The sequence below is a fragment of the Nitrosospira sp. Nl5 genome, from assembly GCF_900102495.1.
In the GTDB taxonomy this organism is placed as follows: domain Bacteria; phylum Pseudomonadota; class Gammaproteobacteria; order Burkholderiales; family Nitrosomonadaceae; genus Nitrosospira.
Genome location: NZ_FMVQ01000011.1, coordinates 1 through 103,798, shown reverse-complemented (window position 1 = coordinate 103,798; position 103,798 = coordinate 1). Strand labels below are relative to the sequence as shown.

Sequence of the window (103,798 nt, the reverse complement as noted above, 5' to 3'; positions counted from 1 at the left end):
ATCAGCGCCACCGCTTCCGGACGCGCTTCTACCTGCCGCTCGATCAACCGGTGAACAGGCTCGGCATCTCCATAACGCCGCTCATTCACGCCCCATGCCTTAAGTTGCGCGCGCTCGGCTTCACTAAGAAGCTCAACGTCGCCCAGGTTGCGCTCAGGATGCTCAGCCAGTTGCCCAAGAAGATGAAGGTAATGCTCGCCCAGCCGCTTGATGGTTTCCGGCTCGAACAGCTCGGCTGCATAGGTGAAGGTCGCCTCCAGCCTGTCATCAGGCTGCTCGACGGTATCCAGGGTCAATTCGAACTGGGCGGCCCGCTCGCCCAGCTCATGCTCTTCCACCACAAGTCCGGGCAATTGCTCAAGCGCACGGTAGTCCTCCCGCAGGTGGTTGTACATCACCTGAAATAGCGGGTTCTGATTCAGGTTGCGCTCAGGCTGTAGCGCTTCCACCAGTTGCTCGAACGGCAGGTCTTGATGGGCTTGGGCACCAAGCGCCGCTTCACGGGTCTGATCGAGAATGGCCCTGAATGGCATGCGCCCGTCAATGCGGCTGCGCAACACCTGGGTATTCACGAAGAAACCGACTATGTTCTCTATCTCAACCCGGTGACGGTTGGCAATCGGAACACCAACGCGAATATCGTTCTGTCCGGTATAGCGCTGCAGCAAGGCCTGAAAGCCCGCCAGCAAGGCCATGAAAAGAGTCGCGCCCTGACTCTGGACTTGGCGCTGCAAGCGCGCAACCAGCGTCGCCGGTAACGTGAAAGTATGGCCCGCGGCCCGGTAGCTGGCGATAGCTGGCCGCGGATGGTCGGTGGGAAGCTGCAATACCGGATGTTCGTCCCCTAACTGGCCGCGCCAGTAGGCAAGCTGGCGATCTTTTTCTCCCGCTTCCAGCCAGTTGCGCTGCCATATTGCATAATCGGCATACTGGATCGGCAACGCAGGCAAAACAGGTTCTTGTCCCTGAGTGCGAGCGCGATACCCTGCTACAAATTCGTCAATAACAATGCGATTAGACCAGGCATCCGATATGATGTGATGCATCACCACCACAAGAAGGTGTTCTTCCGATGCTATCCGGATGAGCGCAACCCGCAGCAGGGGACCTTGCGTGAGATCAAACGGCGTGCCGCTTATCCGACTGGCTTCTTCGTGCGCCCGCGTTGTGCGTTCCCCCGCCGGCAGACCGGAGAAGTCAATTATCGGAATATCCAGCTTCGGTTCGGCTTCAATGTCCTGCTCCGGCAATCCTTCCGCATTGGCCCGGAAAATCGTGCGTAGCGATTCATGTCGCCCGAACAGCGCCTCAAAGCTCAAACGCAACGCTTCAATATCCAGCTTGCCCGTCAGCCGCAATCCCCCGCTCAAATGATACGCGGTGCTCAATGGCTCCAGTTGCCATAAAAACCAGTGTCGCTGCTGAGCGTAGGAAAGTGGCGCCCGATCCGAAGGCTCCCGGGGCGAAATGGCCGGTTTGCGCTGTGCGGGAAGGCCGATACCCGCCAGCCGCTGCGCCAGCCGTTCCCGTTGCTCAGGAGTTAGACGCGCGCGTCTCTGCGCAAGATTGCTGCTACTCATGCTTGTTCCTTCTTTGTGCGTGGGCGCTAAGTCCGTAAAACATCATGCGGAAAGCCTTTGCTACTTGTCCAATGGGGTAATCACGAACATTCAATCTCATCCAACAGTTTCGCTTCAACCAGCTCCGCCAAGCCGGCAATGGTGGGAGACCTGAAAAAGTCGGCCGGATACATGTCAATTCCGAAAGCTGCCCGGACCCTCGAAAGCAGTTGTATTCCCAGCAAGGAATCTCCGCCTAGCTCAAACAGATTGTCATGTATACCAATAGCATCTATTCCAAGCAGGCTCTGCCAGATTTCTGCAATCTTCTTCTCCAACTCGCTCTCGGAAGGGATAAAAATGGTCTGCAATGCCGGTCTCGAGTATCTCTGTTGACCTCCCTGTTTTTTGGTATCAGCGAATGTAAAAGGCTGAGCAACCAAGTCTTCCTGGGTCTGGCTGAGCCTTGCGTTCAAGTCAAGAGTGGAGACAATTACCTGAGGTCGAAGCACACCGTTCACGATACGCTCAAAAGCCTGGACCCCCTCATTCGGCGAAATTCCCACTCCGTCCGGCATAGCCATGCCTGCTGCCATCCCGACTTCTCGCCAGCTGTCCCAATTGACTGAAACAACGGGAAATACTGATTCACGGTGAGCGTCATGGGCAATGGCATCAAGATAGGCGTTGGCTGAGCAATAGTCGACCTTGTTGAGCCCGCCTGCGATTGTCGCAAGCGATGAGCACAAGAACATGAAATCCAAAGGTTCATCTTTGAATATGGCTTGCAATGCCCTCGTTCCCTGTACCTTGGGAGCAAATACCTGCGCGACCATCGCCTCTGTTTTTGCCGAAATAAGCCCGCTACCGACTTCTCCTGCCGCGTGAATAACGCCATGAATTGCACCAAAGCGCTGATGCGCCCGTGTGACGGCCGTCTGCAGCTCGGCCTGGATCGCGGCATCGGCTCGCAATACCAGCACATCCGCGCCCAGGGCCTCGAGCCGCATGACCTTCTCAATCTTGCTGCGCGTTGTATCCGCTTCGCCCATGGTCGACAGCAGCCTTGGCCAATTCTCCCGCGGCGGAAATTCCGAGCGTCCCAACAGCACGAGCTTCGCCTGCCGGGTTTCCGCCAAATGTTCGGCTAGGGTAAGGCCGATGCCACCCAGTCCGCCGGTAATGAAATAAACGCCGCCCTGTCTGAGGCTGTTTCGTATTGGCGCAGGGCACCGGATGGGCTCGAAAATTTGAACCCAGCGATGAGGCCCTCGATAGGCGACGATGGATGCGACAGAATCGGTTTGTGATTCGGCGAGAATCTGTTTGACAAGCCGGGTTTTCGCGATTCTGTCGGCAGGCTGCGGTTCGACGTCGACAATACGACAGGTAAGATTTGAGTATTCCTGCGGAATAACCTTGCACGGCCCGAGCAAGAGGGCTTTTTCCGGACGAAGCCGTTCATTGCCCGCGACGTCTTCCAACTGATTGGTCACAATAGTAATTTTTGCTTTTTTGCCGGTGGGAATAACCGCCTTGACACTTTCCAGAGCTTGCGAAAGGTAAAACAGGCTAAAGAAGTTTTTCGTGTAGCTCTCGGTAAGAGACCGCGCTTCGGTGGCCGTAGTCATGCTCCAGAGATGGAAGATATGGCCGATTGTTCTGCCGTCATTGCGGATGGCATCCAGGAGAAGGTCGTAATCGTGTCGCTCTCCGGGGCGCACGATGTAGTGATCCTTATCCTGCCGACGGAATGCGGAACCTTCCGACACCACGATGGGCACGATGCCCTTGCTAGACAAATACGCGACCAGCTCCGCCCCAAGGTGGCGCTCATCTTTAAAGATCAGCAGTCCAGCCAAATTGGCGAAATCGTCGTTAATCGTAACCGTGTCGGCGCGCTGCCAGGAAGGCGCATAAAACCAGTCGTCCAGCCCGCGTACGTGTGATTGATTCCCTTCACTCATACGCGCAGGCATTCTATTTTCTGCTTCATCACGGCCTTCAGCATTTCCAGAGCCTGGCTTAACCCAGTAGGACTGACGCTGGAATGGGTATGTCGGCAATGGAACACGGCGCCGGCTTTCCCCGGCATGGAAACCTTTCCAGTCAACTGAAAGTCCGCTCAACCAAAGCCGGCCGAGACTCAGGTATAAGTGCTTTTGGCCGCTCTCTGGCAAATGTGCCTTGCCGGGATGCGGCAAGGACGAAAGAATGAGCTGCTCTGGCCTTGCGGCGGGATGCCTTTTTGCAAGGGTAGTCAGAGTTTCCCCGGGTCCAACCTCCAGCAGAATGCGGGCCGGGTTACCCAGCAATTCGTGCACGCCATCGCCGAAGCGTACCGTTCCGCGCAAATGCCGTCCCCAGTAATTGGGATCGGTCGCTTCCTGCGACGTAATCCAGTCCCCGCTGAGATTGGAAAGAAATGGAATTTTTGGCTGACGCAAGCCAATCTTTCTGACCGCATCCACGAAACAAGGCAGCATGGGCTCAACCATCGAAGAGTGGAATGCGTGGGAAACATGTAACCTCCGGCTTCCGATATCTTTATTCGCCAGCCTGCCGTCCACGGCCTCGATTGCTGCCGTTGAGCCCGAAATGACGCAAAGCTCCGGTCCATTCACTGCGGCAAGGTCGCAGCTTGCATTGAGATAAGGAGTTATCTCCGTTTCGGGCAACACCACCGCCAGCATTGCGCCAGCTTCCATTTTCTGCAATAAGCGTCCTCGAATCACGACCAGATGCAATGCGTCTTCCAGGGAGAACACATCCGCGAGGCAAGCGGCAACGTATTCACCTATGCTGTGGCCTATCATCGCTTCGGGTACGATACCCCATGACATCCACAGCCGGGCTAACGCATATTCCACGACAAAAAGTGCTGGCTGCGTGACTTCCGTTTGCCCGATCCGCGCCGACGATTCGGCCCGATCAGCCTGATCGGGCCCCGGATACAGAAGCGTCAGAAGATCGAAACCAAGATACGGTTTCAACAAATCGAGGCAGCGATCAAACTCGCGGCGGAAAACGGGCTCGCTATGGTAAAGATCACGGGCCATATCGACATATTGAGCGCCCTGACCCGGAAAAAGGAAGGCTACCGGATGGTTCTCAAAGGCAACCTGCCGGGTGAGAAAGCCAGTCGAATCGCGATTCCCCAAAAGGCTGGCCGCACCGCCACTGTCGCTGCAAAGCGCGATTGCCCGGTGAGCAAAGCCTTTTCTCCCCGTCTGAAGCGTATATGCGACATCCGCGAGCGGTAACTCGGGATGCGTTGTGAGCCAATCCCTCAAACGGACGGTCATCGCTTCCAGAGCTTCACCGCTGCGCGCTGAAAGTGTCAGCATTTGCCAATTTCTGGCTGGCCCGGAAGGTTCCATTGGCGGGGCTTCTTCAAGAACCACATGAACATTTGTGCCACCTATGCCAAAGGAGCTTACGCCGGCGCGACGCGGCGTTGACCCATTCTGCCAAACTCTGCTGGTGGTATTGACATAAAAAGGGCTCGCCGAAAAATCGATCTCAGGGTTAGGTTGCTCAAAATTTAGGCTGGGTGGAATTATTCGATGCTTTAGCGCAAATACGGTTTTGATCAAGCCGGCGACGCCAGCTGCTGCATCCAAGTGACCCACATTCGTCTTAACCGACCCGATACCGCAGAATCCGCGTCGTTTCGTACTTTCGCGGAATGCTTGCGTCAGCGCTGCAATTTCGATGGGATCACCTATCGTGGTCCCGGTCCCATGCGCCTCGACATAACTGATCGTATCCGCCGCTACCCCCGCGATTGCCTGGGCAGCGAGAATGACTTCTGCCTGTCCTTCGACACTAGGCGCGGTGTAGCCCACCTTCGCCGATCCATCATTGTTGATTGCCGACCCTTTGATCACGGCATGAATCGTATCGCCATCGGCCAGCGCGTCAGCCAGCCTTTTCAGCACTACAACGCCGACGCCGGTGCCGATAACCGTACCCGCAGCCTTTGCGTCAAAGGCACGACAGTGGCCGTCGGGCGAGAGGATCGCTCCGGGCTGATAATGGTAACCGCCGTCATGCAACAGATTGACCCAGACGCCCCCGGCCATTGCCATGTCGGCCTCGTAATTGAGTAACCCGCGGCAGGCGACGTGAACGGCTGCCAGCGAGGTGGAGCAGGCGGTTTGCACGGTAATTCCGGGTCCGCGCAGATTGAGCTTGTAGGACACCGTCGTCGTCATGGAGTCCTTGTTATTGCCGTTCATCAACCCTTGTAAAGAAGAAATATCCTGCATGTTCGAGAAACACCCACTGGAAAATAGATTCAGCAGCAGGTAGGTATTGACGCCGCAACCTGCGTAGACACCGACGGGAACGGAACATCGTGTCGCGTCATAGCCCGCGTCTTCCAAAGCCTGCCACGCCACCTCCAGGAAGAGCCGATGTTGTGGATCGGTTTCCGCTGCCTCACGTGGGGTATAACCGAAGAAGGAGGCGTCGAAGAGGTCTACGCCGTCCAGCTGGGCGCCCGCTTTTATGTAATATGGATCATCCAACGTCTTGCGCGTCACGCCGCGGGCCAGTAACTCCTCTTCGGTAAAGAAAGTGACAGATTCCACCCCATCCCGAAGGTTGCGCCAGAAGGTCTCTACATCGTCCGCACCTGGAAAACGTCCTGCCATCCCGATGATCGCAATATCGATATCGGCTCTTTCCGTTGATTCTTCCACATGATCCATCAATGAGTCCTCCCTGCTTTCTGCTTCCATTGAATAAAAGTGCCACGTTGCCGCTGCGCCCGCTCCTGGTGGAGCGGCAGCGATAAATGCTCCTTGTGTTCTTGGCCGAGAAACTGGGCCAAACTGGAGACCGTGGTGTATCTGAAAAGATCGATAATGGTGACGCGAGTTTTCAACCGCTCTTCCAGCTTGCATTGAACCTTGATCAGCAGCAGCGAATGGCCACCCAGATCGAAGAAATTGTTGTGCAGCCCCACACGAGGAACCTCCAGAATTTCGGCCCATATCTCTGAAATCATCGCTTCCATCCTATTACCCGGAGCCTCGTAGTCCGGTTGCTCGGGTTGCTCAGGAGCGGGCAACGCATTACGGTCTACCTTACCATTGGGGCTGAGCGGAAGCGCGTCCAGGAACACAAACGCGCCGGGAAGCATGTAATCGGGGAGCACGGCACCGAGCGCAATCTTCAGCATCGACGAATTCAGCAGCACACCATCGTGAGCCACCACATATGCGATCAGGCGCGTACCATTTCGGCTCTCCTGGGCTACCACTGCCGCCTCACGTACCCCGGTCTGAGCAAGCAACTGCGCTTCGATCTCACCCAACTCGACGCGGAAGCCACGAATCTTGATCTGATGGTCGAGACGGCCCACGTATTCCAGCTGGCCATTCATCCGCCAACGCACCAAGTCACCGGTACGATAGAGGCGTCCTCCTGTCTGGCTGAATGGATCGGCTACGAATCGCTCGCTTGTCAATGTCGGACGATGGAGATAACCGCGCGCCAGGCCCAGTCCCCCGATATAGAGCTCACCCGGGGTTCCGGCAGGCGCGAGGTTGAGCTCCGTATCGAGCACATACACATTTCGTTCGCCGACTGGGCGACCAATCGGCGCATAGTCTCCATCGATGCTCGCTGCAGCACTGTCTATCCAGGCGGTTGGCGTAATAATTGTTTCTGTCGGGCCATAAGCATTCACAAGCCGAACATTCTCGAAGGCCGCCCGGGTCGCGGCAAGGTCTGCGGCAAACCATGCTTCCCCGCCCGCGATACACGTGCGGACGGAAGAGCCGTTATCTCGCTTGAGCGGCAGGATCAGACGCAAGTACGCAGGAGGCAAATGCAGCGTCGTTATCCCATGGGCTGCGATCAGGTCGGTGAAACTATCGGTCGCCAGTCCGCGTGCGGACGACAGCACAATCGTTCCACCTTCGCACAACGGAGTCATCCATTGTTCTGCGGCGGCATCGAAATTCATCGAAAAAAACATTAACTCCCGGTCCCCGGGCTGAACATCGTAGATTTCTCTGATGGCAGTCAAATGCATTGCCAAAGGGCCGTGGGTAACCATTACACCTTTGGGTCTGCCGGTCGACCCCGAGGTATAGATGACGTAGGCAAGGTTATCACCGTGTAAAGCAATCTCGGGGTTGGTCGCAATTCCGATATTTAGATCAAATGTGTCGAATTCGAGCACGTCCAGCTTTGACGAATGAGGAATGCCCGCCTTGATATGAGTTTGTGTCAGCAGCAACCGGATGCCGCTATCTTCCACCATGTAATTGATGCGATCCGGCGGATATTCCGGATCCAGGGGCACGTATCCGCCTCCCGCCTTCAAAATGGCCAGGAGGCCGACCACCATCTCAATGGAGCGTTCCATCGCTATTCCAACCTTTATTTCCGGCTTTACGCCCAACTCCATGAGTCGATGCGCGAGCCGATTCGCTCTGCGATTCAGTTCCGCGTAGCTTAATTCGGTGTCACCGAAAACCACGGCAGCAGCGTGAGGATTTCTATCCGCCCGCCGCTCAATCAGCTTGTGCACGGGCTGTGCCACCGGAAAATGCGACTCATTGGTTCCCCAGCCTTGGAGTTGAACCTTGTCAGCTTCGCTTAACAGGTCAACGTCACCAATTGCCCGGTGAGGATGTTCAGCCAGCGTCCGTAGCATGTGCACATAGTGCCGGGCCAGTCGCTCAACAGTTCGCAAGTCAAAGAGCTCGCGGGCATGAATGAAACTGGCACGCACACTGCCGTCCGGCGATTCGATTGTTTCAAGGGTTAGTTCAAACTGGGCTGCCTGCTCGCCGAGTTCATAATCTGCCACCGTAAGGCCGGGGAGTTGGTAAAGGGCGCGATAGTCCCTGAGCAGATGATTGATCGTTACTTGGAACAGCGGGCTATGGCTCAGGCTTCTTTGTGGCTGCAATGCTTCCACCAACTGCTCGAATGGCAGATCCTGGTGAGCTTGGGCGTCAATGGCAGCTTCCCGCACTTGATCCAGAACGTCCGAAAGGATCATGCGTCCATGTAACTGGGCGCGCAATACTTGAGTGTTCACGAAGAAGCCGATCAGACCTGCGGTTTCGGCTTGGTTCCGATTCGCGACCGGCACCCCGATACGGATATCCTGTTGTCCTGCATGGCGATACAACAAAGCCTGAAACCCGGCCAGCAATGTCATGAAAAGCGTCGCTCCCCGGTTCTGAGCCAACCGGCGCAATCCGTTCAATATTTCCGATGGCAAATCGAAGGCGTGCCGTGCCGCTTGATAACTTGCTACCGGTTGCCGCGGTCGGTCCGCGGGTAGCGCCAATATCGGGTGTTCCTTGCCCAGATAATCGCGCCAGTAGGTCAGTTGCCTATTCTTCTCGCCCGCTTCCAGCCAGTTTCGCTGCCATACGGCATAGTCCGCATATTGGATCGGCAGGATGTCTAAACGTAACGTTTCTCCTTGCACATGAGCGAGATAACGCGCCGCAAGCTCATCGATTAAAATCTGCATCGAAGCGCCATCAGAGATGATGTGATGCATGACCAGCACCACGATATTTTCCTTTTCTGCGATTCGGAGCAGGGCGATCCGGAGCAATGGACCCCGGGTGAGATCAAAAGGACGTGCTATGACCTGCTGCGCCCCCTCCGCCGCCCATGCTTCGCGCTCTGAAACAGCCACATCGCGTAAATCAACCTGTGCGATGTCAATCTGCGATACCGGCTGAATCACCTGCTCAACGGAGCCATCTGATCCTGCGCGAAAAATCGTGCGCAGCGATTCATGCCGTTCGATCAGGCCATTAAAGCCGGCCCGCAGCGCCTGCACATCCAGCGGACCGGATAATCGCAGGGCATGTCGAACGTGATATGCGGTACTTGACGGATCCAACTGCCAAAGGAACCATTGACGCTGCTGGCCGAAAGACAAAGATAACGAGCGGGTTCTGTGCCCCGCCGGCAAAACACTGATGCTGGCCTTGCGGCGAGGCGCGCCTATGGATAACAAACGCCTGATCTCTAGAGCACACTCGTGCAATCTCGGATTTTCGAACAGGCTACGCACCGCGAAATCGATCTCCCAGTAATCGGCGATGCGTGCGGCAGCCTGCACTGCGGCAAGCGAGTTGCCACCACTGGCAAAAAAATGTTCATCACGGCCAAATTCTCCGCGGCCGAGCACCGCTTCCCAGATAGCCGCCAGCGCGATCTCGGTTTCATCTTTTAACGTTTGCGGTGCTTGAGCACTCCCGCCCAATACATAGCCGCCATGTTCATAAATTGCATAGGCATCCAGCGTACGCTCACGCCGCCCCCGCGCGCATGCGGCGCGCTGCAGTTTTCCGCTGGAGGTCTTTGGCAGAGCGCCTGGATTCAATAACACAACCACTGACAGAGGTTCATGGCAACTGCCGCTGACCGCTTCGCTCAACGCCTGCACCAAAGTCTCGACCGGAATGAGTTTCTGCATGCCCCTGGATATTTCAACCGCAACACCGATTCCTTCGCCCGCCGCAGTTTCCACCGAAAATGCGGCGACTCGCCCCTTCCGTGCCGCCTCGACTTCTTCTTCCACTATCTGCTCAAGATCCTGTGGATAAATGTTCTGCCCACGTATGATAATGAGGTCTTTGTGCCGCCCCGCGATATACAATTGCCCGGTGTAGAGGAAGCCAAGGTCTCCGGTTCGCAGCCAGCGTTCGCCCTCGTGGTTCACAAAAGTTTCCGACGTTTCCTGTGACCGCCGCCAGTAGCCGCGCGCAAGGCTTGGCCCGCCGATCCAGATTTCGCCGATATTCCCATCTGTTAATTGATTCAACGTTTCCGGCTCGACGATTCTTACCGTGTGGCCCGGTACCGGCGCCCCGCAAGCCACCAGGGAGGTGCCGCGCTCGGCCACCTCCGCCCGGCCTTGCGCCAGCGTTTCAGCAGAGAAGCGATGTCCCTCCACGCCATCCCCGCGCGTGCCTCCGGTAATCAAAAGCGTGGCTTCAGCCAAGCCATAGCACGGATAAATTGCGCCTGCTGCGAATCCTGCCGGTGCGAGGCATTCAGCGAAGGCGTTCATGGTGGCGTGCCTCACTGGCTCCGCACCCGAAAATGCGACCCGCCAGCTCGACAAATCGAGATCTTGCAACTGGGCGGTCCTGACGCGCTCGACGCATAGCTGAAAAGCAAAATTTGGGGCTCCACTGACTGTAGCACGATGACGGGAGATCGCCTCTAGCCAACGTACCGGCCGTTCGATAAAAAACTTGGGCGTCATCAGCACCACTGGAATACCGCGATGGATAGGTTGCAACACACCCCCGATCAAACCCAGATCGTGGTAAAGAGGGAGCCAGCTGACGAATATGTCCTCTGCGCAGATTGACATGCTCTGCTCGAAAGCCCTGGCATTCACCATCAGGTTGCCATGGCTGACCATGACCCCTTTTGGGGTAGAAGTGGACCCTGAGGTATATTGCAGGAACGCGATATCATCATCTTGAGGCGTATATGAGCGCCATGCCGAAGCCTCATCAAGCTTTACTGCGTCAACCGCGATCACCACAGCTTGATCAAATTGCGCGATGGCTGCATCACTAATCAGGGGCAGGATTTCGCTTGTGGTGAGAATGCAACGTGCTTCTGCATCGGACGCGATTGCGAGCAGCCGTGCCAGATGCCGCTCGCGCACGGATTCAGGCGGAAAAACGGGCACAGCGATCAGGCCGGCATAGAGGCAGGCGAAGAATCCGATGACGTAATGCTCGTCGTTATCAAGCAGTAGTAGCGCCCGCTCACCTGGCGAGAATCGTTCCTGCAGGGCGGCGGCAAGCGCGCGAACATGCTGATCCAGTATTCTATAGTCGAGCTTCTTATCGACGGCCCCGTCATTCTCGGGACCCTCCGGCCGCACCACGATCAGCGCCGTATCGTGAGGACGTGTCGATGCCAGTGTCAGCAAATGCGTAACCATATTTGCTGGATAATTTCGACGCGAGATTAATCTTGCCTTCATCGTAAATTCCTGTTTCCCTCTATTCCGTTGGTTATCCGGAACCTGTTGGAACAATCAAAGATCATGCGACAACCGATGCTGATCACGCTTTTTACGTATTACGCTTCACATCATTCTCTTCTGTTGCCGAGACGTTCCGCGACAATCAGTAGCTGGATCACTGCTTTTCGCTGCCAGTGCCGCGGCGTAACAATCAGGCGCTTCAATTGTCCAAGCCCTTATACCTGCCCATTCGGGACGGTCATATGCGATCCGGTAGCTTTCCCCATCACCCGGCAAGACGGAAATCGCTTGCAAATGCTCGGAAATACCCAGACCCAGGGCTTTGAGCACGGATTCTTTTGCAACCCAGTGATCAATGAAATCGTCAGCCGTTTTCAATCCGGACCGGCGCTCCAGCGGTGAGAAGACATACTCAGCCAGATTTTTTGAATCTATCCGGCGATTGCGGTATTCGATATCCACGCCGACCTGATCGCTGGTCGAAAGTGCAATCAGTGCAAAGTGGCCTGCGTGCGAAACATTGAACTCGATCCCCGCCTCCTCCCGCAGGCTGGGCTTACCATGACGGTTCACGGCAAAGTGTAGCTTGCCCGGTGGCAGCATTACCCTTGAAGCCAGCATTCGCCGCAGAGCCGCCCGCGTCGCAATCGAGCGCACCTGGTCTTCGTGTCTGCGAAAACGTAGCGCACGCGTGCGCTCATCCTCGCTCAGCAGGGACACATCCGAATCCGATATTGGCATCAGGAGGTTCAGCTTGAGCTGCCAGACTTCGATGGTGGACGGAACAGTCTCAGGCAGAGACAAGCGCTGCATTGGGTGCCTCGACAGGATTTCCTGCCAAACGTTGTACCAGAACGGGAAGAAATGCCTCTTCGTGCTGTCTAAGAAAAAAGTGGCCTCCGTCAAACCGGTCCAGGGAGAAACCACCAGTGCCTTCGACTCGCCATTTCTCTAGCCTGGACTTATGAATCTCATCGGCGCGCCCGCCGAAAACATGAATTGGTATCGGTAGCGGCGGCAATTCCTCATAACGGAAACTTGCGCAGATGCGGTAATCCGCGGCGAGCAAAGTCAGCGTCATAGACAGCAGTTCGGGATTCTCGAACACCTCCTCAGGCGTCCCGTTCTGCTTCCGCAGATCGGCGATGAGAGAGGCTTCACTCTCCTTATCGGCGTAGCGTTTCCAATCCTGCTGAGAGGGTGCGGCGCAAGCTGATACCAATAACGCGACGGGCAACGCCTGCATTCTGGAGCGTATGCAGTGGGCAATGCGATAAGCCAGCAAGGCGCCCATACTGTGCCCGAAGAGTGCATATCGCTGCGGAGGATGCGTTCCAAGCTCGTCACACAATCTGGCAGCCAGCGCCGCAAAAGTCTTTTCGGGAGTTTCATGCAGACGCCCACCCCGGCCAGGTAATTCGAGCGGCTGCATCTGCACCCACGAGGGCAGTCTGCGCCGCCAACGCAGATACATGGCGGCACTGGCACCTGCGCAAGGTAAGCTGAATAGCGTCAGCGGCGCAGGCATTACTGGACTACACCCGGCGCCTGCTCGTCCATGAAGCGCCGCAGACTCAACGGACGCATGTCGGTCCAGACTTTTTCGATATATTCCAAGCAGGTTTTCTTGTCACCAACCATCCCCGTATCACGCCAGCCACCAGGTATCGCTTTCCATTCCGGCCAGATCGAATACTGCTCTTCGTGATTCATCAGGACCCGGAAGGTTCCATCTTCACGATCGAAACAACTTGTCATAAAAGATTCCTAGATTTGATAAATAGAAATGCCCCGATCCGGTAGATCAGAATGCTTCTTATTCAACTAGACGAATCAGGAGAAGGAAAATACAAGAGAAACTGGCAGGAGCCTGTATTTTTAGCAGGTTAAATTACTAATCAAATACAGGAATGATGGAAATAGCGAGAAAAGTGGCGGCTGGCAATTTGCGGCAACCTGGAAGATGGATGACTGTTCACTCTTTATCGGAGTGCGGAATCAGACCGGTCAGTAGCCACAAATGGGAAGCCTCCTCGTAAGCAGCGCGATTGGCGGGATCTTTTTTCAGCCAGGCAATCAATTCATTCTCAGCAGCGGCGTCCAACGGCGACTCGTGCTGACGGATGATCCATTCCACCGCGGTTTGCCAGATTACATCGTCACGCTGGGAGTCCCCCATAAAGCTCACCTGGTGATTGGATCAACCCGCTATGAAGACGTCCGGCATCTTTCTGGTTTAGTCCGAATTAACCATTAATCCTATAAGATAATTGTAGCTGATAAAGTGGGATGACGATCGAGAAATGCGATTACATTGACTGGATGGCGGCCCGGCAATGATCCATCGCATCGTGGATCAGGATGTTCACTAGAGAAGTCGAAATTTCCAGTTTGGAAGCGATCGCACAATGAGTATGACCGTCGAGGCGATAGAGTTCGAAAACCCGTCTCGTCCGTTCAGGGAGTTCGGATAAAGCGCCTGCAATCAGCGCGAGATGCTGGCGGCTAATTGCCGTTGACTCTGGCGTTCCTATCAGGGCTGGAACATGGAACCCCTCTTCCTCCCGCTCGAAAAGCCCGCCCTCGAACGCAGCGCGCCGATGACGGTCAATGGCGAGATTGCGCACCATCTGGAGGAGATACGCCAATGGCTGCTTGATGTTCAATATCCCTGCTGTTTCAGTCACCTTGAGATAGGCGTCCTGCACGACATCCTCCGCCCGCTCGGGATTGCGCACGATATTCAGTGCAGCGCGGCGCAGTTGCGCCTGATGAGCGACAAACACGCTACTTAAATCAACGGTCTGCTGGTCCACAAGCATTCACCCCTCCCATCTATATTTAATTTATGAACAATAACGAGAATTGTTCGTATTATCATATAATAAATTGTGTTGTACAATACCAACAAAATTCCCACCGGTACCTATTACAACCCCATTACAACCACCTATTCTTATTAGCTACTGATTATGTTATAAATATTATTTGTTCCACTCACTCCCAGGCGGCAAAATTGTAGAAAATGGACCTACGTTGATTATTGTCAGCCTTATTTTTAAGACACTCGGTGGGCCACGTTAATTTTTTTGAGCTGCAAGGTATCTTTTGCCCCTATCTCTGCAAAAATTGCAGGTTTACGCATTGGTATCTGCTTTCTACGCCTCTAAGAATGGGATGAAATTTATCATCGTAGGACGATGGCTGATTCGTCTGAATACGTTCGGTCATCACGGCAAATTAATCGCTATTTGGTTCTCCGGACTCCACTGTTGCCAATCCACCTCTTAATCTGCCGAGCGCGCATGCCAAAGATCCTTGGGCTGGCCATTCTCACGATCTTTTTAACTGTTATTGGCGGCTGCAAGACAGCACCCGAGCGACGTGCCGAAGATGCTGGAGCGAAGATACCCTCTCATTGGAGTGCAACTGGTGAATCCAGGCAACAGCCTCCGGAACATTGGGTGGAAGCGTTCGGCAACCCTGATCTGAGTGCGCTGGTGCATAGCGCGCTAGCCGAGAACTATGACCTGAAAGCGGCGGCGGCACGCGTGGATGCAGCTGTGGCCCAGGCACGTATCGACGGCAGCGCTCGCTGGCCGCAGATATTCGTCGCACCGAATTACCAGCATGTACAGTTTCGGGAATCAGGATTCGGCCCAGTGACACTGAGTGCATTCCAAGCGATGTTCAGCCTCAATTGGGAGATGGATGTATGGGGACGAATTCGCGACTTAAGACAGGCTGCCGTTCGGGAAGCCGGCGCGGAAGCTGCTGATTTCCGTGGCGCACGATTGTCCCTGGCAGCGCGGGTAGCGCAAAGCTATTTCGAGCTGGCCGAGGCCAAGCTTCAGTCCGAGGTGGCAGCACAGTCGGTCGAAGACCGACGCACCATTGTCGATCTGGTAAAGGGACGCTTTGCACGCGGCATAGCGCACGCGCTCGATTTGCGTCTGGCGCTTACCGATCTCGCTACCGCCGAAGCGGAACTCAATGAGGCTCGCAACCAGATCCAACTCGTTACCCGCCGCCTGGAGGTGCTGCTTGGACGCTATCCCACAGGGAGCCTGACTGAAGCTTCTGTGCTACCGGATCCGCCCGAGGGCCTGCCCGCCGGGCTGCCTTCCGAACTGCTGGAGCGGCGACCCGATCTTGTTGCCGCTTTCGATCGTCTACTGGCCGCTGATTCCCGCGTGGAGAGTGCGAGGAAGCTATTGCTGCCGCGAATTGTCCTGACTGCCTTTGGGGGTACGCGCAGTGCGGCGCTGACCGATCTGATCGATCCTCGTGCGTTGGCATGGAACGTGGTGATGGGCATGATACAACCGGTATTCACGGGCGGACTCATAACCGGGCAGATCCGTCTGAACAAGGCTCGCGCGGAGGAAGCGCTTAATCTTTACAAGAGCACGGCACTCAATGCTTTTCGGGAAGTGGAACAGGTGTTGGCGGCTGATGAATGGTTACGTGAACAGGAAAAAGCGTTAAGAAAAGCCGTTGAGCAAACGGAAGCGAGTCGCAAGCTGGCTGTCTATTCCTACCGCCTCGGGTTTATCGAAATTCTCACGCTGCTGGACAGTTATCGCAGCACATTGAATGCACAAAGTGCCCATCTTTCGGTCAAACGGCAGTTGCTCACCAATCGCATCAATCTTTATCTGGCTTTGGGGGGTGGCGTTTGAAAAGCTATCCTGAGAGTGTGCTGAAAAATTTAAAATACGGAGGCGTGCTGAAAATCGCCGTCCCCATTTTTGTCGTGCTGGCCGGCATCAGCATTTCCTGGGCCATTGTCGTCCATCGGCCACCGCTAAAATCGCAAGTGTTGGAAAGTGAAACTCCGCTGGTGCAGGTAATCCGGGTTGAACCGCAGACACTCAAACTGAACATTCGCTCCCAAGGGGTGGTCGTTCCCCGTACCGAGATTGACCTGGTACCGGAAGTAGCTGGCCAGATAACCCGACTCCATCCGAGCCTCGCCGCGGGGGGATTTTTCGAAGCCGATGATATCCTGCTCACGATAGATCCGCGTGATTACGACTATGCAATCGCAGAGGCGCTTGCCCGGATCGCCGAAGCCGAGCGGCAGGTCATGCTGGAAGAGGCCCAGGCCGAACAAGCGCGCACTGAATGGAATTCCCTTGGAGAAGGCCAGCCATCCCCTCTGACCCTGCGCCAGCCGCAACTGGCGGAGGCCCGCGCCAAATTGAAAGCCGCGCAAGCCGATTTGACCAGGGCCCGTTTGCAGCGTAGCCGGTGCGAATGGCGCGCGCCATTTGCCGGAAGGGTTCGGAACAAGCACATCGGTCTCGGGCAATATGTTCAGCCGGGTGAAAAACTCGCCCGTCTTTATGCGATCGATGTCGCGCTGGTGCGCCTGCCGTTGGCCACCGAGCAGTTTGCCTATCTCGATCTGCTGCTGGACCACCGCAATGGAAAATCGGGTGCAGGTCCGAAGGTGACGTTAAGCGCGGAATTTGCGGGCGCCCTTCGGCATTGGGAAGGCCGCATCGTGCATGCCGAAGGCGCGCTGGACGAGGAAACCGGCCTGCTCCACGCCGTGGCTGAGGTACGGGATCCTTATATCGGTAAAGCTGGCCAACCGCCGCTCATGCCCGGACTGTTCGTGAAAGCGGAGATCGAAGGACGGGAACAACCCAATGTATTCGTCCTGCCTTCAGTCGCGGTAAATCCTGCACGAGAAGCGTTGTGGATCGATACGGAAGACCACCTGCACATTCGCCGGCTGGAGGTTCTGCGCAGTGAGCCGGACCGCGTCCTGGTAAAAGGCGGCTTGAATGCTGGCGATCGCGTGGTAATTTCCGGTATCCAGTTTCCAGTGGAGGGCATGAAAGTCAGGACCGAGACTGTAGTTCCGGGACAAACACTCGAAAAAACCACATCGGATATAACGGCTGAAAGCCAAATGCCATGATCGGTTTCCCGTATTCCCCTCCGTCGCGGCAATATGCGCTCGCCAGCCATTGTCATGCGCCTTGTAATCACCCCGGTTTTTTCAGCAACGCGCGTCACCGAGGATATATTCAGAGGCTCCTCAAGTGAGACGGACGCTTTCTGCTTCACTTTCTGCCTCGCTTCCTCCTGGTTTGATCGCCTGGTTTGCCGCGAATCCGGTTGCCGCCAACTTGCTGATGCTGCTGATCCTGCTCGGCGGAGCGGGAAGTCTCTTCCTGATGGACAAGGAGGTGTTTCCCCGTTTTATGCCCCATCAAGTCGAAGTGAAAGCAATCTATCCCGGGGCGGGGCCGCAAGAAATCGAAGAGTCGGTTTGCATCCGCATAGAAGAAGCCATTTACAATTTAGGCGGTGTCAAGCGGCTGAAATCAGACATCATCGAGAGCGAATGCCTGGTCAAGGTAACAGTCCTGCCGAATTACAATAAGGACCAGGTAATGAACGCCGTGCGCGGGCGGGTGCAAGCCATTCAACGTCTGCCGAAGGGACTGGAAAAGATCGAGGTGCAGCCCGCCCACCGCATTGGTGACGAGGGCGTTATCTGGGTAGCGTTGCACGGCCCCACCGATCCACATACTCTCAAGGGCCTTGGCGACCGCATCCAGGGTGATCTGTCACAGGTACCCGGCGTGACTCGCGCCCACAACTATTACGACTTGCCTTACGAAATCGCTATCGAAGTTTCCACCGAACGGCTCCGCCAGTTCCGTGTATCCCTGAACGAGGTCACCGAGACCATCCGGCGCACTTCAGTGGATTTGCCTGGTGGCATCATGAAAAACCCGATGGGCGAGCTATTGCTTCGGGTCAAGGGCCGAGCCCAGGATAATGTTTCCGTCGGGAATCTGGTGGTTCGCACCAACGCGGACGGCAGCCGTGTACTGCTTCGCGACGTGGCTACCATCAAAGACGGCTTGGAGGAGCGCCTGTCGGAATGGCGTCACAACGGGGAAACGGCGCAAGGCTGGGAGATCCATGCCGAAAAAGATACTGTTGCGGTGGCGCGCAGGGTTAAAGATTATGTAGCGGAAATGAATACCCAACTGCCGCAGGGGGTGGGACTGATCACCTGGTGGGACCGTTCCCAGGCTTATGAGGAACGGATAGGAACCTTGATCGAGGATGGATTGACCGGCTTCGTGCTGGTTTGCCTGATACTGACTATATTCCTCCATCACAAAGTCGCGATCTGGGCGGGCCTTGGAATTCTAACCTCGATATTTGGCGCTTTCTGGTTAATGCCCGCGCTGGACGTATCCCTGAATATGTTGTCCCTCTTTGGCTTTCTCCTAGCCATGGGAATTCTGGTGGACGATGCAATCATCATTGGGGAATCCATCTACGCCAAGCAGGAAGCGTCCGATGCGGCCAAGCTGCGGGAAACCGCGTATAGCGGATCATCCCTGGCCGGTGCGGGGAGGAATCAGGCATATCTCGAGGCTGCCATCTCGGGTGCCCGCGACGTGGCGTTGCCGGTCATCCTGGCGGTGATGATCGTCCTTGTCGCGTTTCTGCCAGGCCTGTTTTTGCCGGGCTGGGCGGGTCAGATGATGAAGCCAATTTGCCTGGTGATGATTCTGACCCTGGCGTTTTCCCTCATCGAGGCGCTGCTGATTTTACCCGCCCATCTGGCCACTCCCTCGGCGCCAAACCCTTCCAGCACGCCTCTGACCCGGCTGCGGACAACGCTTAACCGTGGTTTGCAACATTTTATCCGCCGGATCTATGAACCGTTTCTGGAAAAAGCCCTCGCGTGGCGCTACCTGACCGTTGCTGCCTTCGCCGTGCTGCTGATGCTGGCTGCGGCGTTGGTGGCCGGGGGCTATGTCCGGCTTTCCCTGCAGGCGGATGTCACCAAGGACAGCTTCTGGGTCTATCTGAAATTGCCACAGGATTTGCCCTACAGCGAAACCCGGCGGATCGCGGAAAAAGTGGAACGGTCGTTGCTGGAAATTCGGGACGAGCTGGACAGGGAGGCCGCAGTTCGCGACCCCGATATTCAGCAAAGCGTGATTGTCGGCGTGGAAACAATCATCTCCGAGCATAATGCGGGAATCTGGACCGAATTATCGCCGGCAGGACGGAAACATATCGTGGTGGAGGATTTCATCCGGGAATGGCGCAAGCGCATCGGTGACATTGGCCGGGCCAGGATTGATTTTCTCTATAAGGAGGGCGATCTCCCCTACGATATGGAATTCGACCTGGGACATCCCGATCCGGCGATCGTCGCCTCGGCCGTCATCCAGTTCAAACAGAAACTGGCGGGCTATCCGGGCGTATATGACGTCGTAGACTCTGCCGAACCCGGTAAACCGGAAGTTCGCCTTCGCCTGAAACCGGAGGCCGAGCACCTGGGGCTTCAGCTGGAAGATCTGGCCGAACAAATGCGGCACGCCTACTACGGAGACGAGGTGCATCGACTTCAAAGAGGCCGGAACGAAGTCAAGGTGATGGTGCGACTGCCTCGCAACGAAAGACAATCCCTGGATGACCTCCAGAATCTTCCTATCCGGCTTCCCAACGGAGCTCAGGCCCCGCTTGGAACTCTGGCGGAAATCGATCTGATGCCGGGCCAGGCCAGGCTGGTCCGCCAGGACCGACAGCGCATCCTGAAAGTCCAGGCTCAGATCGATCCCAGCCTGACAGATGTCAACGCCATCCATGCCAGCATGATGGCGGAAGAAATCCCGCACCTGAAGCGACAGTTTCCTGGATTGGATGTCAGCATCGGCGAAGAACGCCAGGAGCAGGACCAAACCATGCGCACCCTGATACTCTATACCGCCGCCGCCCTGGCTGTGATCTATGCCTTGATCGCGATTCCGTTTCGTTCTTACGTAAAACCACTGATTTTTATGCTGGGCGCGCCGGTAGCCTGGAGTGGCGCGGTGTTCGCGCACTGGCTCATCGGCTTGCCGCTGTCCATGGAATCCCTCGTGGGGATGATTGCAGCCAGCGGGGTTGTGATCAATGACAGCTTGGTCCTGCTGGACTATGTCCAGAAGCGGGGAAATACAGGTCAACCCATGGCAAGCCTCATCCTCGAAGCCTGTAGCGCCCGCTTCCGCCCCATCCTTCTGGCCTTCCTCACCAACTTCGTCGGATTTCTCCCAATCCTGCTGGAAACCAGCGAGCAGGCCCAGTTTCTGGTTCCAATGACCCTCTCCTTAACCGTCGGCCTCCTAATCGGCATGACCGCCAGCCTGATACTGACGCCCGTTTGCTATGCAATTGTAGAAAGATCGTAATTTATCGCTTGCTCGCCCAATCAATTTTCGAAGCATGCTTGTAGCGGTGGAACGCCAAGCCAGTAGCCAACCTATATTGCCTTTTCTCAAAGAATCATCAAAAGCTAAGCTGCACCTCGAGAAGAGGGGGAAGATTTGATTCAGCCAGTCACAGAGCCAGGTCTATCGAGGAGTGGGTGCAAAGAAAACCCGGCGCGCATTACATCTGCGCGCCGGGTGGGGCAACCTACCCCCCGGAGAGAAAGCAGGTTGCCTTAAGCGACATATTACCTGTTTCATTGACGCTGCCTATTGGACTGAAGTACAGATAGAATCTGACAGTGGGTGAATTTCAATCATGACGTCTCACCGTGCTCCAGAAGTCCAATACTTTATGGCGCGAAATAGCTTGGCTGTAAAGATTGCAACAACCCATAAGAAAGCCACCCCGCAGGGTGGCTTTCGAGATTGCTTGTTTTGCTTGTCAGATCAGGTACGGCGGCGACGGCTTGCAAGGCCAAAGCCAAGCAGACCAATGCCGACCAGGGCCATCATGCTGGGCTCCGGGACCTGCTGCTGGGTAAAGTCTTGCGACGTATCTGTCTGTATCACGAAGCTACTCGCGGTGTTTGGACCCGTGGCAACACCGTTAAAGGCTGCCGGCCGGGTATAGGTCGGCGAGGATTGACCTGGAAAAATCAACGATGCTTGCAACGTGGTACCGAGCAGGTCGGGATTTATAAAGGTATTATTGGTATCGGTGACGGTGCCGGTCAGGAAACCGCCTCCTACACCGCTCGTTGCGGAGAAGCTGCTATTTCCAGTATCCCACGTACCACTCAGTATGTTCACTCCGTCGAGGAAGCCGGTACCGGCTGCCTGATTCGCGTTAGGACTATCATCGTGAAAAACATCCCACGTTCCCGAGTTCAAGGTGATGTTAATGGAGGAACAACCGTCATTTACGCAAGTCGCGGTTTGCGTGATGGTCGAGAATATCGTGGCTTCATAGCTTCCACTTGCGGAGCCGGGGGATGCCACGTGCAGTTCATTTACCGGTGAGGTCGTGCTGAAGACACCCGCAAAGGCCTGATAGGTTAAGGTGAAAACGTCAGTGTCCCCTGCAACGTTCGCACCAGTGAGATCAAATCCTTGAATCCAGCCCCCACCATTTGAATGCCAGTCGATGCCCGAGAAATTCTGCAGCACCCCATCCGGACTGAACGTATTGTAACTGGCTGCATGTCCGATGGTCGCTCCCCCAGTTAATGCTGCGGCTATTACTAAATTGATAAGTTTCTTTTTCATTTTTTTTCCATGAAGTTATTTAAACAAAGGTACAGTGCAGGTATGCTCCTCATATGAAGCAATTACTATGCCAACTTTTAAGGATTTATTATTATCTAATGTGATCAATAACTTAGGAGTTGAATGGGACCGCGATCAAGAATGGAGGGCCCGCAAGTGTAAGAAAAATCGAATCCGGCATGGACGTTTTGCCACAATCCGGCACACGCGTGCGTTGGTATCGGGATGGAGGGAGCGTTAAAATGGATGGCTTGAACGATCAGCCACATTTGGGATTGCTTGGCTATAGATCAGGCTTCCCCTTAAAATACTTTTTTCTTTGTGTTTTTTAGACTACCTTTCAAGCGAATTGCTCTCCAATTTACTCTATTGTTTTCATTCGATAGAGTTACAAACCAGTTACACCCCGAAAAAATAAAAAGGAGTCACAGAAATCACTCTGTAACTCCTTGCTTTTTGGTGGGTCTGGTTGGACTCGAACCAACGACCAAGGGATTATGAGTCCCCTGCTCTAACCGACTGAGCTACAGACCCGCTTGGAACTGGAAGTGGAAATAATTACCGAAGGCCCGTCAGCCTTCGGTATCCAGGAAACTGCGCAACCGCTCCGAACGTGAAGGGTGGCGCAGCTTGCGTAGTGCCTTGGCTTCGATCTGCCGGATGCGCTCACGCGTCACGTCAAATTGCTTACCGACTTCCTCCAAGGTGTGGTCGGTATTCATTTCGATGCCGAAACGCATACGCAGTACTTTTGCCTCACGCGGCGTCAGTGAATCCAGTATATCTTTGGTAACGTCGCGCAGGCTGGCATAGACCGCGGCATCTGCAGGGGCCATGGTGGCGGAATCCTCGATGAAATCGCCAAGATGAGAGTCCTCGTCATCACCGATTGGCGTCTCCATGGAGATCGGCTCTTTGGAAATCTTGAGGATTTTGCGGATTTTCTCTTCCGGCATTTCCATTTTCTCCGCCAGCAGCGCGGGTTCCGGCTCCTGTCCGGTTTCCTGCAGAATCTGGCGCGAAATGCGGTTCATCTTGTTAATCGTCTCGATCATATGTACCGGAATGCGGATAGTGCGCGCCTGATCGGCGATGGAGCGCGTAATGGCTTGACGAATCCACCAGGTGGCATAGGTCGAGAATTTGTAGCCGCGCCGATATTCAAACTTATCCACCGCTTTCATGAGCCCGATATTACCTTCCTGGATGAGGTCGAGGAACTGCAATCCGCGATTGGTGTATTTTTTGGCGATAGAAATCACCAGCCGCAAATTCGCTTCCGTCATTTCGCGTTTGGCACGGCGCGCCTTTGCCTCGCCGGTGGACATCCGGCGATTGATTTCCTTGAGCTCCTTGAGGGGAATACCCACTTGCTTTTGCAGTGTCAGCAAGTTCTGCTGCTGCTCCATAATGGCCGGTTGGTAACGCCCCAAGGTTTGACTATACGGCTTGCCTATCGCGACTTCCTGCGCTACCCATTCGAAGTTGCTCTCATTACCAGGGAAGGCTTTGATGAAGTGGTTACGCGGCATTCCCGCCTTGGTTACACACAGTTCCATGATTTTGCGCTCGTAGCCGCGCATCTCATCCACCAACCCCCGCTGTGTGTCACAGAGCCTTTCAACCATTTTCGCAGAAAAGCGTATCGCCATGAGTTCGGCTGAAATACTTTCCTGTATGTCCTTATATGCCTTATTCGTCGACCCCTTTTTGGCCAGCGCTTTTTGCATCTCAGTATAGGCCTGCTGAATCACCGCAAAACGCTCTAACGCGTCGTTTTTCAGTTTCAGCAAATTGGCACTTGCTATTGCGGCAATATCTTCATCCTCCGCGTTCTCCGCGCCGCCCAATTCCTGCTCCAGCGACTCATCGGAAATCTCTTCACCGACCATTTCCTGGGCATTAGGATCAAGTAATCCGTCCACCAGCTCATCAATACGCATTTCATCTCGCGTCACCTTGTTGGCGAGCTCAAGAATGCCGGCTATGGTGGTCGGACAGGCGGAAATTGCCTGGATCATATGTTTCAATCCGTCCTCGATACGCTTTGCGATTTCGATTTCGCTCTCGCGTGTAAGCAATTCCACCGAACCCATTTCCCGCATATACATACGTACCGGATCAGTGGTACGGCCGAATTCCGAGTCCACGGTGGAAAGTGCCGCCTCAGCCTCTTCCACCACGTCCTCATCCGCTACCGTAGGCGCGGTCTCGGACATTAGCAGCGTTTCCGCGTCCGGGGCCTCGTCGTACACAGAGATGCCCACATCATTGATCATGCTAATGATGTTTTCGATCTGTTCGGCATCCAGCATATCGTCGGGAAGATGATCGTTGATCTCGGCATAGGTCAGATAGCCGCGCTCTTTGCCTTGCACGATCAGATTCTTGAGCCGCATGCGCCGCGCTTCAATATCCTGTGGCGCGAGCGGTGTTTTTTCCACGTCTTTAGCTTGCGCCTTGCCTTCTTTTATCGCTTTGGCCTTGACTATTTTTGCGGTAAGCAAGTTTGGTTCCTTGGCACTCATAACCGCCCTCGCGATTTCGGTCACGCGAACAGATGCTTTAGCAGGCGACTTTGCAACTGCCGTAATTTTGTCTTCCAGCGCTTCCGCAGTGACTTTTATAGACTCCGCTTTTGGCGACCCTCCAGACGACTTCTTAACTGTGTCGTTTACGTTCTTTTTCCCCGCCATTCTGACTTTATCGGCGAGACGGTCCGGCGTTGCGTCCATTGAAGTCGCGGTCTTCGATTTTGCCGTCATTTTGACTTGTGTTTTCGCTTTTCCCATGTCGATTTCCAATAATATGGCTAATAGAAACTATGGCTAGTAGAAACCTGAAAAATTTTCGATTATATCAAGATCCAGTGGTGCTGCTCAGCTTGTTTGCCCTGATTAGGGTACGGCCAGTCGCTGAAGTTCCTGTTTTTCCTCCGGAGTCAGAGCGCTCAGGGATTTGCTGTGCAATCTTGTCATGCAATGCTTACGTTTCATTTCCCGTAATCGCGCGAGTGCTCCGGCAAACTCCGCTTCCAGATCTATGCCACTGTCCCAGGCAAGCGTTTCGCCCTCGGCCTTTTGCAGCAGCATGCGATGGGGGCTATCGTGGAAATAGGTGATAGCCGAGGGTATGGCCGTATCTTTCCCAAGATGGGGATGGGTATCGATAAATTCAACCAGCGCCGTCAGTGCTGCTATTTCTTCAGCATATTCTCGGCCATCCGTCAACAACTCCCTGTCCAGCTTCCGGACATAGCCGGGTTCGTATAATAATATCTGTATCAGCCAGCGGTAAGGCGAGGCGGGCTGTGGCCGTGGCGCTCTTTCACGAGACAGGGAGGATGAAACACGCCTGATCTTTAATAAATCTTCCAACTCTCGCTGCGTGGTGCCGCTGATCTCCGCCAATCGTTTTAACAGCATCAGTGCAAGTCCTGGTGCTGCCACTCGCGCCAATAACGGTTTTGCGTCCTGCACCAGTTTGGCGCGGCCTTCGCTGCTCGCCAGGTCGACGCGGGCCGATAGCTCTCTAAATAGGAAAACGGACAGAGGCAACGTTTGTTTAAGCAGCTCCTCAAAAGCCTCCTTGCCGAAGTTGCGGACGTAGCTATCGGGATCCTCACCCTCGGGTAGGAAGAGAAAACCGATATTCTTGCCATCCACAAGCTGCGCAAGGCTATCCTCCAGCGCGCGCCATGCCGCTTTCCTGCCGGCATTATCGCCATCGAAACAGAACACGACATTATCCGTCTGCCGCAAAAGCTTTTGCACATGATAAGGTGTTGTGGCGGTACCTAGCGCAGCCACCGCGTATTCAATGCCGTGCTGGGAGAGCGCCATCACATCCATATAGCCTTCCACCACGATCACCCGTCCAGCTTCGCGAATTGCCCTGCGCGCGGCGAACAGGTTGTAGAGTTCCCGGCCTTTCTGGAATAAAGGCGTTTCGGGAGAATTGAGATATTTGGGTTCACCCTGTTGCAACACCCGCCCGCCAAAACCCACGATCATTCCCTTGAGGTTGAGAATGGGAAACATGATGCGGTCGCGAAAACGGTCATAGCGTTTATCATCGTTCTCGATAACCAGTCCGGCCTCTACCAGTGGATTTGTTGACGCCTTCGCCGCATAATCGGGAAAAGCCTGCTCCAGGTTTTGCCAACCAGCCGGGGCATAACCAATGGCAAAACGGGCAGCGGTTTCCCCCGTCAAACCACGTTTTTTCAGGTAGGCAATCGCGCTGTTTGAATACTTGAGCTGCTCCCGGTAAAACCGCGCGGCAACGTTCATTACCTCAGTCAAATCCTGGAAAGAACTTTCCGTTCCCTCCCCCTCTGGCTTTCCCTGCTTCATGCGGGATTGAGACCCTGACTCTGATTCCGGTACGGGAACCTGCATTCCGACACGAGCCGCCAGATCCTTCACTGCCTCGACAAAACTCAAGCCACCGTACTCCATCATGAAACCGATAGCGCTACCGTGTGCACCGCAACCAAAGCAGTGATAAAACTGTTTGGTGGGAGTCACCGTGAATGAAGGGGTTTTTTCATTGTGAAATGGGCAGCAGGCGGCATAATTCGCACCAGCCTTCTTGAGCGGAACGTCCCGCTCGATAACGTCGACGATATCCACGCGGTTGAGCAAATCCTGAATGAATGATTGTGAAATCATTTATAGCGGATAAACCAGTAATATTTAAGCGGAACGCAAATCAGAAATTCTGACAGATGATCTGATTATAGGATGTTTTCTGAAAATGCGAGGAAGTACATACCTAAATCAATCTGCAACTTTGACCGGTGTCGTCGTCCCTTGTCGCTCCCTAAGGCAACGCAACATCCGCACGATATCAGGTGAGGAGCTTCGTCCTGACCAGGACGGATACTTTACCCATGTCGGCCCGTCCGGAAAGCCTGGGCTTGAGTTCCGCCATCACTCGTCCCATATCCTGCTGTCCTTTAGCTCCGGAAGCGGAAATCGCTTCAGCTACGATGCCTTCCACTTCGGCATCGCTTAATGCTTGAGGCATATAAGCTTGCAGCACGCTAACTTCATATTTTTCCGCATCGGCTAAATCATGGCGATGCGCGGCCTCATATTGGCTAATGGAATCTCTGCGCTGCTTGAGCATTTTTTCCATTACCCCGATTACCTCGGCGTCATTCAGTTGGATCCGTTCATCCACCTCGCGCTGCTTGATTGCCGCCTGCAATAACCGGATAGCGTCGCGCCGCTTGGTGTCACCCGCGCGCATCGCGTTTTTCATATCCTCGGTGATCTTCTGTTTCAGATTCACGATGGAATCATTTGCCTTGATTGTTATGGAGCAGGCTGGAATTTTTTCGGGAGTCGCTGATGAACGCTCAATAGTAACGAATAATTTTGAAATCCCGAATTATGGATATGATTTTTTGACTCACTTTAACTAATAAAGTTTCGGGGGAAGCAACTGGCTACGAAGACGTTTGTAGGTGCGTTTAACTGCCGCAGCCAATTTGCGCTTGCGTTCAGCTGTGGGTTTTTCGTAAAATTCCCTGGCGCGCAATTCGGTGAGCAAACCGGTTTTTTCTATGGTACGCTTGAAACGACGCATGGCGACTTCAAATGGCTCGTTTTCCTTGACTTTAATAGTGGTCATGAAGATGTAGTTTCCTTCCAGTATGTAAATGGCTTTTCAAATAGTGTGCATGGATGATGCACGGTATAAAGCCCGTAATTATATAGCAGTATTGACCCCTGTTGTAAAAGACTGATCTCCCTCCCACTCCTTGCTCGTACTTGGCATTGAAACTTCCTGCGACGAAACCGGCATCGCGCTCTACCATACTGAGCGCGGCCTGCTGAGCCACGCGCTTTATTCGCAAACAGAAATGCATGGCGAGTATGGGGGCGTTGTGCCGGAACTCGCCTCGCGCGACCATATCCGGCGAGTATTACCCCTTATCAGGCAAACCTTGACGGAGGCCGGGCTCAATCTGCGGGACGTCAATGCTATCAGCTATACGCAGGGACCGGGGCTGGCTGGAGCGCTTCTGGTGGGCGCGAGTATTGCCGCCGCCCTCGGCTTCGCGTTGAACATTCCGGTATTGGCCATCCACCATCTTGAAGGGCATCTCCTGTCTCCATTGTTATCCACTCCTGCGCCCACCTTTCCATTCGTGGCGCTGCTGGTATCGGGTGGTCACACCCAATTGATGGAAGTGAAGGGTCTCGGGTTATACAAACTGCTGGGCGAAACCCTGGATGACGCGGCGGGAGAAGCCTTCGACAAGACCGCGAAGCTGTTGGGACTGGGTTACCCCGGGGGTCCGGCCCTATCAAAGCTCGCCGATGAATTTTCCAGCTCAGGCCAACCAAGTCGCTTCAGATTCCCACGCCCCATGCTCCACAGTGGCGATCTCAACTTCAGTTTCAGCGGCCTGAAAACCGCCGTGCTGACCCTGATGAATAAGCACGAAATCACCCCGCAAACCCGAGCGAGCATTGCCCTCGCTTTTCAGGAAGCCGTAGTGGACGTATTGACGGAAAAATCACTGGCAGCGCTTGCAAAAACCGGATTGACTCAGTTGGTAGTAGCGGGCGGTGTGGGGGCTAACCGCCAGTTACGCAAAAGCCTCTGTCACAACGTCGAGAAAATAGGCGCCACTGTTTTCTTTCCTGACCTCGAATTTTGCACGGACAACGGCGCCATGATTGCATTTGCGGGAGCAATGCGGTTGCAAGTGCCAGCAATCCGGGAGCGAAAGCCGGATCATAGTTTCACGATAAAAGCGAGGTGGGATCTTCATGTACAGCCTACATCATTGGACGCCTGACCGGACATGTATTAAGGCGCGCCGCGCTTACCGAAACGTGCTTCCTGGCCTGCGATCAGGCTGACGATATTCGACTTATGCCGCCAGATGAGCAACAACGACATGATAAGAACTACCAGGGTATTGGCTTCGAGGCCAAGAAAAAACACCGCGAAAACTGGCGCGAATGCCGCCGCGACTAAAGCGGCCAGAGACGAAATGCGCGAGATTGCCGCGACCATAATCCAGATCGCAATCGCCGATATCCCTAGCCATGCGTTAAATCCCAGTAAAACACCAACTGCCGTCGCTACGCCCTTTCCACCTTTGAAGCGCAGAAATACCGGGAATAGATGCCCAAGAAACACCGCCAGCGCCACCGCGGCAATTGCCTTATCGCCCCACCCTAAGGCAGGCATGAAATGCTGCGCCAGCGCTACCGACACCCAGCCCTTCCCCGCGTCCCCCACCAATGTGAATGCCGCAGCCGCTTTCTTTCCGCTACGCAGCACATTGGTAGCGCCGGGATTTTTCGAGCCATAAGTACGCGGATCAGGCAACTGAAAGATCCAGCTCGCAAGCACCCCGAAAGATACGGACCCCAGCAAATAAGCCAGCAGTATGAAAGCCGTCAGCGTCATGTTGTTAGCGCCATCTTTGCAAATAGAATAAAATCCCTGGCTGATTCTACGTGAAAAAACGCGTTAACGATTCGCTCTGAAGCGCTTCAATTCCTGAGCCCGACTTATGGATATTATTTTTGTGCACGAACTCAAGGTGGATACCTTGATTGGCATTTATCCGTGGGAGCGCAAAGTCGCCCAGGCCATCCAGTTCGACCTCGAAATTGCTTTGCCGACGAGCCGCGCTTGTCAAACAGACAATTTCGAGGACGCGCTCGATTATGCCCTTGTCGTCCAGCGTATCAACGAAACTCTTTCGCAAAAACACTTCTCTTTGCTGGAGGCCCTGGCCGAACACATCGCACAAATCATCCTGTCGGAATTCAAATCGCCGTGGGTCAAGGTCAGCGTGGCGAAACTCGGCACGATACGCGGCGTAAAAAAACTGGGTGTGTGCATTGAGCGCCGATGTGAGGTGAACTCAGTTATTTAAGCGACAACCGCCGCAGAACCGGGCTGAAACAGCGATAAAAAGAGAAACCGGTCTGATTACCAGAACCCCAAGTTAGGCTCGTGCAGCGGAAACACTGATCTCAATTGAGTTTAGCCTGGCTCTTATTGACCAGGCACCCCGACGCCCGAGCCTTCGCTACTCGCGATCAATGTATCAATGTATCAATGCTCATGTATCAATGTTGCCTCGATCTCAGTAAAAGTCTTGGCAACTTCAGTGGATGGAATCGCGGTACCGAGCTGCTTCTCGATTTGCGTCAATGAAAAAATACCGCACACGGCTGGCTTGCCAGCAGTATCGTTCTCTATCACAAGGGTATGCTGCCGGCCGGTATTCTGCAGGCTGGCGATAACATCTCCGACCCTGGCATGCATAACTTCCCCGATAGGGATCGCTTCCAGCCGATCGAGCGGGGTCATGATATCGGAGACCAGAATCTCGCTATGCTTCATACGTCGCTGCTGGATGAAACGGAGCGGTTTATCACCAAGAATATCGGTTGCGGTGATGATGCCATTGAGGACTTGATCCTGATCCAATACAAGCAGGGAACGTATACCGCGCTGTATCATGTATGCGTTAGCTGATTCCATCGTCTTATGAAGCTCGATTACGCCAGCCTGGATCTCGCGCAAGTCGGTCATCACATCTAGGGCGGATGATTTTAGCGTTACGGGTTTTTGCGGAACGGGGCAGGCGACCCGCACGGCGCCAGTCAGACGCAGTGCGGGAAGGACGCGATAGTCAGGCATGGCGGTGTCCTCCAGCATTAATAAATGGGGATACACTTGAAATTGAAAAACGACTTTCAAACACCCCTGTATTGAACTTTACGCCGCCCGGTGCCAGGGGTCAATGCGGTATTCGACCGCCACTCTCCCAAGAGCTGCTGGAGAGAGAAAAAGTAGACCGGAAAGGACCGTACTACAGCTGACAGGCCAAACAACCAGCAATGTTATTGTCGAGTCTTGATCAGAACCTGATCCGTCCTTCAATTTCGTCGTTCAATCGATGCAACATCAATGCCGGATCTGGTGCCTGAGTAATGGGTCTGCCAATAACCAGATAATCTGCGCCGTTTTCAATCGCCTGCCGCGGCGTTGTTATTCGTTTCTGCTCGTCCACAGAAGCATCAGCCGGGCGTATTCCAGGTGTGACCACACAAAAACTTCCGCCAATGAGTTGCCTGATTCGCGGTGCTTCCAGCGCAGAACTTACGACTCCATCCAGTTCGCAATCACGTACAAGCAGAACCAGTCGCTCCACCACATCCTGCGGGTCTCCGTTCAGGCCAACCTCATTCAGATCGCTGCGTTCCATGCTGGTGAGCAAAGTCACGGCAATGAGTTTGGTCGTGCCTGCCGGTACAGCCTCCCGGGCGGCGGACAGCATTCTTCTCCCCCCAAGCGCGTGGACGTTCATCATCCATACACCCAGATCCGCCGCTGCCTTGCAGGCATTCGCCACAGTGCTGGGAATATCGTGAAATTTCAAATCGAGAAAAACATCAAAACCTTTCCCCATTAATTTTTCCACCACCTGGGGTCCGGCAGCAGTAAAAAGTTCTTTGCCCACTTTAACCCTGCATGAGCCTGGTTCAAGCCTGGCGGCAAGGGTGAGGGCCTGTTCTGCACGGGGAAAATCGAATGCAACGATAATACGGGGAGCGCCCATGCGGTCAGTTCTGCGCCTTTACATTGCGGAACAGGTATTCGGAGCGGCAAGAAGATGACGTTTATCCATGTTCTTCCTCCGTTAGAGAGTATTTTTTTCTGAATGTGGCGATTTTTCGTCTTTGCCTGAATATCTTGCCGAGACAGGACAGGACGCCAATTGCTACTCCAAGGGCGAAAAATAGCAATATTATCAGTACGAGGGGGGCGTGCCATTCATAGCCAAAATAATAACGTAGTGTTACCGTTTCGACATTCCTCACGGTAAAGCCGAGAAGTACCAGAAACAGCACGATGCGTACGCACCATATCAGGTAACGCATGATGCTGAATCCGGTAATTGACCGCTCATTTTTCAGCCTGTTTTACACGCACTTTTCAGCTCGCCTCCACGATTCGCAGCTTTTCCAAAATAGAATGCGCTGCAAACCGTAAAAAAACGGCATGGTCTTTCGGCATGCCGTCGTTATGCTTCTCAACTGTTACGATTTTTTCAGCTCTTGCGATCGACCCGCTCGCGCATTTCTTTCCCTGCCTTGAAATGCGGAACATATTTCTCCGGAACCCGCACTTTTTCTCCGGATTTCGGATTGCGCCCGACACGCGGCGGACGATAATTCAGATCGAAACTGCCAAACCCACGGATCTCAATGCGTTGCCCCTGTGACAAACTCTTAGTCATGGCATCAAGTATCACCTTGACTGCGAGCTCGGCATCCTTCGCCACTAGCTGCGGATAACGCGCTGCAAGCCTTGAAATCAATTCAGACTTTGTCATGGGCAACCTTTATTGTTCAGTATTTTTGACATCCATCTTGGCTTTAAGTAGCGCGCCCAGGCTGGTGGTTCCGGCATTGGCGGGATTATCGACCGTGACTTTCTGCATGGCATCGGATTCTTCCGACATATCCTTGGCTTTGATGGAGAGATTAATACCGCGGTTCTTGCGATCGACATTAATGATCATCGCCTCAACCGTATCGCCTTCCTTCAAATGTGTTCGAATGTCCTCGACTCGGTCGCGTGATACTTCGGATGCACGCAGATAACCTTCCACATCGTTCTCCAGCATAATCACCGCACCTTTGGCGTCAATTGACTTGACTGTGCCTTTGACAATACTGTTTTTGTCATGTACCGCGACAAAGCTGTTGAAAGGGTCACCTTCCATCTGCTTGATGCCCAGCGAAATGCGTTCGCGCTCGACATCAATGGACAATACCATTGCCTCAACTTCATCACCTTTCTTATAGTTACGCACTGCCTCTTCACCGGGCTGATTCCATGAAAGATCGGAAAGATGCACCAGCCCGTCTATGCCGCCCTGCAACCCGATGAATACACCGAAATCGGTAATGGACTTGATTTGACCGCGCACTTTGTCGCCCTTCTGATGATTCATGGCAAAATCATCCCAGGGATTAACCTTGCATTGCTTCATACCGAGCGAGATACGCCTGCGTTCTTCATCGATTTCCAGAATCATCACTTCCACTTCATCACCCAATTGCACCACTTTGGAGGGATACACGTTCTTGTTGGTCCAGTCCATTTCAGACACATGCACCAGTCCTTCAATGCCTTGCTCAATTTCAACAAATGCACCGTAGTCCGTAAGATTGCTGACTTTGCCGAATAGACGCGTATGCTGGGGATAACGCCGGGAGAGTCCTACCCATGGATCCTCACTCAGCTGCTTCATCCCGAGCGAGACGCGATTTTTTTCCTGATCGAATTTGAGTACCTTGGCAGTCACTTCATCCCCGACGCTAATGACTTCGGAAGGATGCTTCACCCGTCGCCATGCGAGATCGGTGATATGCAACAGGCCATCTATGCCTCCCAAATCCACGAATGCGCCGTAATCGGTGATGTTCTTGACAATACCCTTGACCACCGCGCCTTCGGCCAGATTTGCCAGCAGTGACTGACGGTCCGCGCCCTGGCTTTCTTCCAGCACCGCACGTCGCGACACCACCACATTGTTGCGCTTCCGGTCCAATTTGATGACCTTGAATTCCATCTCCTTATTTTCGTATGGCGTGGTGTCCTTGACTGGACGGATATCCACCAGGGAACCGGGCAGAAAGGCGCGGATACCGTTAATCATGGCCGTCAAGCCACCCTTGACCTTGCCGCTTACCAGACCACAGACAATGGCGCCGCTTTCCATGGCGGCTTCCAGGTCATGCCAGGCTGTGAGACGTTTGGCCTTGTCCCGCGATAAGCGGGTTTCGCCATAACCATCTTCCAGCGCTTCGATCGCAACGCTGACGAAATCACCAGGCTTGACCTCGATTTCGCCCTTGTCATTCTTGAATTCTTCGACGGGGATGAAACTTTCCGATTTGAGCCCCGCGTTTACCACTACGATGTTGTAATCAACGCGGACAACCTCGGCGGTGATTACTTCACCAACGCGCATTTCCTGGCGGGAGAGGCTTTCTTCAAATAGCGCTGCAAAACTTTCAGGGGAATCTGTAGCGGGGGAAGCAATAGTCATTGTGGAAAATACCTGATTTGAAATCCCGTCCAAACGAATTCTGACGGGGCTAGTAGATTAAAAATAACTGTCTGAATTACTGGCTCCCTCGCCCTATGAAGAAGGTGGCGGACAATGCCGTGTAATCAAACACCCTTTGGCTGCCTCTATAAATCCTGATTTTTCCGCCGCAAATTCTACTTCTACTGCGTTAATCCCGGAATCTTGAATTTTAGAGATGCCCTTTTGCACATTCGGCGTATTGCTTCAGTACGCTATCCACCGCTTGTTCGATATCGAGCGAAGTCGTATCCAGTAAACGTGTATCGACGCCCTGCCGCAAGGGTGCCACGCCACGACTGCTGTCGCGTGCGTCGCGTTCCCGTATATCCTGCAAAAGGGTGGAGATATTAGCATCTATCCCTTTCTCCATCAACTGTTTATACCGTCTTTGCGCGCGCGCTTCAGCGCTTGCGGTAAGAAATATCTTGAGAATGGCATCAGGAAATACTACCGATCCCATGTCACGGCCATCCGCTACGAGACCAGGGAGTTGGCGAAATGCGCGCTGCCGCTCCAATAACGCCGTTCTGACTTGCGGATATGCAGCAACTTTGGACGCCACATTGCCGCACGCTTCCACGCGGATTGCGTCAGTAACGTTTACGTTTCCCAATAGAATCTCCGCATCGACAAAAACGACATCAAGGCGTGCGGCGATGTCGCTAAGCACTTTTTCATCGGCCAGATCGACTCGCGATCGCATGCCCGCCAATGCCACCAGGCGATAAAGAGCGCCGCTGTCGAGATAATGAAATCCCAGTTTTCCTGCCACGCGTTGTGCAACCGTGCCTTTGCCCGACGCGGAGGGTCCGTCAATTGCGATAACGGGAATATCATTGACGTTCATGAAAAAACCTCGGTTAAACTTCTATCTGGAGAACGATGTCGGATCAAACTCCGACTATTGCCGCGAACTTTTCGAAATAATCGGGAAACGTCTTCGCTACGCAATCTGGCTCGTTGATACGGATGGGGGCGCCGAAGGATGCGAGCGAGAAGCACATGGCCATACGATGGTCATCATAGGTATCAATTACCGCGTGCGCGGTAAGACTCCCATCTGGCGGCGTAACACGCAGAAAATCCGGCCCCTCATCCACTGCGGCGCCCAGCTTGCGCAACTCTTTCGCCATCGCCGCGAGGCGGTCAGTTTCTTTTACCCGCCAACTGGCGATATTCCGCAGCGTGGTAGTGCCCTTGGCAAACAACGCCGCCATTGCAAGCGTCATGGCAGCATCGGGAATATGATTGCAGTCAAATTCAATCGCTCGCAGAGAGCCGGATTCCGGCGAGCGCGCCTCGATCCAATTATCTCCCAGCCTGATTCGCGCTCCCATTTTTTTCAGTACCTCAGCAAAACGGGCGTCTCCCTGAAAACTGCCTTGCCCTACCCCTTCCACCCGTACCGGGCCGGCACCGATAGCACCCGCGGCGAGGAAATATGAGGCGGAGGATGCGTCCCCCTCGACAAATATCTGGCCGGGACTGCGATAGCGCTGCCCGCCGTGCAGAACAAAGCGGCGCCATTCTTCCTGCTCTACCTGTACGCCAAAACGGGCCATCAGCGCAATGGTCAGTTCGATATAAGGCCGCGAGATCAACTCTCCCGTCACCGTTATCGTCCGTGCTCTGTCAGCGATCGGTCCGGCCAGGGGCAAGGCCATCAGCAGACCGGTCAGGAATTGGCTGGATATACTTCCATTCACTGTTATCGCTGTTGCATGGATGCCGGCGGGTTTGATTTGCAGTGGAGGGAAGCCCTCCTCACCGAGATAAGTGATATCCGCACCCAATTGGCGTAGCGCATCCACCAGATCGCCAATGGGGCGTTTGTGCATACGCGCTACGCCGGTTAACCGGTAACGTCCCTGCGCCAGCGCCAGCACAGCAGTCAGCGGACGAAAAACCGTGCCCGCATTGCCCAAAAATAAATTCGCCTCGTTGACCGGAAAACGCATGGAAAACTGCCCGCCCACCCCCTGCACGCGATAGTCATTTCCGTCGATCTTGACGATGAGCACGCCTAACGCTTTAAGCGCGTCCAGCATTCGTGCTGTATCATCGGAAGCAAGCAAATCGTGTATAACGGTCACGCCATCCGCCAGCGCGGCGAGCAACAAAACGCGATTGGAAATACTCTTCGAACCGGGCAGGCGCACTATTCCCTGAGCGGTCTTAACCGCTGGAAGATCAAGAAAGTTCACACCATACCCCAGGAATAACCTTCACCGATAAGCGCCTCTTCAAAACCCTACGCTTGGACTGCCGTGAACTCCCCTCGAAGCCCCTGTGCAATGCAATGCGGTACCACTCTTTGTTCCACTGTTGCGATATACGTCAGCACCCAGCTCAAATGAATTTGTTCATTTCCGGAAAAACCTTGCACCACAATTGCAGTCATAAGTATTAGCGCTCTATTGTGGCAGATAGCGGAAATTTAGCGAAAGCTCACCATTATAATCAACTCCGCAAGGTTTCTCCGTTTTCCTTTTTATGATCAGCTTGACGCAGCGCACCCATAAGCTCTTAAAACTTATTGATATTCATAACCCGTTGTTGACCACTTAGCCATGCGGAGGCACAATGTCAGATGGCCGTAGTGCGATCATAAGTATCAAATTGAAGAAGAAATTCGCTAACTGAATTCGAAATCCTGCCGCCAACGCCAAGTATCGTTACCAGATACGTCACGGGTTTGAGTGGACGCCTTCGTGGCTTCCGAGTCCCTGCCGCCCGAGACGGGTTGACTTGATTTCCTGTGCGTACCTTATATCCTCGGCATGAATGAGTGCGCAACCCATACTGAAGGAATTCTCAGAATGCCTCGTTGGTTTAAAGATAACTCGCAATCCATCGGGCACACTCCTCTGATTCGGCTCAACCGCATCATCGACGGCGCGTCAGCGACAGTATTGGCCAAGATCGAAGGGCGCAACCCATCGTACTCGGTAAAATGCCGCATCGGCACCGCAATGATCGAGGACGCAATATCCCGCGGGCTACTTTATTCCGGAAAAGAACTGGTGGAACCGACCAGCGGCAACACCGGCATTGCGCTGGCATTCGTCGCCGCCGCGCGTGGGATACCATTGACCTTGACCATGCCTGAAACCATGAGCCTCGAACGCCGCAAACTGCTCGTTGCCTATGGCGCAAAACTAATTTTGACGGAAGGCGCGTACGGCATGAAGGGCGCAGTAGCGAAAGCCGAGGAAATCGTGGCCTCCGAGCCTGACCGGTATGTGCTACTTCAGCAATTCAAGAATCCTGCCAACCCGGCCGTTCATGAGCGAACGACGGGACCGGAGATATGGAACGACACTGAAGGCGCTATTGATATTTTTGTTTCCGGCGTGGGCACGGGTGGGACCATAACGGGTGTCTCGCGCTATATCAAGAAGACCCAGGGCAAAGCAATTATTTCGGTCGCGGTCGAACCATCGGCCAGCCCCGTACTCACCCAACAGCGAGCCGGGGAGCCGCTGAAAGCGGGGCCGCACATGATTCCAGGGATCGGAGCAGGCTTTGTTCCGGAAAACGTGGATCTTTCACTCGTCGATGAAATCGAGCAAGTCAGCAACGAAGAAGCAGTACGCTACGCGCGCCGCCTTGCGCGTGAGGAAGGCGTTATTTCCGGCGTTTCATGCGGCGCCGCTGTAGCGGTGGCGGCACGATATGCCAATCGCTTGGAAAATACGGACAAAACGATCGTTGTCATCCTGCCGGATTCTGGAGAACGCTACCTGAGTTCGAGCCTTTTTGAGGATGTGTTTGACATTCAGGGCTTGGCAATATAATGGCAAAACTCCAAAAAGCGGGACATTCACCATTGAAAAAAGCAGGCCTGGAAATCGATACGGTCGTTGCGGAGCTGCGCACTCTACGTGTGGAATCGCTGGAAAGCCGGCAGAGACGCGACAGACCGCCCAAGCTTCCCTCGCGCAAGGCACTGGTTGGTATCGCCGAGGGACTGAGTGCTGTGCTCTTTCCGAACCGTTTGGGGCTACCTGAACTTACCGATGAGAGTGTTGATTATTACGTTGGGCATATGCTGGATGTAACCCTCCGGGATTTGCTGGTACAGGTGCGCCGTGAACTGCGCTTTGTATCCGGTCTCGAGGCCATAAGCAATGCCGATCGTGAGCGGGCTTCCGCCATTACGCGAGCATTTGCCAAACGGCTGCCGCGCATACGCAGTTTGCTGGAAAGCGACATTCAGGCAGCTTACGAGGGCGACCCAGCTGCGCGAAGCATTGATGAAGTATTGGTCTGCTACCCCGGTATTACCGCTATCACCCATTATCGGCTCGCCCATGAATTGCATTGTCTGGGCGCTCCCTTGATTGCCCGCATGATTTCCGAAATTGCCCATTCGTCCACCGGCATCGAGATTCATCCGGGCGCGCAGATCGCCGGCAGTTTTTTCATTGATCACGGCACCGGGGTAGTCATCGGCGAAACCGCTATCATTGGCGAACATGTACGCCTCTATCAGGCCGTCACCCTCGGCGCCAAGCGCTTTCCGGTGGATGAGCACGGCGCGCTGGTTAAGGGCAACATCAGGCATCCCGTCGTCGAGGACGATGTCGTCATTTATGCCGGCGCCACTATTCTTGGCCGCATTACCATCGGCCGTGGTTCGACTATCGGCGGAAACGTCTGGCTCACACGCAGCGTTCCGCCGGGCAGCAGCATTTCCCAGGCGCAGATTCGCAATGAGATGTTCGATGGGGGCGCCGGGATTTAGGACTGATACCGTATTGCCATATCGGTGTTGGGTGTTGACCGCTTCAAACTTTGTTGAAAGCTTGGTATTGCCGAGCCTTTCAGCCAGTTGACGCCCGGTCAGGCAATACTTAGACTACCCGAAAGAGCAAGAATATCTGCCATTTTCAAGCAGAACAGCAAAAAAAACGGAAATATTATGTACGCGAAATGCATTAAGTGCGGAAGTGAGAAGACGCACAGGTCTCGTGTGCGGCGTGGCGAGCGAACCATAGGTATGCTGTTCCTCAGACCAATACGTTGCCACGAATGCAAGGAACGATTTTGGGTGAGAAACCCCAATGCTTATGTGGCAGCGGGGGCAATGCTAACCGGGAGCGCCTTATTTTTTGGCCTCATCTGGCTGATTATAGAGAGTAATATGTCTGACGACTATGTTGCGCTAGCGCCAGAGATGAAGTCGGAGCAATCCGCCATCCATGAAGCTGCCAAGTCGAATCGTGGTCACATGGCACCCCTGAATGCAGCGACTGCACTTGACGCCCCCTCCTCTAATGGTGCGCGAACAGCCACCGATGCAAAGCCAGCTATCCCACGAACGGAGACGCACCCGGATGGCCATCGTTTCGCTGTCCAGTTGTATCAGGAGAATGCGGAAAAGGGAAATAGCGATGCGCAGTACAAACTTGGCCTGCTGTACCTGACCGGAAATGGCGCCCTGCAAGATTTCACGGAAGCGGCAAAATGGCTTAAATTGGCGGCCGAACAGGGGTACGCCCTTGCACAGTATGAGCTGGGCCTCATCTATCGCACCGGCTATGGTCTTACTACTGATCAGGTGCAGAGTTATATGTGGCTCAATCTTGCCGCCGCTGGCGGCATCCAGAAGGCGGTGGCGGTGCGTGACGAAGTCATGCGGTCTCTCAGTACCAAACAACTTGCGCAAGCGCAAAAGAGTTCCCGCGAGTGGCTGGCCACCCGATCCAAGCCCAAACCGCACATTTCCGATACGGCGAACGCAAATAACGATGACGTACCATTCGGTACAATCCTGCCACAGCCGAACGCCGTTGGCGGGGAATAAATCCAAAGCAGGAATAAATCCAAAGCAACAGGTAACAAAGTGGAGCATACCCCTCCCCGGATACCCTAAGCAATAGCACATAGTTGTAGGTGGTTGAAAACCCGCCTCCGGGGGAATCCACGATTTTAGTGCGGTTCTCTCAATGAGCGGCCGCGATATGGCACTTTCTTCCATCCTGTTAATAGGAATAGCCGCGCTTCAGTGGTGATTAATTGACGGCGATAAATTTCACCTTCCGACTTCAATTGTCCACTGGGAAATTCAAGTGAATGCTCGGATAATCCCGGAAAGAAATCCCTATGAGCAAGATATTTGACGTCATAATTGTGGGAGCCGGCAGTGCGGGCCTGGCCGCGTTGCGAGAGGTAAAGAAGCGTACCCGCAATTTTGTCCTCATCAACGACGGGCCCTGGGGAACGATCTGCGCCAGAGTAGGCTGCATGCCCTCCAAATTGCTGATCGAGGCCGCCAACGCCTTTCACCGTCGCGGTACTTTCGAGGAATTCGGTATTCGGGGCGCGGACAATCTCGCGCTCGATCTCGCTGCCGTGCTGCGGCGTGTACGTCGACTGCGTGATGATTTTGTCGCTAGCACGCTAAAGGCGACAGACGCTCTGGGCGAATGCGCCGTCTCTGGCCGCGCGCGCCTGCTCGGTGTTGGCAGGCTGGAAGTAAACGGACGAGAGCTCCAGGCGCGCAACATCATTATCGCTACTGGGTCACACCCTGTCGTTCCGGCATCCTGGCGTGTTCCAGACAAGCAATTACTGACGACAGACACGTTATTCGAGCAGGAAACCCTGCCTCCGCGTATGGCAGTGGTGGGATTGGGACCCATCGGCGTTGAGATGGCTCAGGCTATTTCTCGGTTGGGCGTGAATGTAACGGCATTTGGTTGCGGCACCACTATCGCCGGATTGAGCGATCCGCAAATCAGTTCTGTTGCCCTCGACCTCTTGGGACGTGAATTCCCCGTGTACCCCGGGGGAAGAGCTTACCTGGACGTGGTAAGCGAAGGCGTGCGAGTACGGGCCGGAACGATGGAGGTTGCGGTTGACCGCGTACTTGTCGCCTTGGGCCGGCGCCCCAATATTGACGGCCTCGGGCTTGAGAGGCTGGGTATAGAACTCGATGAGCAGGGCCTGCCGTTCGTTAATCCTCATACCATGCAAGTGGCCGATCTCCCGGTATTCATGGCCGGCGACGCTAATGACCAGATCCCCTTGTTGCACGAGGCGGCCGATGGGGGATATATCGCCGGAATCAATGCCACCCGCTCTGCTCCCACCCACTTCGCACGTCGAACGCCGCTTGCAATAACCTTTGCTGATCCCAATATCGCAATCATAGGAAGCCGTTTTCAGGCACTCGACGGAAAAAAAATCCTGACGGGAGAAGTGCGTTTCGAGCATCAGGGCCGCGCCCGCGCCGGTCAGCGCAACAGCGGTATCCTGCACCTCTACGCCGAGCCGGAAAGCGGGCGGCTGCTGGGGGCCGAAATGTGCGCTCCCGCCGGGGAGCACATGGCGCACCTGTTGGCGCTGGCCATTGGTCGCTCACTCACTGTGCGGGACCTGCTGCGTCTGCCCTTTTACCACCCGGTCCTGGAGGAAGGCCTGCGCACCGCCTTGCGCGATCTGGCGGCACAACTTCCCGCCTGCGAGGAATCCGACCTCGCGGCCTGCGACGCATTTAATGCCGAGGCACTGGATTAATGCCGGCTAGGCGAAGCCATCAGACGCAGCGGTGGTAAGCTTTCCTATTCCTGCTCATTCTTGAAAAGAATCCGATCCCAAATACTGAACTTGAGATGGGCGGTTGGTTGACGGACAAGCGCTTCGGCAAAACCTGATCGACAAGGATGTGGAACTTCCCGACCCCGCGCCGGCACCGGAAAATTCGATACCTATCACTTTAGCGATGACAAGGAAAAGGTAACCGGTTTGCTCGCGCGTGACCATGTGCGTGGGGAAACAGCGCGTATAACACAAGTGACGAAGCGCGCGGCACGATGCATACCAGGCGAGTGCCGCGCTGATGCAATCACCGCTATTGAATTCCGTGGATGAACCAGAGTCAAAAGCGGGATGTGTCATTGTGAGCAGGATAAGCGGAAAAAGCGGGCAACGTAAGGAGATTACCTTTTATGGATGAATTCGCACTTGCCAGAGTACTGCATGTGCTGGGCGTGGTATTGTGGATCGGCGGCGTGGCGATGGTCACCACCGTGCTGATTCCCGCTATGACACAAATGAGATCGGCATCCGAAAGAACGGAGTTTTTCAGCCGTGTCGAAAGCCGCTTCGCTCCTCAAGCACGGTTTACCACATTGCTTGTCGGCTTGAGCGGTTTCTACATGGTGCATCTACTCAATGCATGGAGCCGTTTTGCCGAACTCCGCTTCTGGTGGATGCACGCCATGGTCCTGGTATGGCTACTCTTTACCTTGATGCTATTTGTGGTGGAACCATTTGTGCTGCGGCGGCAGGTTAAGGATACGGCGGAGCACGACGCGGCAAAGACTTTTGCGCGGATGCAGCGCATGCACTGGATGATGCTGAGCTTGAGCCTGGTTGCCGTCGCCGGTGCGGTAGCAGGCAGCCATGGCTGGATGCTACCCGGAGAATAAGCATGGGCTATGCAAGCCTAAAGATGATTCATGTCACCAGCGTTGCAATCAGTTATCTGCTGTTTTCTTTGCGTGGCATATGGATGATGCAGGAATCCACCGTGCTGCAGCAACGCTGGGTAAAAATTACACCGCATGTAGTGGATACCGTGCTGCTGACAAGCGCGATTGCGCTGGCCATCATGATCCACCAGGATCCAATAAATAATTCATGGCTCAGCGCCAAAATCACTGGACTGTTGCTTTATATCGGGCTCGGCATGACGGCATTGAAATACGGAAAAACCCGGAAAACGAGAATTTCCGCGTGGATAGCGGCTCAGGTCGTTTTTCTTTATATCGTACTGGTCGCTTTAACGAAAAGTCCTACGTTATTTTCCTGACTTCATAACCGCATCTCTCGGGTTCCCATGGCTGGCGGCCTGCCGGACTTGAAGAATCGATGCCAAAAAGTGACTGGGCGAGGACCAGATTTTGGCGATTCTGAAGGTCAATAGTTGTTCTATGGGCAGAAAAAGCGGTGGAATATAGACCGGGCAGGCGCTTTTGCTGCCGATTTCCTTTAAGTCCGACAGGCTGCACGACAGTTCCGCGATAAGAACGTAGCTTGACAGCACTTTTGTTATTCAAAACCATCTATAGCGTATTCTTTCCAGCGCATACTTTATAATTGCACACTTTCAGCAAGACCGCGACAAGAACGGGCGAACTGGCCACGACAAAAAATCAGGATTCACGATCCCCGAAAGGTTTTCGACTTTATACTTCATCTCGCTATATTTTTTGAATTCAGGATTGAAGTCGGCCTCTTATCATTGCAGATATTCATTTTGACTCCCTTCTTCAAAATTTGTCCCACATGCTAGCCAGGTGGTGGGTTTACCCGATCGCCGCATTTTTTGCGCTGAGTCTGCTCGGTATTCTGCTGGCCGGGTTTGCAGCGCTGGTTACTATCCCCACCCTGCCCTCGCTTGAAGCACTGACCGATTATCGCCCGAAAATTCCTTTGCGGGTCTACAGCGCGGAAGGCTTCCTGATCGGGGAATTCGGCGAAGAGCGTCGCCAGGTGGTCAAAATCAGTACGGCACCCCAACGCCTCAAGCAGGCAATTCTGGCTGCCGAAGACGACCGGTTCTATCAGCACGGAGGGGTGGACTACACCGGCATACTGCGCGCGGCGTATTCCAATTTCACGTCTGGCGGCGTACGGCAGGGCGCCAGCACCATTACAATGCAGGTTGCTCGGAATTTTTTCCTGACCAAGGAGAAAACACTGAACCGTAAATTCAGTGAAGCGCTGCTCGCATTCAAGATTGAACACAGCTTAAGCAAGGACGAGATTCTCGAACTTTACTTCAACCAGATTTATCTCGGGCAGCGCGCCTACGGTTTCGCTACCGCGGCACAGGTCTATTTTGGTAAAACCCTGAATGACATTAACCTTGCTGAAGCAGCTATGCTCGCCGGCCTTCCCAAAGCCCCATCACGCTTCAACCCCGTGGTCAACATCAAGCGCGCCAAGGCACGTCAGCTTTACGTCCTGCGGCGCATGCACGACCTGGGCTATATCTCTGCCGAGGAGTTTAAAGAAGCGGAAAAACAACCGGTGCGTGTCAAGCGCGAGTCGCAGGAATTCGTCATGCGTGCGGATCATGTGGCGGAAATGGCACGTCAGGCCATGTATGAACGCTTCCAGGACGATGCCTACACCAAAGGTTACAGGGTCTATACCACGGTAACGCGACTGGATCAGGAAGCCGCCTATAAGGCGGTCCGCCAGGGCGTGATGGATTATGACAGGCGTCACGGCTATCGCGGCCCCGAGGCCGTGATCGATCTGGCGAAAAGTGATCTGGATCGGGAGGAGATACTGGAAGATGCGCTACAGGAGATAGCCGACAGCGGTGACATTTATGCTGCCGTGACGCTGGTCGCCAACCCGAAGTTCGTCAAGGCATATCGCAAAGGCGGAGAAATCATTGAGATTACGAGTGATGGCCTCAAGTTCGCGCAGAAATTTCTTACCGGCAATGCAGGCTCCAATCAGCAGCATATTCGCCCGGGGTCATTAATCCGGATACGGAAGAACGAGAAAGGGGCGTGGCAAATTGTACAGCTTCCCCAGGTCGAAGCTGCGTTTGTTTCAATCAATGCGCGAGATGGAACGATTCGCGCAATGGTGGGGGGATTCGACTTCAATCGCAGTCAGTTCAACCACGTCACACAGGCATGGCGTCAGCCAGGCTCTAGTTTCAAGCCATTCATTTATTCCGCTTCCCTGGAAAAAGGCTTCACGCCAGCAACGGTCATCAACGATGCGCCGCTCTCCTACACTGCGGAGGAAACGGGAAGCGAGCAATGGGACCCGAGGAATTTCGACGGCAATTACGAAGGTCCGCTGCGGATGCGCGAAGGGCTTGCCAAATCCAAGAATCTGGTGTCAATTCGTATTCTCCAGGCAATTGGCATTCAATATGCGCAGGATTATGTCGCACGCTTTGGTTTCGATCCAAAGCAGCATCCTCCTTATTTGCCCATGGCGTTAGGCGCCGGTTCGGTTACACCGATGCAGATGGCAGTGGGCTATGCGGCATTCGCTAATGGAGGTTTTCGCGTATCCCCCTATTTCATCCAACGCATAGAGGATGTGAAAGGCAATATCTTGGAGCAATCGCAACCAGCACTGGCGGCAGAAAAGGCGAAGCAGATCATCGACCCGCGCAACGCTTTTTTGATGACCAGCATCATGCAAGATGTGGTGCAACGCGGCACCGCAACGAAAGCAAAACAATTAGGTCGCTCCGATCTGGCTGGTAAAACCGGCACTACCAGCAATTATGTGGACGCCTGGTTTTGCGGTTACCAGGCCGATCTGGTCGCCATTGCCTGGATTGGCTTTGACAACCCTAAATCGTTGGGGAATAACGAAACCGGCGGCCACGCCGCCCTGCCGATGTGGATAAGCTATATGAGCAAGGTACTGAAAGGTGTTCCAAAGGCGGTTTATGCACCCCCGCCAGGCATTACGACAGCCAGAATCAATCCCGAAACCGGCTTGCGGGAAGCCGAAGGTACGATGACGGAGCATTTTCTGCAGGAGCAGTTACCCCCCGAGGCGGATGACAAAGTCGAGGATAACGCGAGTCCGGTGGAAGATATAATAAGCGACTTATTGTCGCGGTAAATTATGAACGTGAGCTTGGCAGTCGGCCACGTTTTCCACACGTTTTTTAGCTGGGCTATCTACAAGGATATTTTGTGCCACTTAATCTTCATATTTATGATGAATTCGCGCAGGGGATGAATTCGCACAGGGCGAGTTTAGGTTGCAGTTCCACATGTCTTGTAATACGCGCTAGTTTTCCTGCTTTAGCCATTCCGCCACATCCAGCGCATAGTATGTTAAAACCCCATCCGCGCCCGCTCGCTTGAAAGCCAGCAGGGATTCAAGAACACAAGCTTTTTCGTCCAGCCAGCCGTTTTGCGACGCCGCCTTGAGCATGGCATATTCACCACTGACCTGGTAGACAAAAGTTGGGGCGCCAAACTGGCTCTTTACTCTCCGCACAATATCGAGGTACGGCATGCCGGGCTTTACCATCACCATATCGGCGCCTTCTTCCAGATCCAGTCCCACTTCCCATAATGCCTCGTCGGAATTAGCCGGATCCATCTGGTAAGTGTATTTATTTCCCGTGCCCAGACTGCCAGCGGAGCCTACCGCGTCGCGAAAGGGCCCGTAGAAACTGGAAGCATATTTGGCGGCGTAAGCGAGAATGCGGGTTTGCGGGTATCTTTCGCGCTCCAGCGCGGCTCGAATCGCGGCAATGCGTCCATCCATCATATCGGATGGGGCTACGATATCGGCGCCGGCCTGAGCATGTATCACCGCTTGTTGTGCCAATACTGTTACGGTTTCCTCATTCATTACATAACCACTGGCATCGATCAACCCGTCCTGGCCGTGACTGGTGTAAGGATCAAGCGCAACGTCGGTGATAATGCCAAGCTCGGGAAAGCGCTTCTTCAACTCGTTTACTACACGGGGAACGAGCCCCATAGGGTTAAGCGCCTCGGAGGCAGTGAGATTTTTCAAGTCAGTCCCGATAACAGGAAAAATAGCAATTGCCGGTATACCGAGCCGCAGGCATTTTTCCGCGCGGTACATCAATAAATCCAGACTTTGCCGAATCACTCCTGGCATGGAAGAAACCGTTTCCTCGCGCTCCTTTCCGTCCAGCACGAAGACTGGATAAATCAGGTCATCCGAATGCAAATGATTTTCCCGCATCAGGCGGCGGGAAAATTCGTCACGGCGCATGCGCCGCATCCTCTTCTGTGGAAACTGACTGAAAGTTGGCATGATCGGCCTAAAAAGAATAGTTTGAAGAATAAGTTTGATAAAAATAAAAAAATCGGGAACTTGTCCGCAAATTCTTTATCTTACTTGCAGACGGTGTTTGATTGTCTCCCGCTTTTCCTCCCTGAGCGGGTACCTTAATCCCCTATTAAGGTAGTTTGCCCCCGGTTTTATTCCCCTTTAACCGGGGGTTTTTTATTTTCGGCTTATTTTGACTTTGACCGGAATTTAATTCCCGCGTATTCGTATCCAGTCCAAGCCAGTTGCCCAGTACGGCAGTGGCTTCGTCGACTCCTTCCTTTGTCATGCTGGAAAATAACTGTACGCTGCTTTGCGGATAGGTCTCGCGTAAAAAAGACAGCACATTCCTGAAAATCTTTCCCGCCTGCTCCCGGCTAAGCTTATCCGATTTGGTAAGCAATACATGTACCGGTTTTCCAGTTGCGGAGAACCACGCCAGCATCCGCCGGTCCAGCGGGGTTAATGGATGCCGCACGTCCATGATAAGCACCATGCCGTGAAGCGATTCCCGAGTCTGAAGGTAGGTGCTGAGCAGATGTTCCCAATGCTGACGGATTTCAGCCGGTACTTTAGCATAACCGTAGCCAGGCAGATCGACGAGAAAACGACCGCTTCCCAGTTGAAAGAAGTTGATGTGCTGCGTACGTCCCGGCGTTTTACTGACGAAAGCAAGACGCCCACGATTGGTGAGCGAATTAATAGCACTGGACTTCCCCGCATTGGAGCGCCCGGCAAAAGCAATCTCCACTCCGTCCGCCGGCGGCAAGTCTCGCAAGTGGTTGGCAGTCGTGTAAAAGGTTGTGTGCTGGAAAACCGGCATGTGTTTTTAACCCAGATAATCCATTAGGACGCGAGATGATGGTGAGGGAGGTTGCGAGACGGTCTTGTCGGTGGGAGAGTCATAGCCTGGTCTTGGACGCCGAGCAGCGGCAAAAATGGCCGCAAACTGGCTGCCAGCACTCGGGTAGGCTTGCAGAGCCTAATGGATTATCTGGGTTCAAGTCAGGCGCAGCCACAAAAAATCAATTCTCGACTATATCATCGGCATTCTAAATTTATGGCGATATTTCAGAGCTCTCCCGGGCAATCAGTATGAGCCCGTCCAACACCAGATTATCCACTACCCTTGCATCCAAGTTAAGCTGCGGCTGTAGCTGCTGGGCTCCACCGCCACTGACGATGCAGTCAGGCGCATGGCCCAGCGTAGTTGTGAGTAACACCGCCATGCGCTCCACCGCGCCCGCCAGCGCATGTACCGCGCCACTGTATATAGCGTCGACGGTGCTGTCAGGGTAATCGCAAAGTCTTCCGCCATCGGATTTCAACGACGCTATATTCTCCGTCAGGGTTTTCCGCATTAGATCAAATCCAGGGGTAATTATTCCGCCGAGAAATTCCCCTGTGTCGGAAAGCGCGTCAATGGTCATGGCAGTGCCAACGTCCACTACCAGGCAGCCCTGTCGTTGCAACTCCCACGCGGCGATTAGCGCCGCCCAGCGGTCGCTGCCGAGCTGTGCAGGATCCGCGTAATAATTGCGCACACCGCACTGATATGCGGTGGCAATGATCCATTGTGGCTCCGCCTTCCAGCGTGAAAACAGCTCGGATAAGTCCGCCTTCGCCTGCAGGCCGGCAACGTTGGATACGACGATACATCCGGGTTCCCCTAGATCTTGCCACTCTCGCTCCAGCAGCGCCTTTCCGCCCGGATCGCCTTGGACCACGGCCCCTTGTTTCAGCCAGTTGCGCTCGTCATGCAGCCCCCACTTAACGTGAGTATTACCGGAATCGACAGCCAGTAAGAAAGTTTTCATATCATTCTGCACAGCGTGACCTCGCCACTGCTGTAGCCACGCGTTTCCACGGAGGTTCGTAGCAGTAACGACCCGTCATCCGTCACGCCATGCACCATCCCCTCCTGACTCGAGCCATCGGGTAGGCGAAGCGTGACAGGTTTATTTTCGCAAATATGATGATCCGTCCATTCTTTCTTGAACGGAGCAAAGCCTCGGTGCTCAAACTCTCTTAACACCAGTATGAGCTCAATCAATAGCGCAGCCAGCAATTTATTACGGTCCGGCATTTTACCCGTGGCGGAAAATACGTCTGTTGCACCCTGATCTATGCGAGCCTGTACGTTCCCCGCTAACTTCAGGTTCATACCCACCCCAATCACGGCAACGGTAGGGCCAAACATATCCCCCTGCAGTTCGATCAGTATGCCCGCCAGCTTACAGAAGTTAAACATCACATCGTTCGGCCATTTAAGCGTTACACCTTCGATCCCGGCAGATTTCAGTGCACGGATAATAGCGACTCCAACCGCCAGGCTTAAACCCGACAGAAAGCTTGCCCCCTGCTGGAAGCGCCACAACAGGGAAAAGGCGAGCCCGTCCCCCAACCCGGAATGCCATTGTCGCCCGCGTCGTCCGCGTCCGCTTGTCTGCAACTCCGTCGCCACCGCATGAGTACCAGTACTGGGGGAGCTCAACTCCGTGGCAGCTTTTTGCAGCAACAAGCTGCTGGTTGACTCGACAGTATCCAGCACTTCGAGGTCAAAATTGCTCGCTTCCTCACCGAGATGTTTCAGAATAATGCCTTTCTCCAGCCATTGCACCGGTTCCAGCAGGCGGTAGCCCCGGCCATGAACTTTATGCACCGTCAAGCCGATTTGATCCAGCCCGCGCAGCGCATTGGAAACCCCGGCGCGCGATACATCGAGGTTCTGCGCGATGGCTACACCGGAATGAAATTCGCCATCACTCAATAAACGCAGAATGGAAAAAGTGAGAGGTTTCATATCAATCAGTGTAGTGGAAAAATTGCAGGCTGTGCCACGGCCGCCTACCCGGATCATCCATTGCCGCGCAATGTTCCCCGGATTCAACCGTAATAAAACACTATTCCTACTATAATAGACAGCCTTGCGGTTCAACCTGAATCAGGCAAATGAATGAACATACCGGAGGCTGACTTGAAAGATGATCCTGCAAGTATTTCCGGCGTACCGCCCGGTTCCAACTTTATCCGCAACATTGTTGAGGAGGACAATCGTACCGGCAAGTGGAAGGGACGCGTGGAAACGCGTTTTCCGCCTGAACCTAATGGCTACCTGCATATTGGTCATGCCAAAAGCATTTGCCTCAATTTCGGCCTTGCGCATGATTATAACGGCATATGTCATCTGCGCTTTGACGACACCAATCCCGAAAAAGAGGAGCAGGAGTATGTCGACTCCATAATCGATTCGGTAAGGTGGCTCGGCTTCGATTGGGGAAAACACCTGCACTATGCTTCCGACTATTTTGACAAACTTTTCGAGTTTGCCGAATACCTCATCAATCGGGGAAAAGCTTATGTGGATAGCCTCACCGTCGAGGAAATCCGTTCTCTACGCGGCACACTGACGGAGGCCGGCACGAATAGTCCATACCGGGAGCGTACCGTCGCTGAAAATCTCGACCTGTTCCGGCGCATGAAGGCAGGTGAATTCGCCGACGGTGCTCACGTGTTGCGTGTCAAAATCGACATGACGTCTCCCAATATCAACCTGCGAGACCCTGTCATCTACCGCATCCGCCGCGTGTATCATCACCGCACTGGCGATAAATGGTGCATCTACCCGATGTATGATTACACGCATTGCATTTCTGATGCTCTGGAGAAAATTACTCACTCTCTTTGCACGCTGGAGTTTGAAGATCATCGCCCTCTCTACGACTGGATACTGGATCAATTGAAAGACGTTGTTCCATGTCACCCCCAGCAAATCGAGTTTGCCAGATTGAATCTCGCCTACGCCGTAATGAGCAAACGCAAGCTGATAGAACTGGTTGAAGGCGGTTTCGTTAGTGGCTGGGACGATCCGCGCATGAATACTTTGGCAGGGTTGCGCCGCCGGGGCTATACGCCGCAATCCATCCGTCTTTTCGCCGAGCGCATTGGGGTCAGCAAAGCGGATTCATGGATAGACATGGGGGTATTGGAAGACTGTCTTCGTGAAGACTTGAATGAACGCGCCCCCCGGCGCATTGCCGTCCTGGAACCACTTAAGGTTGTTATTGACAATTACCCGGAAAATAGCGAAGAGGAATGCGTGGCCCCCAATCATCCTCAAAAGCCCGAGTGGGGAAAAAGGTCCGTGGCGCTATCGAAAACGATTTATATCGAGCGCAGTGATTTCATGGAAACCCGCTCAAAGGGCTACTTTCGCCTCTCGCCGGGCGCTGAGGTGCGACTGCGTTACGCTTATATCGTAAAATGCGTGAATGTCGTGAAGAATGCCAGCGATGAGATCACGGAAATCCACTGCACTTATGACCCGGACACCAAGAGTGGCACGGAAGGAGCGGAAAAACGCAAGGTGAAGGGCAACATCCACTGGCTTTCAGCGAAATACGCGGAAAAAGCCGAAGTACGGCTCTATGACCGGCTGTTTGACCATGCCCATCCTGACGCCGGAGGAAGGGACTACAAAACGTATCTCAATCCGAACTCGAAGAAAATTATCATGGCTTATGTGGAACCCTCGCTCAACCAGGTTCAACCGGAAGACCGCTTCCAATTCGAGCGCCACGGTTACTTCGTCGCCGACCGTGAGAATACGGAAAAAGGTAAGCCGGTATTCAACCGTGCGGTAACAATGCGAGATTCATGGGGAAAAAATGCTTGATGCGGACGGGAGCAGCGGAATATATCATGGGACTTATTCGCTTCCGATATGAGATCCTCAAACGATATTTTTCCTCACGCTGACTCGCTGACTCAACGCATATGCTAATCTTGCAGCATTTTTTCTCCGCCCTGGTTATAATGGATTATAATGTGATACTTTCCTTTCGCAGATTTTTTCGCTAGCATATGAGGCTGTGAAAGTACGCAATTTCTCCAGCACGTAATTTCTGTTACCCTGTAGATCCATTCTGACCGATTCCGCCATATAGCGACTATATACCTCCGCTTTGCGGCGCGTCATCAGCCGAATATATCAACCTTTGAACGAGAGCCCCATGAACCAGCATATCCATTACGTTTCCGATGGAACATTTGAAGCCGAAGTACTACAGTCACCCGTTCCCGTGCTCGTGGATTATTGGGCGGAATGGTGTGGACCGTGCAAGATGATCGCACCCATCCTGGACGAAGTTGCCAAGGAATACGGAGAGCGCCTCAAGGTAGCAAAACTCAATATAGACGAGAACCAGGCTACGCCGCCGAAATACGGTATCCGTGGCATCCCCACTCTGATGCTGTTCAAGAACGGCAACATTGAGGCGACCAAAGTCGGCGCTCTATCCAAATCCCAGTTGACGGCTTTTATTGACAGCCACATCTAAACTCGCTAACCTTATAGTCACCGCCTCCCTAAAGCGGAATCCGATTAGATTCACCGCTTCTAATTCTTGTTCCGCCCCATCGCATTCCCCCAACGTTTTCTGACGCTTTACGCCCCTGTCTTTTCACCCACGAATTCCGTCCATGCACTTATCCGATCTCAAGAATTTTCATGTCACCGAACTGGTAGAAATGGCCATCGCCAATGAAATAGACGGCGCCAACCGTCTGCGAAAACAGGATCTCATTTTTGCGCTACTGAAAAACCAGGCGCGAAAAGGAGAGAGTATTTTTGGCGAAGGCACATTGGAAGTGCTGCAGGACGGCTTCGGATTCCTACGATCGCCAGATACGTCGTACCTGGCGGGGCCCGATGACATTTATGTTTCTCCCAGCCAGATCAGGCGCTTCAACCTCCATACCGGCGATTCGATAGAAGGCGAAATTCGTACGCCAAAGGATGGGGAACGCTACTTCGCACTGGTTAAGGTGGACAAGGTTAACAATGAGCCACCGGAACATTCCAAGCATAAAATTCTGTTTGAAAACCTCACCCCGCTTTTTCCTACCCAACGACTGCTGCTTGAACGTGACATCAAAGCCGAGGAGAACGTCACCAGCCGTATCATTGATCTCATTGCCCCTATCGGCAAGGGACAGCGCGGCTTGCTGGTAGCGAGTCCCAAATCGGGAAAAACCGTTATGCTGCAGCATATCGCGCATGCGATCGCCGCCAATCATCCCGATGTTATCCTGATGGTGCTGCTGATAGACGAGCGCCCGGAAGAGGTTACCGAGATGATCCGTTCGGTCAGAGGAGAGGTCGTCTCCTCCACTTTCGATGAGCCTGCGGTACGCCACGTGCAAGTCGCCGACATGGTGATCGAAAAAGCCAAGCGACTGGTGGAGCACAAGAAGGACGTGGTGATACTGCTGGACTCGATTACCCGTCTGGCGCGTGCATACAATACAGTGGTACCCGCGTCAGGAAAGGTATTGACCGGCGGTGTCGATGCCAACGCATTACAGCGCCCCAAGCGTTTTTTTGGCGCCGCACGCAACATTGAAGAAGGCGGTTCCCTTACCATTATCGCCACCGCGCTGGTGGATACCGGCTCGCGTATGGATGATGTGATCTACGAGGAGTTCAAAGGCACCGGCAACATGGAAATCCATCTCGATCGGCGCATGGCGGAAAAACGCACCTATCCTGCGATCAACGTCAACCGCTCCGGCACACGCAAGGAGGAGTTGCTCATCAAGCCGGACGTGTTACAGAAAATCTGGGTGCTACGCAAGCTGCTCTATCCGATGGATGACATGGATGCAATGGAGTTCTTGCTCGACAAGATCAAGGCCACAAAAAACAATGCGGATTTCTTTGACTCGATGCGGCGTGTGTAAAGTCAGGTTAAAAAATTTAGTCTTTGCCAAAAGATCGTAACAGATGCGTTGTTTGTTGCAACCCCTTCCGGATTAAAGGATAATATGCGCCTTTCCGTTTCGCAGCCCTGCCGGACGGATACAGATCAAGGACACGAATCATGAAAACAGACATTCATCCAGAATATCGGGAAATCACGGTGACCTGCAGTTGCGGCAATACGTTCCAGACCCGTTCAACCATGGGCAAGCCTTTGCATATCGAAGTGTGCTCGGTCTGTCATCCGTTCTACACCGGCAAACAGAAAATTGTTGACACCGCCGGGCGGGTCGAGAAGTTTCGCCAGAAATACGGAAAAAAGGTAGAAAAACAGGCGACGGCTTAAATCGTTTACAGGTTATCAACGACGACAAAGGGCAGCTTCGAGCTGCCTTTTATATTTTCAGCAGTCAAGACATGTTATGAGGACGGCATCCACACTTAGATTCACCCTTGCGCTCGGTGGCATGCTTCTATTCGCTGGTTGCGCGGTTAACCCGGTTACCGGCAACCGGAACTTCACTCTCATGTCGGAAGCCGACGAAATGCGCAAGGGACGGCAGGTAGCCGCCGAGGTAAGCAAAGCATACGCTGTTTACGACGATTTACCTGTCCTGCAAAAGTATGTCAATGAGATCGGGCAAAAACTCGCAAAAAAGAGCCATCGCCCCAAGCTTGATTATCATTTTACCGTTGTCGACAGTCCTCAGGTTAACGCGTTTGCGCTACCTGGTGGTTATATTTATGTCACGCGTGGTATTCTCGCTTATCTTAATTCCGAGGCAGAGCTTGCTGCTGTGCTAGGGCACGAAATCGCCCATGTCACAGCACGCCACAGTGTGCAGCAATACAGCGCCTCGACTGCCGCTAATATTGGCACCCTGCTTTTAGGCGTATTTGTCCCGCAGCTGGGTGGGCAAGCCGCGCAAAGTCTTATGGGGCTTGCCAATAATGCGCTCTTGTCGGGCTATGGCCGCAGCCACGAATTGGAGGCTGATCGTTTGGGGGCAGAATACCTGGCGCGTAGCGGTTATGATCCGCAGGCAATGATCAGAGTTATCGGCGTGCTCAAAAACCAGGAATTATTTGATATTGAAGTCGCCAAGCAGGAAGGACGCGAGCCGCGCCGCTATCACGGCATTTTTGCCACCCATCCCGACAATGACACCCGCTTGCAGGAGGTGGTGGGTGAAGCCAAGCAGTACATCGTACCGGGTGCCATCATGGATGATCGTCGGGCAGAATTCTTGCGGCAAACTGAAGGCATGGCTTTCGGCGACAGCGCGGTCCAGGGAATTATTCGAGGCAATACCTTCCAACACAAGGAATTAGATTTTACCTTGTCGTTTCCCCCCGGGTGGCGAATACGCAATCAACCGGATAAAGTGGTGGCGCTAAGTCCCGAGGGGGATGGAATGATGCAGCTGAGTCTTATCGGAAACCCCGAAAACTCCCCGGCTGACCTCGCCCGTCAACGCTTTCGCCTCGAATTCTCCAGCGAAATTGTATCCACCACCAGCAATGGGCTGCCCATCGCCATGGTCACCTCCACCGCTCAGGATGGCAAGCCATTCAAGGCGGGTGTCATTTACCACGACAACAAGGCGTATGTGCTGGCTGGCGGCAGCACCTCTCCCGACGCATTCGATCGCCATCTACCGGTGATCACCAGTGCGATTAACAGCTTCCGGCCGCTTACCGATGCGGAGCAGAAATCCATCAGAGCGCTTGAAATCAGGACCATCACTGCAACGAAGGGGACGAGTTACGCCGGACTCGCTAGGACGTCTCCTTTAGGACAGAATGCGGAAAATTACTTGCGCTTGCTCAACGGGCAGTATCCCAACGGCGAACCGGTTTCTGGCCAGATTCTCAAGATTGTGAAGTAAGCACGGTGGGTTGCAATGGCCAGCCGCTAAACGTCTGCAGCGACCCGGAGGGGGCTCTAACCGCAATCTGTTCCGTCAAGCATGATCGAAACGCTCTCTGTCCTTACAAGCCTGCTCGTTCAGGAATATGCGATACGGAACAGGCTATGCGTTCTGTGCCAAAAGCGGATAGTCGGTAATCACGCCGTCCACCCCCAACTCCCTGCAATGGTCGTGCTCGACTTTCGTCATCGGACCATAAACAAAATTGCGAAAGCCATCCATCGCCGTCTGTTTCAACAGGCTGTCATCCAAAACATCATAATTCCACACAATATGGTTGATCCTGGGATTGCCGTTACAGTTAAAGTCAGCCAGCAAGGAATTGAGTGTCCCCGGCCGATGGGCTACCACTAAGCCGCAGTTGACTTTAAGCGAGGATGCACAGACTGCAACCAGATCGTGGCGAAAAGAGGTAACCACAACGCGGTGGTTGGCTTGATGCCTTTCAAGGACGCTTATTACCGAGGGCAGTGCCGTCGCAGTCTTGATTTCGATATTCCATAAAATACCCGAAAAGTGCTCCAGCGCTTCATCCAGAGTCGGTATCGCATGACCGACATCCTGCTGAATTTCACTCCGAGTAAGATCTGCCACCGCCTGTCCGGATGCAATAACACGGTCATGGACCAGCACCGGCAAGCCGTCGCGGCTGATGCGCACATCGGTTTCAATACCGTTCACACCAACCGTCACCGCGGCGTCGAAGGCAGCCATGGTATTTTCAGGAACCGCGACGTGGTAACCACGGTGAGCTATTACCAACATGACTTATTCCCAACCATTCGGCGAACTTGTTGCATCCGATATTGCATCTCCGGCATCCATATTATCGCGAGGCGCCCAGGTGCGTGTCCATAAATTCTCCCAGCGCCTTTACCCAATCCTCCTGCATGAAAATGAAACCGCTGTTGTGGCCACCCTGCAACTCCAGGAACCGTTTCGGCTCCGGTGCTGCCTCATATAACGTTCGGCCATGCGCGAATGGCACAATTTCATCCTGCGGACTATGCGCGATAAATACCGGGCAAGTAACGGACTGCAAATACTCAAGTGTGTTGTAGTCGAAACGGGACAGCAGGCGCACTGGCAGAAAGGGATAGATTTTTGCCGCCATGTCCGGTACCGAGGTGAATGCCGATGCCAATACCAGCGCTCCAGGCTTTTCGTTTATCGCAAGCCATGCCGCCACCGCTCCGCCAAGGGACTCCCCAAACAGCAAAATATGGGGGGGCGGGATACTTCTTGCGTCGGCAAGATAACGCCATGCTGCCTGGGCATCGAGATAAGTACCTGACTCCGAGGGCGAGCCGGTGCTATGACCGTAGCCGCGATAATCAAAAATAAATGTGCTGTAACCGAGCCGATGAAACATCAGCAGATATTCCATGCGATGGGAAATGTTACCGGCGTTACCGTGAAAGAACAGCACCGTTCCTTTCGCGGAAGGCGCAGGCACAAACCAGCCATGCAGGTTTTCGCCGTCGGCGGTGGAAATTTCCACAGACTCATACGCAAGCCCAGCGTAATCGGGCGTGGAGATGGGATTTCGCCCGGTTTCCGGATAGTAGATAAGGCTAGCCTGAGAAAAGAATATCATCAGTACCGAGCCGATATAGGCGATTGCAGCCATAATGGTTAAATGAAGCAACATGCTCAAGGCTGGAAATTGGTTAATCCCCCCAACTCGCAGTAGTTATAATAGCCGTTTTTCAGCCACCAGAAATAGGAACGCAAATGAATCTCGACCGGGTGAATTCTGGCCGTGACCTGCCTGATGATTTCAATGTCATCATAGAAATACCTATGAACGCCGATCCCATCAAGTACGAAGTGGACAAGGAAACCGGCGCGATGTTTGTGGACCGTTTCATGTCTACGTCGATGCACTACCCATGTAACTACGGTTATATCCCCCACACACTGTCGAAAGATGGAGACCCGGTGGATGTGCTGGTGATCTCGCCGGTTCCGCTTATTTCCGGCGTGGTCGTGCGTTGCAGACCGCTGGGCATGTTAAGGATGACTGATGAAGCCGGTGAAGACGCCAAGGTATTAGCCGTGCCGATTGACAAGCTATGCGGCCTCTATCGAAAAAAGAAATCTTACGACGATCTGCCGGAACTGGTGCGCTCGCAGATCGCACATTTCTTCGCTCACTATAAGGATTTGGAAGTAGGCAAATGGGTCAAGATAAATGGTTGGGTTGGCGTCAAGGAGGCCAAAGCTGAAATCATGGGCGGAGTCAAACGTTATAACTCGGCCAAGAAGAAACCGATGTTTTAAGAGAGGTTACTCCCCATTCAACCGGATGAAGCAATTTGTATACGATGGTTGTAGAGCATCTCTGCCCTCGCAACCTGGAGGGCCGAAAGAATCAACTGAAGGACCAGGTAAGATAGATATTAAATCCGTATAAGGAGGCTAATTGATCTCGAAAATACGTTTGTGGCGGGAACAAAGGAATGAGCTGGCTTGAATCGATAGAATTGCGGGGAGAACTTGTAGCGCTTGTCCCTTTGCAGATTCATCACATCGACCCTTTAAAGGCCGCGGTGATGGACGGAGAGTTTTGGAAACTCTGGTTTGCAAGTGTTCCGTCGCCGGACCAAATGGAAAACTACGTGATCGGTGCGATTGAAGATGCAGAAAAAGGAAATATTGCATTTGCCATCGAGCTCAACAATACAAACAGGATCGTCGGCACAACACGTTTTTATAACGTTGACGGGATAAATAAAAGGCCGATGCTTGGTTATACCTGGTATGCAAAATCAGTGTGTAAAACAGGCGTCAATACCGAAAGTAAATTGCTGTTACTGCAACATGCCTTCGAGCAGAAAGAAGCTATTGCGGTAGAGTTCAGAACACACTATTTTAATCAGGCGTCTAGAACCGCAATTGAAAGACTGGGCGCAAAACAAGACGGGATTTTACGCAGCCATCAAAGAATGCCCGATGGGTCAATCCGCGATACCGTTGTCTATTCAATACTTCAGCACGAGTGGCCGTCGGTAAAAAACAATTTGTTGAGCAAACTCTCAGCCAGCTGTCGCTCCAGTGCGGGAACAGGTGGCACCTCAGATTCATAGTGTTAGGGATTATTTTCGACTTCAGGAACTTCGAGAGCGAGAGTATCATCAAACTCAAGTGATTTGCACAATGTCGGCAGCCTCGTCCCTGTATAACCCGTAGTAGACAGCAGGATGCTGATTATTGCCGGAAAATCTTATGAATCGACGCAAAATGCTCACCGTGCTCGGCGCAACTGGAATAAATATGCTTACTGGATACTCCCATGCTGATTCCGGCGCGAAGGTAGGTCAAAGGATGTTTTCGTGCGTCGTCACCCCCCAGCAGACTGAAGGCCCCTATTTTGTGGATGAGCGCCTGCAGCGCTCGGATATCCGGTCCGACCCCTCCGACGGTTCGATAAAAGAAGGAGTGCCGCTCGCACTCGAATTTCGCGTTTACACCGTCAGCGGAACCGTTTGCAAACCGCTACCTGGCGCTTATGTGGACGTCTGGCATTGTGACGCGCACGGAGTCTATTCGGACGTTATGGATAGCGGTTTTAATACGCTCGGAAAAAAATTTCTGCGCGGATATCAGATAACGGATGCGAATGGCAGCGTGCGGTTTATCACTATTTATCCCGGATGGTATCCAGGGAGAACTGTTCATATCCATTTCAAGATCCGTACCGATCCCCGATATATGCGGGGGATTGAGTTTACGTCGCAGATCTACTTCAATGACTCGATTACGGATCAAGTCTATACACAGCCGCCGTATGCAAGCAGAGGTCCACGCGCACCGAAAAATGAAGGGGACAGCATTTTCCGGAAAGGGGGGAATCGGTTAATGATCTCACTCGTCAAGACAGACCAGGGCTATGACGGCACGTTCGATGTCGGGCTTGAATTAGGCTGAACGAGACTACCTGGAAAAGATGTCAGGGAACAATTTCCTGCCATTCCCCATACTCAAACGAGTTTGAACTCGGATCTGGGGCGGCCCATGCCCCGCTGTCCCAACGATGCCTCGATCGCGTCATCCACCGCTTCCAGCAAGACAAATTGTAATGCAGCTCGCGCCCCTTCGGGTACATCGCGCAGGTCTTTCTGATTACGCGCCGGCAGCAACACCCTTTTTAAACCGGCGCGTTGTGCGGCAAGCACTTTCTCCTTGATTCCTCCCACCGGTAATACCAGTCCACGCAGACTGATTTCACCCGTCATTGCCACATCATGATGTACCGGCCGATCGGTAAAAAGCGAAGCGAGCGCTACGAACATGGCAAGTCCTGCGCTTGGACCGTCTTTTGGAATGGCACCCGCCGGTACGTGCACATGCACGTCGATACCATCGAACGTCGATGCCGGGATATTGAGGTCGCCCGCGCGCGCCTTCACCAGCGTAAGAGCAGCCTGTGCGCTCTCCTTCATTACGTCGCCTAGCTGCCCGGTCAAAATCAGTCGTCCGTTTCCGCTTACGCGCGTTGCTTCAATGAAAAGAATGTCGCCACCAACAGGCGTCCATGCCAAACCGGTGGCCACCCCCGGCAGGCTGGTGCGTAGCCCGATCTCATGCTCGAATTTCGCAGCACCAAGTATGGTGTCCAGATCCGTGGCATCGACGTGTACCCGCGCGGATTCGTCATCGGCAATGCGCATGGCCGAATGGCGCATTACCCGCCCGATCTCGCGTTCCAGCTGACGCACTCCCGCCTCGCGGGTGTAATTCGCAATGATGCCGTTCAGTGCCTCAACCGTTATTTCGCACTGCTCTTCTTTCAGGCCGTTAGCCTCACGTTGGCGGCTCACTAGGTAGCGCAGCGCAATCTGAAGCTTTTCTTCTTGCGTGTAGCCCGGCAAGTCGATGATCTCCATACGGTCGCGCACCGGGGGTGGCACGTTATCGATCACATTCGCTGTCGCAATAAAAATGACACGGCTCAAGTCGAAAGGCACACCCAGATAATTGTCGCGAAAAGTCGAATTCTGCTCCGGGTCCAGCACTTCCAGCAGCGCGGCTGATGGGTCGCCATGGAGACTGGCCGACATTTTGTCGACCTCGTCGAGCATCATGACACAGTTGCGCACGCTAGCCTTGCGCAGGCTCTGCACGATGTTTCCCGGCATCGCCCCGATATAAGTGCGGCGATGGCCCCGCATTTCGGCTTCGTCGTGGACGCCCCCCAACGACACGCGGACAAATGGCCGTTGCAATGCGCGCGCGATGCTCTGGCCGAGAGACGTCTTGCCCACGCCCGGCGGCCCGACAAAACATAGAATTGGCGCACGGCCCTGGGGTTTCAGCTTCTGTACCGCCAGGAACTCGACAATGCGCTGTTTGACACGCTCAAGCCCGAAGTGATCGGCTTCGAGAATCTGACGTGCGGCATTCAGGTCAATAGGTGTGTCAGGCGCCAGTCGCCAAGGCAACTCTGTCATCCACTCCAGATAAGTATGGAGCATCCCGTATTCGCTCGACGCCGCAGGCATGCGCTGCAGCCGCTGCAATTCCTTGCGGGCCTGCGCCTCGATTTCGTCTGGCATGCCGGCGTTGCCGATCGCCTCGCTCAACTGCGCAATCTCCTGGTCGTTGCCGTCGCTCTCACCGAGTTCCTTCTGGATCGTCTTTAATTGCTCACGCAACAGAAACTTGCGCTCGCGGTCCTCCAGTTGCTCCTTCGTACGTTCACCAATTTCCTGCGACAGTCTGAGCACCTCTATTCGGCGCGACAGTATCTGCAGCACCTTTCGCAGCCGTTCCTCCGTGCTCACAGTTTCAAGCAGCATCTGCTTCTCGTTCACCTCGGTATCGAGCAGGCTGGCGGTAATATCCGCCAAATGCGAGGGCGCGCGGGTAGCTTGCAGCGCGTGTGCAAGCTCCGCCGGAACACCCGGCAGCAACGACAGGATCTCAACCGCGCGTTCGCGCAGTTTCATGGCAAGCGCCTCGGCCTCGGTAGATACCAGTTCCGACCCGTCAATACGGGTGACACGAGCGGCCAGGAAGGGATAGCCCTCAATCAGTTCCTCGATGCGAAAGCGCTCCATCCCCTGGCACACGGCGTGGCGCAACCCTTCGGCCGAGGTAAGGTGACGCATGACATTAGCCACCGTACCGATAGGGCAAAGCGCATCAAACCCCGGGTCGTCGACGGCGGCGTCTTTCTGCAGTACGATGCCCACCGGCGCGTTGGATTGGAGCGCATGCTCGACAGCGGCAATCGACTTTACGCGACCGACCGTGATGGGCATCAATACATGCGGAAACAATACGACGTTGCGCATGGGTACCAGCGCAATCACGTCCTGAGGTAATTCGAATTTGATTACGGCAGGTTGTTCCATGGCGGCTCTCTTAAAAAAGTTCCTGGATCAGTGGCGCATATCGACAGGGCTCTGCGCGCGCTCTGGCGAAGCACCGTTTTGCAATCACGGTGGCGTGAAAACATTACATCGGTGGAGAGAAATTCCACGTCCTTGTATCAGTCTAGCATGGGTCGCTCGAACGTCAACCCGATAAAGGTTTCAGGCACGCTACCTGAGCGTTGCGTGCGGAGTGTGGTTTTCATACAATCAAATTCACGCGGCCGATCTCGGCGGGGTCGCTCAATTAATGCCAGGAGGTTAAATGAGCAAATACCTCGTACAACTTGATTTTATTTCCTTCATAAAATTTAATTCATTGGCATTCTGTTGCGCGAATACGCTATTTTCTCCTTTCAACGCATTGTTCACCTTTCAGAGTGGCGGTATTACCAAGGCATTCCTGGTTGTCTTTCTCGCGCCGTTTGCCGGCCTGCTTCTGGGAGCATTTTTTGGCATCCTGGCATTCCCTCTTTATAAGTTCCTGACGGCCCGCAGTGAATTTTTTGCGACGCTTTCAGGCCAATTCACGGAAATACCGGACGGACCCATAGATGAGCCTGTTACAGATGATTAGCAGACTGCTGGAATTTATTCTTATTAGGAGTCTCCATTGAAAACCAAAGCAACCGTCGAAGAAGTACTCTCCCGTATCCCCGGTCCTATCACCGGGGAATGGCCAATGGGCGAGCGATTTGCCGTTGCCCTCGCGCATGGCTCGATGTCGGTCGAGTATTACGCTCCTGTCGGCCATGATCCGCAAACGCCGCATGAACAGGATGAAGTCTATTTCATCCACCATGGGACAGGTGAGCTTGTGATTAACGGAGAGCGCCATGCGTTCAAGGCGGGTGATTGCCTTTTTGTCGCGGCCAGCGTTGAACACCGGTTCGAGAATTTCTCCATCGATTTCGGAACATGGGTTGTATTCTGGGGACCAAAGGGCGGCGAGCGAAGCGGATAGGGGAACAGCGAACCCGGCTGATTCATAATCCCCTTGGCGAATTTTCCAAGCAGTTAACCTATTATCGGATACCCAGTCATGAAAACTCTTCCTCTGAATCAGCTCGGTCCCCACGAATCCAGACCAGGCATCGTTGATTTCGGTGTCCTGTTACCTTGGATATCCGCCATTCACGGGAACCGGTTGTTCCTAAAAATCATCCACGAGCGCGACCAGTTCATCCAGGCGATTCAGCCGCTGAGTTTCGAGTTGCGGCATGGGGTCGATGCCGATTACGGAGATATCTGGTCGGTGGAAGTGGATTTCAACACGATTCGTGATTTTCAGCCGGCCTCGCATTTCGGATCGCCCGGAAGGCATGTCTACCGTTTCGAACTTCATACCGGGGATGGGAATATCCTGGATTGGATCATCGATCCCTACGCGCGGGAATATGCTGTCGGCAAACTTTCCGCCTTCACCCTCGGCTATATCCCTTATGCCTGGAGCGGCGAAGAGATGAGCTGGAAAACGCCCGCGATACACGATCTGATCCTGTATGAACTGAACCTCGCCGAATTCGGCGGCAGCCTGCAGGGCGCGATCGACCGGCTTGATTATCTCGCCGACCTCGGTGTGAATGCGCTGTCGATAATGCCGGTCAGTAACGTATCACTGGAGGTCGACTGGGGCTATCTGCCACTGGGTTATTTTGGTGTCGATGAACGTTTTGGACGGCGCGACGATTTCCAGCGTTTTGTCGATGCGGCGCACCAGCGCGGGCTGGCGGTGATCCTGGATGCGGTTTATGGACATACCGGCGAGGACTTTCCTTATGCCTGGCTGTACCGGCGGCTTCAGTACCATGAAAATCCGTTCATGGGACCGTTTAGCAAGGATTATTTTGGTGTCAGTACCGACTTCAACCGTGCCTTTACCCGGGATTTTTTCTACAGCGTCAACCTGCACTGGTTGAATACCTATCATATTGACGGCTTCCGCTATGACTGCGTGCCAAACTATTGGGATGGCCCATTGGGCGTAGGCTATGCCAACCTGGTCTTCCATACCTACGAATACGTCAAGCAATCGATTGCGAGCCTGCCCCGGTTCGACGCGCCTGAAGCCCCCCGGTTAATCCAGATCGCCGAACAACTGGAAGCCCCGGAGCAGATCCTTGAGCAGAGCTACAGCAACGTCACCTGGCAAAACGCCACCTTCGGGGCAGCAACGGCCTGCGCCCGCGGCGCGGCGGGGGCGATCGAAAATCTCGGCCAGCGGTTGGGCGCGCTCGGCTACGTCGAACAGGCAACGCATAATCGGGAAACGTTCCCCAAGGCCCCGCTGCAATATATCGAGAACCATGACCACAGCCGTTTTCTGTGCGAATTTGGCCTGCGTCATCGCGACTGGAACCTGTTGTTTGCGGAAGGAAACCGCGCGCACTGGTATCGACTACAACCCTACCTGATCGCGCTGCTCGCCGCGAAAGGCATTCCCATGCTATGGCAGGGCCAGGAATTCGGAGAAAACTACTTTCTGCCCGACGATGGTCTTGGCCGCGTATTACTGCTGCGGCCGTTGCGCTGGGATTATTTCTACGATACAGCCGGTAAAAGTCTGGTCTGGCTGACCCGGAAGCTGGTGGGCTTGCGTAATGATTGCGTTGAACTGCGTCGTGGCAGTCATTACTTCCATAACGATTACGAGCGTTATCTGTCGCGTGGGATCCTTCTTTTCCGGCGCGAGACCGCTACTACCGCAAGCGTGATCGCGGTGAACTTTACCGATGTTGAGCAGAGCGTGCCATTCGTATTCACGCGCGCGGGCACTTACACGGAGCAACTGCACGGCCAGGACAACTTTGCGGCGGCTGAAGGGCAGGAACATTGGTTGACCATCCCGTCCAATTATGGCCGCGTCTGGCGAGGCGTTTGAGTTTTGTGCGAGCACCCGGCTTCTTCGAAAAATATACGCGGGAACAAATGTTGGCGGTGTCTTTACCGGGGGTGTACAATCTCAACGCCATGAATACGCGCCGCCATATCCACATCGTCATGCTTGTGCTGCTTGTCAGTATGCTGACGAACGCGTTTGGCTGGGCATTTAACGGCGAGGTATTTGCGCATGAGCTTGATCACGAGCATCATGTTCTGTCTCTTGATCCAGCGGCTCATCTTGAGGCCCATCAACATGCCGTTTTCAACGATGATGATCATCTGGATGCCGCCACCCATTTGTGCCTGCATGCAGCCGGGCAATATCAGCCCTTTTTCTTGACTGCCCTTCCGCTCATCCCCGCTTCCGCTGGTGTGGAAGCTCTGTCTGAATTTGTTCCCGTCACCGTTCCCGAATCCATTCCGGACTCGCCCCTGCATCCTCCTCGAAACACCTTCGCAAGTTAAATCTTCAAGTCACGCTGGTTGTAATCGCTGACCGCTACGCGGGCTTCTGTATTGCCATCCGTTCGCTCATGGTAATGCTGATTGCATATATGGTTGCGCGATTGATCGTGTTTGCATAACACTTGCGGAGGATTTTCCCATGACCTTTAACGTATTGTTCACAGTGTCACGGCGCCCGGTGGCGGCCGGCTCGCTGATGCTGGCGCTCAGTTGTATGTCAGCGGCAAATGCCGGAAATACGTTTTCCGGCGCGCTACCAGCCGGCCACGCCGACCATTCTCTTCCGTCCCCGCCCCGGGAAAAAAGCGACCTCACTTTACGCGATGCCGCGCTCCTTGCGTTGCAGCGAAATCCCGAGCTGGCGGCTTTCGCCAGGGAAACACGCGCCCTGCAGGGAGTGACGCAACAAGCTGGGCTGTTGCCGAATCCCGATTTGGTAATCATGGCCGAGAACGCCGGAAACGTTCAGAAGGCTAATAATAACCCCGCACTCGTCAGCGCAAGAGAAGTGGAGCAGCAAGAAACGACGATTCGGCTCCATCAAGTGATCGAACTCGGGGGAAAACGTGCGGCACGGGTTAGGGCGGCCTCGCTGGGCGAGGAAGTGGCAGGTCAGGATTACGAGGCCCGACGCGTGGGACTCATCGCCCAGGTGGCAAACCTGTTTACCGAGGTGCTTGCCGGTCAGGAACGGCTGCGGCTTGCGGAAGGGAACGTGCAACTGGCGCAGAAAGTAGTGAACTCGGTATCAAAACGCGTTCAGGCAGGTAAGGTGCCCCCAATCGAGGAGACCAAGGTCGGCGTGGCGCTTTCCACCACGCGCATTGAGCTCGAGCAGGCGCGGCGTGATCTCGCAGCAGCGCGCAAACGGCTGGCTCTGCTATGGGGCAACTCCTCTCCGCAATTTAACCAGGTATTGGGAGACCTTAAATCATTGGTTGCCCTGCCGAGCTTTGAAGTGCTTGCGGAACGTGTTCTCACCAGCCCCATGGCACTGCGCGCCATGAAAAACATAGAACAACGCAAAGCGCTGCTGGAAGTGGAGCACACGCGGCGCGTACCCAATCTAACCGTGATTGCCGGGGTCCTGAACCATATCCACACCGGAGGCACGACCGTTGTCGCCGGCATCTCCATGCCGCTGCAGTTATTTGACCGCAACCAAGGCAACCTCCGCGAAGCCCATCAACGCGTGGACAAGGCGATGGATGAACAGGCCGCCACCGATTTGCAGCTTAAAACCGAACTCGCACAGACTTATGAAGCGTTGTCCGCCGCACAGAACGAGATTGGCATATTGCGTATCGAGGTCTTGCCCGCGGCCAGGAGCGCCTTCGACGTCACAAACAGGGGCTATGAATTAGGCAAGTTCGGCTTTCTGGAAGTGCTGGATGCGCAACGCACCCTGTTCCAAAACGAGGTCTTGTATGTGCGTGCGCTCGCGAACTACCAGCGTCTGGTCAATGAAATCGAGCGGCTCATTGCGGCACCCATCGAGGGCGTGTCGGATGGCGCCCTGAGTCCTCCGTTGACGAGTGAGATCAGCGCGAATACAGACTCAAGGAGTGGATTGTGAATAAACGTCAAAGCATTTTAATCGCCATTGTCATCGCAATAGGTGTTGTGCTGGGTGGATTGATTCTTACCTGGAATAAGGAGGATAAGGCGGCCTCATCGCACGCCACGCACGGGGATCATACCCAAACTGGCGCGCAAGATGCTCCACATAACAATGCTGAAGCCAAGGAAGCAACCACGGCGGCGGAAGAGAAAGCAGCGCAGCCTCGTAAGGGCTCCAAAGGAGGGAAACTGTTTACAACCGACGGCTTCGGCGTCGAGTTCACCATTTTCGAAAAAGGGGTGCCGCCACAGTTACGGCTCTACCTCTATGAAAATGGCAAGCCGCTTCCCCCTGCCGCTGCCAAGGTCACCGTGACATTATCCCGCCTTGGCGCGCCTGCGCAGATATTTAACTTTACACCCGAGGCCGGCTATCTGCTCGGCGATCAAGTGGTGGAGGAGCCCCATTCATTCGATATGGCGATAGCCGCCGAACGCAACGGCACAACATTTCGCTGGGGCTACAGCCAGGTCGAGGCGCGAGTGGAAATGCCGGACGAAATGCTGAAGACTATGGGCATTGAAATACGCACCGCCGCGCCGGCAACAATCAAACCCACACTCAAGCTGCCAGGAGAAATCGTATTCAACGAACACACCATTGTGCAAGTTGTGCCGCGCATACCCGGCATCGTGCTTTCGGTCTATCGCCATCATGGTCAGCAGGTAAAAAAAGGGGAAGTGCTTGCAGTTATCGAAAGTACCGCGCTGGCTGACTTGCGCAGCCAGTTCCTCGCGGCAAAAAAACGGCTGGCACTGGCGCGAATCACCTTTGAACGTGAGAAACAGCTGTGGGAAGAAAAAATCTCCGCCAAGCAGGACTATCTCGCCGCGCAGCAGGCCTTGACTGAAGCCGATATTGCCACGGATCTCGCTTCAGCCAAGCTGCGTACGCTTGACGTCCGACCTGAAGCAGTTTATCAGGATGGCGGCCTGGCCCGCTACGAAATCCGCGCCCCGATTTCCGGGCTCATCACCGCCAAGGCCATCGCCCAAGGTCAAACCCTCAAGGAGGACGAGGCTATCTTTACCATTGCCGATATTTCTACTGTATGGGCGCAAATCACAGTGTACGCAAAAGATCTGGATGTGCTTAGGCTCGGGCAGAAAGCGACGGTGAGAGCCACGGCGATTGATATCGAAGGTGAAGGGGTGGTGTCCTACATCAGCGCCCTTATCGGCGTGCAAACCCGCAGCGCTACGTCACGGGTGGTACTGGATAACGAAGACGGCCATTGGTTTCCCGGTATGTTTGTCACCGCGGAACTGGTGACCGAAGAGATTGAGGTGCCGGTTGCCGTCTCGGTTGATGCCATCCAGACATTGGGCGACTGGTCGGTGGTGTTCGGCCGCTACGGCGAGCATTTTGAAGCGCGCCCCCTGAAACTGGGCCGTAGCGATGGCAGGATGGTAGAAGTGCTGAGTGGACTCTCCGCAGGGGAGCAATATGCGGCGGGGAATAGCTTTGCCATCAAAGCCGAACTGGGTAAATCCGGTGCAACGCACGACCATTAGGCCACCCATCGAGAAAGCCGGAGGACAACCTAAAAACAAACCAAGGCCAGAACATCATGATTGCACGTATTTTACGACTCTCCATATACCATCCGGGACTTGTCCTGGCGGCAGTGCTGGGAATGGCGGGACTTGGAGTCTACAGCTACCAGAAGCTGACTATCGATGCCGTGCCGGACATTACCAACGTACAGGTGCAGATCAATATCCAGGCACCCGGTTATTCACCCGTGGAAGTCGAGCAGCGTGTGACTTTTCCGATCGAGACGGTCATGGCCGGCCTCCCCCATCTTCACCACACCCGCTCCATCTCTCGTTACGGATTGTCGCAGGTAACAGTTGTTTTTGATGACGGTACTGACATCCATTTCGCGCGTCAACTGGTAAACCAGCGGATACAGGAGGCCAACGCCAGCCTGCCCCTGGGGATTATCCCCACGATGGGGCCGATCTCTACGGGCCTGGGCGAAGTCTTTATGTGGACGGTTGACGCGGAGGAAGATGCGCTGAAGCCGGATGGCATGGCGTACACCACGACCGATTTGCGCGAAATGCAGGACTGGATCATCCGGCCCCAATTGCGCATGGTTAAAGGCGTCACCGAGGTCAATGCGATCGGCGGCTTCGTTAAACAGTTCCACGTCACGCCCTATCCGGAAAAACTGCTCTCCTTCGGCTTGACGTTACAAAATGTGGTCATCGCCCTGGAGCGTAACAATCTCAATGTCGGCGCCGGCTATATCGAGAAAAGTGGCGAACAACACCTGGTTCGGGTACCCGGACAAGTAGCGGACGTGGATGAAATTGGCGCAATCATCCTGGGCAGCCGTCAAGGGGTGCCGATACATATCAGGGACGTCGCCGACATAATTATCGGCAAGGAGTTACGCAGCGGCGCGGCAACGCAAGACGGTGAGGAAGTGGTGCTGGGCACGGCGCACATGCTGATTGGCGAAAATAGCCGGGCTGTCTCCCAGGCAGTCGCCGACAAGCTGGCGGAGATCAATCGCAATTTGCCGGAAGGCGTGGTTGCCACCCCGGTCTACAATCGCACCACCCTGGTAGACAAAACCATTCGTACCGTCGCAACCAACCTGTTTGAAGGCGCCACCCTTGTCATCGTGGTGTTGTTCCTGTTTCTGGGCAACCTTCGCGCGGCGCTGATTACCGCGCTCGTCATCCCGCTATCGATGTTGTTCACCTTTAGCGGCATGGTGGCGAACGGCATCAGCGCCAACCTGATGAGCCTGGGCGCGCTTGATTTCGGCCTTATCGTGGATGGCGCCATCGTTATTGTCGAAAATAGCATCCGGCGCTTGGCACATGAGCAGGCGAGGCTGGGACGCGAGTTAACGCCGGCCGAGCGCTTTGCAGTAGTTTTCGACGCATCCAGGGAAGCGCGGCAGGTCCTAATTTATGGGGAATTGATAATCATGGTGGTTTATCTACCCATCTTCGCGCTGTCCGGGGTGGAAGGAAAGATGTTTCATCCCATGGCCTTCACGGTGGTGATCGCACTGCTGGGCGCGATGGTCCTCTCCGTTACATTTATCCCGGCGGCGCTCGCACTGTTTCTCAGTGGCAAAGTGGCAGAAAAAGAGAACGTCTTGGTAACATGGGTAAAAGAAATCTATGTGCCCGCGCTGGCTGCCGCCATGCGCAATAAAGCACTGACCGTTACGCTCGCGGTGGTGATTGTGGTGCTATCCGGCCTACTGACAACGCGGATGGGCAGCGAGTTTGTGCCCAGTCTCAACGAAGGAGATATCGCGCTCCATGCGCTGCGCATTCCCGGCACAAGCCTGACCACAGCCATCGAAATGCAAAATGAACTGGAGAAAAGAATCAGGACATTTCCCGAAGTAGACAGGACTTTCTCCAAGATCGGAACCGCGCAGATTGCAACCGACCCGATGCCGCCGAGCGTTGCGGACATTTTCATCATTCTCAAACCCTCATCGGAATGGCCGGGGCCACACCGCACCAAGGCGGAACTGGTCGCCGCCATTGAGCAGGCCGTGCGGGAAATACCGGGAAACAACTACGAATTCACCCAGCCAATACAAATGCGTTTCAATGAGCTGTTGTCGGGCGTACGCGCGGATGTCGCGGTAAAAGTATTCGGCGATGACATGGACACCTTGCTCGACGTGGGCGAACAGATTGAAAAACTCCTTGAAGCTGTTCCCGGCGCAGCGGATGTGAGAATCGAACAAATTACCGGATTGCCAGGACTTTCGGTTCAGATGGATCGCGCAAAAATGGCGCGCTTCGGTCTGAATGCGGTGGATGTGCAGGATGCGGTGACGATCGGTATCGGTGGAAGAAACGTGGGCACGATTTATGACGGTGATCGCCGCTTCGAGCTTCAGGTCCGGCTGCCGGAGACCTTGCGTAGCGATATCGAGACCCTCAAACGCTTGCCGATCAAGCTACCCGATTCGAACGTAGCCAGTACTCCGGTTGCTCCAAATAACGTTTCCGGCTACGTGCTGTTAAGCGAGGTGGCCGATCTGGAAATCGTCCAGGGTCCCAACCAGGTGAGCCGCGAAAACGGTAAACGCAGAGCGGTGATCACCGCCAACGTGCGTGGCCGCGATCTCGGTTCTTTCGTGAATGAAGCGGAAGCGCTTATTGCCGAGAAGGTGCAGATTCCCCCCGGCTACTGGGTGACTTGGGGGGGGCAATTCGAGCAAATGATTTCTGCCGCCCAGCGCCTCGAGGTTGTGATTCCCGCAGCGCTTGGATTGATTTTTATCCTGCTTTATACGATGTTCGGAAATTTTCGAGATGGATTGCTGATGTTTACCGGCGTGCCTTTCGCGCTCAGCGGCGGAGTATTGGCATTATGGTTGCGCGGTATCCCCTTGTCTATTTCCGCCGGGGTCGGGTTCATCGCCCTTTCCGGGGTGGCGGTGTTGAACGGACTGGTCATGCTGGCATTTATCCGTGACTTGAGAGAACAAGGGCTAACCCTTGATGAAGCTATTCACACTGGCGCTTTGACCAGGCTGCGGCCAGTGCTGATGACGGCGCTGGTGGCGGCCATTGGATTTATTCCCATGGCTTTGGCCACAAGCACGGGCGCGGAAGTGCAACGGCCATTGGCGACGGTAGTCATTGGTGGTGTCCTGTCATCCACAGCACTGACCCTGCTTGTACTGCCGGTGTTGTACCGGCTGGTCCACGGGCGGATGTTTCTGCCGTTTCCAATAGCAGTCATACGCCACGATATCAAGGAAGGTACCGATGAGAAATAATTAAGGGGCGGTTTCACCGAGAAGCGGTTTTCCCGCAGCGGCAGCACTCGAAATAACTCGCCTCTTATTTACCCCTCAAGGATTCCCGTTCAGGGAGTCCATTTTTTCCCGGCGGATTTAGGTTAAAATGGCTTCTTGCCTGTTACGCTTCACTCTTTCATGAAAAAACCTCGCGTCCCTCACCGCACTAAATCCCCGCGCGTGGTTCAGGAGCTTTCCCGCATGGCAGCGGGACTTGCGGCCTCCGGCAGCCGTATCGAGGACGCATTCTGGGAGAACCGGCTTGCGGAAAAGATACACGCCCAGTTGCGCACGGGCGACGATCAAAACCTCGAAGCAGCACTGGATCAACTCTATGAGAGCGATCCCGCAGGTTACGGTGAATTCATTTATGCCATTGAAGCAGCGATCGAATGCAGCATATTGACGCGGGAAGACCGCGGTTACGATGTACTGATGTTCGCGGTGCCCGTGCTGACCTGGTCGCGTTTCTCGATCCCTTCGGGCCCGGTAGCCGGACCGGTGCTTGCCAATGTCCGGGTGCAACTGGAGGCGCACGTGCTGGCGGCGAATGTTCAATTCGTGCTCGCGAACTGCCTGTTCAGTCCTGATCAATTGCCCCGTGGCTACCACCTTACGCATGAACTTGCCGACAAGCTATGGAAGGCGGCGGTGACCGGAGAGCGGGAACTGCACATGAATCCGCGACAACTGGCTGAAACGGGACGTTTCCTGTCCGACACCCGCTATCTTCTCGGTGCGATTGCGGTACCGCAGGGAAAGCCCATGTTCCGCTGGCAGGAAATTGGCAGGACCGGCGAGGACAAGAGCGCCGGCAACTCATCTGGTATTAAATTTTCAAAACAGGAGATACTGCTTGCGTGGCGGTCTCAGGGCACAGAAGCCCTGCGTCCGTTATTCCAGGGTTGCGCGTTTGAATTATTGATACCGGATGGCTTTTTTTCGGCGTGGCGCATGGCAGACCGTCTCGCCCGGCCCTACTCCATGCATGCCACGGTTGAGTTTCTGCAATCTACTTTAAATATTTCCGCGAACAGGCTGCGTGCGGTAATTGCGCCCTTTTATGACCAATGGCTGGAGGAATACCGGGTCAGTTTCACCCTCAAGGATCGCGACGACGTGCTCTATGGCATCGTCTGGGCGCTGGTTGGAGACGAAGACGAAAACAGCGATACGGTAACGCAAATCGAAACGGCTCTGCAGGAATGCGGGATAATGCATACTACATTGCTGGACAACCGGTTCCTTCTTGAGTATTGCGAAGAATGTGGCGCACCGCTATTTCCAAATCCGGAAGGTGAAGTAGTACATGCCGAATTTCCCGAAGAAGGTGAAGTGACACCGGTACATCTACATTGAGGCAACTGAAGCGCGCTACTTAATGACCATAATTAACTTTCATCAATCCACTACAACCCGCGTCGTTCCGCATTTATGAAGTTTCTTTTTGATCTCTTTCCGGTAATTCTGTTTTTCGTTACTTTTAAGATCTATGGAATCTTCGCCGCCACTGCTGTCGCCATTGTCGCAACCTTTGCGCAAATCGGCTGGGTATGGTTTCGCCACCGCAAAGTTGACACCATGCTGTGGGTAAGTCTCGTTATCATCGTCATCTTCGGTAGCGCGACGCTGATACTGCAAGATGAAACCTTCATCAAGTGGAAACCTTCCGTTCTTTACTGGCTATTCGCCGGAGCGCTGTTATTAGCCCATGCGGTTTTCAAGAAGAATTTCATTCGTGTCATGATGAAAGGGCAAATTACACTGCCGGAACCGATATGGGGTCGCCTCAATGCCAGTTGGGCCGCATTCTTCGCATTAATGGGCGCAGCTAATCTCTACGTGGCATTCAATTATTCCACCGAAACCTGGGTCAATTTCAAACTGTTCGGGTTCATGGGACTGATGCTGGTATTTGTCCTGGTGCAAGGATTGATGCTGGGAAAGTATATGGAAGACAAGAAGGATGAAGAGGCATGATGCTCTACGCAATAAGCGGGGAAGATATTCCCGATAGCCTCGAAAAACGTCTGGCGGTGCGTTCTGCGCATCTGGAGCGCATCAATGCGCTCCAGAACGAGGGGCGCCTTATCCTGGCGGGACCATATCCGGCAATTGATAGCCCGGACCCGGGGCGCGCAGGATTTTCCGGCAGCCTTATCGTGGCTGAATTCGAGTCGCTCGAAGCCGCACGCGCCTGGGCAGAAGCCGATCCCTATGCCACTTCCGGCGTATATGCAAACGTAATAGTCAGGCCATTCAGGAAAGTTTTTCCGTCGTCGGCATAATAAGCATGACGGCTGCCATCGAATTAATCAGGCAAAAGCTTGCCGTTCTTGACCCGGAACAAGTTGAAATTGTTGACCAGAGCGCGCGGCACGCGGGGCATGAGGGTGCTAAAGGCGGCGGTGGGCACTATATTCTCACCATTGTCTCACGCAAGTTTTGCGGCAAATCCACCTTGGTCCGGCATCGGCTGGTCTATGCATTATTGAATGAGATGATGCATAAGGATATTCACGCGCTGAGTGTAAAGGCGTATACTCCAGAAGAAATCTGATTTGATTCAACCCTCTGACTCCACTGACAAGGAAATACTATGCGTTTTATGAAATTTTCTCAATTGACGGTGCTCGGTATTTCCGGCCTGATCGCCGTAACGGCCGCTCAGGCGCAATCGACTGCTCAGCCCCAATCCAACACACCCATGGCAAAGGTAAATGGAGTAGCTATTCCTCAGTCGCGCCTTGAATTTATCGTGAAAGCGCGTGCCGCCCAGGGTCAGCCGGACAGTCCCGAAACCAGGAAAGCCTTGCGGGAGGATCTTATAACGGAGGAAATAATAGCCCAGGATGCGCTGAAGAAAGGGCTCGACAAGGATCCTGATTTCATATCCCAGATGGAAATTGCCCGTCTGACAGCGCTGGTTAGAGCATACCAAATCGACTACGTGAAGAATCACCCGGTCAGCGACGAAGAGCTTCGCCAGGAATATGAAGCACTGAAAACCCAGATGGGAGATAAAGAATACAAGGCACATCACATCCTGGTCGGTACCGAAGCGGAAGCCAAAGACATTATCGCCCGTATCAAGAAAGGGGGTAAGCTTGACAAGATCGCCCAGGAAAAATCACTGGACGCCGGCAGTAAAAATAAGGGTGGCGAGCTCGACTGGAGCCCTGCCGGTAGCTATGTTCAGCCTTTCGCGGAAGCATTGACCAAGCTGAACAAGGGCCAGCTCACCGAGCAGCCGGTAAAAACCCCTTTTGGTTGGCATGTAATCCGATTGGATGACGTGCGGCCATTAAAAATTCCGCCCTTCGAGGAAATAAAGCAGAATTTGGCGCAACGCGTGCTGCAGCGGCAATTCGCAACCTTTGTTGCCGACCTGCGCGCCAAGGCAAAAGTCGAATAGCCGCGGGAATCGGGGTCTCATCAGATAAAAAGGCGGTCCTTCGACCGCCTTTTTGCGTCTTATCCGGCTCATAGCTGGAAAGAAAGCAAAGCCCGAAGAAGCAATGAGAGGAACGTCCGGGGGTGAACGCCGCCGCTATCTCATCGCCGCGAATGGCGATTATGTTGCTATTCGCATCCGTGGCGCCAAGGCGCATAGCAATTCATAGCTCACCGTGCCTGCCGCTCGCGCCACTTCGTCCACCGGCATTCCCTTTCCCCACAGTGTTACCGGACTACCTACTCCGGCATTTTCGACTCCGCTCAGATCGATATGCAGCATGTCCATGGAGATGCGGCCGATGATACGTGCGCGCCTGCCGTCCACCAGTATGGGCGTACCTGCAGGTGCATGGCGAGGATAGCCATCAGCATAGCCGCCCGCAACAATGCCGACACGCATCGGACGGTCGGCGCGAAAAATATGGCCATATCCGACTCCATCCCCTGGGTTAAGCGTTTGAACTGCGATGATTCGGCTCGATACGGTCATGGCGGGATACAGATCCAGTTCGTCAGCGGTCCGATCAGAAAACGGCGAAGCGCCATAAAGCATGATTCCCGGACGCACCCAGTCGGCATGCGCTTCCGGATAGCGGAGGATGGCGGCGGAATTAGCCAGGGAAAGCGGCAAATTTCGTCCTGCCGCAACAAGATTGAAACGTTGTAACTGCGCGTTGACATTTTCGTTTCCGCTGGACTCGTCAGCACAAGCAAAATGGGTCATGAGCGTAATCTGGCCGACAGCGGGGCTGGCTTTCAGCGCTTCCAGCGCAGCGGGAAATTGTTCAAGCGTGAATCCCAAGCGGTTCATGCCGGTATTGAGCTTCAGAAAAACATGCAGCCTAACGCCCGGCCGGTGCGCGGATAACATTGCCAGCTGCTCGCGGTGGTGGATTACGGTGCTTAGATGGTACTGCTCGATCCATGCCAGTTCTTCTATGCCAAAAAAACCTTCAAGCAGCAGGATAGTCTGGCGATACCCTGCTTCCCGCAAACGCACTGCTGCGTCCATCTCGAGCATGGCAAAACCGTCTGCCCGCCTCAACGCCTCTGCGGCACGCAGCAATCCATGGCCGTAAGCATCGGCCTTGATCACCGCCATGACGCGCGAGTGAGGCGCATGACGGCGAACAACGGATAGATTATGTTCGAGTGCGGATAAATCAATGAGTGCCTGGATGGGTCGCGACATCTGACTAGTGCTTGGAACCGGATGGGAAATTCATCATTGATATTGAAATATGGTGTTCAATTAGCCAGCTAAGTTGGTCGCCCAGGCGGATTCATGGTATAAAACTTTCTCTCAAAATAGGCTTGGACGAGCGTTGTATAATCTTGCGCCTTATCGCGAGAAAGTATTGGAAAGGGGGCAGTTTGAAACGCGGATTTTATACCATCATGGCAGCGCAGTTTTTCTCTTCGCTGGCAGACAATGCGCTACTGGTCGTTGCCATTGCACTTCTGATAGAGCTGCACGCTCCCGCTTATCTTACCCCCATGCTCAAGTTTGTATTTGTTTTATTCTATGTGATTCTTGCCCCTTTTGTCGGAGCGTTTGCCGATTCCATGGCTAAAGGGCGGGTGATGTTCATTAGCAATGCGATCAAGATCACCGGCTGCGGTTTACTTTTCCTGGCTTCACACCAGTATCTCGCTCTCGCCGCCTATGCAGTTGTCGGGCTTGGGGCCGCAGCCTATTCCCCGGCCAAATACGGCATCCTCACGGAACTGCTGCCGCCGGAAAAATTGGTCATCGCTAATGGCTGGATCGAAGGCTTGACCGTCGCTTCTATCGTGCTTGGCACGGTGTTGGGCGGATTGCTGATTACACCCGCAGTCTCTTCCATATTCCTGGCGTTCGACTTTCCCTTCATAGACACTGGCGTGGACACCACTCCGGAAGCATGTATTCTCCTTATCGCCGTATTTTACAGCACAGCCGCGATCTTCAATCTGTACATTCCCAATACCGGAGTTGATCACCGCATCCTGAAGAAAAACCCTATATTCCTGATTCACGAATTCAGCCATTGCATGAAGCTGCTATGGTCGGACAAGCTCGGACAGATCTCGCTTGCCGTAACCACGTTGTTCTGGGGCGCGGGTGCAACCTTGCAATTTATTGTGCTCAAATGGGCTGATGCCGCGCTCGGCTATCCGTTGAATAAGGCGGCACAATTACAAGGCGTGGTTGCCATCGGGATTGCAATAGGCGCGATTATCGCGGCACGATTGGTATCGCTGCGGCAGTCGGTAAAAGTCATTCCTCTTGGCATCGCCATGGGTATTGTAGTGATGGCCATGATTCTGGCGCGCGAGCTATGGATTTCGATCATACTTCTGATGCTGATCGGCGGACTGGCGGGATTTTTTGTGGTGCCAATGAACGCTCTGCTACAACACCGCGGCCATATCCTAATGGGCGCGGGTCACTCTATCGCAGTACAGAATTTCAATGAAAACCTGAGCATTCTTGCCATGTTGGCAATATATGCTGTACTGGTGAGCTTCGAGGTGCATGTTTATACCGTTATTGTCCTGTTCGGATTATTCGTGGCCGTGATCATGGCGCTGATACGCCAATGGCACCTGCACAACCAGAGCATTGAAGATTCTCTTCATCTGATCGGGGCGCATAAGGGACATTGAATCCGAGTTCGGCGGCGGGTCGCCCTGTTTTCGTTTTAGCGCACCCCTGATCCCACAAGGCTTTGCGCCACCCGGCTTTCCAATTATAGAGAGTTCGCTACCGGAAATATTGCGCGATATCTGGAATCCGTTACAGGATAACCGGCTTATCAGGCAACTCATTCCCCCCACCCGCCCTCCCTGCTTGAAAATGGCGTTGCAAGTGACTACCAATAGCGCGTATTCCCGCGATCACCCCTGATTCGAACTGTCCTTGACGGAAAGCGGCTTCCATCTCGCCGCAGATTCTTTCCCACTCGTCACCACCGACCTTGGCGTCAATTCCCCGATCGGCGATGATTTCAACGTCGTGGTCTGCGAGCAGCAGATAAATCAACACACCGTTATTAAGCTCTGTGTCCCACACCCGGAGCAGGGAAAACACCTCTACCGCCCGTTCTCGTGCCGACTGATCTCTAAGGAGAGGCGGCATATTCAACGCAGGCTCCACCGCAAAACAGACCTCGCCTCCGTGACTGGTTTCCGACTGTTTGATGGCGTGTTCGATAGCTGTCAGGGACGAGACGGGAAATAGGCGCCGCACCGCCAGATGACCCGTAAGAAGATGCCGCAGTATGCGTGCGGAATTCATCTACCATCTCCCCGATGCGCCACCGCCGCCAAAACCGCCACCACCTCCCCTGAAACCACCGCCGCCAAAGCCGCCCCTACCTCGACCGAGCCCACCCCCCGGCCAACCGCTGCGACCACCCCTGGAAATGCCTCCGCCCGAACTTCCAAACAAGCTTATCAATAGGACGAGAACAGCGATAACCATGGCGATGATTATTGAAGAAAAGATGAGCCAGCCCATGAGCCCGGCCGTAACGCTCATCACTGTGGCGCCGATGAGGCGTCCAAACAGAGATTGCAATATTTTGCCGAGTACGATGAGCCCGATAAAAATCGGAATAATACTGTCGAGAACGATACCCGCCCCGGCCGCCCCGTTGCCGCGATTGGATCGAGGTGGCGGCAATGGTTCTCCTTCGATTACGCCCATTAACCGCCCGATGGCGGCAGCAATGCCGCCCGCAAAATCTCCCTGCCTGAATTCAGGAATCATTATTTCATCAACGATGCGCTTTGCCACCGCGTCCGGTAGCACGCCTTCCAACCCATAGCCGACTTCTATGCGTGACACCCTGTCTTGCTTTGCAATGACCAGCAGCACGCCATCATCCACGCCTTTTCGCCCCAGCTTCCACGCCTCGGCAACACGGATCGAATATTGTTCGACGGTTTCCGGTTGAGTAGTGGGAACAAGCAATACCGCAATCTGGCTGCCTTTTTTCGCCTCGAATGCCGCCAGTTTTTGCTCGAGTTGCGCGATTTCACCCTGTGAAAGCGTCCCGGTCAGATCGGTAATGGGAGACTTGAGAGGCGGAACCGCTACTTCCGCCCCCGATAAAGAAGCGGAGAGAAGCAGTGCGATGAGCGCGAGGACTTTTCCTCCAGCTTGACTCATAATCAACTGATACGCGATATTTTTACTGCCTTGCCGGCGATGGCGCGCTGAAATCCACCTTGGGCGCGGTGGAAATTTCTTTTTCGTTTTCCACCGTGAGACTGGGTTTGACCTGGAAACCGAATACCATCGCGGTAAGATTGCTGGGGAATGAGCGCACCACCACGTTGTATTCCTGGACCGCCTTTATATAACGGTTGCGGGCGACGGTTATACGGTTTTCGGTTCCTTCCAGCTGTGCCTGCAAGTCACGGAAATTAGCGTCCGATTTAAGCTGCGGGTAATTCTCGGCCACAACCAGCAAACGCGACAGGGCGCTCGTCAATTCCCCCTGCGCACTCTGAAACTTCGCGAATGCCTCCGGATCATTGATCAGCTCCGGGGTGGCCTGGACGCTGCCGACTCGGGAGCGGGCATTGGTGACACCCAGCAAGACGTCTTTCTCCTGCGCGGCGAAACCCTTCACCACATTTACCAGGTTGGGAACCAGATCCGCGCGCCGCTGATACTGGTTCAGAACTTCCGCCCAGGTCGCCTTGATTTGCTCGTCCGTGGATTGCAAGGTATTGTAGCCGCAGCCACTCAAGGTAATCGTGAAAAGCAACGTCAGGGACAACAGCAAGTTATGCATGGAATTCTTCCTGAAAAATTTTGCTCTAGCGATCATAAGTGGGGATTAAATCGCCCGATTGCAAGCTCTGCATCGTGCTTCTGGCAAAACACAAGTCCTCCCAGGCCTTCGCTTTGTCAGCAAGCGTGCGCAGCAGATAGGCTGGGTGGTAAGTGACGATAACAGGGATGCCGGAGTGCTCGTGCAGCCTCCCGCGCAAGGCGGCGAGCGTGGCATCGGTATTCAGCAGGTTCTGTGCGGCGACTTTCCCCAAAGCAATGATAAGTTTCGGCTGGATCAACGCAATTTGCCGTGCAAGATACGGTTCGCACTGCTGCGCCTCATGCGAATTAGGGTTTCTGTTGCCAGGTGGGCGGCATTTTACGATATTGGCGATATAAACATTTCGGCCGCGCTTAAGATTGATTGCCGCCAGCATATTGTCCAGCAGTTTGCCGGCCGGGCCAACAAAGGGCTCCCCTGTAGCATCCTCCTGAACCCCTGGTCCTTCGCCCACGTACAGCCAATCGGCATTCCTGTCGCCTATGCCAAATACCGTACGCGAGCGAGACTGGCATAGCGGACAGGCGATGCAACCCTCCACGCTCATCTTAAGTTGATCCCAGTCCATTCGCAGGATTGTCGAACGCCGGTCTTCAGCCCCCGCGTTAACCTGGGCCTGGCTAATGGAAACATGCTCCCCAGTCACCGCAGGAGAAGCATGATTGGGCGTATCCGGCACTCTGGCACGCCACAATGGCGTCAGACCGAGCTCTTTAAGTATTTCTTTACGCCTGGCGTGCTTGACGTTACCGGATACGGTCACAACATTAACTCCATGACTAACGAATCCTCGCGTCCGCCCATCGCAGGGTAATAATCCTTGCGCCTGGCAACCTGCCTGAAGCCGATCCGTTTATACAGCCGGGCGGCTGCATGGTTGGACTCGCGTACGTCCAGAAACATCGATCGTGCACGCTGTTCCTTGGCCACCTGAATAAAATGCCGCAACAATCCCTCGCCCCAGCCCTTCCGTTGCAATCCCGCGGCAATACTAAGTGTCAGCAAGTGAGCTTCTTCCGCTCCAATTATCATTACACCGTAACCAAAAAGTTGCCCGCCGTGCTCCAATACCAGGCAATGATAGCCGGAGTCGATTGAATCACTGAAATTGCCTCGTGTCCAGGGAAAGAGAAAAACCTCCCGTTCGATAGCGACTACCTCGTCCAAGTCTGTCAGATACATCCGCCTGATCTGCGGCATCTCCTGCAGTTGAGCGCTCATCGTTCCTTTTCCTTCAGAGCCACTTTGTTACGGATATAGAACGGCGCGGCGGCGGCGGGATCGAGACCTGATCCTTTTTCAAATCTCGGCGCAGCCAACTGAGCGATGGCGCGCGCATGAGGCCTGAGTCCTCTGACGATGTGACTGACGCAACCGTTGTAGCGCGTGCGCAATACTTCCTCATACACCGAAAAACCGCTCCCGCAACCGATCCAGTCGCGTCCCGGCAGCAGTGGCGCGTGCTGCGGCAGGCATAAAGCCGGTTCGCTCACGGATTGCCACCCATCCCCTTTTGTATAAGCGGCATGGTAGATCTCACCCATGCGCGCGTCGAGCGCGGCAATGACATTACCGCTACCTGCTTCTTGTGCCAACGCCTCCAGCGTGCATATGCCCATCACCGGCAGGTCTGCGCCAAAAGCCAGTCCTTGCGCCACTCCGCAAGCAATTCGCAGGCCGGTAAAGGAGCCTGGTCCGGCCCCGAACGCAATACCGTCCATTTGTGCCAGGGTCATCCCGGTTTCCTCCAACGCTCGCTGCAGCATCGGCAAGATCAGCTCAGAATGCCGCTGCTCGGCAAGAACCTCCCGGCTCAATAACTCGCTATCCAGCAATAGTGCAATCGAACAGTACTCGGTAGAAGTATCGAAAGCGATAATTTTCAAGAGATGGTTTGAATGAATGTGATGAAGACTGTAACGTTGTACTGGCATCTTCCAACGAAAACTTATGCCGGCGTTTGTTGCCCGCTTACCTGTGTACCAATGGACAGCACCAACAATTCAAGGTTCTAAGTGAGTTCACTTTTCAGTTTATCCGCCAACTCAATCTGTAGGTAGGCAGGATGCTTCACGAGATCATGGCAAAGGCCAGTGCCCAATTGGGTTATAAACCGGCCCATTGCCGGTTCGTGTTGATTTAACCAGCACCCATTCGCGTGCCTTCCAGGTTATCGGCTCCTCCAAGTGGGGCATGGCCTGGCAGGAAGCTTTTCTCATCAATGTAATATGCGGCCTATAAGTACGCCGTTCTATTGAGAATCCGGCAGCGGATAGGGCATCCCGCAACGCATCTACCAAATCTCCAAGTTGCCGGGGGATCTTGCCTGTTGTCGCGTAAGCAATCCCCTTGTGTTTCCAGTAGCGAATTTCTTCAATGACAATATCAAAAGCAGGTGTGTTGCGACCGCGAACCTCGTCAGCTGCCAAACGTAGCGCCTCCAGCCCGCCGGTATCCACCTCCCCCACGAATACCAGCGTGAGATGAATATTTTCCGGCTCGGTTTTACGTCCACTGCAGAGCGGATCTGCCTGCAATTGTTCTGTCACGGCAGCCAATTGCTTTTGAGCGGCACCGTCTGGCCATATCGCAAAAAAAACCCTGACAGTTTCCCGCTTGGCATCCGGTTTTACTTCAGTTATCCGCATCGTTTATCGGGAAGTTCTGATCGCGTCTTTCGGATTTGCCACAGCTCACTCCGTAAAGGATCTACTCAGACTTCAGCATTTCCGGTTATCAGACATACTGCTTCCGCCTCTATCCCCTCGCCCCTGCCAACAGGCCCCAAGCGCTCCGCGGTCTTGGCTTTGACATTGACATCCCCTGTCCGCATGCCCAGATCCTGTGCAATATTGGTAATCATGGCGGGAATATGTGGCGACATTTTCGGCGCCTGGGCGATGATAGTGGCATCGATATTGATCACTTTGTAGCCATGCCCTTCCAGCAAACGGGAGACATTTTGCAATAACACGCGACTGTCGATGTTCTTGTATCTTGGATCGGCGTCCGAAAAATGTTTACCGATATCGCCCAGCGCCGCAGCGCCGAGGAGCGCATCGCAGATCGCGTGCAGCAAGACGTCGGCATCGGAATGCCCGAGCAAACCTTTTTCGTACGGAATGACCACGCCACCCACGATAAGTTTGCGGCCTTCGACCAACTGATGCACATCAAAACCTTGCCCAATTCTAACCGTACTCATCTTTTCCTCTCTCGTTTCATTTCTTATTGATCCAGCGGGCAAACAGTAATAAAGCTATACAGGCACAGGCGAAAGCAGCGGCATTCGAAGCACGCACGCCGGTTTGGGAAATGACAACCTTCATGGGTATTTTATCGCCAGATCAATAGTGAATACCTTGGTCAGGAATTTCTCAGTATCAGCTCCGCCAGGGCGAGATCCTGAGGATAAGTCACCTTTAGGTTGCGTGCATCACTCAGCACCAGCTTGGGTTGCAAGCCCAGCGCCTCAACCGCTCCCGCATCGTCCGTCATGGTCGCGCCGCCGGTCATGCTCAAGGCTTCCACCAGCAATCTATAACGAAACATCTGTGGCGTTTGCGCCTGCCATAAATTTTCCCTGGATTCGGTGCATGCAACGCGGCTGCTGGTGTCACTGCGCTTTAATGTATCCGCCACCGGAACAGCGAGTAATCCGCCTACCTCGTCACCAGCCAGTTCATCCATCAGTTTGTCGAGTTGCGTTTCGCCTAAGCAGGGCCGTGCCGCATCGTGTACCAAGATCCAGTCGCCATCTCCGATGGCCGAGATGTCTCGTGCCCCTTGCAAGCCGTTAAGCACGCTTTGGGCACGCGTCGCACCGCCGCATTGGAGCACAACCAGTTTGCCCGAGAATTCCGACCAGTCATGCCGCAACCATTCGTCATCTCCTGGCGCAAGCACCACGAACACACGCACGATCCGCAGCGAACTGCAAATCGTTCTTAAAGCGTGGTAAATCATTGGCTTGCCGGCCAATGGCAAGTACTGCTTGGGAAGCTCATCCCGCATGCGTGAACCAGCGCCCGCTGCGGGAATTAGCGCAAAAAAGTTTGCCATTGCAAGTGAATTAACAAGGAGTGGACTTCACGAAACTGATGAAAGATAAATATCGTCTAGCCCGGCCACTGCCAAAGCCGGGGTACATACCTAACAGGCTGGGCTCATAGATTGCAAAAAGTCAGTTCAAACTCTACATCGTCTTCATATATTCTGGTTTTCTGCCTCGAACCCGAGATGACGAAGCGAATGTTAAGCGCATATTTATTGGCGCTGATCTCCGGCACACACGGCAGGCTTTCTTTTACCTTCAGGCACAGCATGTGCGCGACACGCCCGGATCCCATCTGCTGATATACGCCGCGATGAGCGGTATGCCGGAGGGTTTTTCCGCTGTTCCGCAGCAGGTGCAAAACAATACTGAAACCATCCTGTAGCGGCAGCAGTGGCGCGAGCCATTCGTTGAGGTCGTTGCGGCGTAGCGCAGGGTCAAGATGCAACCAATAGTGATATGAGGGCAGGTCGAACTCACATACGCCGCCAGGTATGCCGATGCGCTGTTTAATGCTCATCAGCCACTCATTCTCACGCACATGTTCTCCAATTTTGCCAGTCATATTCAGCATGTTATGGGAAGCGGCCTGCATGTTATCCAGCACCTGATTCAGCGCGCCTTCTGAAACATCCGGGTTCCTGCGAAGAATTTCCAATGCTTGTTTCTGCCGTTCCAGTTCCTGCAGCAAATCCGATTTCATGTCGGCACGACCCGTTACATCAAGGATTTCAAATAACGTAACAAGCGCGCAGTGGTGCTCGGTAGCTTCATCCTTGGCGGAAAAAAAAGCCATCTTGTCAAACAGGTCCTCAAGCCGCAACAAGGTACGAATGCGTTCGCTCAGAGGGTGTTCGTAGCAAATCATGATTGAGGGTTCGAGGGCCGGAATACGGCCTATGATATTGCCCTATGAAACAGAAATTGACAATCAAAATTGCCATGTAATGACTGTAAAGTTCTGGCGGGAAATCAACTTTTGTTCGCCAAGTCGAGATATTTCCGGTGCAGAGTATCGACTTGTTGCCGCAGATGCGCCATATCCGCATCATTGGTAATCACATCGTCCGCTTGTTGCAGCCGTTCATTGCGGGAAAGCTGCGTTGCCATGATCGCACGCACCGTTTGTTCATCCAGTCCGGCACGCGCAACAGTGCGTGCAATCTGGTCATGCTCATTGCAATCCACCACCAGGACGCGATGGATCATCCCCCGATAGCCGCCGGTTTCAAGCAACAGCGGTACAACTATCATTCCGTAGGAGGCGGTAAAAAGCGCGGCACGGCGGGCCACTTCAACCCGGATAAGGGGGTGCAGAATCGCTTCGAGTTTCCGACGGGATTGGCTGTCGGAGAATACCAGGCTACGCATTTCTTTTCGATTCAGCGCGCCATCTTCAGTGAGGAATTTTTCGGTAAAAATTTTCCGTATGGCGGCAATTGCCGCACCCTGCGGCTGGGTGATTTCATGCGCAATCGCATCGGTATCGATAAGCTCTGCGCCCAAGGCGGCAAAGAATTTCGCGGCGCTGGTTTTGCCGCTGCCGATTCCTCCGGTTAAACCGATTATCAAGGGCATGTATTAACCTGTATTCTGGCCCTACTGAAATGGCGTGGGACCAGGAAAGATTCGCACTACCTTGACTACCCGGTCCTGGGTCTGGACGACTTCCATTGGATAATCGGCAATCTTCAGGCCGGTGCCGGCCTCGGGAATATCCTGGAAGTGTTCCAGAATAAGGCCGTTGAGAGTTTTTGGGCCTCCAAGCGGGAACCGCATGCCAAGCTTGCGGTTGAGATCACGCAGCAGGCTGCTGCCTTCCACGATTACACTGCCATCGGCCTGTTTCACGAAGGTGCCCGCTTGTGTCGGCGCGTGCGTGGTAAATTCGCCGATAATTTCTTCAATGATATCCTCCAGCGCAACCAGTCCCATCCATTCGCCGTATTCGTCGACGATGAGGCCCACGCGCTCGCGGTTTTCCTGGAATAATTGCAGCTGCGAAAACAGAGGTGTGCCGGATGGGATGAAGTACGGCTCGCGCATGATTTTCTCGAGTATCGTGGCGGTGACTTCTCCGCTTCTCATCTGGTTCAGCACTTTGCGCACATGAATGATACCGATCACGTTATCAAGCGTTCCCCGGTAGACCGGCAGGCGCGTGTGATGGCATGTAAGCAGTTGGTTATGGATAACTTCATCGTCGTCCTGAAGGTCGATGGCCTCAATCTGTCCACGCGGCACCATGACGTCGTCAACAGTAACGGTCTCGAGGTCGAACAGATTGAGTAACATGCTCTGGTGCTTTTTACGGATGAAGTGTCCCGCTTCCAGCACCAGGGTTTTGAGTTCTTCCAGGCTGATTTTTTGTGTCGCATTACTCTCCCTGGGCCTCAAGCGCAGGATGGTGAGCAGCGCCTGGACGAACAGGTTGACAAACCATACCACCGGGTAGAAAAGCTTGAGCAACGGCGTCAGCACGTAGCTGGAAGCCAGCGCGATACGCTCCGGGTAAGCAGCGGCAACCACCTTGGGCGTGATTTCGCTAAACACCAGAATGGCGAAGGTCACGCATACCGTTCCGATAAGCAACGCCAGGTCGTTATGGCCGAAAAAGTTGGAAATAATAACCGCCACCAGTGTCGCGGCGGCGGCGTTCAGCAAATTATTGCCGAGCAGAATCACCCCGAGAAGTCTGTCAGTACTCAACAGCAGCTGGGTAGTCAGGCGGGCGCCACGATGCCCTTCTTTTGCGAGATGCTTCAACCGATAACGGTTGATCGCCATCATGCTGGTTTCGGAAAGGGAAAAAAATGCGGATAGGATCAATAAAACAGCCAGCGCTATCAGCAGCACATACAACGGCATGTCTTCCAAAAGAAACGCCTCTATGCAAATAGAAAGAATTCGGAATTGGAAGGGGCGGCTATCCTGAAGCCCGGTGGTTTAAAAAAGTGGACGCGGTGTGCCCTTGCGCCGCCGTTCCCCCAAGGTTCTCAGCGCCGCAGTATCACTTCCAATACAAATTTACTGCCGAGATAGGCCAGCAGCAGAATGATAAATCCAGCCAGCGTCCAACGAATGGCAATGCGGCCCCGCCAGCCATAGAGTTCCCTGCCCGTTAGCAGCGCGGCGAAAACACCCCATGAAATGATGCCGAATAGCGTCTTGTGCGTGAATTTGAGCGGTTGCCCAAACACTTCCTCCGAGAAAACGATGCCACTGATAAGCGTCAGTGTGAGCAGTATGAATCCCGCCCAGATGACGCGAAACAACACCTTCTCCATGGCCAGAAGCGGAGGCAGATTGCTCATTACCGAAGGCATGGACGGATGATGCAGACGGCGCTCCACCACCGCCATCAGCAATGCATGCAGCGCAGCGATGGTAAGCAGGCTGTAAGCCAGCATGGCGATCGAGATATGCGCTTTGAAAGCTGGTAGTTCGGTATTGGCCAGAGGCCGCAGCGAAGGAAAGGCTAACGGTAGCAGCACAGCCACGGCCGCCACCGGCGCAACCAGGGTTTGCAATCCTTCCAGCCGGTAGAAAAAGCCGGACAGCCAGTAAATCGTGGCGGTAAGCCAAACGATGGAAGAAACTGCACTGCCCACGCCAAAATTTAATCCAGCACCCGAAAATACGGATTGATAAAGCGTATAACCGTGCAGCGCCAGCGGTGCGAGAATGGCGTACCGCTCCCACCCTGGGGATATAATGGCGTCGCTCGCGGATACTGGGGGCGCATTCCATCTGGTGCGCCAGAAATGCCAGCCGATCAGTCCATAAAGCAGGCAGGCGACAAGATAGGCTAAAATACCGGACATTGATATTGCAGATTAAAGCGGAGTTCCGGCTAGTCTACACCAATTTTTCTTGAGGGGCATTTAGCATGTTCGACAATCTTACCAGCCGGCTTTCCGGCGTCATCAAAACCCTGCGGGGGGAAGCGCGGCTGACCGAAACCAATATACAAGAGGCATTGCGTGAGGTTCGCATGGCCCTGCTGGAAGCCGATGTAGCCTTGCCGGTGGTTAAGGAATTTATCGCGCGCATCAGGGAAAAAGCTGTCGGCCAGGAAGTGATGGGCAGTCTTTCACCGGGGCAGGCGCTGGTGGGCGTGGTGCATCAGGAACTGATCGCCATCATGGGAGGAGAAAAGGCTGATATCAATCTGGCTACTGTTCCGCCGGCAGTCATTCTCATGGCTGGGTTACAGGGTGTCGGCAAAACGACCAGTAGCGGTAAGCTGGCCAAGTGGCTGATGGAACAAAAGAAGAAAAAAGTGCTCCTGGTATCCTGCGACACGTATCGTCCCGCCGCTATTCAACAGTTGGAATTACTTGCCAAACAAACCGGCGCAGACTTCTTCCCGGTGCAACCAGGGCAGCGGCCGAAAGAAATTGCCATTGCCGCATTGGATTTTGCCCGCAGGCACTTCCATGACGTAATGATTGTGGATACCGCGGGGCGCCTGGCTATCGACGAAGCAATGATGGAGGAAATCAGAGAGCTGGAAACGCTGCTGAAACCTATCGAAACCTTGTTCGTGGTAGATGCGATGCAGGGACAGGACGCGGTTAATACCGCCAAAGCGTTCGCTGAAGCATTGCCCTTGACCGGCGTGATTCTCACCAAGCTTGATGGCGATGCCCGTGGCGGTGCGGCGTTATCGGTGCTTCAAGTCACCGGCAGGCCGATAAAATTTGCCGGTGTAGCCGAAAAGTTGACTGGACTGGAAGCATTTTATCCTGATCGTATGGCATCACGTATTCTCGGCATGGGAGACGTGCTCGGATTAATTGAAGAAGCTCAGCGCGGCGTGGATCAACACGAAGCAGAAAAACTGGCAAAAAAAATAAAATCGGGAAAAAACTTCGATCTGAACGATTTCAAAATGCAGTTTCAACAAATGAGAAACATGGGTGGCATGAGCGCCATGATGGACAAGTTACCTGCACAATTCACTCAGGCCGCCCAGAACGTAAAAATGGACGACAAAGTCATGGCCCGCACCGAGGGAATCATCAACGCCATGACACCAAGAGAACGCGTCAAGCCGGAAATTCTGAAAGCATCACGCAAACGCCGCATCGCGGCGGGAGCAGGTGTCTCCGTGCAGGAAGTAAACCGTTTGCTGGCACAATTCGAACAAACGCAGAAAATGATGAAAATGATGAATAAAGGAGGAATGGCGAAAATGATGCGGGGCATGAAAGGAATGATTCCGGGAATGCGTTGAAGCGACGGTAAGGAAACTATGCTGCTTTTCGGCCCGGTTATTCTGCGAGCGGCACTTTTTCAAGCCCGATAACCCGCTCGCCCGCTTTTATATTTTTCGCCGCAAACCAGCCGAGGTTCATTTCAAGCGCATATTTCGCCGCACCAGCGGAGCGATGCGCATTGCTCGTGTTGGGCATCATATCGGCGATGTTAAGGATCACCCCCTGCTCATCCAGAAAGGCGACGCTCAACGGAATGTCAGTATTCATCATCCACATACCGTGACGTCCAGCTTCGGGAAATACAAATAGCATCCCGCTATCTTTCTCCATTGACTGTCGATACATCAACCCCTGTGAGCGGGCAGTCCGCGTGTGCGCGACTTCGGCAAGAAGGGTATGACCGGAGATCTTAAGCTGGCTCACCGGCATTCCCGCGTTAACCGGCGCAGATAGAAGAAAAACAAAAACAATCGCAAGAATGCGCATTAGCGTAAATCCGCAGGTTGTAGCGGATGCCCCCGGAAAGTGATGATCAAGTGGCACGGGTAATCTTTGCGGGCCATAGCGTGCAGCTGAAGAGTGGAACAGTAGTCAATTGCTGATTTCAAGTTTAATGTTTTCCGGTACTGCCAAAGCCATTCGCGCCCCGGCGACTCTGCTCAAAGTCTTGCACCACGTTGAAACCCACCTGTACCACCGGCACCACTACCAGTTGTGCGATCCGCTCCAGCGGATTCAGCGGGAAAGGAACATGTCCGCGATTCCAGCACGAGACGAATATCTGGCCCTGGTAGTCGGAATCGATAAGTCCGACCAGGTTACCTAAAACGATCCCGTGCTTGTGGCCTAATCCGGAGCGCGGCAGCACCATCGCGGCAAGTCCCGGATCGGCAAGATGAACAGCGATGCCGGTAGGGATAAGGTTGGCTTCTCCAGGTTCAATCGTCATCACGTGGTCGATGCAGGCCCGCAAGTCGAGACCGGCCGAGCCGGAAGTCGCATAAGCCGGCAACTGGTCTTTCAGGCGCGGGTCGAGAACTTTAATGTCGATTTTTATCATGTCAGATTTCTTGTTTCTCGCAGAGCGATGCAATATGCTTAATCAAACGTCGCGCCTGCTCGATCTTCGATGCTTTCAGTAGAGGATGTTTGCCTTCGTTGTCGAATAAGGTCAACGTACTTTCATCGAAACCGATAACATCCTGGGCCAGGTTCGCCACAAGCAGCGGCAATTTCTTCTTGCGGCGCTTGGCATCCGCGTTCTTCTCCAGATTTTCCGTTTCCGCGGCGAAACCCACGCAAAAAGGCGGCTTGGGCAAACTCGCCACATACTCCAGAATATCCGGATTGGGGATAAATTCCAGCATGATGCTACCGCCGGTCTTTTTTATTTTCTGTTTGTTGGGTTTGATGGCGCGGTAATCCGCCACCGCCGCGACGCTCACAAACATGTCCGCGCTGGAAATCTCGTTTTTTACCGCTGCCAGCATTTCCTGTGCGCTCACCACATTGACGCGCTTGGCACCCGCAGGGGCATCCAGGCAAACCGGACCGGAGATGAGAATGACTTCCGCCCCTGCTTCGAGAGCTGCGCGCGCAACGGCGTACCCCATTTTTCCGGAACTTAAATTGGTGATTCCCCGGACTGCATCAATGGCCTCGTAGGTGGGTCCCGCGGTAATTAGCATACGCTTGCCCTGTAGCAGCTTGGGCTGAAAAAAAGCGCTCACCGTTTCAGCGAGCTCATGTGCTTCCAGCATGCGGCCCATACCGGTCTCCCCGCAGGCCTGAAGGCCGCTAACGGGACCGAGTATCGTCACGCCGTCACGCCCGAGCGTAAAAAGGTTGCGTCGCGTAGCGGGATTTTCCCACATTTGGCGATTCATGGCGGGGGCGATCAGCAATGGGCAGTCCCGCGCGAGGCACAGCGTCGAGAGCAAATCATCGGCCATTCCGTTAGCGAGTTTCGCAATAAAATCCGCGCTGGCAGGAGCAATAAGAATGGCATCCATATTGCGCGAAAGATCAATATGAGCCATGCTGTCGGGGACGCTGGCATCCCATAAGTCCATGAATACCGGTTTACCGGTTAATGCCTGCAATGTCGCTGTCCCAATGAAGCGACAGGCGGATTCCGTCATTACCCCCTGGACTTCGATACCATCACGGATCAAAATGCGCGCCAGTTCCGCTGCCTTGTAAGCGGCCACTCCGCCGGTCAGCCCCAGCAGCAGGCGCTTGGTATTGGATAAGGACGTGCCAGTCATGATCGATAGTCAGGTAATCATTTGTCAGAGAAACAGGAGTTTAACCTAAAAAAGGCGCTTCCATTACAGCGCGATGGGACTCTCTTCAGTTCGAACCGAGCAGTTTGCCGGACTTGAAGAATCGCGAACTTGAAGAATCGGAGGGACACCAAGCATTATTTATGGCAATTCCAGACTGGCCCGAATCCGAACGTCCGCGGGAAAAACTCCTGAAGAATGGAGCGGCAAATCTTTCTGATGCTGAACTCCTGGCGATATTCCTGCGTACTGGGATGGCGGGAAAAAGCGCAGTGGATCTGGCGCGAGAGTTGCTTAAACGTTTCGACGGCTTGACAGGTTTGTTTGGCGCAAATGAAGGAACATTTTGCCAAGTGCCTGGAATGGGCGCGGCAAAATACGCCCAGCTACAGGCGGTACTGGAAATGGCGCGGCGAGCCCTGGAAGAAAAACTGAAAACCGGCGATGCCATGAGTTCGCCAAAATCAGTCCGCGACTATTTGCGCCTCAGCCTCGGCGACAAGAAACACGAGATCTTCGTCGCTATTTTTCTTGACTCCCAGAATCGCGCTATCGCAACAGAGGAATTGTTCAACGGCACTCTCACCCAGACTAGCGTTTACCCACGCGAAGTGGTGAAACGGGCATTGCATCATAATGCGGCGGCGATAATTTTTGCCCATAATCACCCATCCGGCGTAGCGGAGCCAAGTCACGCCGACGAAATCCTGACCCAATCCCTGAAGCAGGCGCTCGGGCTGGTGGATGTGAAGGTCCTGGACCATTTTATTGTTGGCGGCGGGTCGGCCATGTCCTTTGCGGAACGAGGACTGATTTGATTTGAGAAAATCCTCGAAACCGGGGTATAATATGCGTTTCTCGAATCTTGGAGTGTATCCGTCATGGCACGAGTATGTGAAGTCACCGGCAAGAAACCTATGACCGGCCACCATGTTTCTCATGCTAACAACAAAACCAAGCGGCGTTTTTTACCTAATTTGCAGCATCGCCGATTCTGGGTTGAGAGCGAAAATCGCTGGGTTAGCCTGCGCTTGTCAAACGTGGCGCTGCGTACAATAGATAAGAACGGCATAGACGCAACGCTGGCCAAAATCCGCGCTCGTGGCGGCAGCATCTAAAAAATATGAAGCCACATTCGGACTTCGGAATCTAAGGACATTACCATGCGGGAAAAAATAAAACTCGAGTCATCGGCTGGAACCGGTCATTTCTATACCACTACCAAGAATAAACGCATCACTCCGGAGAAATTGGAGATGCTTAAATTCGATCCGGTAGCGCGCAAGCACGTCAAATATAAGGAAATCAAACTTAAATAGGATTTGGCGGCCGGAAGAAAGTGAGGAAGTGTTGCAGGGCCGGTTCCATGAAAACACGCAACATTAATAAAAAACCCGCCATTGGCGGGTTTTAAATTTTCACTTACATCTGTTTATTCTTAATTCTTCAAGCGTAGCAGCGTAGCCTGCGGGAGAAATTTTGCAGCACGTCAATGCCACTTTCTTCGGCGCGGTGGCACCAATCCTCTAACTGCTTGACCAATTCGTCTTTGGATGTCGCGGAGCGTTGCCATACTGCCATAAGCTCTTCGCGCATCGTATAGACTTTGTCCAGGGTGGTGGTTTTGCTCAATACCAGGCTCAACTTCGCGCGCTCGTCTTCTTGAAGGGTTTTGGAGTCTGCAAGTACCCAGCGTTTAAGCGTGGAGCGATCTACGCCAAGGTGCGTAGCCGCTTCTTTCAAGTGATCGATTTCCTTGGCAAGCGTTTGCTTGAGAGATTGGGCATATTTTGCCAGCACTTCATAGCGGTGAGAAATAACAGCCTGCAGCGTATCAAGGTCACACTTCGTCTTGGCTGCATCGAGCCGCAGCTTGGGAGCGACTTTCTTCACCTGGGCCAGCCCCATCGATTCTAGAATACATATGTACATCCAGCCGATATCGAACTCATACCATTTATTGGACAGCCGGGCGGAAGTCGCATAAGCGTGATGATTATTATGCAATTCCTCTCCGCCAATGAGGATACCCCAAGGAACAATATTGCGGCTCGCATCTTCCGCCTGGAAATTCCGATAACCCCAGAAATGCCCAATACCGTTGATGACACCGGCAGCCATGATCGGTGCCCAGGCCATCTGTATCGCCCAGATCGTAAGCCCGATGGGACCGAAGAGAATAAGGTTAATGATCAGCATCAGCGCAATACCCTTGGCACTATGCTTGGCGTAGACATTGCGCTCCAGCCAGTCGTCCGGAGTACCATGGCCATATCTCTCAAGAGTTTCCAGGTTCTTGGCTTCTTTCCGGTAGAGTTCCGATCCTTCTCTCAGAACTTTATTGATGCCGAGTACTTGCGGGCTATGGGGGTCGTCAGAGGTCTCGCACTTGGCGTGATGCTTACGGTGGATCGCCGTCCATTCCTTGGTGACCATGCCGGTGGTAAGCCACAGCCAGAGACGAAAAAAATGGCTGGGCAGGGGATGCAACTCAAGAGAGCGGTGAGCCTGATGGCGGTGCAGATATATGGTGATGCTGGCAATAGTTATATGGGTCAGACCTAGGATAACTACAATATAACCCCACCAAGGCAAGTCAATAAGACCTAAAGTCATATAGCAGTGATCCTTTTAGAGAAACTTACGGAGAGATACGGCAATTTAAAGGGAAACGGGCGCGTAGTCAAGAAATTATGCTTAAAAATAAGTATAAGGACAACAAGAGCGACGATCCTTGAACGCTTCTGCCATCACGCCTTGGTAACCATGCCCCACCTCGCCTTGAGGGCTGGTTTGTCCAGCCAAAATCAGACAGGAGATTTTCCCGTAAGTTCCAGGTCGACTGCATTGCATTGAGTTTGTTTGCGGGATCGAATACTACCCTTTCGGATAGTCATATCTTTACCTGGATCACTGCAATAGAAATGGCTATGGACCCTGACACGCTTATCAAGCTCAAGCTGCGCCTCATGTAATCAGAACGTCATGCTTTATAATCGGGAACGTGGTTTTTTTGCAACAACCGCTCAAAGTCGATCTGCGTCGACACCACCGTATTCGCCTTCAGCGTCCTGCGCATCTGTCCAAGAGCATCTGTATGCCTGCTCTTGGCCAAGGCGGCACAGCAATCGGCGGGAACAAAAATTTCCAGGCCTCGCAGATATCCGTCATTGGCGGTAAACAAGACGCAGGAATCGGTAGTGAGACCGCAGAGAATCAACTTTGTGGCATGCAAACTTTGAAGCAGAAGATCCAGCGGCGTTTGGAAAAAACCGGAATGCCTCGGTTTGAGTACAAAATAATCATCACGTTGAGGAGCAAGTTCACGAGCGATGGGAGCTCCGCGCGCTCCCCCCTTTACGCAACGCGCCACAAGGTGCTTGAAATCCGACTGCCATTGCCCAAAATTATCGTTCACATACAAACAGGGAACGCCACGTTTTTTTGCCTCAAGTTTAAGCCGCGCGATGTTCTGCGCCATAGGTAAGGCGTACTCAACAAGGTTCTGTCCTTCCTCGAATTCCAGATCATTAATTACATCGATCAAAAGGAGGGCAACAGGACAGTCATGAAGTACACACTTGCGGTTCATGATCGAAATACCTCTTTCTTTACTTTCCGAAAGTGCGGCGATCAAGCAGAAAACGTCGCGCGATTTGCATGGACTCTGATCCCTAAGGAGGAGCAGTGGAAAACTTGTTCAGAGTGCCTTCATTTATACCGGCTTTGCGACCATTAGGTAAAATATGATAACGAGCGCAATAAACGCAGGAATACCCAGCGCGATCCAGAATCGGAAGTAACGCCAATATAAGTCAGGTAAATCACTTTTCTTCTCGCTAGCGTCAGCCGCCAGACGTTGCAGCCGTATTTGCAGCCATACTACCGGGAGCCAGCAAGCTCCCGCAAGCAGATATAAACCAATCGACCAGATTATCCAGCGGCTTGTCAGTGGAATATCAGCCAAATAAACAAGGTAGAATCCGGTAAGGGGTTGGATGACAATGGTCGTTGCAGTAAACATCCAGTCGGCGGTGATAACATTCCTGCCGACAGCCGCTACGATCGAAGGATTTCTTGTCCGCGTGGCGCAATAAAGATAATAGGCCGTGCCTATGCCAGTGCCGAAGAGCAACGTTGAAGAAAGTATATGGAGCCACTTCGCCGTAATGTAATCCATTATCCTGAATCCGGCAGTTGGACAGGTGAGCCCGCTATAAAGGTGAAGGTAAAGCGACGCAAAGAGTCTGCATGAATCACACTGCTAAATCGAAAAAAAGTGGTAACTGCCGGAGTTAGGCTCATCGCTTCTCCAACTCGTATAGCAACCAGATGGCTGCAAGAATGGGAAGATTTTTTATCAATGGCCCGAAGGGATGCAGCCAGAATTCCGGAAGGAAGAAAGTGATAGTGACCGTATAAAGACCGATAAGGGCCGCCTGCGCGATCCAGAGAAACTTGCGATGCTGCAGGAACAGCGTGCCGAGGCCAAAAGCGATATCGAGTGCGGCCGCGCCATAAAGGGCTATGGGAGCAAAGCTTCCGGTGATCCCCACCCGTGCAAGCAAAGCATAGCTTTCCTCGACCGGATAGATTCCCATCGACACAAAGCCGGCAACCAGCCACACTGCGGCGATCGCGCCGCGCAGTATAAGCTGTAGCCAGCCTAGAAGAGCTGAAAGCCTTAATTCCGCCACACCTCCGCGCGACCCAAATGCATTGACCGATCGAGGCTCGCGGCCTAGCAGTTCGCGAGTCGAGCTCGCGTCCGCCGTATTCCCGCGCTGGAGCATTTGCCAGGTTTCTATATCCATCAAGCCCCGTCCCAGCCATTGGCTGAGCTGCGCCGCAGCATCGATAAATAGCAACGGCACGTGCAAAAATGTGGCGGGACCAAGCCCCATCAGGGACCGCAGTTCTTTCAAATAACATTGCAAAGTCAGCGGCTTGGGACCAACCAGGGGAATACGGCAGCCTAAATAACGGTCTGTTTCGACTAATGCTACGATGGCATCGGTCAGGTCATCAATATGAATCGGTTGTATTTGCTGATCGCCAGGTCCAGGCACAGGAATAACCGGCAGGCTTGCCAGTAAATTAAACAGCCTTGCGCTCGCCCCACCCGGTCCGTAGACGAGCGATGGCTGCACCACCACGGATCTGTTCCATGAGCTGAGCAAGGCATCGTCCGCCGCCTTTTTGCTGAGATGATACCGGCTGCTCGCCTTCTCGTCCGCCCCCAAGGCGGATATCTGCACAACCTTGACTCCGCCTGCGGCACAGGCCTCAAAAAGCGCGCGCGGAGCACGCTCATGAAGTGCTGCGAATGTCTGATTCCCATGTTCGCGTAATATGCCGACCGCGTTAATTGCCACGTCGATATCCTTAAGCCGCGTCTTCCATACGTTGATATCGAAGTCGTGAGTATAATCGGCGGATATATAAGTAAATCGGGGCTCCAAATCTTCCCCGCCGGAGTTTTTTATGGCACATACGATTCGGTGTCCCGCATCCGCCAAGGCAGCAGCCAAATGGCTACCGATAAATCCGGTTGCGCCCGTAATTAATATGGTCGACATATCGGGTAGCTTGAGTTTTGAAGGGCTGTTGTCCGAAGGAACTCACTGAATACTTTTGAGTCGGATAATTATTATTCCAAATCCGGCAATTGATCACTCCTTCTCAGTTCGGTGCATGATTCACAAAACTTATGCCATTTGATCTTCAGCTCTTTGACGGGTTCGTTACAACTTTCCCGCTTGGGATTATGACTAACCGGACGAAACGATAGTTTCCGTCATGACGCACAGGCATAAAACCTGGGGTCAAGCGTTTCGCAACGGTTTGGTTTCGGGTACCGTGGCGAGCATTGTTTCAACCATTTCCCTTGCGATTCTTGGCAAAGCTGAATTAGACGAATCAGCCGCGCCGGTTAATGGACCAAGCCAGTGGATATGGGGAAGTCACGCCCCTTATGAAAATCGCTTCAGCCTCCGATATACGGTTGTAGGGTACGTGATACATCACGCAGCGTCTGTCTTCTGGGCGATTCTGCATGAAAAATTTCGCCCGCGCTTAAGTCCGGCTAGCAGCGCAACAGCCGTGATGGCGCCCGCTATCGTTACCAGCGCCGCAGCCTACGCGGTTGACTTTTACGTTACACCGAGACGGTTGACGCCCGGATTTGAACACCGCTTATCGAAGCGTTCCCTGCTGATGGTTTATGGAACTTTCGCGCTTGGATTGGCCACGGTGGCTTTAATGGATCGCTATTGCACGGCCTCCAACAGGCGGCTCAAGAATCGGCGCACCGCCGGTTAACGACGCCATTCCCGGTGCAGTGCAAAAATCATCCTATATGAATGGGAGCTTACGGAATGTGCGTTAGCGCACGGAACGTTTTCGTTCCCGCCCTCTATTATTCAGACGTAACGTAGGCGTACTTTTCCTGGCCTTCCCCCAACGTAGGGCTTAGTACAGCCAGGAATTTCCGCTGGTCAAATAATTCTTCCCTCACAAGTAAAAAAAGGGTCCAAAAATGGAAAGCCTGTCCAACGGGTCTAAATCAGTCTGGATGACCGCGGCGTTGCCGCAATTTCCCCCCTTACAGGAAAAGCTAAAAACCGAGGTTTGTGTAATCGGAGGAGGTATCGCAGGACTCACCGCGGCTTACTTATTATCCCGGGAAGGCAAGGCCGTGGTTCTAATCGACGCCAGGAAAATAGGCGAGGGAGAGACGGCGCGAACAACCGCTCATTTTTTCCCCCCGGATAACCGGTATTTTGAGATTGAAGATGCTTTCGGCTCGGACAAGGCGCGAGTGGTAGCGGAAAGTTTCCAACTGGCCACAGACCTCGTTGAATCGGTTGTCAGGAAAGAAAAAATAGATTGCGAATTCGAACGCTTGAACGGCTATCTATTCTCGTTAACCCTCGACGGCTACGCCGATCTCGATAAGGAATTTGATGCAGCGCGCAAGGCGGGTGTCGAGGTCCACAAGAAAGCGCGTGTTTCCGGCTTGAGTTTTAATACCGGATCCTGCCTGGAATTTCCCAATCAGGCACAGTTTCATCCACTCAAGTATCTGAACGGCCTTATCTCGGCCTTCCGGCGCAATGGTGGGGAAATTTATACTCAGACTAGGGCGCTGGACATTAAGCACCACGACCATACGTTGACGGTTACGACCGAAGGCGGAGCCATCACAGCCGGCGCGGTTATCGTAGCCACAAATACGCCATTCAATGACCGTGTAGTCATGCATACGAAACAAGCCGGCTATCGCACCTACGTTTTAGGAATGCGCGTGCCCAAAGGCTCGGTGCCCCGGATTCTGCTGTGGGATAACGGAGATCCCTACTACTACGTCCGGTTGACCACACCGGACGAAAAATCCGAACATGAAATCCTCGTGGTCGGTGGAGCAGACCATAAAGTGGGACAGGACGAGCATCCTGGGCATCGTTACGATGAAGTCGAAAAATGGGTACGCCAGCATTATCCAATGGCTGGTTCGGTCGATTTCAAGTGGTCAGGGCAGATTATGGAACCAGTGGATGGCGTCGGATATATGGGCCGGAATCCGATGGATGATAAAAATGTCTACATTATTACGGGAGATTCCGGCAACGGCATGACACACTGCACCGCAGGGGCGATGCTAGTCACAGACTTGGTCATGGGCAGGAATAATTCCTGGATTGATCTCTACGATCCGGCCCGGACAGCCATCCACGGCATGTCCGAATTTCTCAAGGAATTGGGCAATACGCTGGCCCAATATGGCGACTGGGTGAAAGCCGGAGATGTAGATTCACCTCGGAAAATTCCACCTGGAGAAGGCGCGGTATTGCGTAAAGGGGAAAAGAGAATAGCGATTTACCGCGATGGCGAAGGCAAGCTGCATCCCTTATCAGCCGCGTGCACACATTTGGGATGTGTGGTGTCGTGGAATGCCGTGGAAACGTCGTGGGACTGCCCTTGCCATGGATCGCGATTCAGTGTGAACGGCCAGGTTCTTCATGGACCGGCGGCAAAACCATTGGAGGCGATCCAACTGGACGAGGAAGCGGAGTCTCTCTAGTTCTGGCGTCCGCCGTTAAAGTTTAGCTTCCGGAACGCATATTCAAGGACGAGAGCGATTCCCGCTATGTATTATGCGCATGCACAAACTTGGCTGACGTCAACCAGATGATGACCCTCGCCCCAACAATGTTATGGCCGAAGTATACGAGCATTCGTAAGCGTACCATGGCACTGATTGCGCCTCTGTCGGTGGAGGATTGCTGCGTTCAGTCGATGCCGGAGACCAGCCCGGCCAAATGGCATGTAGCTCACACCGCCTGGTTCTTCGAAACTTTTGTGCTCGAGCCTTACGAAGTGCCGTTCAAGCCATTCCATGAGACGTTTCGGGCAATGTTCAGCTCCTACAATGCAAGCGGGGAAACACATCCCGATTCACGGCGGGGATTATTCACGCGCCCTTCCTTATCCGTCATTCAGGACTATCACCGCAATATCGATGAACGCATGCACCGGCTTTTGCGTTTGCCCCCCAAGGATGAAATGCTGCCCATGCTGACCATCCTGGGCCTTCATCACGAACAGCAGCACCAGGAACTCATCCTGGCGGATATCAAGCATCTGCTCTCGCAGAATCCTCTGACGCCATGCTATCAAATGCCAGGAGCCCTGCCATCCATACCGCCTGGTCCGCTAAAATGGCATGACTTCGAAGGGGGTATCCGGGAGATAGGTTACGCCGGCGAGGGATTCTGTTACGACAACGAGTCACCACGACATAAGGAATATCTCCAGCCGTATCAATTGGCTTCCCGTCTTGTCACGAACAGCGACTATCTCGAGTTCATAGAAGCGGGGGGCTATGAAAACTCGGCATTATGGCTATCGGAAGGATGGGACTGGCTCAAGAGCAACCAGCACAGTCACCCGATGTATTGGCTTCGCAAGGGCGTTGATTGGCAAGAGTTCACACTCAATGGCGTACTGCCGCTATCCCTCAATGCGCCAGTTGTTCATGTCTCATATTACGAGGCCGATGCCTACGCGCGATGGTTTGGCGCGCGACTGCCTACCGAAGCCGAATGGGAGAATGCGGCTTCCCAGCAGAGAATTGCCGGAAATTTTGGGGAAAATGGACACTTCCATCCTATCCCTTCCGATGCGGAGGGACTTGTTCAACTCTATGGCGATGCATGGGAGTGGACACAGTCAAGTTATTCCGCATATCCGGGCTACAGCCCGGCAAAGGCAAAAGCCGACGGACCGATATCGGCCGTTTGGGACAAAGCCGTGGGTGAATATAACAGCAGGTCGATGGTGGACCAGTATGTGCTCCGGGGTGGCTGCTGCGTCACCCCGCTAGAGCGTATCCGCCCAAGTTTTCGCAATTTTTTCCCTGCCAGGACACGGTGGCAGTTTTCCGGCATTCGATTGGCCCGGGATTTTGCCAAGCCTGGTTAAAGCGGGGCTAAGCGACTGCGGAAGCCGACTGAAGACCCGGGTTTAATTTCGATGGATTTTTGATATCTGTGGATTGAATCCAGGATAGAGCATGAATAAAGAATAAACCTAGAGAAATATGCGAAATATCTTACCCAATTTAAGCCAATCTAAACCAACCTAGCGCATGATTGATTGGCCGCATCTTTTTGGCTTTTCTGTCAACCCAGTCGAGATCTTTATACGGGGAACGGTCATCTATTGGTTCATATTCCTGCTGTTCAGATTCTTGCTTCGCCGCGATATTGGGGCTATTGCCATCGCGGACGTGATGCTGCTTGTCCTCATCGCGGATGCTGCCAGCAACGCCATGTCGGGAGGTTACGATTCGATCACGGATGGCTGTATTCTTGTTGCCACCATCGCGGGATGGAATTATGTTCTGGATTGGATGAGCTTTCATTTCCAAAGCGTTCGCCGTGTGATCCAACCGCCTCCGGAAGCTCTTGTACTGAATGGCAAAATGCAGCGTAAGACCATGCGACGTGAACTGATCACCACGGAAGAATTGCAATCGAAGTTACGTGAACAAGGTATCGAGCATCTCCATGAAATAAAGATAGCTTATCTTGAAGAAGATGGTGAAATCAGCGTGTTACGGCACGACGGCAAAGAGCCGGAGCAATCTCCCGAGCATCCCATGAAAAAGAAAGTGTCTTAGTATCATCCACCGTCAAAGCAAGCGGTATGGGACGTGGATTTACGGTTTCAAAAAGAGGTGGAAAATTCAGGAAATGTGAAGGAGCATCGTATGAGGCCTCCTACTTCCTGTCGTCGAGAACCAGGCCAAGGCTACATCATTATCGACACACCGAGGAGCAGCCTGAAGGGTAGCCGCAAATTCAAATATGACAAGAAAAACGTTAATCTCTGCCGAGCGGCGCTATAGCGTCAGCAAAGATGATGAGACGAACTGCTCGAACCGTCGCGGCTGATACGGTTGGCACACCGGTTAATCCGGCGTACACGCTGCTGCATACAGGGATCGACGAAGCAATGAAGCAGGTAAGCGTACCGCAACCTATCCCGGATGAAGCGATTCATGATGCGCGAAAAGCTTTGAAGAAAGCGCGAGCCGCACTACGGTTGTTACAAGATGGGATGAGCAAGGCAACTTACCAGTTAGAAAACTCGGAACTGCGGGATGCGGGCCGTTTCCTGTCGCCCTTCCGTGATGCCAAATCATTGATTGACGCTTTCGATGCGCTGCATGATCGATACCGGGACAGGTTGCAGGATACTGAATTGGCTCCCCTCCGGAAGATATTGCATGCAAATCTAACCAAAGCGCGACGCCATTTTTCACGCACGCCAATTGAATTGGAAAATTATATCCGTTTGCTCAGGGGCTGCATCGCCCGGGCGGCACGGAAGGACTTTGGGTCGATTAATTCTAAAGCCGTCACTACAGGGTTGCGACGGATCTACCGGAAGGGCTGCAACGCACGCGCCGAGGCCAAGGCGGTACGAACCCCGGAAGCGTTTCATGAATGGCGAAAGCAGGTGAAATATTTGCTTAATGCAACCGATGCGCTTCACCTTTCCAGGAAAGGCAACGCATCAAAGCGCCTGAAATGGACCGATCATCTGGCCGATTGCCTCGGATACGACCACGACCTTGCCATGCTTTCACAGGAAACTGCGCGGGGAGCTTATGCGCCTGTCGATGCCGATGTGATAAAAGCGCTGCATGCGTTAATTGCCCGTCGCCGGGCAAAACTGCAGAAACGCGCGTTTGGTTTGGGAGAAAAAGTCTATGATAGGAAACCCGGAAAATTTGTGGGCATGATACTGAAGCATGCCCGTTTGCCCCCGACCACGTCCTCAACCAGAAAACTTCACCCCGGAGCCACCCTGCAATCGTCACTACCGGTTAAACCGGCTTCCTAGCTGATGCGATGAAAAGCATGGCAACTGACTCTCCCCCATTGGTGGGGTTCCGCACCGAAAACTTCGATATATTCAGTTAGCCTGTGCTTGGCAATTTCGCTATGCTGATCAGGAGCGGTCATGAAATTCTCTTCAAGTTTAATGGCTCAATCGCTGGCATTCGCTAGCGTACTGATTTTCGCTGGAACGGGTGCATTGCATGCCCAGCCTATTCAGGGACGGCCGGCGCAGGGGAGCACTGGCGCCATTATCGGTAACCCTCCCCCAAAACAAGGGGATGCAAGACCAACGCAGCCCAATTATCCCAACACCGACCCAATGCTTCGGCGTGACCCGATAAGGGAAGGATTAAACCGCACGAATAGAGAAGCCGCTGATATCGATCGTGACGGCATAATAAGTCCGGCAGAGGCATCCAGAATTCCACCCGGGCCTCCAAGATAGATGACCATTCGTTGCGCACATACTTTCAAATTATTATTTTGCATATTTTCAATGACAAAAAGGAGTGAACCATGGCAACTGATACCACCAACAAAACGGGTGAGGCACAAGCTGAGGCAAGAAACGCGATGAATCATGCAGGCAGGGCGACACGCAAGGCAGGCGAAGCCGCCAGCGACGAGCTCTCCAACCTGAAAGCCGATCTGGACGACCTGATCTCCCGT

At 53.7% G+C, this 103,798-nt stretch carries 92 protein-coding genes and 1 tRNA gene; 42 read left to right on the top strand and 51 right to left on the bottom strand.

Annotated elements, in window-relative coordinates:
• From BLP45_RS11155 to BLP45_RS11120, 8 genes are all read right to left on the bottom strand, one after another.
• On the bottom strand, positions 1–1,580 hold a 1,580-nt coding region (locus tag BLP45_RS11155; RefSeq protein WP_256327792.1), incomplete at its 3' end, for a condensation domain-containing protein.
• Between the two features lie 80 nt (positions 1,581–1,660).
• Complete coding sequence (locus BLP45_RS11150) at positions 1,661–6,304, bottom strand: type I polyketide synthase (protein ID WP_256327791.1); 4,644 nt, start codon at positions 6,302–6,304, stop codon at positions 1,661–1,663.
• Positions 6,274–11,559 carry a non-ribosomal peptide synthetase gene (locus tag BLP45_RS11145; RefSeq protein ID WP_090372548.1) on the bottom strand — a complete coding sequence of 1,762 codons (5,286 nt, stop codon included), beginning with the start codon at positions 11,557–11,559 and terminating at the stop codon, positions 6,274–6,276. Before BLP45_RS11145 ends, BLP45_RS11150 begins: the two co-directional genes overlap by 31 nt.
• 105 nt (positions 11,560–11,664) lie before the next feature.
• On the bottom strand, positions 11,665–12,375 hold the full coding sequence (locus BLP45_RS11140; RefSeq protein ID WP_090372547.1) for a 4'-phosphopantetheinyl transferase family protein: 711 nt from the start codon (positions 12,373–12,375) through the stop codon (positions 11,665–11,667).
• On the bottom strand, positions 12,353–13,090 hold the full coding sequence (locus tag BLP45_RS11135; RefSeq protein WP_090372546.1) for a thioesterase II family protein: 738 nt from the start codon (positions 13,088–13,090) through the stop codon (positions 12,353–12,355). The genes BLP45_RS11140 and BLP45_RS11135 overlap by 23 nt, the downstream gene beginning before the upstream one ends.
• On the bottom strand, positions 13,090–13,320 hold the full coding sequence (locus tag BLP45_RS11130) for an MbtH family protein (protein ID WP_090372545.1): 231 nt from the start codon (positions 13,318–13,320) through the stop codon (positions 13,090–13,092). Before BLP45_RS11130 ends, BLP45_RS11135 begins: the two co-directional genes overlap by 1 nt.
• A gap of 217 nt (positions 13,321–13,537) precedes the next feature.
• On the bottom strand, positions 13,538–13,741 hold the full coding sequence (locus BLP45_RS11125) for a FecR/PupR family sigma factor regulator (protein ID WP_090372544.1): 204 nt from the start codon (positions 13,739–13,741) through the stop codon (positions 13,538–13,540).
• A 130-nt stretch (positions 13,742–13,871) separates the two neighbouring features.
• The gene (locus tag BLP45_RS11120; RefSeq protein WP_090372543.1) at positions 13,872–14,384 is read right to left on the bottom strand and encodes an RNA polymerase factor sigma-70; all 513 of its coding nucleotides are present in this window, start codon (positions 14,382–14,384) and stop codon (positions 13,872–13,874) included.
• Positions 14,385–14,867: 483 nt separating this feature from the next.
• Here BLP45_RS11120 and BLP45_RS11115 point away from each other — a divergent pair, with 483 nt between their 5' ends.
• From BLP45_RS11115 to BLP45_RS11105, 3 genes are all read left to right on the top strand, one after another.
• Positions 14,868–16,244: an efflux transporter outer membrane subunit gene (locus BLP45_RS11115; protein WP_090372542.1), complete on the top strand. Its 1,377-nt coding sequence runs from the start codon at positions 14,868–14,870 to the stop codon at positions 16,242–16,244.
• Positions 16,241–17,494 (top strand): efflux RND transporter periplasmic adaptor subunit, encoded by a 1,254-nt coding sequence (locus BLP45_RS11110; protein WP_256327790.1) that lies wholly within the window; start codon positions 16,241–16,243, stop codon positions 17,492–17,494. The genes BLP45_RS11115 and BLP45_RS11110 overlap by 4 nt, the downstream gene beginning before the upstream one ends.
• Before the next feature lie 124 nt (positions 17,495–17,618).
• Positions 17,619–20,786, top strand: coding sequence for an efflux RND transporter permease subunit (locus BLP45_RS11105; protein ID WP_256327789.1), 3,168 nt, complete (start codon positions 17,619–17,621; stop codon positions 20,784–20,786).
• 468 nt (positions 20,787–21,254) lie between these two features.
• On the opposite strand, the gene pepA is transcribed toward BLP45_RS11105, so the two are convergent.
• The 6 genes from pepA to rpsU form a co-directional block, all read right to left on the bottom strand.
• Positions 21,255–22,073: a flocculation-associated PEP-CTERM protein PepA gene (gene pepA / locus BLP45_RS11100; protein ID WP_090372540.1), complete on the bottom strand. Its 819-nt coding sequence runs from the start codon at positions 22,071–22,073 to the stop codon at positions 21,255–21,257.
• Positions 22,074–22,530: 457 nt separating this feature from the next.
• Positions 22,531–22,607 (bottom strand) — tRNA-Ile (locus BLP45_RS11095).
• A 38-nt stretch (positions 22,608–22,645) separates the two neighbouring features.
• Positions 22,646–24,865 carry an RNA polymerase sigma factor RpoD gene (gene rpoD, locus BLP45_RS11090; protein ID WP_176754734.1) on the bottom strand — a complete coding sequence of 740 codons (2,220 nt, stop codon included), beginning with the start codon at positions 24,863–24,865 and terminating at the stop codon, positions 22,646–22,648.
• 105 nt (positions 24,866–24,970) lie between these two features.
• Positions 24,971–26,746, bottom strand: a complete 1,776-nt coding sequence (gene dnaG, locus BLP45_RS11085; RefSeq protein WP_090372539.1) for a DNA primase — start codon at positions 26,744–26,746, stop codon at positions 24,971–24,973.
• 178 nt (positions 26,747–26,924) lie between these two features.
• The gene (locus BLP45_RS11080) at positions 26,925–27,371 is read right to left on the bottom strand and encodes a GatB/YqeY domain-containing protein (RefSeq protein WP_090372538.1); all 447 of its coding nucleotides are present in this window, start codon (positions 27,369–27,371) and stop codon (positions 26,925–26,927) included.
• A 129-nt stretch (positions 27,372–27,500) separates the two neighbouring features.
• Positions 27,501–27,713 (bottom strand): 30S ribosomal protein S21, encoded by a 213-nt coding sequence (rpsU, locus tag BLP45_RS11075; protein WP_004179462.1) that lies wholly within the window; start codon positions 27,711–27,713, stop codon positions 27,501–27,503.
• Between the two features lie 130 nt (positions 27,714–27,843).
• On the opposite strand from rpsU, the gene tsaD reads away from it, so the two are divergent.
• Positions 27,844–28,890 carry a tRNA (adenosine(37)-N6)-threonylcarbamoyltransferase complex transferase subunit TsaD gene (gene tsaD / locus BLP45_RS11070; RefSeq protein WP_090372537.1) on the top strand — a complete coding sequence of 349 codons (1,047 nt, stop codon included), beginning with the start codon at positions 27,844–27,846 and terminating at the stop codon, positions 28,888–28,890.
• Between the two features lie 11 nt (positions 28,891–28,901).
• On the opposite strand, the gene plsY is transcribed toward tsaD, so the two are convergent.
• Positions 28,902–29,510 carry a glycerol-3-phosphate 1-O-acyltransferase PlsY gene (plsY, locus tag BLP45_RS11065; RefSeq protein WP_090372536.1) on the bottom strand — a complete coding sequence of 203 codons (609 nt, stop codon included), beginning with the start codon at positions 29,508–29,510 and terminating at the stop codon, positions 28,902–28,904.
• A gap of 106 nt (positions 29,511–29,616) precedes the next feature.
• Here plsY and folB point away from each other — a divergent pair, with 106 nt between their 5' ends.
• Positions 29,617–29,985 (top strand): dihydroneopterin aldolase, encoded by a 369-nt coding sequence (folB, locus tag BLP45_RS11060; RefSeq protein ID WP_090372535.1) that lies wholly within the window; start codon positions 29,617–29,619, stop codon positions 29,983–29,985.
• A 182-nt stretch (positions 29,986–30,167) separates the two neighbouring features.
• On the opposite strand, the gene BLP45_RS11055 is transcribed toward folB, so the two are convergent.
• The 7 genes from BLP45_RS11055 to aroA form a co-directional block, all read right to left on the bottom strand.
• Positions 30,168–30,758 carry a CBS domain-containing protein gene (locus BLP45_RS11055; RefSeq protein ID WP_090372534.1) on the bottom strand — a complete coding sequence of 197 codons (591 nt, stop codon included), beginning with the start codon at positions 30,756–30,758 and terminating at the stop codon, positions 30,168–30,170.
• A 220-nt stretch (positions 30,759–30,978) separates the two neighbouring features.
• On the bottom strand, positions 30,979–31,680 hold the full coding sequence (gene pyrF, locus BLP45_RS11050; RefSeq protein ID WP_090372533.1) for an orotidine-5'-phosphate decarboxylase: 702 nt from the start codon (positions 31,678–31,680) through the stop codon (positions 30,979–30,981).
• A gap of 61 nt (positions 31,681–31,741) precedes the next feature.
• Positions 31,742–32,002, bottom strand: a complete 261-nt coding sequence (locus BLP45_RS11045; protein ID WP_090372532.1) for a LapA family protein — start codon at positions 32,000–32,002, stop codon at positions 31,742–31,744.
• A 170-nt stretch (positions 32,003–32,172) separates the two neighbouring features.
• On the bottom strand, positions 32,173–32,457 hold the full coding sequence (locus tag BLP45_RS11040) for an integration host factor subunit beta (RefSeq protein ID WP_090372531.1): 285 nt from the start codon (positions 32,455–32,457) through the stop codon (positions 32,173–32,175).
• 9 nt (positions 32,458–32,466) lie between these two features.
• Positions 32,467–34,182 carry a 30S ribosomal protein S1 gene (rpsA, locus tag BLP45_RS11035; protein WP_090372530.1) on the bottom strand — a complete coding sequence of 572 codons (1,716 nt, stop codon included), beginning with the start codon at positions 34,180–34,182 and terminating at the stop codon, positions 32,467–32,469.
• A gap of 211 nt (positions 34,183–34,393) precedes the next feature.
• Entirely contained in the window at positions 34,394–35,071 is a 678-nt protein-coding gene (gene cmk / locus BLP45_RS11030) for a (d)CMP kinase (RefSeq protein WP_090372529.1), read from the bottom strand.
• Between the two features lie 43 nt (positions 35,072–35,114).
• Positions 35,115–36,428, bottom strand: a complete 1,314-nt coding sequence (aroA, locus tag BLP45_RS11025) for a 3-phosphoshikimate 1-carboxyvinyltransferase (protein ID WP_090372528.1) — start codon at positions 36,426–36,428, stop codon at positions 35,115–35,117.
• A gap of 615 nt (positions 36,429–37,043) precedes the next feature.
• Here aroA and cysK point away from each other — a divergent pair.
• From cysK to BLP45_RS10985, 7 genes are all read left to right on the top strand, one after another.
• Positions 37,044–38,021, top strand: coding sequence for a cysteine synthase A (cysK, locus tag BLP45_RS11020; RefSeq protein ID WP_090372527.1), 978 nt, complete (start codon positions 37,044–37,046; stop codon positions 38,019–38,021).
• The gene (gene epsC / locus BLP45_RS11015; protein ID WP_090372526.1) at positions 38,021–38,971 is read left to right on the top strand and encodes a serine O-acetyltransferase EpsC; all 951 of its coding nucleotides are present in this window, start codon (positions 38,021–38,023) and stop codon (positions 38,969–38,971) included. Before cysK ends, epsC begins: the two co-directional genes overlap by 1 nt.
• A gap of 306 nt (positions 38,972–39,277) precedes the next feature.
• Positions 39,278–40,033, top strand: a complete 756-nt coding sequence (locus BLP45_RS11010) for a tetratricopeptide repeat protein (protein ID WP_256327788.1) — start codon at positions 39,278–39,280, stop codon at positions 40,031–40,033.
• Positions 40,034–40,332: 299 nt separating this feature from the next.
• Positions 40,333–41,748 carry a dihydrolipoyl dehydrogenase gene (locus BLP45_RS11005; RefSeq protein ID WP_090372525.1) on the top strand — a complete coding sequence of 472 codons (1,416 nt, stop codon included), beginning with the start codon at positions 40,333–40,335 and terminating at the stop codon, positions 41,746–41,748.
• Between the two features lie 431 nt (positions 41,749–42,179).
• Positions 42,180–42,662, top strand: a complete 483-nt coding sequence (locus tag BLP45_RS11000) for a hypothetical protein (RefSeq protein WP_090372524.1) — start codon at positions 42,180–42,182, stop codon at positions 42,660–42,662.
• A 2-nt stretch (positions 42,663–42,664) separates the two neighbouring features.
• The gene (locus tag BLP45_RS10995; RefSeq protein WP_090372523.1) at positions 42,665–43,045 is read left to right on the top strand and encodes a SirB2 family protein; all 381 of its coding nucleotides are present in this window, start codon (positions 42,665–42,667) and stop codon (positions 43,043–43,045) included.
• A 476-nt stretch (positions 43,046–43,521) separates the two neighbouring features.
• A complete protein-coding gene (locus BLP45_RS10985) occupies positions 43,522–45,846 on the top strand; it encodes a penicillin-binding protein 1A (protein WP_090372521.1) in 2,325 nt (774 codons plus the stop codon).
• A gap of 171 nt (positions 45,847–46,017) precedes the next feature.
• On the opposite strand, the gene hemB is transcribed toward BLP45_RS10985, so the two are convergent.
• The 4 genes from hemB to BLP45_RS10965 all read right to left on the bottom strand — a co-directional run bounded on the left by hemB (position 46,018) and on the right by BLP45_RS10965 (position 49,843).
• Complete coding sequence (gene hemB / locus BLP45_RS10980) at positions 46,018–47,025, bottom strand: porphobilinogen synthase (protein ID WP_090372520.1); 1,008 nt, start codon at positions 47,023–47,025, stop codon at positions 46,018–46,020.
• Between the two features lie 145 nt (positions 47,026–47,170).
• Complete coding sequence (yihA, locus tag BLP45_RS10975; protein WP_090372519.1) at positions 47,171–47,863, bottom strand: ribosome biogenesis GTP-binding protein YihA/YsxC; 693 nt, start codon at positions 47,861–47,863, stop codon at positions 47,171–47,173.
• A 235-nt stretch (positions 47,864–48,098) separates the two neighbouring features.
• Positions 48,099–48,857 (bottom strand): type III pantothenate kinase, encoded by a 759-nt coding sequence (locus BLP45_RS10970; protein WP_090372518.1) that lies wholly within the window; start codon positions 48,855–48,857, stop codon positions 48,099–48,101.
• A complete protein-coding gene (locus BLP45_RS10965; RefSeq protein WP_090372558.1) occupies positions 48,854–49,843 on the bottom strand; it encodes a biotin--[acetyl-CoA-carboxylase] ligase in 990 nt (329 codons plus the stop codon). The genes BLP45_RS10970 and BLP45_RS10965 overlap by 4 nt, the downstream gene beginning before the upstream one ends.
• A gap of 153 nt (positions 49,844–49,996) precedes the next feature.
• On the opposite strand from BLP45_RS10965, the gene BLP45_RS10960 reads away from it, so the two are divergent.
• The 5 genes from BLP45_RS10960 to BLP45_RS10940 all read left to right on the top strand — a co-directional run bounded on the left by BLP45_RS10960 (position 49,997) and on the right by BLP45_RS10940 (position 55,689).
• Complete coding sequence (locus BLP45_RS10960; RefSeq protein ID WP_090372517.1) at positions 49,997–51,715, top strand: glutamine--tRNA ligase/YqeY domain fusion protein; 1,719 nt, start codon at positions 49,997–49,999, stop codon at positions 51,713–51,715.
• 337 nt (positions 51,716–52,052) lie between these two features.
• On the top strand, positions 52,053–52,379 hold the full coding sequence (trxA, locus tag BLP45_RS10955; protein ID WP_090372516.1) for a thioredoxin TrxA: 327 nt from the start codon (positions 52,053–52,055) through the stop codon (positions 52,377–52,379).
• A 142-nt stretch (positions 52,380–52,521) separates the two neighbouring features.
• Entirely contained in the window at positions 52,522–53,781 is a 1,260-nt protein-coding gene (gene rho / locus BLP45_RS10950; RefSeq protein ID WP_090372515.1) for a transcription termination factor Rho, read from the top strand.
• Between the two features lie 140 nt (positions 53,782–53,921).
• Complete coding sequence (gene rpmE, locus BLP45_RS10945; RefSeq protein ID WP_090372514.1) at positions 53,922–54,146, top strand: 50S ribosomal protein L31; 225 nt, start codon at positions 53,922–53,924, stop codon at positions 54,144–54,146.
• A 76-nt stretch (positions 54,147–54,222) separates the two neighbouring features.
• A complete protein-coding gene (locus tag BLP45_RS10940) occupies positions 54,223–55,689 on the top strand; it encodes a M48 family metalloprotease (RefSeq protein ID WP_256327787.1) in 1,467 nt (488 codons plus the stop codon).
• A gap of 144 nt (positions 55,690–55,833) precedes the next feature.
• On the opposite strand, the gene BLP45_RS10935 is transcribed toward BLP45_RS10940, so the two are convergent.
• Positions 55,834–56,496, bottom strand: coding sequence for a glycerophosphodiester phosphodiesterase (locus BLP45_RS10935; RefSeq protein WP_090372512.1), 663 nt, complete (start codon positions 56,494–56,496; stop codon positions 55,834–55,836).
• A gap of 61 nt (positions 56,497–56,557) precedes the next feature.
• Positions 56,558–57,382, bottom strand: coding sequence for an alpha/beta hydrolase (locus tag BLP45_RS10930; protein WP_090372511.1), 825 nt, complete (start codon positions 57,380–57,382; stop codon positions 56,558–56,560).
• 83 nt (positions 57,383–57,465) lie between these two features.
• Here BLP45_RS10930 and ppa point away from each other — a divergent pair, with 83 nt between their 5' ends.
• From ppa to BLP45_RS10915, 3 genes are all read left to right on the top strand, one after another.
• Positions 57,466–58,014 (top strand): inorganic diphosphatase, encoded by a 549-nt coding sequence (gene ppa / locus BLP45_RS10925; protein WP_090372510.1) that lies wholly within the window; start codon positions 57,466–57,468, stop codon positions 58,012–58,014.
• A gap of 179 nt (positions 58,015–58,193) precedes the next feature.
• Positions 58,194–58,820: a GNAT family N-acetyltransferase gene (locus tag BLP45_RS10920; RefSeq protein ID WP_090372509.1), complete on the top strand. Its 627-nt coding sequence runs from the start codon at positions 58,194–58,196 to the stop codon at positions 58,818–58,820.
• Positions 58,821–58,959: 139 nt separating this feature from the next.
• Positions 58,960–59,661 (top strand): intradiol ring-cleavage dioxygenase, encoded by a 702-nt coding sequence (locus BLP45_RS10915; protein WP_090372508.1) that lies wholly within the window; start codon positions 58,960–58,962, stop codon positions 59,659–59,661.
• 53 nt (positions 59,662–59,714) lie between these two features.
• On the opposite strand, the gene lon is transcribed toward BLP45_RS10915, so the two are convergent.
• Positions 59,715–62,090: an endopeptidase La gene (gene lon / locus BLP45_RS10910; RefSeq protein ID WP_090372507.1), complete on the bottom strand. Its 2,376-nt coding sequence runs from the start codon at positions 62,088–62,090 to the stop codon at positions 59,715–59,717.
• Between the two features lie 283 nt (positions 62,091–62,373).
• Here lon and BLP45_RS10905 point away from each other — a divergent pair, with 283 nt between their 5' ends.
• From BLP45_RS10905 to BLP45_RS10895, 3 genes are all read left to right on the top strand, one after another.
• A complete protein-coding gene (locus BLP45_RS10905) occupies positions 62,374–62,685 on the top strand; it encodes a hypothetical protein (RefSeq protein ID WP_090372506.1) in 312 nt (103 codons plus the stop codon).
• A 36-nt stretch (positions 62,686–62,721) separates the two neighbouring features.
• The gene (locus tag BLP45_RS10900; protein WP_256327786.1) at positions 62,722–63,072 is read left to right on the top strand and encodes a cupin domain-containing protein; all 351 of its coding nucleotides are present in this window, start codon (positions 62,722–62,724) and stop codon (positions 63,070–63,072) included.
• Between the two features lie 78 nt (positions 63,073–63,150).
• Positions 63,151–64,989 carry an alpha-amylase family glycosyl hydrolase gene (locus BLP45_RS10895; protein WP_090372505.1) on the top strand — a complete coding sequence of 613 codons (1,839 nt, stop codon included), beginning with the start codon at positions 63,151–63,153 and terminating at the stop codon, positions 64,987–64,989.
• A 62-nt stretch (positions 64,990–65,051) separates the two neighbouring features.
• Here BLP45_RS10895 and BLP45_RS14640 read toward each other — a convergent pair whose 3' ends face one another.
• Complete coding sequence (locus BLP45_RS14640) at positions 65,052–65,429, bottom strand: hypothetical protein (RefSeq protein ID WP_176754733.1); 378 nt, start codon at positions 65,427–65,429, stop codon at positions 65,052–65,054.
• A 166-nt stretch (positions 65,430–65,595) separates the two neighbouring features.
• Between BLP45_RS14640 and BLP45_RS10885 the strand changes: the two genes are divergently transcribed.
• The 8 genes from BLP45_RS10885 (at position 65,596) to BLP45_RS10850 (ending at position 75,287) form a co-directional block, all read left to right on the top strand.
• A complete protein-coding gene (locus BLP45_RS10885; RefSeq protein WP_090372504.1) occupies positions 65,596–67,032 on the top strand; it encodes a TolC family protein in 1,437 nt (478 codons plus the stop codon).
• Positions 67,029–68,591: an efflux RND transporter periplasmic adaptor subunit gene (locus BLP45_RS10880; RefSeq protein ID WP_176754732.1), complete on the top strand. Its 1,563-nt coding sequence runs from the start codon at positions 67,029–67,031 to the stop codon at positions 68,589–68,591. The genes BLP45_RS10885 and BLP45_RS10880 overlap by 4 nt, the downstream gene beginning before the upstream one ends.
• Positions 68,592–68,647: 56 nt before the next feature.
• Positions 68,648–71,851: an efflux RND transporter permease subunit gene (locus tag BLP45_RS10875; RefSeq protein WP_090372502.1), complete on the top strand. Its 3,204-nt coding sequence runs from the start codon at positions 68,648–68,650 to the stop codon at positions 71,849–71,851.
• Between the two features lie 159 nt (positions 71,852–72,010).
• Positions 72,011–73,231: a DUF2863 family protein gene (locus BLP45_RS10870; RefSeq protein ID WP_090372501.1), complete on the top strand. Its 1,221-nt coding sequence runs from the start codon at positions 72,011–72,013 to the stop codon at positions 73,229–73,231.
• Between the two features lie 75 nt (positions 73,232–73,306).
• Complete coding sequence (locus BLP45_RS10865; RefSeq protein ID WP_090372500.1) at positions 73,307–73,852, top strand: septation protein A; 546 nt, start codon at positions 73,307–73,309, stop codon at positions 73,850–73,852.
• Complete coding sequence (locus tag BLP45_RS10860; protein ID WP_090372555.1) at positions 73,852–74,160, top strand: YciI family protein; 309 nt, start codon at positions 73,852–73,854, stop codon at positions 74,158–74,160. The genes BLP45_RS10865 and BLP45_RS10860 overlap by 1 nt, the downstream gene beginning before the upstream one ends.
• Before the next feature lie 5 nt (positions 74,161–74,165).
• Positions 74,166–74,432, top strand: a complete 267-nt coding sequence (locus tag BLP45_RS10855; protein ID WP_090372499.1) for a BolA family protein — start codon at positions 74,166–74,168, stop codon at positions 74,430–74,432.
• A gap of 39 nt (positions 74,433–74,471) precedes the next feature.
• On the top strand, positions 74,472–75,287 hold the full coding sequence (locus BLP45_RS10850) for a peptidylprolyl isomerase (protein ID WP_176754731.1): 816 nt from the start codon (positions 74,472–74,474) through the stop codon (positions 75,285–75,287).
• A gap of 159 nt (positions 75,288–75,446) precedes the next feature.
• Here the strand turns inward: BLP45_RS10850 and alr are convergent, their stop codons facing one another.
• Positions 75,447–76,520, bottom strand: coding sequence for an alanine racemase (gene alr, locus BLP45_RS10845; protein ID WP_090372498.1), 1,074 nt, complete (start codon positions 76,518–76,520; stop codon positions 75,447–75,449).
• Between the two features lie 182 nt (positions 76,521–76,702).
• On the opposite strand from alr, the gene lplT reads away from it, so the two are divergent.
• Positions 76,703–77,977 (top strand): lysophospholipid transporter LplT, encoded by a 1,275-nt coding sequence (gene lplT / locus BLP45_RS10840; protein ID WP_090372553.1) that lies wholly within the window; start codon positions 76,703–76,705, stop codon positions 77,975–77,977.
• A 130-nt stretch (positions 77,978–78,107) separates the two neighbouring features.
• Here the strand turns inward: lplT and BLP45_RS10835 are convergent, their stop codons facing one another.
• The 13 genes from BLP45_RS10835 to BLP45_RS10775 all read right to left on the bottom strand — a co-directional run bounded on the left by BLP45_RS10835 (position 78,108) and on the right by BLP45_RS10775 (position 88,035).
• Entirely contained in the window at positions 78,108–78,608 is a 501-nt protein-coding gene (locus BLP45_RS10835; protein WP_090372497.1) for a TPM domain-containing protein, read from the bottom strand.
• Entirely contained in the window at positions 78,609–79,484 is an 876-nt protein-coding gene (locus BLP45_RS10830; protein WP_090372496.1) for a TPM domain-containing protein, read from the bottom strand.
• A 22-nt stretch (positions 79,485–79,506) separates the two neighbouring features.
• Positions 79,507–80,115, bottom strand: a complete 609-nt coding sequence (locus BLP45_RS10825; protein WP_090372495.1) for a LemA family protein — start codon at positions 80,113–80,115, stop codon at positions 79,507–79,509.
• A gap of 25 nt (positions 80,116–80,140) precedes the next feature.
• Positions 80,141–80,920, bottom strand: coding sequence for a uracil-DNA glycosylase (locus BLP45_RS10820; RefSeq protein WP_218117988.1), 780 nt, complete (start codon positions 80,918–80,920; stop codon positions 80,141–80,143).
• Positions 80,917–81,378, bottom strand: coding sequence for a ribosomal protein S18-alanine N-acetyltransferase (rimI, locus tag BLP45_RS10815; protein ID WP_090372494.1), 462 nt, complete (start codon positions 81,376–81,378; stop codon positions 80,917–80,919). The genes BLP45_RS10820 and rimI overlap by 4 nt, the downstream gene beginning before the upstream one ends.
• A complete protein-coding gene (gene tsaB, locus BLP45_RS10810; RefSeq protein ID WP_090372551.1) occupies positions 81,375–82,043 on the bottom strand; it encodes a tRNA (adenosine(37)-N6)-threonylcarbamoyltransferase complex dimerization subunit type 1 TsaB in 669 nt (222 codons plus the stop codon). Before tsaB ends, rimI begins: the two co-directional genes overlap by 4 nt.
• A 192-nt stretch (positions 82,044–82,235) precedes the next feature.
• Positions 82,236–82,805: an RNA 2',3'-cyclic phosphodiesterase gene (gene thpR / locus BLP45_RS10805; RefSeq protein WP_090372493.1), complete on the bottom strand. Its 570-nt coding sequence runs from the start codon at positions 82,803–82,805 to the stop codon at positions 82,236–82,238.
• A 65-nt stretch (positions 82,806–82,870) separates the two neighbouring features.
• Entirely contained in the window at positions 82,871–83,362 is a 492-nt protein-coding gene (ispF, locus tag BLP45_RS10800; protein WP_090372492.1) for a 2-C-methyl-D-erythritol 2,4-cyclodiphosphate synthase, read from the bottom strand.
• Positions 83,363–83,523: 161 nt separating this feature from the next.
• Positions 83,524–84,219 carry a 2-C-methyl-D-erythritol 4-phosphate cytidylyltransferase gene (gene ispD, locus BLP45_RS10795; RefSeq protein ID WP_090372491.1) on the bottom strand — a complete coding sequence of 232 codons (696 nt, stop codon included), beginning with the start codon at positions 84,217–84,219 and terminating at the stop codon, positions 83,524–83,526.
• A gap of 104 nt (positions 84,220–84,323) precedes the next feature.
• Positions 84,324–85,079 carry a cell division protein ZapD gene (gene zapD / locus BLP45_RS10790; protein ID WP_090372490.1) on the bottom strand — a complete coding sequence of 252 codons (756 nt, stop codon included), beginning with the start codon at positions 85,077–85,079 and terminating at the stop codon, positions 84,324–84,326.
• Positions 85,080–85,183: 104 nt separating this feature from the next.
• Positions 85,184–85,789, bottom strand: coding sequence for a dephospho-CoA kinase (gene coaE, locus BLP45_RS10785; protein WP_090372489.1), 606 nt, complete (start codon positions 85,787–85,789; stop codon positions 85,184–85,186).
• A gap of 21 nt (positions 85,790–85,810) precedes the next feature.
• Positions 85,811–87,079: an HlyC/CorC family transporter gene (locus BLP45_RS10780; protein WP_176754735.1), complete on the bottom strand. Its 1,269-nt coding sequence runs from the start codon at positions 87,077–87,079 to the stop codon at positions 85,811–85,813.
• 128 nt (positions 87,080–87,207) lie between these two features.
• Positions 87,208–88,035, bottom strand: a complete 828-nt coding sequence (locus BLP45_RS10775) for a cytochrome C assembly family protein (RefSeq protein ID WP_090372487.1) — start codon at positions 88,033–88,035, stop codon at positions 87,208–87,210.
• Between the two features lie 65 nt (positions 88,036–88,100).
• Here BLP45_RS10775 and ffh point away from each other — a divergent pair, with 65 nt between their 5' ends.
• Positions 88,101–89,450 (top strand): signal recognition particle protein, encoded by a 1,350-nt coding sequence (gene ffh, locus BLP45_RS10770; RefSeq protein ID WP_090372486.1) that lies wholly within the window; start codon positions 88,101–88,103, stop codon positions 89,448–89,450.
• A 37-nt stretch (positions 89,451–89,487) separates the two neighbouring features.
• Here the strand turns inward: ffh and BLP45_RS10765 are convergent, their stop codons facing one another.
• The 3 genes from BLP45_RS10765 to coaBC all read right to left on the bottom strand — a co-directional run bounded on the left by BLP45_RS10765 (position 89,488) and on the right by coaBC (position 91,700).
• The gene (locus tag BLP45_RS10765) at positions 89,488–89,919 is read right to left on the bottom strand and encodes a DUF192 domain-containing protein (RefSeq protein WP_176754730.1); all 432 of its coding nucleotides are present in this window, start codon (positions 89,917–89,919) and stop codon (positions 89,488–89,490) included.
• 124 nt (positions 89,920–90,043) lie between these two features.
• On the bottom strand, positions 90,044–90,493 hold the full coding sequence (gene dut / locus BLP45_RS10760) for a dUTP diphosphatase (RefSeq protein WP_090372485.1): 450 nt from the start codon (positions 90,491–90,493) through the stop codon (positions 90,044–90,046).
• Position 90,494: 1 nt separating this feature from the next.
• Positions 90,495–91,700, bottom strand: coding sequence for a bifunctional phosphopantothenoylcysteine decarboxylase/phosphopantothenate--cysteine ligase CoaBC (gene coaBC, locus BLP45_RS10755; protein WP_090372484.1), 1,206 nt, complete (start codon positions 91,698–91,700; stop codon positions 90,495–90,497).
• A gap of 161 nt (positions 91,701–91,861) precedes the next feature.
• Between coaBC and radC the strand changes: the two genes are divergently transcribed.
• From radC to rpmG, 3 genes are all read left to right on the top strand, one after another.
• Entirely contained in the window at positions 91,862–92,536 is a 675-nt protein-coding gene (gene radC / locus BLP45_RS10750) for a RadC family protein (protein ID WP_090372483.1), read from the top strand.
• Between the two features lie 63 nt (positions 92,537–92,599).
• Positions 92,600–92,836 carry a 50S ribosomal protein L28 gene (gene rpmB / locus BLP45_RS10745; RefSeq protein ID WP_090372482.1) on the top strand — a complete coding sequence of 79 codons (237 nt, stop codon included), beginning with the start codon at positions 92,600–92,602 and terminating at the stop codon, positions 92,834–92,836.
• A gap of 45 nt (positions 92,837–92,881) precedes the next feature.
• Positions 92,882–93,037: a 50S ribosomal protein L33 gene (rpmG, locus tag BLP45_RS10740; RefSeq protein WP_090372481.1), complete on the top strand. Its 156-nt coding sequence runs from the start codon at positions 92,882–92,884 to the stop codon at positions 93,035–93,037.
• A 127-nt stretch (positions 93,038–93,164) separates the two neighbouring features.
• Here the strand turns inward: rpmG and BLP45_RS10735 are convergent, their stop codons facing one another.
• The 4 genes from BLP45_RS10735 to BLP45_RS10720 form a co-directional block, all read right to left on the bottom strand.
• Positions 93,165–94,334 (bottom strand): DesA family fatty acid desaturase, encoded by a 1,170-nt coding sequence (locus BLP45_RS10735; RefSeq protein ID WP_090372480.1) that lies wholly within the window; start codon positions 94,332–94,334, stop codon positions 93,165–93,167.
• A gap of 367 nt (positions 94,335–94,701) precedes the next feature.
• Positions 94,702–95,310, bottom strand: coding sequence for a cysteine hydrolase family protein (locus tag BLP45_RS10730; RefSeq protein ID WP_090372549.1), 609 nt, complete (start codon positions 95,308–95,310; stop codon positions 94,702–94,704).
• A gap of 123 nt (positions 95,311–95,433) precedes the next feature.
• The gene (locus BLP45_RS10725) at positions 95,434–95,898 is read right to left on the bottom strand and encodes a DUF2269 family protein (protein ID WP_090372479.1); all 465 of its coding nucleotides are present in this window, start codon (positions 95,896–95,898) and stop codon (positions 95,434–95,436) included.
• A gap of 121 nt (positions 95,899–96,019) precedes the next feature.
• Positions 96,020–97,297 (bottom strand): SDR family oxidoreductase, encoded by a 1,278-nt coding sequence (locus tag BLP45_RS10720; RefSeq protein WP_090372478.1) that lies wholly within the window; start codon positions 97,295–97,297, stop codon positions 96,020–96,022.
• A 220-nt stretch (positions 97,298–97,517) separates the two neighbouring features.
• On the opposite strand from BLP45_RS10720, the gene BLP45_RS10715 reads away from it, so the two are divergent.
• From BLP45_RS10715 to BLP45_RS14445, 6 genes are all read left to right on the top strand, one after another.
• The gene (locus tag BLP45_RS10715; RefSeq protein ID WP_176754729.1) at positions 97,518–98,039 is read left to right on the top strand and encodes a hypothetical protein; all 522 of its coding nucleotides are present in this window, start codon (positions 97,518–97,520) and stop codon (positions 98,037–98,039) included.
• A gap of 217 nt (positions 98,040–98,256) precedes the next feature.
• Complete coding sequence (locus tag BLP45_RS10710) at positions 98,257–99,801, top strand: FAD-dependent oxidoreductase (protein WP_090372477.1); 1,545 nt, start codon at positions 98,257–98,259, stop codon at positions 99,799–99,801.
• 107 nt (positions 99,802–99,908) lie between these two features.
• Positions 99,909–101,201 (top strand): ergothioneine biosynthesis protein EgtB, encoded by a 1,293-nt coding sequence (gene egtB / locus BLP45_RS10705; protein WP_090372476.1) that lies wholly within the window; start codon positions 99,909–99,911, stop codon positions 101,199–101,201.
• 166 nt (positions 101,202–101,367) lie between these two features.
• On the top strand, positions 101,368–101,901 hold the full coding sequence (locus BLP45_RS10700; RefSeq protein WP_090372475.1) for a DUF421 domain-containing protein: 534 nt from the start codon (positions 101,368–101,370) through the stop codon (positions 101,899–101,901).
• Between the two features lie 239 nt (positions 101,902–102,140).
• Positions 102,141–103,130 carry a CHAD domain-containing protein gene (locus tag BLP45_RS10695; protein ID WP_090372474.1) on the top strand — a complete coding sequence of 330 codons (990 nt, stop codon included), beginning with the start codon at positions 102,141–102,143 and terminating at the stop codon, positions 103,128–103,130.
• 120 nt (positions 103,131–103,250) lie between these two features.
• Positions 103,251–103,574 carry a hypothetical protein gene (locus BLP45_RS14445; protein WP_143002438.1) on the top strand — a complete coding sequence of 108 codons (324 nt, stop codon included), beginning with the start codon at positions 103,251–103,253 and terminating at the stop codon, positions 103,572–103,574.
• The last annotated feature ends 224 nt before the right edge of the window (positions 103,575–103,798 follow it).

Coding starts and splice junctions, on each gene's coding strand:
- BLP45_RS10855 (WP_090372499.1), top strand. CDS start 74,166: ATGACGGCTGCCATCGAATTAATCAGGCAAAAGCTTGCCGTTCTTGAC.
- egtB (WP_090372476.1), top strand. CDS start 99,909: ATGATGACCCTCGCCCCAACAATGTTATGGCCGAAGTATACGAGCATT.
- dut (WP_090372485.1), bottom strand. CDS start 90,493: ATGATAAAAATCGACATTAAAGTTCTCGACCCGCGCCTGAAAGACCAG.
- BLP45_RS11045 (WP_090372532.1), bottom strand. CDS start 32,002: ATGCGTTACCTGATATGGTGCGTACGCATCGTGCTGTTTCTGGTACTT.
- BLP45_RS10930 (WP_090372511.1), bottom strand. CDS start 57,382: ATGTTGCTTCATTTAACCATTATGGCTGCAATCGCCTATATCGGCTCG.
- BLP45_RS11005 (WP_090372525.1), top strand. CDS start 40,333: ATGAGCAAGATATTTGACGTCATAATTGTGGGAGCCGGCAGTGCGGGC.
- BLP45_RS10885 (WP_090372504.1), top strand. CDS start 65,596: ATGACCTTTAACGTATTGTTCACAGTGTCACGGCGCCCGGTGGCGGCC.
- coaE (WP_090372489.1), bottom strand. CDS start 85,789: ATGCCCTTGATAATCGGTTTAACCGGAGGAATCGGCAGCGGCAAAACC.
- BLP45_RS10970 (WP_090372518.1), bottom strand. CDS start 48,857: ATGAAAACTTTCTTACTGGCTGTCGATTCCGGTAATACTCACGTTAAG.
- BLP45_RS10875 (WP_090372502.1), top strand. CDS start 68,648: ATGATTGCACGTATTTTACGACTCTCCATATACCATCCGGGACTTGTC.
- ppa (WP_090372510.1), top strand. CDS start 57,466: ATGAATCTCGACCGGGTGAATTCTGGCCGTGACCTGCCTGATGATTTC.
- BLP45_RS10960 (WP_090372517.1), top strand. CDS start 49,997: ATGAACATACCGGAGGCTGACTTGAAAGATGATCCTGCAAGTATTTCC.
- BLP45_RS11120 (WP_090372543.1), bottom strand. CDS start 14,384: ATGCTTGTGGACCAGCAGACCGTTGATTTAAGTAGCGTGTTTGTCGCT.
- epsC (WP_090372526.1), top strand. CDS start 38,021: ATGGCAAAACTCCAAAAAGCGGGACATTCACCATTGAAAAAAGCAGGC.
- BLP45_RS14445 (WP_143002438.1), top strand. CDS start 103,251: ATGAAATTCTCTTCAAGTTTAATGGCTCAATCGCTGGCATTCGCTAGC.
- BLP45_RS11115 (WP_090372542.1), top strand. CDS start 14,868: ATGCCAAAGATCCTTGGGCTGGCCATTCTCACGATCTTTTTAACTGTT.
- BLP45_RS11040 (WP_090372531.1), bottom strand. CDS start 32,457: ATGACAAAGTCTGAATTGATTTCAAGGCTTGCAGCGCGTTATCCGCAG.
- ispD (WP_090372491.1), bottom strand. CDS start 84,219: ATGGCAAACTTTTTTGCGCTAATTCCCGCAGCGGGCGCTGGTTCACGC.
- lon (WP_090372507.1), bottom strand. CDS start 62,090: ATGGAACAACCTGCCGTAATCAAATTCGAATTACCTCAGGACGTGATT.
- plsY (WP_090372536.1), bottom strand. CDS start 29,510: ATGACGCTGACGGCTTTCATACTGCTGGCTTATTTGCTGGGGTCCGTA.
- zapD (WP_090372490.1), bottom strand. CDS start 85,079: ATGATTTGCTACGAACACCCTCTGAGCGAACGCATTCGTACCTTGTTG.
- BLP45_RS11140 (WP_090372547.1), bottom strand. CDS start 12,375: ATGCAGCGCTTGTCTCTGCCTGAGACTGTTCCGTCCACCATCGAAGTC.
- coaBC (WP_090372484.1), bottom strand. CDS start 91,700: ATGACTGGCACGTCCTTATCCAATACCAAGCGCCTGCTGCTGGGGCTG.
- BLP45_RS10935 (WP_090372512.1), bottom strand. CDS start 56,496: ATGTTGGTAATAGCTCACCGTGGTTACCACGTCGCGGTTCCTGAAAAT.
- alr (WP_090372498.1), bottom strand. CDS start 76,520: ATGTCGCGACCCATCCAGGCACTCATTGATTTATCCGCACTCGAACAT.
- BLP45_RS11125 (WP_090372544.1), bottom strand. CDS start 13,741: ATGGGGGACTCCCAGCGTGACGATGTAATCTGGCAAACCGCGGTGGAA.
- rpsA (WP_090372530.1), bottom strand. CDS start 34,182: ATGACTATTGCTTCCCCCGCTACAGATTCCCCTGAAAGTTTTGCAGCG.
- BLP45_RS10780 (WP_176754735.1), bottom strand. CDS start 87,079: ATGCCGTTGTATGTGCTGCTGATAGCGCTGGCTGTTTTATTGATCCTA.
- BLP45_RS10860 (WP_090372555.1), top strand. CDS start 73,852: ATGCTCTACGCAATAAGCGGGGAAGATATTCCCGATAGCCTCGAAAAA.
- yihA (WP_090372519.1), bottom strand. CDS start 47,863: ATGCCGGTTTTCCAGCACACAACCTTTTACACGACTGCCAACCACTTG.
- BLP45_RS11055 (WP_090372534.1), bottom strand. CDS start 30,758: ATGCCTGACTATCGCGTCCTTCCCGCACTGCGTCTGACTGGCGCCGTG.
- BLP45_RS10700 (WP_090372475.1), top strand. CDS start 101,368: ATGATTGATTGGCCGCATCTTTTTGGCTTTTCTGTCAACCCAGTCGAG.
- BLP45_RS10830 (WP_090372496.1), bottom strand. CDS start 79,484: ATGAGTCAAGCTGGAGGAAAAGTCCTCGCGCTCATCGCACTGCTTCTC.
- radC (WP_090372483.1), top strand. CDS start 91,862: ATGGCAATTCCAGACTGGCCCGAATCCGAACGTCCGCGGGAAAAACTC.
- BLP45_RS10730 (WP_090372549.1), bottom strand. CDS start 95,310: ATGAACCGCAAGTGTGTACTTCATGACTGTCCTGTTGCCCTCCTTTTG.
- BLP45_RS10835 (WP_090372497.1), bottom strand. CDS start 78,608: ATGAATTCCGCACGCATACTGCGGCATCTTCTTACGGGTCATCTGGCG.
- rpmE (WP_090372514.1), top strand. CDS start 53,922: ATGAAAACAGACATTCATCCAGAATATCGGGAAATCACGGTGACCTGC.
- BLP45_RS10735 (WP_090372480.1), bottom strand. CDS start 94,334: ATGACTTTAGGTCTTATTGACTTGCCTTGGTGGGGTTATATTGTAGTT.
- BLP45_RS10995 (WP_090372523.1), top strand. CDS start 42,665: ATGGGCTATGCAAGCCTAAAGATGATTCATGTCACCAGCGTTGCAATC.
- BLP45_RS10710 (WP_090372477.1), top strand. CDS start 98,257: ATGGAAAGCCTGTCCAACGGGTCTAAATCAGTCTGGATGACCGCGGCG.
- BLP45_RS10920 (WP_090372509.1), top strand. CDS start 58,194: ATGAGCTGGCTTGAATCGATAGAATTGCGGGGAGAACTTGTAGCGCTT.
- rho (WP_090372515.1), top strand. CDS start 52,522: ATGCACTTATCCGATCTCAAGAATTTTCATGTCACCGAACTGGTAGAA.
- hemB (WP_090372520.1), bottom strand. CDS start 47,025: ATGCCAACTTTCAGTCAGTTTCCACAGAAGAGGATGCGGCGCATGCGC.
- BLP45_RS14640 (WP_176754733.1), bottom strand. CDS start 65,429: ATGCAGGGGCGAGTCCGGAATGGATTCGGGAACGGTGACGGGAACAAA.
- BLP45_RS11135 (WP_090372546.1), bottom strand. CDS start 13,090: ATGCCTGCGCCGCTGACGCTATTCAGCTTACCTTGCGCAGGTGCCAGT.
- BLP45_RS10915 (WP_090372508.1), top strand. CDS start 58,960: ATGAATCGACGCAAAATGCTCACCGTGCTCGGCGCAACTGGAATAAAT.
- BLP45_RS10725 (WP_090372479.1), bottom strand. CDS start 95,898: ATGGATTACATTACGGCGAAGTGGCTCCATATACTTTCTTCAACGTTG.
- pepA (WP_090372540.1), bottom strand. CDS start 22,073: ATGAAAAAGAAACTTATCAATTTAGTAATAGCCGCAGCATTAACTGGG.
- trxA (WP_090372516.1), top strand. CDS start 52,053: ATGAACCAGCATATCCATTACGTTTCCGATGGAACATTTGAAGCCGAA.
- BLP45_RS11130 (WP_090372545.1), bottom strand. CDS start 13,320: ATGACAAGTTGTTTCGATCGTGAAGATGGAACCTTCCGGGTCCTGATG.
- BLP45_RS10895 (WP_090372505.1), top strand. CDS start 63,151: ATGAAAACTCTTCCTCTGAATCAGCTCGGTCCCCACGAATCCAGACCA.
- rpoD (WP_176754734.1), bottom strand. CDS start 24,865: ATGGGAAAAGCGAAAACACAAGTCAAAATGACGGCAAAATCGAAGACC.
- BLP45_RS10825 (WP_090372495.1), bottom strand. CDS start 80,115: ATGCATAACTTGCTGTTGTCCCTGACGTTGCTTTTCACGATTACCTTG.
- rpmG (WP_090372481.1), top strand. CDS start 92,882: ATGCGGGAAAAAATAAAACTCGAGTCATCGGCTGGAACCGGTCATTTC.
- BLP45_RS11000 (WP_090372524.1), top strand. CDS start 42,180: ATGGATGAATTCGCACTTGCCAGAGTACTGCATGTGCTGGGCGTGGTA.
- BLP45_RS10905 (WP_090372506.1), top strand. CDS start 62,374: ATGAGCAAATACCTCGTACAACTTGATTTTATTTCCTTCATAAAATTT.
- dnaG (WP_090372539.1), bottom strand. CDS start 26,746: ATGATTTCACAATCATTCATTCAGGATTTGCTCAACCGCGTGGATATC.
- BLP45_RS10720 (WP_090372478.1), bottom strand. CDS start 97,297: ATGTCGACCATATTAATTACGGGCGCAACCGGATTTATCGGTAGCCAT.
- rpmB (WP_090372482.1), top strand. CDS start 92,600: ATGGCACGAGTATGTGAAGTCACCGGCAAGAAACCTATGACCGGCCAC.
- BLP45_RS10850 (WP_176754731.1), top strand. CDS start 74,472: ATGCGTTTTATGAAATTTTCTCAATTGACGGTGCTCGGTATTTCCGGC.
- rimI (WP_090372494.1), bottom strand. CDS start 81,378: ATGAGCGCTCAACTGCAGGAGATGCCGCAGATCAGGCGGATGTATCTG.
- ispF (WP_090372492.1), bottom strand. CDS start 83,362: ATGAGTACGGTTAGAATTGGGCAAGGTTTTGATGTGCATCAGTTGGTC.
- cmk (WP_090372529.1), bottom strand. CDS start 35,071: ATGAACGTCAATGATATTCCCGTTATCGCAATTGACGGACCCTCCGCG.
- BLP45_RS10695 (WP_090372474.1), top strand. CDS start 102,141: ATGATGAGACGAACTGCTCGAACCGTCGCGGCTGATACGGTTGGCACA.
- BLP45_RS10715 (WP_176754729.1), top strand. CDS start 97,518: ATGACGCACAGGCATAAAACCTGGGGTCAAGCGTTTCGCAACGGTTTG.
- pyrF (WP_090372533.1), bottom strand. CDS start 31,680: ATGGGCGCTCCCCGTATTATCGTTGCATTCGATTTTCCCCGTGCAGAA.
- BLP45_RS10940 (WP_256327787.1), top strand. CDS start 54,223: ATGAGGACGGCATCCACACTTAGATTCACCCTTGCGCTCGGTGGCATG.
- cysK (WP_090372527.1), top strand. CDS start 37,044: ATGCCTCGTTGGTTTAAAGATAACTCGCAATCCATCGGGCACACTCCT.
- BLP45_RS10775 (WP_090372487.1), bottom strand. CDS start 88,035: ATGTCCGGTATTTTAGCCTATCTTGTCGCCTGCCTGCTTTATGGACTG.
- ffh (WP_090372486.1), top strand. CDS start 88,101: ATGTTCGACAATCTTACCAGCCGGCTTTCCGGCGTCATCAAAACCCTG.
- BLP45_RS10765 (WP_176754730.1), bottom strand. CDS start 89,919: ATGCGCATTCTTGCGATTGTTTTTGTTTTTCTTCTATCTGCGCCGGTT.
- BLP45_RS11145 (WP_090372548.1), bottom strand. CDS start 11,559: ATGAAGGCAAGATTAATCTCGCGTCGAAATTATCCAGCAAATATGGTT.
- BLP45_RS10985 (WP_090372521.1), top strand. CDS start 43,522: ATGCTAGCCAGGTGGTGGGTTTACCCGATCGCCGCATTTTTTGCGCTG.
- BLP45_RS10865 (WP_090372500.1), top strand. CDS start 73,307: ATGAAGTTTCTTTTTGATCTCTTTCCGGTAATTCTGTTTTTCGTTACT.
- BLP45_RS11150 (WP_256327791.1), bottom strand. CDS start 6,304: ATGGAAGCAGAAAGCAGGGAGGACTCATTGATGGATCATGTGGAAGAA.
- rpsU (WP_004179462.1), bottom strand. CDS start 27,713: ATGACCACTATTAAAGTCAAGGAAAACGAGCCATTTGAAGTCGCCATG.
- BLP45_RS10870 (WP_090372501.1), top strand. CDS start 72,011: ATGAAAAAACCTCGCGTCCCTCACCGCACTAAATCCCCGCGCGTGGTT.
- BLP45_RS10965 (WP_090372558.1), bottom strand. CDS start 49,843: ATGAAACCTCTCACTTTTTCCATTCTGCGTTTATTGAGTGATGGCGAA.
- folB (WP_090372535.1), top strand. CDS start 29,617: ATGGATATTATTTTTGTGCACGAACTCAAGGTGGATACCTTGATTGGC.
- thpR (WP_090372493.1), bottom strand. CDS start 82,805: ATGCGGATAACTGAAGTAAAACCGGATGCCAAGCGGGAAACTGTCAGG.